At 34.7% G+C, this 92,294-nt stretch carries 65 protein-coding genes and 1 other RNA gene; 33 read left to right on the top strand and 33 right to left on the bottom strand.

Going from position 1 to position 92,294, the window contains the following annotated elements:
* Nucleotides 1-519: 519 nt before the first annotated feature.
* The 4 genes from HNS40_RS05510 to rlmH all read right to left on the bottom strand — a co-directional run bounded on the left by HNS40_RS05510 (nt 520) and on the right by rlmH (nt 5,849).
* Complete coding sequence (locus HNS40_RS05510; protein ID WP_172278499.1) at nt 520-1,326, bottom strand: choice-of-anchor V domain-containing protein; 807 nt, start codon at nt 1,324-1,326, stop codon at nt 520-522.
* Between the two features lie 198 nt (nt 1,327-1,524).
* Entirely contained in the window at nt 1,525-3,594 is a 2,070-nt protein-coding gene (locus tag HNS40_RS05505) for a putative porin (protein ID WP_172278497.1), read from the bottom strand.
* A 163-nt stretch (nt 3,595-3,757) separates the two neighbouring features.
* Nucleotides 3,758-5,383 carry a T9SS type A sorting domain-containing protein gene (locus HNS40_RS05500; protein WP_172278495.1) on the bottom strand — a complete coding sequence of 542 codons (1,626 nt, stop codon included), beginning with the start codon at nt 5,381-5,383 and terminating at the stop codon, nt 3,758-3,760.
* Entirely contained in the window at nt 5,376-5,849 is a 474-nt protein-coding gene (rlmH, locus tag HNS40_RS05495; RefSeq protein ID WP_172278493.1) for a 23S rRNA (pseudouridine(1915)-N(3))-methyltransferase RlmH, read from the bottom strand. Before rlmH ends, HNS40_RS05500 begins: the two co-directional genes overlap by 8 nt.
* A gap of 274 nt (nt 5,850-6,123) precedes the next feature.
* Here rlmH and HNS40_RS05490 point away from each other — a divergent pair, with 274 nt between their 5' ends.
* The 3 genes from HNS40_RS05490 to HNS40_RS05480 are packed head-to-tail and all read left to right on the top strand — an operon-like array spanning nt 6,124 to nt 8,277.
* On the top strand, nt 6,124-6,504 hold the full coding sequence (locus HNS40_RS05490) for a DUF4783 domain-containing protein (RefSeq protein WP_172278491.1): 381 nt from the start codon (nt 6,124-6,126) through the stop codon (nt 6,502-6,504).
* Nucleotides 6,504-7,340: a carboxylating nicotinate-nucleotide diphosphorylase gene (gene nadC, locus HNS40_RS05485; protein WP_172278489.1), complete on the top strand. Its 837-nt coding sequence runs from the start codon at nt 6,504-6,506 to the stop codon at nt 7,338-7,340. The genes HNS40_RS05490 and nadC overlap by 1 nt, the downstream gene beginning before the upstream one ends.
* A 4-nt stretch (nt 7,341-7,344) precedes the next feature.
* Nucleotides 7,345-8,277: a YihY/virulence factor BrkB family protein gene (locus tag HNS40_RS05480; RefSeq protein WP_172278487.1), complete on the top strand. Its 933-nt coding sequence runs from the start codon at nt 7,345-7,347 to the stop codon at nt 8,275-8,277.
* A gap of 50 nt (nt 8,278-8,327) precedes the next feature.
* Here HNS40_RS05480 and HNS40_RS05475 read toward each other — a convergent pair whose 3' ends face one another.
* The 5 genes from HNS40_RS05475 to tpiA form a co-directional block, all read right to left on the bottom strand.
* Nucleotides 8,328-15,290: an SPOR domain-containing protein gene (locus HNS40_RS05475; RefSeq protein WP_172278485.1), complete on the bottom strand. Its 6,963-nt coding sequence runs from the start codon at nt 15,288-15,290 to the stop codon at nt 8,328-8,330.
* Between the two features lie 60 nt (nt 15,291-15,350).
* Nucleotides 15,351-15,983 carry a glycerol-3-phosphate 1-O-acyltransferase PlsY gene (plsY, locus tag HNS40_RS05470; RefSeq protein ID WP_216663612.1) on the bottom strand — a complete coding sequence of 211 codons (633 nt, stop codon included), beginning with the start codon at nt 15,981-15,983 and terminating at the stop codon, nt 15,351-15,353.
* Nucleotides 15,983-20,482, bottom strand: a complete 4,500-nt coding sequence (locus HNS40_RS05465) for a hypothetical protein (RefSeq protein ID WP_172278483.1) — start codon at nt 20,480-20,482, stop codon at nt 15,983-15,985. Before HNS40_RS05465 ends, plsY begins: the two co-directional genes overlap by 1 nt.
* Nucleotides 20,483-20,661: 179 nt before the next feature.
* On the bottom strand, nt 20,662-21,492 hold the full coding sequence (prmA, locus tag HNS40_RS05460) for a 50S ribosomal protein L11 methyltransferase (protein WP_172278481.1): 831 nt from the start codon (nt 21,490-21,492) through the stop codon (nt 20,662-20,664).
* On the bottom strand, nt 21,492-22,253 hold the full coding sequence (gene tpiA / locus HNS40_RS05455; protein ID WP_172278479.1) for a triose-phosphate isomerase: 762 nt from the start codon (nt 22,251-22,253) through the stop codon (nt 21,492-21,494). Before tpiA ends, prmA begins: the two co-directional genes overlap by 1 nt.
* A 227-nt stretch (nt 22,254-22,480) precedes the next feature.
* Here tpiA and HNS40_RS05450 point away from each other — a divergent pair, with 227 nt between their 5' ends.
* A complete protein-coding gene (locus HNS40_RS05450) occupies nt 22,481-22,783 on the top strand; it encodes a hypothetical protein (RefSeq protein WP_172278477.1) in 303 nt (100 codons plus the stop codon).
* A gap of 76 nt (nt 22,784-22,859) precedes the next feature.
* Here HNS40_RS05450 and HNS40_RS05445 read toward each other — a convergent pair whose 3' ends face one another.
* Nucleotides 22,860-26,144 (bottom strand): glycosyl hydrolase, encoded by a 3,285-nt coding sequence (locus HNS40_RS05445; RefSeq protein ID WP_172278475.1) that lies wholly within the window; start codon nt 26,142-26,144, stop codon nt 22,860-22,862.
* Nucleotides 26,145-26,437: 293 nt separating this feature from the next.
* Between HNS40_RS05445 and HNS40_RS05440 the strand changes: the two genes are divergently transcribed.
* The 3 genes from HNS40_RS05440 to HNS40_RS05430 all read left to right on the top strand — a co-directional run bounded on the left by HNS40_RS05440 (nt 26,438) and on the right by HNS40_RS05430 (nt 29,621).
* Nucleotides 26,438-27,388, top strand: coding sequence for a hypothetical protein (locus HNS40_RS05440; protein WP_172278473.1), 951 nt, complete (start codon nt 26,438-26,440; stop codon nt 27,386-27,388).
* Nucleotides 27,389-27,464: 76 nt separating this feature from the next.
* Nucleotides 27,465-27,911, top strand: a complete 447-nt coding sequence (locus HNS40_RS05435; RefSeq protein WP_172278471.1) for a DUF2147 domain-containing protein — start codon at nt 27,465-27,467, stop codon at nt 27,909-27,911.
* A gap of 393 nt (nt 27,912-28,304) precedes the next feature.
* Entirely contained in the window at nt 28,305-29,621 is a 1,317-nt protein-coding gene (locus HNS40_RS05430; RefSeq protein ID WP_172278469.1) for a DEAD/DEAH box helicase, read from the top strand.
* Between the two features lie 4 nt (nt 29,622-29,625).
* Here HNS40_RS05430 and HNS40_RS05425 read toward each other — a convergent pair whose 3' ends face one another.
* The 10 genes from HNS40_RS05425 to HNS40_RS05380 form a co-directional block, all read right to left on the bottom strand.
* Nucleotides 29,626-30,633 (bottom strand): pyruvate carboxyltransferase, encoded by a 1,008-nt coding sequence (locus tag HNS40_RS05425; RefSeq protein WP_172278467.1) that lies wholly within the window; start codon nt 30,631-30,633, stop codon nt 29,626-29,628.
* A gap of 251 nt (nt 30,634-30,884) precedes the next feature.
* On the bottom strand, nt 30,885-31,541 hold the full coding sequence (locus HNS40_RS05420) for a 3-oxoacid CoA-transferase subunit B (RefSeq protein ID WP_172278465.1): 657 nt from the start codon (nt 31,539-31,541) through the stop codon (nt 30,885-30,887).
* A 144-nt stretch (nt 31,542-31,685) separates the two neighbouring features.
* Complete coding sequence (locus HNS40_RS05415; protein WP_172278463.1) at nt 31,686-32,378, bottom strand: CoA transferase subunit A; 693 nt, start codon at nt 32,376-32,378, stop codon at nt 31,686-31,688.
* 23 nt (nt 32,379-32,401) lie between these two features.
* Entirely contained in the window at nt 32,402-33,550 is a 1,149-nt protein-coding gene (locus HNS40_RS05410) for an acyl-CoA dehydrogenase family protein (protein WP_172278461.1), read from the bottom strand.
* Nucleotides 33,551-33,601: 51 nt separating this feature from the next.
* Nucleotides 33,602-35,587, bottom strand: coding sequence for an acetyl-CoA carboxylase biotin carboxylase subunit (locus HNS40_RS05405; RefSeq protein ID WP_172278459.1), 1,986 nt, complete (start codon nt 35,585-35,587; stop codon nt 33,602-33,604).
* Between the two features lie 54 nt (nt 35,588-35,641).
* On the bottom strand, nt 35,642-36,445 hold the full coding sequence (locus HNS40_RS05400) for an enoyl-CoA hydratase-related protein (protein ID WP_172278457.1): 804 nt from the start codon (nt 36,443-36,445) through the stop codon (nt 35,642-35,644).
* An 84-nt stretch (nt 36,446-36,529) separates the two neighbouring features.
* A complete protein-coding gene (gene acs, locus HNS40_RS05395; RefSeq protein WP_172278455.1) occupies nt 36,530-38,434 on the bottom strand; it encodes an acetate--CoA ligase in 1,905 nt (634 codons plus the stop codon).
* A 56-nt stretch (nt 38,435-38,490) separates the two neighbouring features.
* Nucleotides 38,491-40,098, bottom strand: a complete 1,608-nt coding sequence (locus HNS40_RS05390) for a carboxyl transferase domain-containing protein (RefSeq protein WP_172278453.1) — start codon at nt 40,096-40,098, stop codon at nt 38,491-38,493.
* A 364-nt stretch (nt 40,099-40,462) separates the two neighbouring features.
* A complete protein-coding gene (locus tag HNS40_RS05385) occupies nt 40,463-41,176 on the bottom strand; it encodes a hypothetical protein (protein WP_172278451.1) in 714 nt (237 codons plus the stop codon).
* 75 nt (nt 41,177-41,251) lie between these two features.
* A complete protein-coding gene (locus HNS40_RS05380; protein ID WP_172278449.1) occupies nt 41,252-42,382 on the bottom strand; it encodes a glycosyltransferase in 1,131 nt (376 codons plus the stop codon).
* Nucleotides 42,383-42,627: 245 nt separating this feature from the next.
* Here HNS40_RS05380 and HNS40_RS05375 point away from each other — a divergent pair, with 245 nt between their 5' ends.
* The 3 genes from HNS40_RS05375 (at nt 42,628) to HNS40_RS05365 (ending at nt 46,053) form a co-directional block, all read left to right on the top strand.
* Nucleotides 42,628-43,041: a thioesterase family protein gene (locus HNS40_RS05375; RefSeq protein WP_172278447.1), complete on the top strand. Its 414-nt coding sequence runs from the start codon at nt 42,628-42,630 to the stop codon at nt 43,039-43,041.
* Between the two features lie 79 nt (nt 43,042-43,120).
* Nucleotides 43,121-43,918 carry a gamma-glutamyl-gamma-aminobutyrate hydrolase family protein gene (locus HNS40_RS05370; RefSeq protein ID WP_172278445.1) on the top strand — a complete coding sequence of 266 codons (798 nt, stop codon included), beginning with the start codon at nt 43,121-43,123 and terminating at the stop codon, nt 43,916-43,918.
* 44 nt (nt 43,919-43,962) lie between these two features.
* Entirely contained in the window at nt 43,963-46,053 is a 2,091-nt protein-coding gene (locus HNS40_RS05365; RefSeq protein WP_172278443.1) for a ComEC/Rec2 family competence protein, read from the top strand.
* 19 nt (nt 46,054-46,072) lie between these two features.
* Here HNS40_RS05365 and lon read toward each other — a convergent pair whose 3' ends face one another.
* From lon to HNS40_RS05340, 5 genes are all read right to left on the bottom strand, one after another.
* Nucleotides 46,073-48,526 carry an endopeptidase La gene (gene lon, locus HNS40_RS05360; RefSeq protein WP_172278441.1) on the bottom strand — a complete coding sequence of 818 codons (2,454 nt, stop codon included), beginning with the start codon at nt 48,524-48,526 and terminating at the stop codon, nt 46,073-46,075.
* Between the two features lie 182 nt (nt 48,527-48,708).
* Nucleotides 48,709-49,887: a GlmU family protein gene (locus HNS40_RS05355; protein WP_172278439.1), complete on the bottom strand. Its 1,179-nt coding sequence runs from the start codon at nt 49,885-49,887 to the stop codon at nt 48,709-48,711.
* Nucleotides 49,888-50,040: 153 nt separating this feature from the next.
* Nucleotides 50,041-50,295: a type B 50S ribosomal protein L31 gene (locus tag HNS40_RS05350; protein ID WP_172278437.1), complete on the bottom strand. Its 255-nt coding sequence runs from the start codon at nt 50,293-50,295 to the stop codon at nt 50,041-50,043.
* Between the two features lie 131 nt (nt 50,296-50,426).
* A complete protein-coding gene (locus tag HNS40_RS05345; RefSeq protein WP_216663611.1) occupies nt 50,427-51,512 on the bottom strand; it encodes an acyl-CoA reductase in 1,086 nt (361 codons plus the stop codon).
* Nucleotides 51,513-51,938 carry a SoxR reducing system RseC family protein gene (locus tag HNS40_RS05340; protein ID WP_172278435.1) on the bottom strand — a complete coding sequence of 142 codons (426 nt, stop codon included), beginning with the start codon at nt 51,936-51,938 and terminating at the stop codon, nt 51,513-51,515.
* 156 nt (nt 51,939-52,094) lie between these two features.
* Here HNS40_RS05340 and ffs point away from each other — a divergent pair.
* Nucleotides 52,095-52,194, top strand: an RNA gene (gene ffs, locus HNS40_RS05335) — signal recognition particle sRNA small type.
* Between the two features lie 444 nt (nt 52,195-52,638).
* Here the strand turns inward: ffs and HNS40_RS05330 are convergent.
* Genes HNS40_RS05330 through HNS40_RS05320 form a run of 3 tightly spaced genes read right to left on the bottom strand, consistent with a single transcriptional unit; the run spans nt 52,639 to nt 54,725 of the window.
* Entirely contained in the window at nt 52,639-53,283 is a 645-nt protein-coding gene (locus tag HNS40_RS05330; RefSeq protein WP_172278433.1) for a cation transporter, read from the bottom strand.
* Complete coding sequence (locus tag HNS40_RS05325) at nt 53,283-53,696, bottom strand: RNase adapter RapZ (protein ID WP_172278431.1); 414 nt, start codon at nt 53,694-53,696, stop codon at nt 53,283-53,285. Before HNS40_RS05325 ends, HNS40_RS05330 begins: the two co-directional genes overlap by 1 nt.
* Nucleotides 53,697-53,705: 9 nt before the next feature.
* Nucleotides 53,706-54,725, bottom strand: coding sequence for an aminoglycoside phosphotransferase family protein (locus HNS40_RS05320; protein WP_172278429.1), 1,020 nt, complete (start codon nt 54,723-54,725; stop codon nt 53,706-53,708).
* Between the two features lie 233 nt (nt 54,726-54,958).
* Between HNS40_RS05320 and HNS40_RS05315 the strand changes: the two genes are divergently transcribed.
* From HNS40_RS05315 to HNS40_RS05245, 15 genes are all read left to right on the top strand, one after another.
* On the top strand, nt 54,959-55,174 hold the full coding sequence (locus HNS40_RS05315) for a DUF4492 domain-containing protein (RefSeq protein WP_172278427.1): 216 nt from the start codon (nt 54,959-54,961) through the stop codon (nt 55,172-55,174).
* A 3-nt stretch (nt 55,175-55,177) separates the two neighbouring features.
* Nucleotides 55,178-56,737, top strand: coding sequence for a cytochrome ubiquinol oxidase subunit I (locus HNS40_RS05310; RefSeq protein ID WP_172278425.1), 1,560 nt, complete (start codon nt 55,178-55,180; stop codon nt 56,735-56,737).
* Nucleotide 56,738: 1 nt separating this feature from the next.
* The gene (cydB, locus tag HNS40_RS05305) at nt 56,739-57,890 is read left to right on the top strand and encodes a cytochrome d ubiquinol oxidase subunit II (protein WP_172278423.1); all 1,152 of its coding nucleotides are present in this window, start codon (nt 56,739-56,741) and stop codon (nt 57,888-57,890) included.
* 407 nt (nt 57,891-58,297) lie between these two features.
* Nucleotides 58,298-61,087 carry a nitrate reductase catalytic subunit NapA gene (gene napA, locus HNS40_RS05300; RefSeq protein WP_172278421.1) on the top strand — a complete coding sequence of 930 codons (2,790 nt, stop codon included), beginning with the start codon at nt 58,298-58,300 and terminating at the stop codon, nt 61,085-61,087.
* A 10-nt stretch (nt 61,088-61,097) separates the two neighbouring features.
* Nucleotides 61,098-61,907 carry a ferredoxin-type protein NapG gene (napG, locus tag HNS40_RS05295; protein WP_172278419.1) on the top strand — a complete coding sequence of 270 codons (810 nt, stop codon included), beginning with the start codon at nt 61,098-61,100 and terminating at the stop codon, nt 61,905-61,907.
* Nucleotides 61,900-62,718, top strand: a complete 819-nt coding sequence (gene napH, locus HNS40_RS05290; RefSeq protein WP_172278417.1) for a quinol dehydrogenase ferredoxin subunit NapH — start codon at nt 61,900-61,902, stop codon at nt 62,716-62,718. Before napG ends, napH begins: the two co-directional genes overlap by 8 nt.
* A complete protein-coding gene (locus HNS40_RS05285; protein ID WP_172278415.1) occupies nt 62,718-63,371 on the top strand; it encodes a nitrate reductase cytochrome c-type subunit in 654 nt (217 codons plus the stop codon). Before napH ends, HNS40_RS05285 begins: the two co-directional genes overlap by 1 nt.
* Nucleotides 63,372-63,476: 105 nt before the next feature.
* Complete coding sequence (locus HNS40_RS05280) at nt 63,477-64,430, top strand: WD40 repeat domain-containing protein (protein ID WP_172278413.1); 954 nt, start codon at nt 63,477-63,479, stop codon at nt 64,428-64,430.
* A 76-nt stretch (nt 64,431-64,506) separates the two neighbouring features.
* On the top strand, nt 64,507-64,857 hold the full coding sequence (locus tag HNS40_RS05275; protein WP_172278411.1) for a chaperone NapD: 351 nt from the start codon (nt 64,507-64,509) through the stop codon (nt 64,855-64,857).
* Between the two features lie 213 nt (nt 64,858-65,070).
* Nucleotides 65,071-66,798 (top strand): LruC domain-containing protein, encoded by a 1,728-nt coding sequence (locus tag HNS40_RS05270; RefSeq protein WP_172278409.1) that lies wholly within the window; start codon nt 65,071-65,073, stop codon nt 66,796-66,798.
* A 423-nt stretch (nt 66,799-67,221) separates the two neighbouring features.
* Nucleotides 67,222-68,637 carry a hypothetical protein gene (locus HNS40_RS05265; RefSeq protein ID WP_172278407.1) on the top strand — a complete coding sequence of 472 codons (1,416 nt, stop codon included), beginning with the start codon at nt 67,222-67,224 and terminating at the stop codon, nt 68,635-68,637.
* 386 nt (nt 68,638-69,023) lie between these two features.
* Nucleotides 69,024-70,022 (top strand): RNA ligase family protein, encoded by a 999-nt coding sequence (locus HNS40_RS05260; RefSeq protein ID WP_172278405.1) that lies wholly within the window; start codon nt 69,024-69,026, stop codon nt 70,020-70,022.
* 24 nt (nt 70,023-70,046) lie between these two features.
* Complete coding sequence (locus HNS40_RS05255) at nt 70,047-70,931, top strand: UPF0158 family protein (RefSeq protein WP_172278403.1); 885 nt, start codon at nt 70,047-70,049, stop codon at nt 70,929-70,931.
* 15 nt (nt 70,932-70,946) lie between these two features.
* Nucleotides 70,947-71,702, top strand: a complete 756-nt coding sequence (locus HNS40_RS05250; protein ID WP_172278401.1) for a hypothetical protein — start codon at nt 70,947-70,949, stop codon at nt 71,700-71,702.
* Between the two features lie 20 nt (nt 71,703-71,722).
* A complete protein-coding gene (locus tag HNS40_RS05245) occupies nt 71,723-71,953 on the top strand; it encodes a hypothetical protein (protein WP_172278399.1) in 231 nt (76 codons plus the stop codon).
* Nucleotides 71,954-72,041: 88 nt separating this feature from the next.
* Here the strand turns inward: HNS40_RS05245 and HNS40_RS05240 are convergent, their stop codons facing one another.
* The 5 genes from HNS40_RS05240 to HNS40_RS05220 form a co-directional block, all read right to left on the bottom strand.
* Complete coding sequence (locus HNS40_RS05240) at nt 72,042-72,497, bottom strand: hypothetical protein (RefSeq protein ID WP_172278397.1); 456 nt, start codon at nt 72,495-72,497, stop codon at nt 72,042-72,044.
* A 41-nt stretch (nt 72,498-72,538) separates the two neighbouring features.
* On the bottom strand, nt 72,539-74,929 hold the full coding sequence (ccsA, locus tag HNS40_RS05235) for a cytochrome c biogenesis protein CcsA (RefSeq protein ID WP_172278395.1): 2,391 nt from the start codon (nt 74,927-74,929) through the stop codon (nt 72,539-72,541).
* Nucleotides 74,930-75,052: 123 nt separating this feature from the next.
* Nucleotides 75,053-76,591: an ammonia-forming cytochrome c nitrite reductase gene (gene nrfA, locus HNS40_RS05230; protein ID WP_172278393.1), complete on the bottom strand. Its 1,539-nt coding sequence runs from the start codon at nt 76,589-76,591 to the stop codon at nt 75,053-75,055.
* 20 nt (nt 76,592-76,611) lie between these two features.
* Nucleotides 76,612-77,142 carry a cytochrome c nitrite reductase small subunit gene (gene nrfH, locus HNS40_RS05225; protein WP_172278391.1) on the bottom strand — a complete coding sequence of 177 codons (531 nt, stop codon included), beginning with the start codon at nt 77,140-77,142 and terminating at the stop codon, nt 76,612-76,614.
* Between the two features lie 69 nt (nt 77,143-77,211).
* Nucleotides 77,212-78,558: a hypothetical protein gene (locus HNS40_RS05220; RefSeq protein WP_172278389.1), complete on the bottom strand. Its 1,347-nt coding sequence runs from the start codon at nt 78,556-78,558 to the stop codon at nt 77,212-77,214.
* A 660-nt stretch (nt 78,559-79,218) separates the two neighbouring features.
* Here HNS40_RS05220 and HNS40_RS05215 point away from each other — a divergent pair.
* The 7 genes from HNS40_RS05215 to HNS40_RS05185 all read left to right on the top strand — a co-directional run.
* Complete coding sequence (locus HNS40_RS05215; RefSeq protein ID WP_172278387.1) at nt 79,219-82,686, top strand: S8 family serine peptidase; 3,468 nt, start codon at nt 79,219-79,221, stop codon at nt 82,684-82,686.
* A 4-nt stretch (nt 82,687-82,690) separates the two neighbouring features.
* On the top strand, nt 82,691-82,933 hold the full coding sequence (locus HNS40_RS05210; protein WP_172278385.1) for a hypothetical protein: 243 nt from the start codon (nt 82,691-82,693) through the stop codon (nt 82,931-82,933).
* Nucleotides 82,934-83,195: 262 nt separating this feature from the next.
* Nucleotides 83,196-85,658 (top strand): tetratricopeptide repeat-containing sensor histidine kinase, encoded by a 2,463-nt coding sequence (locus HNS40_RS05205; RefSeq protein ID WP_172278383.1) that lies wholly within the window; start codon nt 83,196-83,198, stop codon nt 85,656-85,658.
* A gap of 29 nt (nt 85,659-85,687) precedes the next feature.
* Nucleotides 85,688-86,515, top strand: a complete 828-nt coding sequence (locus tag HNS40_RS05200; RefSeq protein WP_172278381.1) for a response regulator — start codon at nt 85,688-85,690, stop codon at nt 86,513-86,515.
* A gap of 383 nt (nt 86,516-86,898) precedes the next feature.
* Nucleotides 86,899-89,925, top strand: a complete 3,027-nt coding sequence (locus HNS40_RS05195; protein WP_172278379.1) for a LamG-like jellyroll fold domain-containing protein — start codon at nt 86,899-86,901, stop codon at nt 89,923-89,925.
* A 39-nt stretch (nt 89,926-89,964) separates the two neighbouring features.
* Nucleotides 89,965-90,210, top strand: coding sequence for a hypothetical protein (locus HNS40_RS05190; RefSeq protein ID WP_172278377.1), 246 nt, complete (start codon nt 89,965-89,967; stop codon nt 90,208-90,210).
* Between the two features lie 82 nt (nt 90,211-90,292).
* On the top strand, nt 90,293-92,294 hold a 2,002-nt coding region (locus HNS40_RS05185; RefSeq protein WP_172278375.1), incomplete at its 3' end, for a LamG domain-containing protein.

Below are 92,294 nucleotides of genomic sequence, written 5' to 3'. Positions count from 1 at the left end.
AGAACTTTCTTTTGTTTAAACCCCTTGTTAATTGGGAGTGCAAAGATACTCTATTTTTTAAAACTTCAAACTTTATTTGAAATATTTTTTAAAATTTTTAGAGAGCTTTTCGCCGCTAGTAAACTTAATCTTAAGTTTGTTTCGCTAAGCGGGTGCAAATATACAATGTTATTTGATTCGTGCAACATTTGTTTTAAAATAATTTATTTAATCCGAAAACTAATTTCAACTACCTGTAAAACAAGTATGTAAACACCAATATGTAAGGAACGTTGCTGTAATTGCGAGTGCAAAAGTACTGCTTTATTTCGCTTTTCCTAATGTAAATCAATATTATTTTTTAAAAAATACGTAAGTCTTTCTATTTCTGAGGAATATGTTTTTATCTTTTTTTACATATTTAATATTACTCATCTAATCGTTGGGAAATATTGGTAATAAACTATACAATTACTACCTTATTATAAACGAAAAGAGGATGCTTCCAGCGAAAACATCCTCTTTTGGAAGGAACAAATACTACTTTATCATTAATTTCTTAGTTTTAACTTGATTTTTACTTTGTAATTGAACCAAGAAAACTCCTTTATTTAAGTTTGACAAGTCTATTTGAGCATCACTTTGGTAATACTCTTCTTGAAAAACAATTTTTCCCGATATATCTATAATAGATAATTTGGCATCATTATACTCATGGGATATCTTAATAGAACCAAAACTTGGATTTGGTGACATATTAAAGAAAGCCTCTAAAGGCTCCTCTCCTATTCCAATAGTTGATTCATCATAACTCACATTAGAAGTTAAAACCTGATCCCCTGATGTACCACCATTATTATTAGCTGCATTTACTGCCGAATAGAATGTGACGATGCCTACATCTGTGCTTGGTGCAGTCCAAGTAAAGGCCCATTCTTTAGAATCTCCAACTGGTGTAATACCTGAAGCGGTATGCGTAATAGCCTTATTACCATTTGCCAATTGTGTTTGGCCATCAGCTGAAATTATAAACTGGCCTACTTTGTTACCATCAGCATCTTCAGCAGTTAGTTCAAATCCAAAGCGACCGGCATCGGCATCAGTGGCACTTAACATGACTTCATACGTTTCTCCAGTTACATATCCCAACTCTGGGATATTAGTACTTATCATCCCATCTTGCTGAGTTGCAGTCCCAGCATGACATTGTGTACAAGTTGCTCCGTTATCTCCAGGACTTCCAGATTTACCTCCTGGTGAACCTCCATGGAATAGTGTTCCTGCAAAGAACAATGCCATTGCAGTTGGTGCCAATAATGCGATAAAAAATGAGTATTTGTTTTTCATAAGTTTAGTTTTTGTTATTAGATTTTTTGAATTTAGATTAGGGGAGTATATAATGAATGGAACTTATATTTGATATTAGATTTCTAATCTAGGATCTCTATATAAGGAATTACATAATGTACTCTTTACAAAAAACAACAAAAAATGCTTTCAGGTTGCACCTTAACAATTGTTTAACAGCAAGTAGTATAGACGCTTTTAGTTGAAAAGAATCCAACTTACACCGAATTTAAAAGAAGCATCGGCAGCTGGATAGTATGGACTGGCATAATAATCACTCCCCATGAAACTGGAATTAAAATGGTCATAACGAACAAAAAGACGTGCTTTACCAATCTTAGCATTTAAATAAACATCGATAAAAGGATAATCTCCTATCTCTTGTTCGTTTTGAATATGAAAAGAGCGTAAGGCTGGCATATACCTATTAGCATAATACTTAGTGAAAAAATAAGCTTCGAAACCCATTTCTAATTCAAGTGCTCCCTCAAATAAGATATTATGATAAAATAGCTTCGCCTTTCCAGAAAAGTCGGGGACTCTAATAATATCGGGATGTGACATATTCTGGTAGGTTAAGCGTAGATCGGCACCCCAATGACCAATGCGGATATCTTTTTCAGCTGAGATGACAATATGCTGGATGTTTTTAGAACTTTGCTTTGGCAGAATAGTAGAATCCAAATAGACCAAATTTGTCATATTCATCACTTGTGCTTCCACTTTTAATCTCTTCCGCTCATACTTCACAAATAGTTTTTGAATATCCGTTTTATCAAAATCATTATTCCAGGTGAACCTAGAAGATGAGAATTCCTGCATTATCCAATCTGGAGAGCGATGAACAATTTTAATTCCTCCCGTAAGCAAGTTTGTTCTATACTTTAAAAAGAGTTTACCATTAAACTGAAAATCATTATTTAAATAGTCTCCTATATAATAGGAGGCATCAGAAGAAACACTCATGAATTTGGTGAAATTCAGAAACACTCCTCCTATGACAGCCAAATGATTAAATTCTTGCTTTTGGCAGTGCTGATAGTAATTCACTAGTTCATGTCTTCCACCTGCGAAGAAATTTATAAGCTTAGGATGATTTGGGTCATCGCTGTAATCAGAATTAGAGTAAATGAATTCATTTATATACTTCTGCATCCCAATAGTATCAAAGAATGAGGAACTATCTGGATTAGGATAAAAGGGTAAACCATCATATATAATAGATTCCTGATCTTCATCAGTATAACGATAATTTTGTCTTTCGTAATTAAAATAATGACTGATTTTACCAAGATGGGAGACCGGATCGAAATAAGGTTTCCTAAAATGAGTTACTGAATAGGCTTCGAAATCAATTTTACTGGTATCTGGAATATTTGAGAAATCAGGTTCGGGCCTAGAAAGGTAGAAAAACTGTTGAAATACTGCACCAGATATTCGTATCAGATTTTCAGCTGAAGCAAGGTTTGTAGCGATGATTTTTCGATTACTTTCTTGACTCTCTTCAAAATCAGCTAAACTTGTAACCCCTCCATTTTCTTGCAATACCAATTTATTATGATAATATTGAAAATCCGCTTTATACCTTGAGTTCTTGGTTCTATAACCCATTCCTCCCATAAAACCTTTCACGTCGGTCTTTTGTCTATTATATGCTCCTATCCTATTAAACAATTGGAAATCGAAATTAATTGTCAATTGTTGTTCCATAAAACTTTGGGCATGAGAAAACTTCAAACTGTTTTCCTTCTTTGCTCCCATCAGATAAAAAATCTCAGTATAAGGAGTTCGCGTATTGTATAGTTTAATATCCTTGGTATTCCAAAGATAGGCATTATAGCTCTTTATTCCTATACTAAAACCTTCAGATTCATTGAGCTGAAATACATGATTTTCCTGAGCTGACCCAATATTTCCCAGGTCATTATATGATACAGGCAGTAAATTAACGGGGTCATAGTCTCCTCCTCTATGGTTAGAGGTATCCATATAAATCAAATGCCTATAGTTTACACTGTCCAAAAACAAGGAATAAGAATAGACATCCATACTATCCATTCTAAAGAAAAAATCGATAATCTCATTTTGACTACTATCAGCGACCGAAATTAATGAATCATTGGCATTAATAGAATCATTAGAAATTTTTAATGTATCGAAACCTTTATTTATAGTGTCTTGTGAGTTTAATAAAGAATCAACAATAGCATAAGCAGAATCATTATTGATTTGAGCTGTTACTGGGTTTTGAATAAATATCAAAATCATAACAAATACTAATAACATGTTCCTTGCTAAAATCATTATGCGGATATCAATTTATTTAGTTTCAATCATGTTAATCATTAATGAAGAAAGCCTTTTACTAATCGTGTTTATTTGGCTGCAAATTTAATGAATAATTGAAGAAATGAATCTCCTATTCAACAAATTAGATTTTAATCACTTTTTGAAGATTTGATGAGCCTGATTCATAAGTAATTGTCATAAAATAAATCCCAGAAACCCAATTTTTCCCAAGCTGATTTTGAGGAGAATTTACCTTTATAGACTCCACCAACTGACCATATTCATTATGTATTAAAATTTCTTCAGCATTTTCTAAGCCTGAAACATTAAAATACTCTTGAAATAGTGATGGTGAAATCATTATTTTTCCTTCACTAACAGCATTATCCATACTTAACCAAGTGTCATCTTTAAAATAGGCCAAATATACATTGAAACTAACAGGACTATTCATTGTAATGTCTTCCATTGCAAAATCATCGTAAAATCGACCGGCCAAAATAACCTGATTAGTTTCTGGAACCGCCATTGTTTTAATTCTTGCGGTCTCGCCCGTTAATTGACTTGCATCAATGACTTCTCCATTTTCATTAATCTTCACAAAATACACCTCTAAATATCCACAACAGAGATTATAAGTTAATGTTAGTTCTCCAAAATTAATATCGCCAAGAAAATGACCAGTTAGATAGGTATTCCCCACTCTATCTACCTTTAGACTTTCGATGCCTTCCATGGAATGAGAATAATAATGACGAGACCAATTTACATCACCATTATTAGAGAAATTGGCAACAAAAATATCTTCATCAAAATCGGCAGTAACATAATCCTCGTCTCCAATACTAACATTGGAACTAAATACTCCGCCAACAGTAATGCTTCCATCTGAGGCTACAGCCAATTTAGTATTCGGGCGCATATCGTTACCTTGAAACTGATAAGCCCAACTTAAGTCTAAATTTGAGTTCAATTTGATCATATATAAGCCAAGAGCTTCACCTGCTTCAAATGTTTCATCTCCAAACGTTATGTTTTGATAAAAGTCGCCAACAGCATAAACATTTCCATAAATATCCATGTCAACACCTGATACTTTATCTACACTGGCTCCTCCAGCTGTCATCACATTAATGAATTCACCATCGAGATTCATCTTAGCAATAAAAATATCGGTTCCATCTTGACTAAAAAGAGTGTCATTATCAAGAATAGTATAATCATAGAATCTACCACCTAAAAGAATCACATCATTTTTTATCTTCATAGTTTCAATAGATTCAGAATTTGGACCTCCGAATGTTTTTAACCATACAAAGTCACCATTAGATTGATATTTTGCGATATACATATCAAAACTCCCATTACTTGTTTCAACTTCCCCTCCCAAACTAATTTGAGTTTTAAATTTCCCCATGATATAAATATTGCCTTCAATATCGCAATGAACTTCTTGTGCAACTTGGTCGTCTGCTCCACCGTCTGTCATAGACCATTCATAATTACCATGTTCATCGACAACAAAAAGAATTAAATCGCTACCATCCTCAGCCACATAATTATTTCCTTCAATGGTGAATTCATTATCGAAATGAGAAAAAGCTATAATCTTATTCAAATTATCTGAGGCAATACTTTCTATGTCATTTGGATAATTATCGTTTCCATATTGTTTAGCCCAATAAAACTCCATATCCTGAGCTACAGTGTTGGTTGAAAATCCATAAATAAGAAATACAAAAAGTATAGTTGAAAATCGTTTATTCATGATGATAAGGTTCTTTGTTAATAATAGTAAAAGCACGATAAATCTGTTCAAGGAAAATCATTCTAATAATTTGATGAGAAAATGTCATTTGTGATAAAGCAATTTTTTGGTTTGCTTTTTTATAAACAGCATCACTAAAGCCATAAGCTCCACCAACAACAAAAACAAGGTTTTTGATACTTTGCAACATCGATTTCTCAACGAAAGAAGCAAATTGGACAGAGGTCATTTCTTTCCCATTCTCATCTAATAAGACTAAAAAGTCCGAAGGGTTTAGTTTATTTAAAATCAATTCGCCTTCTTTCAATTTAATTTCAGCCTCATTCATATTCTTGGTATTCTTTAAAGCAGGAATAATATCTAACTTGAATTGAATGTACCTTTTCATTCTTTTCAGATACTTTTCAATTCCCTTCTCTACTATACTATCCGTTGTTTTACCTACCAACATCAGGCTGATTCTCATATCATTAAATTTATTCCACAAGTTCAAATATTCGTATAAAAAACAGGATTTTGAAGACTTCATTCCTCATGATAACTCGCTATTTTTTATACTTAACACTTGAAAACAATATTTATTTACTCATTATGCAAACATAAGTAAAACATTGAAAAATGAAATGGCTTTATAGAATGTTAACAAAACACAATTATCTAAGGCTTAAAAACTCATAATCCCCAAAAATGATTAATTTTGTATTTATAATTCTGTTGATAGCAGGGTAAATTATAGAACCATGAAAAAAATCCTATTTCCAATTATTCTGATTCTTTTTAGCTCCGGCTTATATAGTCAGAACAATCAAGATTCTTTTGAACTCATTGCTAAAGCTTTTATGAGTAACGACAGCAAAAGCCTAGGAACACAAATGTCTAATACTTTGGATCTAAGTATAGGAACCAATGATGGAACTTTTGGTAAACAACAAGCCCTGGTTTTATTAAAAGACTTCTTTTTAAAAAACAAAATCAAAGCATTTAAAATAAAACATAAGGGAGCCAGTAATGAAAGAACCCATTATGCGGTTTGCGATATGCAAAGTGAGCAAAAAAAGTGGAGCGTATATGTTTTATTGAACAAAGAATCGAAAATCATCCAACTACAAATTGAAGATTAATGACTATTGAAGAAACAATAAAGTTCGCTCTAGAGGAAGATCTAGGCGATGGCGATCATACATCCTTATCAACCATTCCATCTGACCACAAAGGAAAAGCTAGATTGGTTGCCAAAGAAAATGGGACAATTGCAGGAGTTAGAATTGCAGAACTCGTATATAAAGCAGTAGATCCAGAAACAGAATTGACTATTTTTATAAAAGATGGAGAAAGAATAGAAATTGGGGATGTTATTTTTGAAGTTTCAGGGAAATCCATTTCCATTTTATCAGCAGAAAGATTGGCGCTAAACTTTATGCAAAGAATGAGCGGTATTGCAACTCAAACCCGCCAATACATGAGCATTATTGACGGAACCACAACCAAGCTTTTAGATACCAGAAAAACGACTCCTTTAATGCGTCTTCTTGAAAAAGAAGCGGTAGCTTTAGGCGGAGGAACTAACCATAGAATGGGACTTTACGATATGATTATGATTAAGGACAATCATGTGGACTTTGCTGGTGGAATTTGTAAAGCTGTGGATGCTTGTCATAAATATCTTAAAGAAAAGAATAAAGATTTGAAAATAGTGATTGAAATCAGGAATTTAAAAGAATTGCAAACTGTAATCGATCATGGAGGAGTAGATAGAGTACTCCTGGATAATTTCACACCAAAAGGCATAGAAAAAGCATTGGTGATGCTTGATGGCAAATTTGAAAGCGAGGCTAGTGGTGGGATTGATAAAAATACCATTAGAGCCTATGCCGAAACTGGAGTAGATTTTATTTCAATAGGCGCTTTAACACATCAAATAAAAAGCTTAGATTTAAGCCTACTAGCTATAGCTTAATAGAATGAAGAAAATATACATTATCAGAAAATTAAAGACGATTGTAATTCCCGGTTTCGATGGGGTCCCCATATATAATGTTTTAGATTTCTTTTTTAAAGGAGTGGTGAATGGCGCTATCACAACTCGTGCTTCTGCTATATCCTTTAGCATGTTTTCTGCTCTATTTCCTGCTATCATATTCATTTTCACATTGATTCCTTTTATACCCATAGAGAATTTTCAAGATGTATTATTGGGATTAATACATGACATCATGCCTACAAAAGCATGGGAAGCTATAGATTCCACGGTAGTTGACATTGTAAAAAGACCAAGAGGAGGCCTGTTATCATTGGGGTTTGTGTTGGCCCTATTCTTTGCCACCAATGGTATTAATAGTATGATTGATGCATTTAATGCCTCATACCATACTATGGAATTTAGAGGTATTTTCATGCAAAGATGGGTAGCCATTGTATTGGTTTTGGTATTAGCTGTTCTTTTGATAGTAGTCATTACCACGATAGTAGTTGGTACGGCCTTTTTCAATTATCTCGATTATAAAGATTTACTGCATGATAATTATGTAGCACAACTAATCCAATGGTTTAGATGGATCGCATTATTGGCCCTCACCTATTTTGGCGTTTCCTTTATTTATTATTGGGGCCCTGCCAAAAAAACACCATTCAAATTTTTCTCTGCTGGTTCTAGTTTGGTTACTATTTTAATGATGATTTCAAATATTGGTTTTAATTTCTACGCCAATAATTTAGCCACCTATAATGCACTTTATGGTTCCATTGGAACTTTATTATTGGTTCTTTTATGGGTATATTTCAACTCCATTATTGTATTGATTGGTTTTGAACTGAATGCCAGTATCTATAATGCTGCGCTTAAAGCTAAAGGAATTGATTTAAAAGCCATAAATGAGCCCAAAAATGATGTTTAAAATTTTATGTTTAATTAATTCAAAATTTAGTTTCAACTTATTAACCTCCTTTAACGAATATACTTCTTATTTCCATCTTGAAAACCTACTAAAAAAGCATCAGGAATAATCTCTTGGATTTCTTTTAGTAGCATTCTTGCATCAGCGTTATCATTAAAATTCCCAATAGAATAAACGTATTTTCCATTACTATTTTGATAGGAGTCTACACTATAATCGTCATCTAATTGAGAGGCTATCCAATTCAAATCAATAGGATTAGAATAAACTCCAACTTGAACTTTATATTCCAGATTAGAATTAGAAATTATTCTTGCTTGTTGACTCATATCCCACTGGTTATCAATCTGCAAACTAGCATCCTCGAGAATGACAATATCTTCATCATTCGGAGAATCTACTCCTCTATTGATTTGCTGACGAGCTTCAGCTAAACCAACAGAATTCCCATTACTAAATGCTACCACAAATGCGTCTTTCACTCCTTGCTCTACTATTTCGTCCTTTTTGACAGTGGCATCCGCAATACTATTAAAGATACCAGAATAGTAAATCCAATAACCATTTTGCATTCGCTTATGATATAATGGTTTGATTCCAAAAATCATGGCACTAGTACGCGGACGACTATAAACTCCCACTTGAACAGTATAATAAACACCTGGTAGAGACGATATGTTAGTAGCTGAAAAATCAATATTCCCAACGCTGGTTCTTCTTACTGCTGCAACAGAATTTATTGGTGAATCAGTACTTCCCTCATCCTCTCGTAAACTCAATAATGTTACTGCTTCTCCATTTTTCCAAGAACGAATAAAAGCATCTTGGTAACCTGAAGAACGTAATGCATTTCTTCTGATAATTGCTGCGTCCATCTCATTGAAATTACCTGAGAAATATCTAATAAAATCTGTTCCTGTTACTTTTTCAGCACTGATATCACTTACTCTATTGAAGAAAGACTCGTTTTTCAACTCTTTTAATGCTGTAAACTGAACCCTATAAACAATCCCATCATCTACTGAGGAGATATACTCCACTTCTTGTCCTGCAGAAATACTTTCTTGAGAATTTATAGGAGGCTTCTGAACTTGGGAATTAACACCGCTATTATTTGCGATGGACTCCTCAGCATCTTCTTTAATGAGATTAGTACCTTGAGATTTAATAGTGATTTGAGATGGTGGAATATCACTAGGAACTATATTATTCTTCGATATGGCAGCTTCTCCTTCATTTCGTAATGGATTAACTACCAAGTTGTTTTTAGCCAACTCTTGTTCCTCTTCAGTGACCACTTGATAAGCCATCATACTTTTCATATCATGTTTTTCTAACATCGTTTTAGTTTGCTGTTGCAAGTCAAGTGCTTTCATTTCTAAGGAATAGGCATCTTGTAATAAAACCTTTTTTAAACTAAATGATATTCCTGGTTGATTGGCTTTCGCTCTTTTAAGTTGAGCCTGGGCAAAATAATCATCTATTTGAGCAAATATATTTCTCATTAATTCACGTTCCTTGGTGCTGGCTAAATCCATCATAAGCTGCTCCAATAACAATTGATTTTTTCGATACCTGGTTTTATTTTTTTGAGCTATCACCTCAAATTCCTCCAAAATCAAATACATAGCCACTTCTTCTTTATCCTTGGCTTGCTGAAACAAATCTTCTCGGGTTTGAATATTATTGGAACGTTGTGCTCTTTGCTTTAAAGAACTGGCCTCTGATAATAAAACTTCAATCTTATCTTTTAGATCACTCAAATAACTGTTAAAATCACGATTCGATTTCTTAGCTTCCTTCTGTTCTTCTTCAGAAAGTGTTTCAAGGATGCGATCTGCCAAATCGAATACTCTATTGGCTTCATATTCCAAACTATCAGCTTTTTGACGAAGAATATCCACTTTCTTTTCGACCAAATAAGCCTCTTTAGGTGTTAAGTTTGTGTTTTGAGATTGAACCAAAAGAGCAATTTCTCTCTTGATTAGTTCTAATTCTTCAGTTAACATTTCTGCTTTAAAATTTTCACGTTCATAAACATGAAGATCATCATTAGTACCTAACGGATTTTTGTTAGTATTAGGCTCAGTTACTTGAGAAATGGCTGTATTCATTGGTCTTCCCAAAACTTCGCTCTTTCTATTATCAATACCTTCGAAAACCAATTCCTGATTCACCACCATCTGACTTTGCTGCACTGGGGCTTTAGATAAGGCGTTCACTTCGGCTTCTATACTTGCTAGTGACAAAAATATCTGATGTTCTTCATGCATACTATTTCCGAATGCCAATGCTTTTTCAGACTCATTTTGTATTTTGGTAGCTTCAATTTCTTTTGATTCCGCAGCTTTTAGGGCTTCCCTCCTCTTGAAAGCATTTCTTTTTCCTTCAGCTTCTTGTCTCTCTTCGGATGCTTCACTCAATAATTTTACCGATTGATTGGCTAAATCCATAGACAAAGCGAAAGCAGAATCCATCTTTATTTTTGAAGAATTTATCTGCCCGATCAATTGCAATTGAATATCTAAAAGTTTGATTTCTGGCTCTTCTCCAAATGAAGATATTTCTGTTTGCATTTTCTCAAACTTAACAGTTGCTGCATTCAAATTATTCTTCTCTAAATCTTTTTCAATGTCAAAAGAATATTGAGTGATTTGATCTTGAATATTTCGCTCTCCATCTAAATAAGTTTGATACTCATCGGAAACTGCTTTTAATGCTAAAGCTTGATATAGGTACGATTTAGCTGAATCATTCACTGGCCTTCTTGATATAGGATCATTTAGTGTCTCTAATTGCAAACTAAATTTATTACTAGTATTTAGTTTATTCTCAGCTGAAATAGCCAATCGTTTTTGCATCAAATCAACCTCTGTCATATGGGCTTGAGCATACAAATTTAAGCTACCTAAAGCATCTCTAATATCATCGTCAGTTTTAAATTCTTTAGCATTGATAGCTTTTAAATTGATATCTTTTACAATACCTTCTGAAGTATTCTCTACAGGGTTAGATATCACTAAGCCTGTTGAAACAGAGCCAGAACCATTAACACTAGAGGTTTCGTTACCATTGGATTTGCTATTAGTAGTATTTGGGATATTCAAAGATGGATGGGTCGTGGTAGGATTATTTGAAGGATAGGTAGCTAATACTTCTGTTGTGTGTTTTGTTTCTTCTTCAATAATATCTGGTTTACCAATACTTAATGATGGTAACTCTAAAATATCCACTCCTACCTGAGGTGTATTCTGATAGAAGAACTGATTCAAAATGACCTGATCATTTCTTTGTACCTGCCCATTAGTGATTAAAAATTCTTGATTCTCACTTTCGCTGAAAATCTCAGGAATTGGAACAAACAATTCATTAACGAAGAAATTATAAGCACTGTCATCAATTTCTGTCTTGTTTAATGCGGCCATTTTTCTTTGAAGCTGGACGTTTTTAAGTAAAGCTTCATCTGGTAAATTATTATCCAAATCACTTTGCATGGTCTGAACAGTTTCTGCTGCTTCATCGAGTAATAAACTTTGTTGAACAATTTGCTGGTCGTATTGCTTAATGAATGAGGCAGCAACCGAAGCTTTATAAAAACCTTTCTTACTCTCTAAACTCAAGCTATTGGCTTCAGCTATTTCAGGAGTAGACAAATTAGCAGAAGAAATTTTAGTAATACTCTGTTGCTCGAATTTATTGGCCTCCTCTAATTGTTTCAAATAATATTGGTTTACTTGATTTCTCTTAGCCAAAAGAAATTCTGTTTCTCCTACCAATGAATTAATTTGGTTTAAAGAGTTTTGAATTAAGGAATTAGTTGAGCTCTGAACAAAAGAATTAAATCTGGGTTTTATGATATATAGATTCTCTGCCTCCTTTTGTGTGGAAGGGCTAAAAATCCTAGTGAATCTCTCCTCGCTAGAACTCAGATCTACATTTGGTGACAATACTAAATTCTGCTGAACTTCACTATTATTGGCATCCTCCATAAACTCTTCAACATTATTCCAATCCTCTGAAGCTTGACCGAAAGACTTAACTAGATCACCTTGAGAAGTAATTTGATATGTCGGAATTAAAACAGAAGAAGTTGTAACTGGTTTGATCAGCGCTCCTGTTTCCATATTGAAATCACTAGAAAAATCTGTAATCACCTTATAATTATTATAGTCTCTTTCTATTCCTATATATATCTGTTCTATATTATTGAATTTTTTATTCTTCAACTCTGTTTCCAACAATTCAAATTGTTGCGTCATCTTCACAGAAATCCGAGCGGCATCGTTATTTGCTGATTCTAATTGTTGATCTACGAGATTTAATGTTTTGATTTCTGTTACTTTATTTTGAAGATTATTAAACTCTTTATTGGTTTGAGCCAATAAATCTTGCTGTGTAGAAACCGGTGCATTTTTTGTAGAAACTAACAACTGATTAGCTTTTGTAAAGCTCTGTTGAGATTCGGTTTCTAATGTAGAAATTCGGTTTTGCAATTTTCTTTGTCCAAATGAATTTAGCTTATTTTGTTTTCTTACTGCAGCAATCATTTGTAGGCTTTGAGCCCTTAAAAAATCTTCGTTTCCTGCACTAAAATTCAATTGAGAGGAAGGTATTAAATGGTCACTATCAATAATTTGTTTGGCTATTTCTCCATTGGAATTTAATATATAAATAGATGTTGTAGCTTTAAGAGTTGACGAGGAAGTTTCAGTCGTGGTAATGGATTGATTATTCTGGAGGTTTAGTTCATCCGAGTTAAAGGTGTTTTTAGAAAAATCATATCCCTTTTCCAGCTCCAGAGCCATGGCTTGATAGGCCTCAAATTTCTCATCAGGATCTACACTAGACATCTGAGTATTTTGAAGATCACTTCTTGTTTTCGCAATCATCTTGTCCGACCAAGCTTTTGCATTTTGATAGTTATTTAATTCTTCTTGCTCCTGGTTGACGGCTTGTAATGCCTCCGATTTTTCAGCATCCTCTAGTTGTTCAAAAGACTTAATCATTTCCTCTATATGGCCTTCTTTCTCTCCGATTAAAACCAGAATACTAGGTTGTTGTTGTTCTAAAACAATTAAATATTCCTCTAACTTTTTCGATGGATTATTCGAAAAAGCAGTCGTTTCAGTTATTAAATCTTCTTTTACTTCCTTAGTAGGAATATAAGATTCGAATTCAGCAGATAATGCAACAATTTCTAGCTGAGGGGTTTCAGATTCCAATTTAAAAGCTTGATAAACAATGGCTTCCTGAATTTCTAGAGGAAATTGCCTATTAGTATTCTCCCCTTCATTAATAGGCATTTCTGCTTCTAATTCCATCACTTTTGGTGCATTCAACTGAATAGATTTCATGGCTAAAATAGTAGCTTGGGCTCTATCTAAATCACCATTAATCACTGCATTTTCAGCATCACCATATTGTCTATTTAAAGTAGCAAAATTCTGTACCTGCCTTTCAATTTTACGCTGAGTTTCTTTAGCAAAAGTTTCTAAATTAGCTGCTATATAATCCAATTGTTCAGCTTTCCCAATGGCGAAATTTGAAGTATTGATAAGCTTTGTTAACCCCTCTTTATCATTGGAGCTGGCAGCCAATTTCATATTTTGTTTCACCTCCTCTCTTAGTCGATGTGATTCGAGTTTTTTATTTGATGCCAACGACAATGCATATTGCCTTACACTATCAAAAGCATCCATATTTTTCTCAAAGCGAGAAATAACTACTTTGGCACTATCAATAACTACCTGTTCTTGTTTTTTCTTTTCTATATCTGCAGCAATCTTTTCCTCGTTTTGCTGATGTAAAATTTGAGCTGCTGCAATATGATCAACTACTGGAATCTCATCAAACTCTTCTTCACTAATATTGACATCGAGACTTGCTCGATTTTTAATATTCCTTAAATCCTCTTCGGTAAGCATCTTATTTTTGGCATAAATAGCAGCTAAATCATCTGATCCATCAGGTCGTTTAATGATACCTACTTTATAAACCATAATTTGATCATCCACACTGCTTCTCACTGAGGCAAACCAGGCCGTAGCTTCAGAAGTATCCGAAACAAATAGGATATCATCTACTGGAGTATTGAATGGGAAATTTACATTTTCAGGAACAGACCAAGTTTTGCTTTGGTCATTATACACTGATTTAAATATATCGAACCCACCAATAGTATTATGACCTTTTGAACTAAAATACATAGTTTTTCCGTCAGGCATCATCACCACATAATCGTCATCATAAGGGGTATTAATGATATCTGGTAGCCTTTCTGGTTCTGACCATCCTCCTTCAAGAAGTTTAGTCCTTTTATAAATATCCTTTTGGTCCTTGTTTTGTTTACTATATGCAGAATAATAAACATCATTTGCTTTGGAATTGAAAAAGATAAAATCGTTGGAAGTTTTCCTTTGGTCTTCTTTGGATAGGAAATCTTCAGGTTTACGAATCATCTTTCCTCCATAACCATGTAAGTTATAAGACCTGAAAAACTCATCTCGTGACACTTCATTTTTTTCTAAGACAAAAAGATCTTTAACACTTTTCATCATATGCATTCCATTTCTACACATTTCGATCTTCCTGTCCACCTCAAAATTCGGACTGACTTTTCTTCCAGCTTTGCTTTTGTAATCTTCATAAAATGAAATAGCTGCAGGGAAATTATAATTAATATGGTAGGCAAAACCAAGGTGATAATACAAATTGGGATCTGATATTTGATTGATGGCTTTTTTTAAATGAGTAATAGGTGCATATGTATCTCTACGATCTGAATAAAGTAAGCAAACTCCAAATCGATAGCTTAATTCAGGATTATTTCTATCTAAACTCAATAACTGAGAATATAATGGAAAGGCTGCGAGGTACTGCTCATCTTGAAATAGAACAGCTGCTTTATCAGCCATTTCTTCTGAGGAATCGAACTCATTTTGAGTAAATCCAACAAGGAAGCTCAGCCACAAGATGCTGATAAAAATATATTTCAAAATCTTTGATATGCCCATCAAAATATGTATTTCTATTAATTGGTAAATGTAATCATTCCTACAAAAATCACCATCCACTTAAGTTTTTTTAGCACCAAACTTATTTTCAGTGCCATTTAATAGTTTCTTCAAATTAACCCTATGTGTAAAAATAATGAATATAGATGCAAAAACACCCAATGCTATCAAAGGGAAACTTTGTTGATCAGAGATAAAAATTAAGACCAATGGAAAAACAACAGCAGCTAGCATGGATCCCAAGGATACATATCTAGTAATAGCAATCACAAGTACAAAAGTGAAGAGGCTAAATAGAAAAGCTAAGGGAAATAATCCTAATGCCATTCCTGCCAGAGTAGCAACTCCTTTCCCCCCTTTAAATCCAATATAAATTGGAAATACGTGACCTAAAACAGCAGCCAAACCAAAGCCAATTTGAATATAAACTAAATCAAATGTAAGGTTGTGCCATACTAATAGATTTACAACAGCCCATACTGGAAACCATGCTTTGGCCATATCGAATAAGAGAACAGGAATACCTGCATAATATCCTAAAACCCGAATGGTATTGGTGGCTCCTGCATTTCCACTTCCATGCTCCCTAACATCAGTTTTATAAAACCACTTTCCCACCCATACGGAAGTAGGAATACTTCCTAATAAATAGGAGATTATAAGTCCTAATAACAGCTGAATCCAATCATTCATTATATATAGGGTTTAATACGATTAATGAAATCATCTTTTTTCTTGGTATCTCCAATATTATATCTGTAATTTGATTTCTTCCCATTTTCACTATCCTCCTTCAGCTTGTTTTTATCACCTTTTCCATTTACATCTTCCAATATTATTTCATTAAATTTGGCTACTGATGAAAACACTTTTAACAATTGTCCTTGATAATTAAAATGGAACCATTCCCCACCCACTTCAAAATAGATATTGATTTCATCTTGGGTTCTCATTTTTCTATATTCCACATAACCTTCAACTTCAGCATTAACTCTATCTTTAAGGAATCCTCCAATGGCAATTTTTCCTTTAGCAATATAGCTTTGTGCTCCTGTATACCACCTCATATTCATTTCATTAATAAAAATGGTATGCTGCAAGGCTTCGGGAATTCTCTTTTGCTTACCCATTGCAATATCGGATATGTATTTATCGGCAGCATTAATACCCATAAATCCACCTGCTACCTTTGAATAGAAATCTGCTCCCATGTCATAAAAATCAGCATCTGCAGTTTTAAATACATTTACAATTTCCGCCAAAGCCTTCTCTGAAAAATGGAAATCGAAAGCTGTAGCTACGGTAAATTCAGCATCCTTATCTTTCTCATCTACCATACCCCAAGATTTCATATGAAAATCAGAAGTTCTAACATCAAAACTTAAATCACCTTCAGCATGAGTTTTACAAGTATTGGCGTTATAACTAAAATAATTATCTGGACGACTAAATTGCTGCAGTTTTTCCTCTGTCGAAATTCTATATTCTGATGTCCTTTGATCATAAAGAATATAACCCGTGGCCGACATAAGGATAGAATCATAATATTCTTGTTTATTCTCTAGAAATATAGAATAAACCTCTCTATTATCTCTATTATTTGCAATTCCAATATATTTTCTAGTATTTGAAATATCAGGTACTCTGGGTTGCTTAGGAATAGGAATCATTACATTTACTGGGTCAATAATCGATTTAAAGCCAATCCAATGTTCACCAGTTATGCAAGCTGTTTTTAGTTTAAATCCGCCATCAAACTCCAAAGGTTCTCTACTTGCCAATAGATGCACATCGCCATAAAACTCAAATGCTGGACTTAATGTAAAGCCTTGTTCTTTTAGAATGGTTCCTGCAGCAACTGTTTGAAAGGTCGTATCTACGGATATCTGACTAAAGAAGACATTCTGTTTCATGTCATACTTATCTAAATACACATAAGAGCCTGAAGCTAAATAATCGTTTTTACCATTAATCTTTACTTTCGCTTCGTTTATTTCATGGTATTTTGTCGTATTGTTTGCAAGAATTTTCGCTCCTTCTAATGGTACCATATTAGCTTCCTTAAGAATAGTTACAGATAAATCGACTGGATAAATTATAGCATCTGCAACTAATATTTTCAATACCCCATCTGCTGTAATAACTTTGGTTCTAGAGTTAAAACTAGCTTTTGCTGAGGTAAAAGTGAGAGAATCTTGTTTTGGATGCACTGAGTAGAATTCAGAACCAGTAATTTCAATATCAGCCAAATCCCTAATTGATTTCCCAACAAACTCTTCGGGCATAGTGGCATCTTTTTTCGAATAAGTTGTTTCATCTTTATCCATACACCAAGTGGCCTCATCCATATAGCATATATATTGATTATCTGGAAATTTCACCAAGGAATTACCATCATTTGAAGTAAATAAGACTTTCCTTTCTGTATAATCGCCATCAGCACTAAAGTTAGAAAGTTCCCATCCATCATCTTTAAAGTCTACTGTGTCTGCATGATAGGTTAGATTTTGAAAATCGTATTTATTGGAAGTCATAAATGCGACTTTGTAATGCAGCTTCCCTCCACCATTAAGGCCTGTTGGTTTTAAACTGAGCATTCCTTCGATACTAGTTTCCTCATCATACATACTAATGAATTCAGCTTTAGAATACACTTGCATTTCATCTTGATATGGCATCCAGTGTTGATAAACATTCTTACCTGAAGCACGAGGAAATTCAATAGATTCTTTTACTGGAGATAGATTAAAACTCTCCGCATGAACATTCATGGAATCCAGATAGAAAATATAATCACTTGCCATTGTCTTTGAAGTAAGGTAATCTAAGTTTCCATCCCCACGTAAACCACGATTACTCAGACTTACTGTATTAAAGAAAGTTCCTTTATCTCCATAAGCAGGCAAACCACTTTCAGGAGTCCCTTTTTCAAATCCTAGAGAATAATCATCCATTACTTGCAAAGGTTCTGCAATATCAGGGAAGATTCCACCGGAGTATAAATATCCATCGAATTTAATATCTTCAGTTTTAATATTATCAAGTGATTCTAGCACAAAAGGGCTAATTCTAAAATAAAATCTATCTCGAGTATAAACTCCTTTTTCAATAAAATATTGATCATAATAAGCGTAGGAATCTTTTTTACTGTTGAAAACCGGATATTCCTTATAGGGTTTTAATCCAGATTTATTAGAGGGGTGATCAATGAGCAAATCTCCAGATAAATCTATCAGCGCTGTTTGCACTTGCTTCCGTTCCCGACCACCAGTGGGTAAAGGTTTTCCTTCTACCCAAAACCAAAGAGAGTCGATCTGAGGCATATCCAACTTAAAACTATTATAATCGAAGGTACAGCCCCAAGATTTGAAGCTAAATCGTCCTGCAGTAATTTTTCCATTAAACCGGAAATTTCTATTTTTACTCACAACTATATATTCATCTTCAGCAATTCCAGTATTTCCAGGTTCAATAACCAAGTTCTGGGAATCTGAAAGAATAATTCTTTGTACCCCATTAATCTTCAAATCAAAACTATCTAATTGAAGTTCTGCATTAGTTAGTTTTGTATTAGCTGAACGAAATGAAATAACATCATAATCTACTTTCCCAGTTCTGGCATTTAAATAAAATGGGGTTCTATCTTTTACGATAACCATGTCATTGTCCACATCATAAATAACGAAACCTTCGTGTGCAAGAGATAAAAGTTGAAGTTTAACTTGTTCATAGGGCATTCTTAAGAAATTGGCATAATCTAAAATATGAATCTTATTGGTACCAGTTTCCTTTATGTATTTATTTAATAGGCTTAGAGGGTGTTGAGCATCCATACCCATCAACTCTTCAAAATGCTGCAGAGAATATCTATTATTAGAAGTGAAAAAAGCGGGACGTTTATTCATTCCTTTAATCATATCAAAATCCATGATATCCTCATCCAGTTTCCAATAAGCTGCTTCCACAAACATATCCAATTGATGAAAGGTATTAAAGAATGGATCTGCCCTTACGCCTCGTTCATCTCTAATTAGGGATAATTCACGAGTTTTATCAGAATAATTCATTCTTAATCCACTATGATAAATACTATCCTGCCGATAATGGATAGTCACACTAGAGTTTTGTGATCGTATTTTGTCGATACTAATTGAGAAACTATTGGAACTCAGAGAAACAAATTTCTTTCCATTTCTTTTAAATGTAAGAATCACAGGGTCTTGTGCATCTCCAATACCAATTAATCGTGCACCTTCAACTTTAAATCCACCTGAGAAATCAATATCTTGAAATATCTCTGGTATTTTCCATTGTTTAGTATAGGATGTAAAAGCTGGGAAAAGTGCTTTTTCTCCTCGACTACTAGCCAATACTTGTTCTTCCAGTTCACCTAAAAGAGGGACGTCAAAATAACGATAATTAAAAAACTCGACCGAATCAGCCTCAAATTTAGACATCTTCATTTCTATTTGGTAATGCTTCAAATTGGCATAAATTTCATTCTTATCTAAATCTGCTCTCTGCCAATCAATTCTTCCACCTTCTCCATCCCAATGATTTTCAAATACATGATACACTCCAGAAGTTCCATAAACATTAGAACTGTCTTTTTTGGTATAACAGACTAAATCAGTATTAGAAAAAACATAACGTACCGTAGAATCTACTTTCAAATCCCAATCATCTCCTACTTTCCATTTTATAATTCTATTGGAGAAGATATAATTATCTTCAAACAAAGCCAAAGAATTAACCAAATAGGTAGTAAAATCCCTATTTTTCTTCTTCTTTAAAACCAAGTCTGCACTAGACATCCATTTCTTTACTTTTGTATCAGGTAATTGATTATCGATTAGAGCGATTAATGTGATATAGTAATCTCTAAAAAATGGAACAGCTCTCATTTTATTCTCTAACATCAAGTTTGATGTGATATAAATCTTTTCTTTTATATCATTAGAGAAATAGCCCATTTCCCATTTTTCTTCCAAATCTTTCATCAAAACTTTTACGCCTTTTTTGTCTTTATCTTGGATAGACTTAGAAGAAAAAAGCTCATCTAATGCTGAAAAATATTCTTCACTAGAATAAGGCATTGTTTTGGCATTTTTTTGGGCATATCCAAAAGAACTAATCAATATCAACACAAAGGCAATATAAAATCTACTAAAATATCTAATATCCATAGTCATAGGTACATTATTGGGAATTAAACAAAGATAATACAATCAGGCATTATACAGCTGCTATTTTGTTCACAAAAAAAGATATGAAATAATGAATATTGTTAATAAAAGAAACAGCCATCCACAAAAAAACCATCAGTGATTATATATCATCTGACGGTTTTAAATATCTAATTGTTACTTTATTACCTAATAAAAACGGCAGCAACCCAATTGTTTTTCGAAATATGTCTGACATATTCTAAGCCCAAACTATTGGCCTTTTTTGTGATGTCTTCCAAATCATTCTCATAGAATCCACTAAAGAAAATCTTTCCTCCTTTTTCAAGAACAGCAGCATAGGCATGCATATCGTTGAGGAGGATGTTTTTATTAATATTTGCAATTATCAATTGGTAGTTTTGATTTTTTAAAATAGTGGCATCGCCTTGTTCCACAATAATATTCGGAAAGTTATTCTTCCTTACATTATCGTAGGCATTGCGATAAGCCCACTCGTCATTATCAATGGCATGAACGGTTTCTGCATTTTTCATGGCTGCTAAAATGGCCAATACTGCAGTACCACATCCCATATCCAAAACGGATTTACCTTCCACATCTTCATCCATCAATAATTGAATCATTTGATGAGTGGTTTCGTGGTGGGCAGTTCCAAATGACATCTGAGGCAATATCTCTATTTCAAATTCCACATTGGGCATAGAAGGGTGAAATGGCGCTCGGATATAACATCTGTTATCGATGAGTACAGGTTCATACTCACTTTCCCATTTTGCATTCCAATTTTGGTCTTCAATTTTTTGAACTTGATAAGAAACCTTAAATTCGGGATTATTCATACTAAATAACTCGTCTACTAATTTCTCGTCAAACTGATTTTCTTGGATATAAGCCTTTAGATTAGCCTCCTCCTCCACGAAACTTTCAAAACCTATTTCACTCAATTCTGCCACCAAAATCTCGGCAGCAGGAACCATAGGCTCAATGCTAAAATTCACTTCGATATATGCCATTAATTAAAGCTCTTAACAATAGTGATAAAATCTTCTGCTTTCAAAGAAGCACCGCCTATTAAGCCACCATCCACATCTTTTTGTGAGAATAGTTCTTTGGCATTTTTAGCATTACAAGAACCACCATAAAGGATAGTTGTTTCTTCAGCTAACTCAGCACCCCATTTCTCAGTTAGAATACTCCTGATAAAAGCATGCATTTCTTGAGCTTGTTCAGTAGTGGCGGTTACCCCTGTACCAATGGCCCAAACTGGCTCATAGGCAAGAATTACATTCTCCATTTCTTCAGCATTCAAATGGAATAAGCTATCAGCGATTTGAGCTTTTACAATATCAAAATGCTTTTCGGTTTCTCTTTCTTCTAATAATTCACCAAAACAGAAGATTGGAAATATTTCATTCTCTAAAAGTTGATCTACTTTAAGAGCTAAATCTTGGTGTGTTTCATTGAAATACTTTCTTCTTTCTGAATGGCCTACAAGACAACAGCTAACATCTAATGATTTTAGCATAGAAGCTGAAATTTCACCAGTATAGGCTCCTTTATCTTGAGTAGAACAGTTTTGTGCACCCACTGAAAAACCATTTTCTAATCCAACATCTGTTGACATTTCAAGGTATAATGCTGGAGGACAAATGATAACTTCCTCATTTTCTAGTTCTAAATCTTTAATTCCTTCAGCTAATTGAAATAATAATTCATCAGCTTCTTCGAAATTATTATTCATTTTCCAGTTTCCTGCGACAATTCTTTTTCTCATTGTTTTTGATTTTAAATATGTTGGGCAAAAATAGGGCATTATTTTAAATATACATAGAAAATTACGAGGTGACGATGGTTATGTGGTGACGATGGTTACGATACAACGATGGTTGCATTGGTTGCGTAAATATGTGAATGTGAAAACACATAACTAGGTATATGCGCAACTACGTGCATATCATTGCAATAAAATATTTCCTATTTCGTTTGAACTAAAACATTTCTATGAAAATTTTAAATAAAATTGCGCCTTATTTTTTTATTTTTTTGCTTGTATCATTATCAATTATTTTATTAATATGGATCGATAAAGACACTGATTATTTTCATCAAATATTCGGTTGGAGACTTGCTCAAGGTTATTTGTTTTATGGTCTTCCAATGATGATTGCTATTTCCTATCTTTATAAAAGAATTAGAAAACATTTAAATGTAACCGCTAGTATATTAACTTCAGTTATTGGTGGAGTGCCTATTACTATGGTATCACTAGTTTTCTTTTATTTAATTATTGGAGCTATTTTTTAGAGTTAAAATACGAAACCCCATAAATATAAAAAGCCCAGATTCTCATCTAGGCTTTCTCATTTATAATCTTATTCTATTATTTTCTAAAAGTAGGGATTCGACCAGGTGTCCATGGTGCTCCAGCTTTTTCTAACTCTTGCTCTACCATTTTCATATCGGCATCCATCTTTTCTAAAGTCTTTAATATTTGAGGAACCTCCTCCACAACAATAGCATAATTATTAACCATAGTTTGAGTTGGTTCAGAAGTAGAACTCCACATTCCCCAAACTATATTTTGAATTCTATTGCTTAAAGGAACAGCAGCTGGTGGAATTTCTTCCCAACTAGCTTTTGCTTCCACTCCGTCTATCAAGAAGAAAAGATCATCTAATTGTTCGGCAATCGCTTTAGTTTTTAAACTTAATTCAAATGGCATACCAGGCGTATTATGGATAGTTTGACGAACAGAAGCGATTCTCTTTTCCATCTCTTCCATATACTGTCCAGCACCATTCATGGTCTTAATTACTTCAGTAATTTGACGTTGAAATGCCACTAAAGTGCCACGGTCAGCAGCAGGTAAAGTAGTATTATTAAGAGTTTTGGCAGTGAATTCAACAGGCCCAGCAAGCGCTTTCTTTTCCCCATCAAAAACCATATCAATACTCACGCTATATTTACCAGGAAGTACTGGATATCCCCAACTATTCTTATTATCTGTAGGATTAAACTCCTCAGTTTCTATGTGATTAAAACCGGCATACTGAAGACTCCAATTCATACGATTTACACCTTTCGAAGGCTTCTTAAATATTTCCTTAACCACAGAACCAGCTGCATCTTTAATAGTAAAAACGAGGTATGGGTCAAGTTGTCTTTCTTCGGCTCTTAATTCTTCAACACTTGGTTGGGGAATTTTCTCCCCAGCTTCAAACTGTTCTTTTTCTTTTTTCTTTCTCTCACTCTTAATAGTTTTTGGAATTTCCTTTATATAATAAGTAAACACAGCTCCAAACTTAGGGTTCTTACCTAAATATGGCATAGAACCTTGACCATATCGATTTCCAGTTTGTACAAACATTAAAGCATCAGAAATTGGGAACAAGAAAGCTTCCTGATCAAATAAATCTGTGCTTAATTCTCTAAGTGGAGTAAAATCATCTAAAATGTAAAATCCTCGACCAAATGTTGCAATAGCAAGGTCGTTTTCTCTTTCTTGAATAGCAATATCTCTCACAGCAACGTCAGGCATTCCCGCACTTAATTTCTTCCATTCTTGTCCTCCATCAATGGAGAAATAGAAAGCAAATTCAGTTCCTACAAAAAGGAGGTCTTTTTTTACAAAATCTTGCTCCAAAGTATGAACAGAACCATTTTCAGGAAGGTTAGCAGCTATAGAAGTCCATGTACGACCTTTATCTGTTGACTTTAGAACATAAGGTTTAAAATCATCAGCCTTGGTATTATTAAAAGTAGCGAAAACCACATTCTCATCAAATTTAGAAGGCATAATATCACTAACATAAGTATATTCTGGAACGCCAGGGAAGCTACTAACTTTGAACCAGTTGTCACCATCATCCTCTGTTATTTGAATCAAACCATCATCTGTACCAACATAAAGTAAACCTTTTTTTACTTTAGATTCAGCCATCGCAACAATAGTTCCCCATTGTGAAGTAGACATATCTTTTACCACAGCATCTGATGGCCAATATTTATCCATCATTTTAAACTGATTTCTATCTTCGTTGCGGGTTAAGTCTTCACTTATTGTTTTCCAACTGTGACCTCTATCGGTACTTTTAAATACCTTATTGGCAGCTATATACAAAGTCTGACCTTGATGAGGACTAATCAACATAGGCGCATCCCAATTCCAACGATGTGTTAATTCATCTTTGTTAGGTTGAGGCTTGATTGAAATACTTTCTCCTGATTTTTTATCGTAGCGAGAAACATTACCATATTGGTATTCTGAGTAAACGATATTTGGATCATCTGGATCGATTGCTTGCCAGAAACCATCACCTCCAAGAGTTGTTTTCCATTCCCCTTGAGTTACTCCTCCTCTTGTTGTATTCATATTAGGTCCACCAAAACTGTTATTGTCTTGTGTTCCACCATATACCCAATAGAAAGGCTCTGTATTATCTACAGCTACTCTATAAAATTGTGTTACGGGAAGATTAGATTTGAAAATATAATTATTACCTCCATCATAAGATTCATAAACACCACCATCAGTACCAATCATGAAGTGCTTGGTATCTGTAGGGTCAATCCAAAGAGCGTGATCATCAACATGTCTTCCATTATTACCAATCGAATTCCATGTTTTACCACCATTACGGCTTACTTTACTAATGGTTTCTACAGAATATACTGTATTCACATCGATTGGATCACAATAAATCTCATTATAATATTGTCCACTGGCAGAATGATCACCCATTTTCTCAAAACTCGCTCCTCTATTTACCGAACGAAAGAAACCACCTGTTTCCCCTTGTGCTTCTATAATTAAATAGACTACATTCCTATCCACAGAAGAAATGGCAATTCCCATACCTCCCACATGACCACCAGGTAAACCATTGGTCACTTTTTTCCAAGTTTTCCCAGCATCTTTTGAAATGTGAAGACCTGATTCTGGCCCTCCTCCAATTTTTCCGAATCCACTTCTTCTTCTTTGTTCAGCAGTGGCATAAATTAGATCAGGATCAATGGGGTCTAAAACCACATTATTGATACCTGTGTTTTCGCTGATTTCTAAAACCAATTCCCAGTTGGCTCCACCATCGATAGATTTATACAATCCTCTTTCGCCTCCAGGTCCCCAAGCAGATCCTTCAGCAGCCACATAAACCACATCACTATCTCTAGGATCAATGGCTATCATACCAATCTGACGACTTTCTTTTAGTCCCATATTGGTCCAACTAGCTCCACCATCTTCTGATTTATAAACACCATTTCCGTAACCCAAAGCTCTTTGGTGATTATTCTCACCCGTTCCAGCCCAAATCACATGATGATTATTGGGATCCATTTTCAAACAACCAATAGAATAAGCTCCATTATTATCAAATATTGGCTCCCAAGTGGTACCGTTATTATAGGTTTTCCAAATATGACCAGAGGCAACTGCCACATAATATTCACTTGGATTATCTGGGTTAACTGCAAAGTCAGCAATTCTTCCTGAAGTAAAAGCAGGCCCAATTCCTCTCCAAGTTAAACCAATATTGGCCTTTTCAAGAGCAGTGGTTTCTTTCTCTGCTGTTTCTTTTTTCTTTTTGGCCCATGCGGGTCCTGAGAACAAAAGTCCACATACAAGGACTCCCGTCATCACATAAGTCGTAAAACGATTGATCATGATTTTATGTTTTATTTATAATACAAGGATGGGCTTACAAAAATCCTATTAGATGCTTCAAATTTAGTTAAAAATATAGAATACACCATAAACTAATCAAATATGCGTTATATATTTGCCAATGGTGTTTTATTATTCTCTGCAAGAAAACTCCGATAACTGCGTTATACTTTTTACGAAAACAGTCATTGACAAAAGTCAACTCCTTGATTTTCATAAAAACCAAGCCTTGTTCTCGAAGCTCTTTTGCGAGAGATACAGAGAAATGCATAATATACTTGCAGATACTGATTATGGTAACAAAAAGAAATAACATCTTCGGTTTTCATACCCTATTGCTACTTTTTAGCTTTGGAAGTATGGTGGATGGAATGGCTCAAATTGATACCATAAAACAAATATCAACTGAAATCCTTTCATCAAATGAAGCGGATAAGAAGCTTATTTTAAACAGTGAGCTCAAAATAAAATTAGATTCCTTACTCCGATCAGAACCAAAAAAACTTCAAGAAATTGACTCCACTGGATTATTATATTCTTTGGTAAGCAGCGATAAAAAGCTCCAAATCATTACTTGGGCCATATCTTTTGATGGCAATTGGGAGCATTATGGATTTGTTAAAAGCTATAATCAAAACAAAAAAGAGTATGCTGTATTTGAGCTCATTCCAAGTGATTTTCATCAAAGTATCAACTCCAAAGAATCTTTTAATAATGACAATTGGCCTGCAGCCCTCTATTTGAAAATGGTTGAAAACAGCTATAATGATAAAGATTATTATACTTTGTTAGGTTGGCTGCCTTCTCAAGACCAAACTGCTTTTAAATTGATTGAAGTGATTACATTAAGTAAAAGTGGGAAGCCTAGTTTTGGCAAGCTCAATTTTTTTATGATTGAAAAAGAATATCATAAGAGGATGCTATTTAGTTATAATTTCCAAAGTAAATTTCAATTGGACTATGGAGAATATAGTTTCTCGACCCGAAAGTGGAACAAGAAGAAAAAGAAGTACGAGACCAGTACTTTTAGCGAGGATTTAATAGTGTTTGATCATCTCATTCCAATGTATCCAGATTTAGCAAATTTACCAGAGTTTATGGTACCTATGGGTAATGCGGTAGATGCTTTTTATTTTGAAAAAGGGAAATGGAGAATGAAAGCAGATATAGATGCTAGGAATATGGAAGTGAAAAAAGTGGAGAGAAAAAAACCTTCTCTTGACTTATTTGAATCCAATGAATAAATACTATATTTGCTCCTAATGAATTGAATATCTTTTCACAAACAGAATTAGAAAAACCTAAAACAAAAAATAATTTATGAAAAACAGTAAGCTGAAAATTGCATTATTATTTATGCTGAGTTTCTTTTTCCTACCTTTAATAGCACAAACCGATTCGGATAGAATTATTGGGAAATGGTTTAATGAAGAAAAAGATGGGAAAGTAGAAATCTATAAACAAGGAGACAAATACTTTGGCAAATTGGTCTGGTTAAAAACTCCAAATAATGAAGATGGAACTCCAAAACTAGATGTTGAAAATCCTGATGATGAAATGAAGAAAAGAGAGCTACAAGGAATCGTTCTTTTAAAAGATTTCGTTTTTGATGATGATGAGTGGGAAGATGGAGAAATCTATGATCCTAAAAGTGGCAAAACCTACAGCTGCTATATGGAATTCGAAGACAATGGTTCATTAATGATCAAGGGATATATTGGTGTTAAATGGGTAGGAAAAACTACCTATTGGACCAAAGCTGAATAGATACTTTTTTATGATAATATAGAACAACTCATATTTTTTTGTGGGTTGTTTTTTTATGCCTATTTTTTCGATTAGAAGATTCAACACTAATAATTCTCTAATCAATAGCGTCCTAATAATTACAATAGACTCCTCGCTACGCATCGGAGTGACAAGAGTTTTGGTAAGGAAACTGGAAGAATAGGTTTTATTTTGCTATAGAAAAATAAAATCCATTCTTCCATGGTGTCATATTCTATACATTGTCTTTCTGAACGAAATGCAATGAAGTGAAGAATCTTTTAATAATATGAAACTTATTTTGGACAATATTGTTCTCTAATTATAATTTTAACCTTTCCTAGGCTCAAAATCGCATTTTTTTTAACAGATACGATCATCTACCTTTGCCCAATGAATTTATCAAAACACAACAAGATTGAAATCATAAAAAACTTAGGTTTTTCTGAACTCAACGAAATGCAAAATGCTACTATTGATGCAGCGACACAACATCCTCACCTTTTATTATTAGCACCAACAGGTAGCGGAAAAACGGTGGCCTATCTCTTGAGTATCCTGTCTAGAATTCAGAAGAAACCAGGTGTTCAAGCTTTAATCCTAGTTCCTACACGCGAATTGGTTTTGCAGGTAGAAAGTGTTTTGAAACAAATGAAAACCGGATGGAAAATAAATGTGGCTTATGGTGGCCATCCTTTTTCAGTGGAGCGTCAAAATTTCACTCATCCTCCTGAAATTTTAATAGGAACACCCGGACGAGTGCAAGATCACATGCAAAGAGAGACATTCGATGTATCAACTATTGAGCAAGTGGTTTTTGATGAATTTGATAAATCATTGGAATTGGGCTTTTCTAAACAAATGGAGTTTATTAGAGCAGAGCTCAAACACGTAAAAAGACAATTATTGGTTTCTGCTACTCAACGGATTGAAATACCCGGATATTTGCAATTAAAAGATTTACATACCTTAGATTTTAGTCAGGAAGAGAAAATAGATTTAGAATTAAAGCAATTATTAGTCTCTAAAGAAGAAAAGCCAGAAGGACTGATTAAGATCATCAATAATCTAGAAGATGGTGAAAACGCTCTGGTTTTTGTAAATCATAGAGATGCTTGCGATCGAATTGCAGAGTATTTTAATATCTTCAAGATTTCTTACTCTATCTTTCACGGTGGGTTGGAACAAGATCAACGAGAATTGGAGCTCACCAAGTTCCGAAATGGAAGTTCTCGTGTACTCATTGCCACTGATATAGCTTCTCGTGGTATCGACATACCTGAATTGGATTATGTGATTCATTATCAAATCCCTCCTCAAGAAACAGTATTTACCCATCGTAATGGCAGAACAGCCAGAATGAAAGCTACAGGAACTGCGGTCATCATCAGGAGTCAATTAGATAAACTACCGTCCTATTTACAAGAAGAACCTGAAAATATAAAGCTGAAAGAAGGCAGAGAATTAAGCCAAAGCGAATGGGTGACGCTATATGTTGGAAAAGGCAAAAAAGACAAAGTAAATAAAATAGATATTGTTGGTTTCTTTCTGCAATTTCATTTTATGGCAAAAGATGATATTGGTCTCATTGAAATGAAAGACTATGCTGCTTATATAGCAGTTAAAAGAGATAAATACCAAGATTTACTTAAAGTGTCAAAAGATAAAAAGATGAAAAACAAAAAGCCTAAAATTGCTTTGGCTCGATAACAAACTACCTCCCAGTCAAATCCTTAGGTATGCGGCCACTTTTGATAGCTTCAGAGCGTAATCTACGACCCACTATCCGCTCATTCATATTTCCTATGTCTAGAATTTTATCAATATCCAAATTGGTTTCAATACCCATTTCATCCATCATAACCACCATATCTTCGGTACTGACTAAACCCACCAAATTTGAGTCTTTATAATAATAGGCTCCTGTTCCTGACACAGGAACTCCACTTACAAAATTAGCGGGCTGTCCGCCAATTCCACCCATAGTAGATTCGTAATTGGTCATCCCAGCTTGCAAGGCAGCTAGCACATTGGCCAAGCCCCATCCTCTAGTGGTATGAAAATGTACAATATGCTTATCTGGATTTCCAAAATGCTCAAGTAATGAAGAATAATAGCGATAAACCCTATCTGGTGAAGCACTACCGTCATGGTCTGCATGTTCCACATCATCGGCTCCAATATCTATCCAACGCTGTGCAAATTCTATGGCTTTATTCATATCAGTAGGACCTTCAATCGGACAGCCCCAAATGGTGCTCACGGTTCCATTTACTTTGATACCCACATCATGAGCTTTCTTTATATATTCCTCAGCCATTTTCCAATATTCCTTTAAAGAAAGACCACTATTCTTTTTGTGATGACTCTCACTGGTGGATACCATAAAGAGGATTCTATCGGGTCCCCAGCCTTCTAATTTTGCTTGTATGGCTCTTTCAGCTGCTCTTTCTCTAATAGTAACAGCAGTTAAACTTACCTCCTCTAAAAGATGCTTTACTTTCTTTGATTGATGAATACCTTTGAATAAATCATCGCAGTCTTTAAACTGAGGCATTCCTTTTGGATTACCAAAGTTAGATACCTCAATATGTTTAAAACCTGCTAAAACTAATTGTTCTAACATCCATATTTTGGCTTCGGTTGGGATAAAATTTTCTTCGTGTTGGTAACCGTCTCTGACAGTAATATCGCCAATAGTCACTCTCTTTGGATAATTCATAATTCAGGTATTTAGATTTTGAAAACATTGTCCAATAACTTCGTTATGTTCACATTTTAATTTTGTCACTTACCGTAGTAAGCTCTCAAATTAAAATGACTCACATGCCTCGTTCTTGAACACTTTTTTCAAAAGATTATTTTTTAATAATTCTATTATTTACGAAATGTTTATTAAGGATATTTGCTCTTTGCTCTTTGCTCTTTGCTCTTTGCCCTTTGCTCTTTGCTCTTTGCCCTTTGCCCTTTGCCCTAAATCTTCATCTCTGGAATATCACCTTCAATAATTAAAGGGGCACCGGTCTTCTCCACAATTTCTTCAACAGAAACTCCAGGAGCTCTTTCTATTAATTTGAAGCCTTGGTCTGTTACTTCGATGACGGCTAAATCCGAAACAATTTTCTTTACGCAGTTTACTCCTGTTAAAGGAAGACTACAAGCTGTTTTCAGCTTTGGATTCCCATTTCTATCGGTATGAGTGGTGGCTACGATAATATTCTTTGCTGCCGCCACTAAATCCATGGCTCCTCCCATCCCTTTTACCATTTTTCCGGGAATTTTCCAGGAACTGATGTCTCCTTTATCAGTAACTTCAAAAGCACCAAGGACAGTTAAATCAATATGACCTCCTCTAATCATGGCAAAGCTCATCGAAGAATCAAAGAAAGAAGAACCTGCCAATGTAGTCACCGTTTGCTTACCCGCATTTATCAGGTCGGCATCTGCTTTTCCCTTTTCAGGAAAGGGGCCAATTCCTAATAATCCATTCTCCGACTGAAGCACTACTTCTATTCCATCTGGGACATAATTTGCAACTAATGTTGGTATTCCAATCCCTAGGTTTACATAATACCCATCTTGTAATTCTTGGGCTATTCTTTTTGCTATTCCGTTTTTATCTAGACTCATTGTTTTTATTTTTATCTGCCACAAAGGCTCCAAGACTCTAAGGTACACAAAGTTTAATTCTATATACGCTCGCTTTAAAACCAAAGTATAATTAATGAGCTCTTCGTGTACCTTTGTGTCTCTGTGTCTTAGTGGTTAATTAATCTAATCACGAACTGTTTCAAATTCAATTCGCTTTTCATAATCTACACCTTGAAATATTCTTTGAACAAAGACACCTGGTGTGTGAATCTGATTGGGGTCCAACTCACCGGCAGAAACCAGTTCTTCCACTTCTGCAATGGTGATTTTACCGGCCATGGCCATGGGCTGATTAAAGTTATTAGCTGTTTCTCGGTAAATAAGATTTCCCATGGTATCCCCTTTCCAAGCCTTTACTACTGCAAAATCCGCAGTTAATGCATGTTCTAAAAGATGCATTTTTCCATTGAATTCTCTTGATTCTTTACCTTCACCAACTTCAGTTCCATAACCTGCCGGAACGTAAAAAGCTGGAATACCGGCTCCACCTGCTCTAATACGCTCTGCTAAAGTCCCTTGTGGAACCAAGTCCACCTCTAGCTCACCAGAAAGCATCTGACGTTCAAACTCTTTATTTTCACCTACATAAGAAGATATCATCTTTTTAATTTGGTGTTTTCTTAATAATGCACCTAAGCCAAAATTATCGACACCAGCATTATTAGAAATACAGGTTAAATCTTTGAACTCAGATTCCACTAAGGCCTTGATGGTATTTTCCGGAATCCCACAAAGACCAAAACCACCCAACATTAGGGTTTGTCCGTCTTGCATTCCTTGCAAAGCCTCCTTAGCATCTTTTACTACTTTATTCATATTTTAGGTTTTTGTTTTTCGTTTTAACAACCAATATATCTTGATATTACCATTCTTTGAATCTCAGAAGTGCCCTCTCCTATCTGTAATAATCGTTGGTCACGATAAAATCTTTCTATTGGATAATCTTTCATTAAGCCATAACCACCATGAATTTGCACTGCTTCATCAGCTACTGATTTTGCAATCTCACTACAGTATAATTTCGACATGGCTGCTTCTTTGGCAAATGGTTTTTTATTGTCTTTTAACCAGCATGCTTTGTATAGGAGATTTCTGGCTAATTCAATTTGCATGGCCATATCGGCCAACTTAAAAGCAATGGCCTGAAATTTAGAAATTGGTTTTCCAAACTGATTACGTTCTTTAGAATACTGCAAAGCCATTTCATAAGCTCCTTGTGCCAACCCTAAACCCATAGCAGCAATGGAAAGTCTTCCATTATCTAGAGTCGAAAGCATAATCTTACTTCCTTGTCCAATATCTCCTAGTAGATTTTCTTCTGGTACTATACAATCATCGAAATATAATTCTGAAGTATCTGAAGAACGCCACATCATTTTTCCATGCATGGCTACTCTTTTAAAACCAGGAGTATCTTTTTCTACAATTACGGTGGTGAATTCTTTTTTACCATCAGGAAGAACCTTTGTTACGGCCTGTACAGTTGCTCCTAATGACAAATCGGAGGCACCATTGGTGATGAATATCTTAGAACCATTTATTCTCCATTTTCCCTCCTCTAGTTTTGCAGTGGTTTTAGAACCTCGACTATCAGAACCGGCATCGGGCTCAGTAAGACCAAAAGCCCAAAGCCCTTCACCAGTACATAATTTGGGCAAGTATTTTAATTTCTGCTCTTCTGTTCCGTAATAATAGAGTGGTCCAATTCCCAAAGAATTATGAGCCGCTAAAGTGGCTGCTTGAGAGCCATCAACTCTGGCTAATTCCTCAACTGCGATAATATAGGATAAGGTATCCAATTCTTGTCCGCCATATTTTTCTGGAAGATACATACCAAAAAGGCCAAGCTCACCCATTTTTCGAGTTAAATCCTCTGAAAACTCTTCTTTCTCGTCCAACTCTTGAGCAATAGGTTTGATTTCTCTTTCAGCAAAATCCCTTACCGTTTGTCTAATCAACTCTTGTTCTTCTGTTAATTCGAAATTCATATATGATGTTTTATTTGATTAAAAATTGATTTTTGTGATAGAATTGATGATTTATTCAGCCTCCTCCAAACGTAATAATATTTTAGTATTATCCACCATTTCTCCTTCTTGAACTAGAATTTCTTCTATTTTTCCATCACGACTGGCTAAGATATTATTTTCCATTTTCATGGCTTCCACTATCAATAAAGTTTGACCTTTTTTAACCTCTCCCCCTTCTTCCACCAATACTTTGATCACCTTACCAGGCATTGGAGATTTTAAAATATCGCTAGTTTCAGCCTCATGACTAGATTCGTAAAAATCTTCTTGAACTAAGACCTCTAAATCTTCTAATTTAAATACTTGTCCTTTCCAATTAAAAAGAATATGGGCTTCATCTTTCTTCACGAAGTAAACTCGTTCTTCTTTGTTATCAATACTTAAATCAATACAATTATTCTTTACACTTAAAATTTCAACTGGAAGAATATCTTGTCCATTTTTTAATCTGAAACTTGAAGGTTTTACTTCCATCAATTGATAAGAAAGGAATTCTTCTCCTAATTTCCATTGAAAATCCATTTGTAATCTCCAATAAGCTATTTTTTCCCAAATATTATGAGGTGAATTAGAGGAGGCTATTTTTATAGAGGCATAAGCTGCTCCAAGGATATTCCTATCCATATTAAGATGATAAGCTTCAGCACTTTTTAGTATTTGAGAAGCATGAGTATCGCAATATTTAGTAGAGATATAATTCAGTATATAATCTTCTTCTTTCATTAAAGCCAGCATAAAAGGAATATTAGTCGACAAGCCCAAAATGACGAATTCCTCTAAACTAGCCATCATTTTCGTGATCGCTTTGGACCTGTTCTCTTCCCACACGACCAACTTGCTTATCATGGGGTCGAAAAAGCTTTTTATCTCTACGGCTTGATCAATAGCTGAATCCACTCTAATATGTACTCCTTTGGGTTCTTTATAATAACTTACGAAACCTGGTGCTGGACGAAAATCATTCTCAGGTTCTTCCGCATAAACTCGTGCTTCAATGGCATGACCATTTTGCTTAATATCTTCTTGCTTCCAGCTTAATTCTTCTCCTTGTGCTATCCTAATTTGCTCTTGAACCAAGTCTACGCCAGTCACCATTTCCGTAACAGGATGTTCCACTTGAATTCTAGTATTCATCTCCAAGAAATAGTAGTTTAAATCGGAATCCACTAAAAACTCGATAGTTCCAGCACTGGTATAATTAATGGCTTTGGCAATATCTACTGCTGCTTTCCCCATCTTTTCTCTTGTGGCTTGATCTAAAGTGGGAGATGGAGATTCCTCAATTATTTTCTGGTAACGACGTTGAATGCTACATTCACGTTCATATAAATGAATTACATTTCCAAATCTATCGCCCAATAATTGGATTTCAATATGACGAGGATTCTCAATGAACTTCTCCACATAAACTTCAGCATCACCAAAATAAGCTAAGGCTTCACGGCTTGTGGACTCAATTACGGATTCCAAATCATTCCAATCACGCACAATTCTCATTCCTTTCCCTCCTCCACCAGCTGCGGCTTTTACAAGGATAGGCAGTTCTATGTTTTTTGCCAGACTCAGAAGTTCTTCAGGGCTACCCGTCACACCTTTGGTCATGGGGATTTTAAGGCTATCCACAAAAGCTCGTGCCTCTATTTTATTTCCCATTAACTGAATGGCTCGACTCGACGGTCCAATAAAAACAATATCGTTCTTTTCACAAGCTGCCACCAATTCAGGATTTTCCGCCAAAAAACCATAACCTGGATGAATGGCATCAGCCCCATGTTTCAGAGCAATCTCCATTATTTTTCCAACATTCAAATAGGTTTCAGACAGTGATTCTTCACCTATACAAAAGGCTTCATCAGCTTTACGAATATGTAAGCTATCCTTATCAGCCTGTGAATAGACAGCCATACTGGTGATTCCCATTTTCTGAGCAGCCTTAATAATTCTTACTGCAATTTCACCTCTATTGGCAATTAATATTTTATTGAATTTCTTCATTATTCCTCTATTATTAGAACGCGTCGATTACAAATCAACGCAAGCAGTAATTTATTATTTTTCAGGACTGGTGGCCACCCAATTTGGCTTTCTCTTTTCCAGAAATGCTGCCATGCCTTCTTGACCTTCTGAGCTGGCTCTGATTTCGGCTATCATCTTGGCGGTATAATCAATGGCTTCTTGAAGACTCAGCTTATTGGAAATATCGTAGAGAAGGTTCTTACATTGGGTCATGGCTTTAGGGCCACTGGTCTTTAACAATCCTATGAGTTCCTCTAGATGAAGGTCTAAATTGCTTGAGGATAATGATTTATTCACCAAACGATGATGGGCTGCTTCGGCGCCTTTAAATCTTTTGCCTGTTAGCATTAATTCTTTGGAACCATACTCTCCTACTCTTTTGGTCACATATGGAGAAATACAAGCCGGCACAATGCCAATCTTTACTTCACTTAAAGAAAAAGTGGTATTCTCCTCTGCATAAGCAAAATCACAAGCTGCTAATAATCCATTGGCACCGCCAATAGCTGCTCCATGAACAATAGCGATGGTAGGCTTAGCACAGGTATAGATATTATAAAAACAGAGTGAAAGATTGAGACTTTCTTTATAATTATCTTCATAGGAATATTTTGCCACATCACGCATCCAGTTCAAATCTGCTCCAGCACAGAATGACTTTCCTCTACCTCTTAAAACCACTACTCTGATTCCTTCATTATCATTGATTTCTTCGAACATCTCTATCAACTCCGCTATCATGACTTCATTGAAAGCATTGTGTATTTCTGGACGATTAAGCCAAACGGTGCCTACTTCGTTGTTTATTTCTAATTCTATGGTTTTATATACTTTCATTTTTTATTTGATTTGCCACCAAGACTCAAAGGCACTAAGAAAATAAATATTCTCCTTTGCGTCTTTGTATCTTTGCGTGATATATTATTTCTTAGCTTTTTCCATAATCTCCTCGACAACACCAGGATCCAATAAAGTACTAGTATCTCCAAAGCTTGAAGTATCGTTGGAAGCTATTTTCCTGAGGATTCTTCTCATAATTTTACCAGAGCGTGTTTTTGGCAATCCACTTACTATTAAAATTTTATCAGGACGAGCAATTGGACCAATAATATTATTAACTCCAATTTTAATACTCTTTATAATCCCCTCCTCGCTGGTGGTTTCATCCATATCGGTACAAACTACAAAGGCATAAATCCCTTGTCCTTTGATATCGTGAGGAAAACCAACAACAGCAGATTCCACTACTCGAGGATGCTCGTTAATCGCATTTTCTACTTCGGCTGTTCCCATTCTATGACCTGAAACATTGATGACATCATCAACTCTACCTAGTATCCTATAATAACCATCCTCATCTCGTTTTACACCATCTCCAGTGAAATAGTAGCCAGGATAGGTTGAAAAGTAAGTTTGTTGGAAACGTTCATGATCACCATAAATAGTTCTTGCCATTCCCGGCCATGGAAATTTGATACAAAGATTACCTTGAACACTGTTTCCTTTTAACTCTTTTCCATCGGGATCCACTATGACAGGTTGAACACCAGGAAGTGGTAATGTGGCATAAGAAGGTTTAGTGGGCGTAACGCCAGCTATAGGGCTGATTAAAATCCCACCCGTTTCCGTTTGCCACCAAGTATCCACAATGGGACAACGATCTTTACCCACATGATCATGATACCAGTGCCAAGCTTCTTCATTAATGGGTTCTCCTACTGTACCTAGAACCTTTAGGCTTTTCATTTCTTTATTCTCGACAAACTCATTTCCTTCTGCCATTAAAGCACGAATAGCAGTTGGTGCTGTATAGAACTGATTCACTTGATACTTTTCTACAATATCCCAATATCTTCCTGCATCAGGAAAAGTAGGAATTCCTTCGAACATTAATGTTGTGGCTCCACTTAATAATGGGCCATAAACAATATAAGAATGGCCAGTAATCCAGCCAATATCAGCAGAGCAGAAATATACATCACCTTCCCCATATTGAAATACATTGCGGAAGGTATAGGAAGTATAAACCATATAGCCACCAGTGGTATGAACTAAGCCTTTTGGTTGGCCGGTAGAACCAGATGTATAGAGGATGAAAAGAGGATCCTCAGCATCTAATATTTCAGCATCATTATCACAAGACACACCTTCAGTAAGTTCATCCCACCAATAATCGCGACCTGCTAACATATTTACCTCTTCACCAGTTCTCTTTTTAATGATGACCGTTTCTACTGAATCACATCTTTCTACTGCCTCATCTACAATTTTCTTTATTGGAATGGTTTTGGTGCCACGGAATCCTCCATCAGAAGCAATAACCACTTTTGCTTGAGCATCAATTATTCTATCAGCTAATGCATTACTTGAAAATCCTGCAAATACAATAGAATGTACGGCTCCAATTCTAGCACAAGCCAACATGGCAATGGCCAATTCGGGAATCATGGGCATATACAAAGCCACCCGGTCACCTTTTGTTACTCCCTTTTCAAGGAGCACATTGGCAAATTGTTTCACTTTATCAAAAAGTTCAGAATAAGTTATAGTAATACCCTCCTCAGAAGGGTCATTTGGCTCCCAGATAATGGCAGCCTGATCTTTCTTAAAAAACATCTGACGCTCAAAAATATTTTCAGTAAGATTCAATCTTCCTCCTTTAAACCAATCAATTCTTGGTTCTGTGAAGTTCCAATCTAAAACACATTCATATTTCTTCCGCCAATAAAAAGCTTCTGCCTGTTGTCCCCAGAAATCTTCTGGATTTACTGCGCTCTTTTGGTATTCATGAAAATAGCCACTTAATGTTTTAATTTTAATTGCCATAGTTAAAGGTTTTTATTTTAGGTATTTAGATTGTTTTTAATAAAAAATATAAATCTCTACATTCTGAAAATTCCATTTTTGGTATCTTCCCATTTCTTATTTAAAGTCATAGCTATCCCCAATGCTAAAACTTTTCGAGTATCTACTGGATCTATAATTCCATCATCCCAAAGGCGTGATGTGGAATAATAAGCAGAACCTTCATATTCGTATTTTTCCAGAATAGATTTCTTTAGTTGATCAATATCTTCTTGGGCCATTTCTTGTCCTCGAGCTTTTAGTTGATCCATTTTTACTTGAATCAATACATCAGAAGCTTGCTCTCCTCCCATAACAGAAATCTTGCTATTGGGCCACATCAATAATAGTCTTGGGTCATAAGCTCTGCCAGCCATAGCATAATTTCCAGCACCAAATGAGCCACCGAATACTACCGTAAATTTAGGCACATTGGCATTGGCTACAGCATGAACAAATTTAGCTCCATCTCTTGCAATCCCTTTTCTCTCGTATTCTTTGCCCACTATAAAACCTGTAATATTTTGAAGGAAAATAATAGGAATCTTTCTGGCTGTACATAGCTCTACAAAATGGGCTCCTTTTAAAGCCGTTTCTGAAAATAGAACTCCATTATTACCAATAATTCCAACGGGATAGCCTATGATTTTCGCAAAACCAGTTACAATAGTAGGAGCATAACGCTCTTTAAATTCCTGAAAACGACTCCCATCAACTATTCTTGCTATAATTTCTCGTACATCTATGGGTTTCTTTAAATCAACGGGAGCTAATCCGTATAACTCTTGAGGATCGTAAAAAGGTTCCTCTATTTCTTTGGTTTCTAGGTTTTGTTTGTCGTGATATTCAATACTCTCAAATATATTTCTACAAATGGAAATGGCATGTCGATCATCTTCCGCAAAATGATCTGCAGTACCTGAAATGCTGGTATGAACATCCGCTCCTCCCAGTTCTTCTGCACTCACTTCTTCTCCAGTTGCTGCTTTTACTAATGGTGGTCCACCAATAAATATGGTACCTTGCTCCTTAACAATGATGGTTTCATCGCTCATAGCAGGAACATAAGCTCCTCCAGCGGTACATGAACCCATGACGATAGATATTTGAGGAATCCCAGCAGCCGACATTCGAGCTTGATTATAAAAGAACCTTCCGAAATCAAAGCGATCGGGAAATACTTTGGCTTGCTCAGGTAAAAAAACACCACCGCTATCTACCATATAAATGCAGGCCAAATGGTTTTCCATGGCTATTTCTTGTGCTCTAATATGCTTTCTGATAGTCTCTTTAATGTAGGTTCCTCCCTTTACTGTGGCATCGTTGGCTATAATGATACAATCTTTGCCTTGAATTACTCCGATCCCAGTGATGATTCCTGCAGAAGGAAACTGGTTATCATAACTACCATAAGCTGCTAATGTAGAAAGCTCTAGAAAAGGTGTATTGGTATCCACAAGTAAATTAATGCGTTCACGAGCCAGAAGTTTCCCCCTCGACTTGTGCTTCTCAATCGCTTTAGCACTAGATCCATCTTGAACCATTTTTAACTTATCACGATATTCGTTTAGTAATCCTTCGAATTGCTTTTTATTGTTCTGAAAAGAATCAGACTGGGTGTTTATTTTGGATTTTATTCGATACACTTATCTTGGTTTTTATTTTGTTTCTATGAAAAGTCCTTTGAATACTAGCGCTAATAGCAAAATACATAACCAGCAACTCAATTTATAATCACTTGATATATTGCGCTTTAAAATACAGCCTCTAAGTTAGTAAAAACAAATGAGTACTAAGAAACTTTTTTTAAGAACTCAAAAATAGCAAATTTTACTATGCATGCATAATATATTTTAGATTGTTTTCATAAAAAATTGGTAATTACACCTAAACGATGCTATTGGAGAAGAGTTTTTCCAAAAGGGAAGAACAGATTAATCTAACCTTAGCCCTAGTTGGATTGAACATTAGTGAAATAAAAAAAACCGAACACAAAATCCATCTTAATTATTAGAAGCTTAATTGCTGTATATCTAAATTATATACATAAGAGGATTTCATTTTGGTTCTGAATTCCTGTTGTGCTTCTAATAATTCTCTAATGGCAAGATGGTCTTGGTTAAAATAACTGACCGTTATTCTAAACCCAAAGTCCTTATACAGTAAGTTATTTCCATTGGAATTATAAATCATCATTTCGTTATCGATTAATGTGCCACACTCATAAAGGGCCTTAATTTTATCCAAAACTTGATTAGAAAATGATTCTGTAACTTTATTAAAAATAAATTCTCCGAAATAATAGGAATCATTCATAAAGTAAAATACATATCTATCCACTACATTATTAGGTTGAATATAAAATTCAAGGCTGACCACTTTTTCATTATTAATATCCAACACTTCATGGGAAACGGGTTTGCCTAGTATTGAAATTAACTTTTTCGTTCCAATTCCAAATTCGATATTTTGAAAAAACAAAGGCTTATCTGTTAATTCCTTTTCACGTTTATTTAAAGAATTTCTGATTAAAGATACTTGATTATATAAATCAGATTTTGAATAATAATTCCCTTCATAATAACTATTATCCTTATCGAATAGACTCAAATAATTAATATGATATTGACCATAAATGATTCCATAGAGGAATACTTTTAAATAATTTCTAAAAAGAAAAACAAGGATACATGAGAATACGACGAATGTAGAGATGAGGTACATAATGATTGTTTTTTTTTAATAAATTGCTCAAAACAAATATAAGCAAACCAATTTCAATGTACAAGGAAATATTGACTATTTTTTGTTAATTGTGTCAATAATCAATTGTGCACTTCCACCATTAGAGAACAATTTATCCCATACTAACTTACGTTCATCCACATGACTGGGCTTAAAATCAGTACGCATTAATGATTTTACTAATGAAACCATTGATAAAGGTTCATCTTCTACAAAACATAAATCTTCCAAACCAGTATTCTTTACCATCAAAGTGTTAGCAATACAAAATCGCCCTTCAGATATTGATTTCAATAGCTTTAATTTGATTCCTGTATCTTGAAAAGTAGGTAAAATATTGATTTGTGCTTCCTTTATCAATCTATCCATTTCCTCAGTAGCGGGGTTCGCTATAATTTTTATATTTTTATAATGGGCCGCTTTATTCTCAAGCTCTAAACTAGGATTTTTACCTGTTATTACACAAGGGTATTTTACTTTTGAAAAAACCTCATCAATTAAAAAAGTAGCTGCTTTCTCATTTTCTTCTACTGATAAATTCCCATGATAAACCAAATAACTCCCTTTACCAACTAAACTTGTAATTCCAAAACCAGGATGAAAAGCAGGCACAAAACTCACATTGGAGAACCTACTTGAGAAATATTGTTCATCACTCTGGGAAATAGGCAAAATTACATCTGCATGGGTTAATTGAGATTCAAATTTCTCGAGCTTCTTTGCTTCTTGCTGATAATAAAACTTTTGTAGAAATTGCTTGGAGGCCAATGAAAGGTGATGGTAATATTGATGCTCTACATTATGAGTTCTAACCAATTTCAATCGGGAACTTAGTCTAATATCAGACAAAATTCCGCAGGTATGTAAACCTTCAAATAAAATAGGATAATCATCTTGTTGTAATGCCTTTATCAAATCTTCAGACTCTCTAGAAGCAACAATATATGGCTTACTCTTAAACAATTGAATCAATACATTTTGCCTCTGATAATAAGAAACCGTTTCACAAAACTTATTCAATTCTTCACTATGCTTCCTACCATATTCATAGGCATGTAAATGGATTTTAAGTCCCAATTCGTGCAAAGACTTAATCTTATAGAAAACATCAATCACTCCACCATAATCTGCAGGATAAGGAATATCAAAAGAAATGATATGAAGATGGAGATCTGAATTTTGCATTTATTATTCAATTATAAAATCTGCTCAAAATTAAAACATATTTCCCTTCTCTTTATTGTTTTCTTATAATAAAATAGAATTCTTTCAACTATACTTAGCTATTGTCTTCACTGATTCTCCAAATCTGTTTTCTTCCTTATTTATATACTATTTATATCAAGCTATCCTTTAAGATTAAATTTTCTGATTAATTTTGCCCCCGAAATGAAGAGCATAAAACATCAGTAAACGCAAAAACACAAAATATGAAATTAGAATTTTCAACTCAAGTAAGGGTAAGATATGTAGATTGCGATCAATCAGGATTTGTTTATAATGGAAATTATGCCACATTTTACGAAGTGGGTCGTGCAGAATCTTTTCGTCAATTGGGTCATACCTATAAACAAATGGAAGATGATGGGATTGTCATGCCGCTCATTAACCAATATAGTCGTTTCTATAAGCCCGCTTTCTACGACAACGTATTAACTATTATAACTCGCATACCCAAAATCCCTAAAGCTAGAATCCGGTTTGAATACTCCATATATAACGAGGAAAGCGAACTCATTAACGAAGGTTATAATGAATTGATTTTCTTGAGCAAAGAAAAAGGAAGACCGATGCGAGCGCCAGAATGGTTCATTGCACTTTTAACAAACTCCCTTAGCTCATAAAACTAATTCATAGGGATTTATTGAGTTTGTAGTTTCCTCATTGTTTTTCTTTCTATCTTTACAGGAACAAATTAAAGAAATGAATAGAAAATCAGTATTTCAGCTGTCTTTATTATTATTTATTGCATTTGTATTAAATGCTTGTCAAAATAATGAACGAGAACTTACTATTGCTATATCAAAAGCAAAACCTGACAAATGGTATGGTAATTATCCACAATGGGTGCATAAAGCCGATTCCAAGGTTAAAATCATCAATATGTATGAGCTGGGTCTGGATTCAGCACTTCAAGTATTAGATTATTGTGATGGTTTAATTATTTCTGGTGGAGCAGATGTATATCCTGGTTGGTATGGTAAGTTAGCCGATACAGCAAACTGTGGCGCGTTTGATAGATATAGAGACACCTTAGAAATTGAATTGATTAGAAAAGCTATGGCATTAAAAATGCCTTTAGTGGGAATTTGCAGAGGTCAACAAATTCTAAATGTAAGCCTCGGAGGAAGTCTGATTATAGATATTCCCACCGACCACGATACTGTTATAAAACACAGACTAGTTGACTGGGAAAACTGTTTTCACCAAATTCAACTGACAAAAGGAAGCTTATTGAGTAAATTAAGCTCACAGAGCGAGGGCAAAGTAAATAGCAACCACCACCAAGCCATAGACCAACTAGCTGATGACTTAAAAATCAGCTCTATTGCAAGAGACGGTATTATAGAATCTGTAGAGTGGAGGAATCCAAAAGACAAAGGATTTATGATAGCTGTGCAATGGCATCCAGAAAGACTTGATACTGTAAACCCAGAACTATCATTACCTATTATAAGAGAGATGCTATTTCAGGCCGAGCAGTACCATACTTATAAATAACGGATTATCTACCCACCGGATAATCCAAAAATTTTAAGCGCATCATGAAATTTTGGAATGATTATCCTCTTCTAAGAATACTCCTACCTTTAATAATTGGCATCCTTTTGGCTTTTTATTATCCCAATATTATATTGCCATTTTGGAGCCTTTTTATTCTAACTACCATCCTCCTATTCTGGGCATTCCGACCATTATCTTTAAGGAAATTCTCCATAAGAATTATTGGAGGAATCGTTATAAGCTTACTTTTTCTATTGATTGGAAATCAGCTCACAGAAGTAAAAACAGAAAAATACAATCATCTACATTATTCCAATCATGACAGTGTTAGTCATTTAATCATTAGGATAAATAGTCCGCTCACCGAAAAAAGAAAATCATTTAAAGCCACCGGACTAGTAATTGGTGGATTTCAAGAAAATGATACCAATGCTATTAAGTTACAGGGCAAAATCTTGATTTATTTTGAGAAAGTCAATTTTATCAAAATGGATTATGGAGATGAAATACTCATCGCAGCAGATAAATTACAAGCCATTAGAAATCTTGGAAACCCTAATGAGTTTGACTTTACTTCTTACCTCAAAAAGCAAAACATTCACCATCATGTATTTTTAACTAAAACAGATTGGATTACGACTAATCATCAGTCTCCAAACTTGATTAAACTATGGAGTTTAAATACTAGAAATCATTTATTAAAGCTTCTTGAAAATATGGAACTGGGAGATTCTGAATTCGGAGTAGCTTCTGCTCTATTATTAGGCTATGACGAATATTTAGATCCCGATTTAAGACAAAAGTATGCAGGTTCAGGCGCTATGCACATACTTTGTGTTAGTGGCTTACATGTCGGAATTATTTTTATGATTTTTAACGTATTATTTGCTCCATTAAGAAAAACAAAATATGGTTCCTATCTCAACTCACTCCTCATCATTACTCTCATTTGGCTTTATGCATTAATTACCGGACTTTCTCCTTCAGTATTCAGATCAACCACCATGTTTTCATTTATTATAATCGGTAGTTTAATAAATAGAAAAACTAGCACTTATAATAGTTTAGCAGCCTCAGCAGTGGTTCTATTGATTAATGATCCATTTCTAATCTTCCAAATTGGATTTCAATTGTCTTATTTAGCAGTATTGGCCATATTGTTTATTCAGCCCCCTCTTTCCAAACTATACTATTTTAAAAATGGATTTCTGACCAAAACAAAAGACTTGATCGCTGTATCCATAGCAGCTCAGATAGGAACTTTTCCACTCGCCATTTACTATTTCCACCAATTCCCAAACTATTTCATACTCACCAACCTCATTGTTATTCCTCTTAGTTTCGCCATACTTCTAAGTGGTTTCGCAACCATTTTCATTCACGCCCTACCCTTTTTAAAGTCTATTCTGGGACTTCTCTCACAAAAAATCCTGTATTGGTTATTATTTATTCTAAACAGCTCTATTGGTTTTATTAATCAGATGCCTTATGCAGTGAGTAGGAACTTATATTTTACTTTCTGGGATACCTTATTAGTCTATTTTCTTATCCTCTTTCTTATTCTAGCTCTCATGTATAAAAAAGCTAAAATTTTGATTGTATTCCTTTCTATTGCCATTATTTTAATGGTTTCTAATGCCTATTTAAGGATGGAAGATTATGAAAAAGATTTTTTTATTATCTATCACGTTCCAAAGGCGTCTTTAGTAGAATGGTCAACAAGCAATAAGAGCCAAGTGATTATGGATACTTCTTTATTCAATAGCCAGAATTATGAGAGATATTTATACGAGAGTCAACTCTATAGAAGAATAGATCATACCGAATATCTAACTTTTGATAGCATTTATTCTTCTTCTTGTATTAATTTTGATGGGAGGCTTATTTTTATTCTGGATAAAAGTCTTCAAATTCCAGAAAATGCAATACACTTGAATTATCTATATCTAAGAAACAATCCTAAAATCAGCCTACACCAATTGAGCAATAAATTAAGTTTTGACACCATTATTATGGATGGGAGCAATAAATATTGGAATGTACACAAGTGGAAAATGGAATGTGATAGTTTAAGAATCCCCTATTTTGATACAAAAGAAAAAGGAGCTTTCATGATTGAAAACTCCTTTTAAAATTCATTTTTTCAAACGATTATTTTTCAAACTTAATAGCGTTTACTACTTTAGTTTCTGTTAAAGCATATTGAACCAAATCTACTAAACTATCGAAGAACTTAAAACTTAAACCTTTGATATATTTCTCATTGATTTCATCAATATCTTTCTTGTTTTCGCTAGAAAGCAAAATCTCAGTAACCTTAGCATTTTTGGCCGCTAGAATTTTCTCTTTTATACCTCCAACTGGAAGAACCTTACCTCTAAGTGTAATCTCACCAGTCATAGCAATCTTAGATTTTACTTTCCTTTGAGTAAATAAGCTCACTAAAGCAGTTAACATAGTAACACCAGCTGAAGGGCCATCTTTAGGAGTAGCTCCTTCCGGAATATGAATATGCACATTATATTTAGTAAACACATCCTCATCAATACCAAAATCAGCTGCATGTGATTTAATATATTGGAAAGCTATAGTAGCTGACTCCTTCATCACATCACCTAAGTTTCCGGTTAAGCTAAAACTTCCTTTTCCTTTACTGAGGCTGGTTTCAATAAACAGAATTTCTCCCCCAACGCTTGTCCAAGCTAATCCAGTCACTACGCCAGCAATATCATTATTTAGATCTCTATCTCGACGAAATCGTGGTGTTCCCATAATATTTACAACATCCTCTTTATCCACCTTTATATTATAGGCCTCCTCCATCACAATAGCTTTTACCCTATTACGAATAATCTTAGCCAAATTTTTATCTAAAGTTCTTACACCAGCTTCGCGAGTATAATCCTCTACTATCTGCTCCAATATGGCTTTAGAGAAAGTAAGTTGGGATTTCTTAACACCATGTTCTCTTAATTGTTTAGGTAATAAATGACGCTTGGCAATCTCTATTTTTTCTTCCTTCAAGTAACCGCTTAAATCGATAATTTCCATCCTATCTCTTAAGGCAGGATGAATGGTACTTATATTATTAGCTGTTGCAATAAACATGATTCTAGATAAATCATAATCTACTTCTAAATAATTATCGTGAAAGGCTGTATTTTGCTCTGGGTCTAATATTTCCAATAAAGCAGCTTGAGGATCGCCACTATAATTATTCCCACTCACCTTATCTATTTCGTCTAAAACAAATACGGGGTTAGAGGAATTAGCTTTCTTTAAATTTTTAATAATTCTACCTGGCAAAGCTCCGATATAGGTTTTTCTATGTCCACGCAATTCAGATTCATCACGTAAACCACCCAGGGACATTCTTATATACTTTCTACCTAAAGCTCTAGCAACTGACTTACCTAGTGAGGTTTTCCCAACACCGGGAGGGCCTAAAAGACATATAATAGGAGATTTCAAATCCTTTTTCAGCTTTATAACTGCTAGATACTCAATAATTCTCTCTTTTACTTTCTCCAAGCCATAATGGTCATCATCTAAAACCTTTTGAGCATTTTTAAGATCTAGATTATCCTCGGTATATTCTCCCCAAGGAAGACTTACAAGTGTATCGAGATAATTGAGTTGTATAGAAAACTCAGCAGCTTGAGGATTCATCCTTCTTAATTTCTTCAACTCCTCGTCAAATGTCTTCTTAACTTCTTTATTCCACTTTTTACTCTTCGCTTTCTTTTTAAGCTCCTCTATTTCAGTTTCACTTGGAACGTCTCCTAATTCTTCTTGAATGGTTCTCAATTGTTGATTAAGCATATAATCACGCTGCTGTTTATCGAGATCCTTTTTTACTTTGCTTTGAATTTGATTTTTAAGCTCCAACATTTGCAACTCCTTATGCAAATTTTTCAATACGCCTTGTGCTCTTTCAGTAATAGAATCTACCTCTAACAATTTTTGTTTGTCGTTAACATCAGCATTCAAATTACTACAGATAAAGTTCACTAAGAAGTTCGGACTTTCAATATTCTTCAAAGCGAAGGCTGCATCAGAAGGTAAATTGGGTGATTGCTTAATAATTTGAACAGAAAGCTCTTTTAAAGAGTCGAGCAATGCTGTAAAATTATCATTCTTCTCAGCCAAAACTTCGGCTCTATTCTTTATTCGAGCAACCAAGTATGGTTCTGTTTGAACCACTTCTTTCAACTCAACCCTTCTCTTACCCTGAATAATTGCTGTGGTAGTACCATCAGGCATATTCAACAGTTTAAGAATTAGAGCGGTAGTCCCAACGTTATAAAGATCTCCAATTTCAGGATCCTCTATCGCTACATCTCTCTGAGAAGCTACAGCTATGGTTTTATTTCCATTATTATAGGCTTCTTTTATCAACTTTATAGATTTATCTCTGCCTACTGTAATAGGAATGACCACACCTGGAAATAGCACCGTATTTCTTAAAGACAAAACGGGTAAGGCATCAGGTAAATCTTCATTATTCATAAGATCCTCATCTTCGCTAGATAAAAGAGGAATATATTCTGCATCGTGGTCCATTAAGTCGGACAAGTATAATAGATTTGTCATTTTTTCTTTCATATATTGACAATTTGACAGACATTTGATTAAACCATGGAAAAAACACAAACAGCCCCATCGTAAAACATTGTATATCAATTATTTATTTAATATCACTAATTGAATTCATAAGTGTTTCAAATAACATACCAAAAAAAAGCCCTTTTGTAAAAAAGGGCTTCAATATTATATGATCCAAAATTTTAATAGGACTTATTTCCAATAGTTAAATCAAATACCGATTGTAATAAATCTTGCTCCATTTGGTCAAATTCTTTACCTCTTCGGCCATAAACAATTTTCGCAACTTCAAATGCTTTATCTATTTGATAATTGCTTTGTCTTCCTGTTCCACCCCATCTAAAAGAAGGAATATAATTTCTTTGGAATCCAGAGCCAAAAATATTGCAATTCACTCCAACCACAGTTCCTGTATTAAACATGGTATTGATACCACATTTAGAATGGTCACCCATTATTAAACCACAGAAAGTTAATCCTGTACTCACAAAGCTTGACTGAGGGTAATTCCACAATCTTACAGGTTCGTATGTATTTTTAAGATTAGAGGTATTAGTATCACTACCCAAATTACACCATTCTGCGATTACACTGTTTCCAAGAAAACCATCATGCGCTTTATTACTATGAGCAAAAATCACAGTATTATTTAATTCACCCCCAACTTTAGAATAGGGACCAACAGTAGTAGCTCCATATATTTTGGCTGCCATTTTCACAACTGCATTTTCACATAATGCAAAAGGACCACGAATAACGCTATTTTCCATGATCTCAGAATCCTTACCGATATATATTGGCCCTGTATTTGCATTTAGAGTCGCAAATTCAACAGTGGCACCTTCTTCTACAAATATATTCTCCAGCCCAATTACATTATTACTATCGCTTAGTTTCGCAGATTTCCTCCCTTTTGTAAGAAGAATGAAATCATCACGAATAGCCTTGTCATTATTAGAAAAGACATCATAAGTATACATTAACTTGATATGCTCTTCATTAAAATCATGACTGTATTCAGCATCAAAATTAGGCTCACCACTAATATCTTCGCCTACATTCATGGCAATAATATAATCTTCAGTATTTAAGGTCTCATTTATCTTCAGGTTTTTAACTGCCTTTACCATTTCAGGAGTTGGACATACTGAACCATTGATAAGTATATTTTGTTTTCCTTCTTTAATAGGAAATTTCTTTGCCAAATAAGATTCTGTTATGGTTGATGTTTTTTCTCCCAAATATTTCTCCCATTTCTCTCTGATGGTTAAAATACCTATTCGAATATCAGCAATCGGCCTAACGAGTGTTAGAGGCAAAAGATTGTTTCTGGACGAATCGTCAAATAGGATATAATTCATATATTGATTATTAAATATTTATAACTCTACTTCTGTTTATACAATAATAAGCATTATTTATGGCATTTCAAAGAATATTTTGTGAAAAAACATTAAATATGAAAAGCCCAATCTCCGAAGAAATGGGCTTTATCAAATATCTTAAAACAAGAATTACTTAAGGTGTTTCTTGTATTTATTTTTGAACTTATCGATACGACCAGCTGAATCCACTAACTTCATCTTACCAGTGTAAAATGGGTGAGACTGGTTTGAAATATCAAGCTTAATCAATGGATATTCTTTTCCATCTTCGAACTCAATAGTTTCTTTAGTTTTGGCAGCAGATTTAGTTAAAAATGCATAACCGTTTGACATATCTTTAAATACTACAAATCTGTATTCCTTTGGATGGATATCTTTTCTCATTTCTTTTTTCTCCTTAATATTTTCGGTGTGCAAAAGTATATAATTTCAGTTAAAATAAAAATATTTTTCAAGTTTTTTTACGTATTAATTTCAAAGTCTTTTCTTTTTATTGAAAACATTGGTATTTTCAACTATAAAGCAACTAAAAAAGCCATAGTATCTACCCCATCTGCATAATCATTAAGCGCTGGATGCTGTCCTTGGCCAAAGTCAAAAAACTCATTTTGATGTCCAATGATGCATTGAATTTCATCTTTTTTAAGCTCCAGATATTCTTTTAATTCAGACAAGGAATTATATTCCTCATAATGAAGAACAGAAATTGGAGAGGCAAGTGAAAGGTCTTTCTTTACTAATAGAAACCCATTATCACGATGCATAACCTTATTTACCAAATATATGGCTTTATTATATTCGTAATTATTATAATATTTATTATGATGTTCGAAATGTTTATAAGACTCCATAGCCTCAAATAATGAGCGCAGCTCATATCCTATTGGGACATATAACTTGGAAACACTTCTACAACCCAAACCAAAATAACTCATAATATCCTTGGACAAAGCAAAAAGCTCTTGCTCAGTTTCCATACCATCAAGGACTGCAATTCCATTCCTGTTTTTTCTGATGATATGAGGATACTTACTAAAATAGTATTCAAAATATCGAGCAGTATTATTAGAGCCAGTCGCAATAACAGCATCAAAGTTTTCAAGTTGTCCTTTAGTAAAGTAGGCTTGACTAGCCAATTCGGGATCAACCACTCCAAGTATCTGATTTAATAATGGAAGCAAATGGGCATCATCGGAGCTTAATTTGGCTATCAATTGATGTCCTGACAAGAGAACACTTAAATAATCATGGAACCCAACTAAAGGGAGATTACCAGCCATGACTACCCCTACTTTTTTTTGCTCGTAATCCTTTTTAAAAGGATAGGGTTTCAACCAACGCTGCATTCTATCTCTTCTTAATGCCTCTGACCAGTCTTGCAAGGCCATCCTCACAAACTCTTGAGTAAACCAACCATTATAATGATGAGCATGCTCAAAATAGTCTAATAACTCATCCTGAAGCTGTATGACGGTACCCACTTGATCGTTCCATTTTTTAAGCTCCTCCAGTTTCAGTGGCTTCATGTTATTATCTAGTAATAATCTTAAAAAAGCGCCCACCTTAGAAAAAGCAGCGATTCGTGTTTCTAATGCTATCATTTATTTCAAAAGTTTAAATTCAAAATTATTCGCCATTCGCTTTCTAGTAAAATACAAAATAGCATAATAGGGAGCTAATAGTGCAATAGAAATCAATCCAGCCAGACCTTCATCTTCAATGAGGTTAGTAAAAATAATTAAAGCCACCACTACTATAATTAGCGGAAACACATATCCAAATAGGACCGCCCAGGTTCCAACTTTCTGATCAATAGCAATAATCACTTTATCACCAACCTTATAGTCTTGGTTGGTATGTGGCTTCACCTCAACTATTTTCTCCTTCATATCGGAAGCAGAACAAGCTCCTTTCACCTGACAAGAAGCACAAGTTGCCATTGAAATAATACTCACAGAGAGTTTATCAGGCTCTACTAGAGTGATAATACCATCATGCTGTATTTGATCACCGATTTTTTCTGACATTTAAATGTTTTTTTTGGTGCTGGCAAAGGTATAAAAAAGCTGAAGAGAGGACTCTATTTTAAGAAAAATTAGCTACAACTATCTGATCAGATTACAATTAAAAAAATGTTAGTTTTTATTTGCGAAAAATATAAAAACATTTGTACTTTTGCAGCTGGGTAAGTCTTGTACGACTAGCTCCTTCAGAACTCCCCCAGGACGGGAACGTAGCAAGGGTATGAAGTTGTAGCAGTGCGATGCAAGTAGCTTGCCCTTTTTTTTGTGCAATCATTTTTCTCAAAAATTTGCAACACTGATCTTGAGAAATTTATTATAATCTTAGCCTTTTAAATATTAATTTGTTTGAAAGGCTTTCTTTATACCTGTTAATTATTTAGCTATGAAACCTTTTTCCATTAATACTGACTAACCAAATTGGACCTTTATTACATATCATGCTTTAAATCGAAATACAATAGATTTTTAGTATCAAAGAAAAACAATTTTCTAATAAAAGAAAGTTTATAGGATCATTTGAAGTAAAAGAAATAGCTAAATAAGTTCTTTTCAGTACCTAACAATTCCCAACTATAATTAACATCAGAACCTATTGCTACCATTCTCAATAAGCACCAGTATCAATTACCTTTAACACATTAAAAGCCTAATATACAGTACATTATCGCTATTCTAATTTTAGAAACGTGAACCTTCAAGAAATCTAATTATTAACTTTTCCACCACCAAATCGAGCTTTACGAAGCAAAGAAATAGCGGAATAAAGTATCAAACTTGCGAGTGCAATAGAGAAGGCTGGATCCACATAATCATGAATAATAACACTAGGTACAAAATAATAAACCAAAATGCTTATCACTGCAGTTAAAGCAGTAAAGGTTTTTATACGGAATAAGGTCCATTGACTTTCCATAACGGGAGAAAAAGCTTCTTTACTTATTTTTAAATTTTTGCGCCATTGGTAAAAATTTACAAAAACAGCAATTGTATTTCCAAAGACTCCAGCCATGGAAGCATAAAACTCCAATTCTTTAGGGTGAAAAAATCTTTTAATGGCAATAAAGGAAACTACAATAAAAGAAACAAAAAATACAAATACCATAATTCTGGCATTAAAAACTTCCTTTTTTATCAAAACCTCTTGCTTTTTAACCGATTTTTGAGCGGTACGTAAACTGAGGAAGACAGATAGGGATTGAGCTCCTCCCATCAGCATTTGGGCTATTAGAGTAATCGAGTTAGACAATATACTAATGAAAACAAAGGGCACCCAAGTAGCGAATATCACTAAAAAGTTAATCCAAAGCGTTCGCTTTTTCTTTTGTAATAAATCGCTTGTAACCTCCACTAGCTCGTCTTTTGATTTTCGGCTGCTTCTCTTGCCAAATGACGAACTACAATCAATACATCATCGTATTTATCGGCTAAATGTTGGCTCAATTGCTCTGCTCCAAAAACAGAACGATGCTGACCTCCAGTACAACCAAAGTTTACCATTAAATCAGTAAAGCCACGTTCTAGGTACTTGTCAACAGATTGCTCAACCAGGGTATAGACTTGCTCTAAAAAGCTATGCACTTCTTTTTCTTTAAGGAGATAATCCACCACTGGCTCGTCCATTCCTGTTAAACTTTTGTACTCGTCGTACCTGCCAGGATTTGGTAAAGCACGACAATCAAAAACAAAACCTCCTCCATTATTGGGGTCGGTAGGAATACTTCCATATATAAATGAAAAACTATTGACTTTTATCTTTAACATCTTCTAGAATTAATTTTCAAAATTATTTTTTATTTGCACAACATCAGCTAATATCTTTAAAAAATAGGATATTTTATCATCACCGCCCATCTGTACCAGTAGTCTTTGCAGGTTATCCAGAGCATTGGGAATGCTGTTTTTAAAATAGGGCTTTCCTTCTATCAATCCTCTAAATCCATAGGCTCCAAGTGTTTGAACAATGCGTATTAAAAGGATTTTTTTGAAATTATTATCGAAATCCATCCTATTCTGACTTATTTCTGGTGTACAGAGCATAAAGTAGTCATCTAAACATTGCTTTCTAAAGGCATTGGGCAAGTTAGCGGAGGCCTGATATAATAGACTAGCCAGATCATAAAGCATGGGGCCTCTCCTACCTCCTTGAAAATCGATAAACCAAACTTCCCCTTTATGTATATGAATATTTCGAGCTTGAAAATCTCTAAACATAAAATAAGGTTCCAATTCATTTATCGCCAAATCTTGAGCCAAAAACTGAAAATCATCCTCCAATAATTGTTCATCAAATTCAACTCCTGAAACTTTAAGGAAGTAATACTTAAAATAGTTGAGATCCCAAATTATCGACTGCTCATCAAAAGAAGCGCGAGGATAGCATTTTGAGTAGTCGAGTTCACGAGCACCTAATTGCATTTTCATGAGCATTTCCAAGCTCTCCTTATAATATTGCTTAGTTCCAGTGGTTAACCCTTCAGATTTCAAGTAATTGAGTAAATTTAAATCCCCAATATCTTGCTGTAAATAAACACAGCGATCCTCCGAAATATAATATACTTCAGGAATACGAATTCCTTTTTGTCGGAAATAATCAGCCAAATAAAAAAAAGCTTCATTCTCTCTTATATCTGTGCTGTAGGTGGCTATTATTGTTTTGTCACCAGAATATAAACGAAAATAATGACGACTAGAAGCTGAACCAGAGTTTAATACTTCAATCCGTTCTGGCACCTTCGATTGCCAATTTTGGTATTCTTTTGAAATAAGTATTTCTGTATTTATGCGAATCATTGTTCAAATATAGAAATTTCATGGAATTTGAGACTTTGTTTTTCTTGCGTATAGCAAATACTATAGATTTTCCCTTATCAATTAAACCGATAAATAATTGAAAAAAAATGAAGTGATATCTTCCATATGAGATTATGTTCATTATATTTGTAAATTCAATATGAGATAATTCTCATATTAAGGTGTCAGAATACCAAAATGATATTTAATCATTCAACAAAGAAAAAAGCACTATGAAAACAATTAAAAATATCTTTAGTTTTTATATCGATGGCTATAGAGACATGACTTGGGGCAAAAATCTGTGGCTCATTATATTCATCAAGCTATTCATTATGTTTGCCATCTTCAGACTTTTTTTCTTTAGTGATTTTTTGGGATCACACTTTGAAAACAATCAGCAAAAAAGCGATTATGTTTTGGAACAATTAACTACGCCTAATAAATAATTTATGGAACAATTTGATTTTACATTAATTGATTGGTCCAGAGCTCAGTTTGCGCTCACGGCCCTATATCACTGGCTTTTTGTACCTCTCACCCTCGGAATTACTTTCATCATTGCCATCATGGAGACCATCTATGTAAAAACGGGGAACGTTGAGTGGAAAAAAATCACCAAATTTTGGATGACTCTTTTTGGAATTAACTTTGCCATTGGAGTAGCTACTGGTATCATATTAGAATTTGAATTTGGCACCAATTGGTCTAACTACTCTTGGTTTGTTGGAGATATTTTTGGAGCCCCACTAGCCATTGAAGGAATTATGGCTTTCTTTATGGAATCTACTTTTATCGCCATTATGTTTTTTGGTTGGAATAAAGTGAGTAAAGGATTCCACCTTACCGCAACTTGGTTAACAGCCATAGGAAGCAACTTATCTGCGCTCTGGATTTTAGTCGCTAATGGATGGATGCAAAATCCAATAGGCATGAACTTTAACCCAGATACAGCCCGCATGGAGATGAATAATTTCTGGGAAGTATTATTTAATCCTAATGCCATCAATAAATTTTTACACACCATATACTCTTCCTATATTTTAGCAGCAGTATTCGTTCTTGGAATTTCAGCTTGGTACCTACTCAAAAATAGAGAAGCTGCTTTGGCCAAAAAAAGCATTCTTGTGGCAGCTATTTTTGGATTTATTTTCAGTGTGTTAACTATCGGAACTGGAGATGAAAGTGCCAGAGAAATAGCAAAATCACAACCCATGAAATTTGCAGCCATGGAAGGTCTATATTATGGTACAGACCATGCTCCTTTGGTTGCAGCTGGAATCCTAAAAGACGATCCCATTCCAGAAAATGCCAAAAAGAAAGATTTCTTCTTCGAAATAGAAATACCTAGTGCCTTAAGTTATATGGCTTTCTTAGATGGAGATGCGTTTGTTGCTGGCATACACGATTTGGTACATGGCAATGAGGAACAAGGCATCATGTCTTATTATGAAAAGATGGAACGAGGAAAAATTGCTCGTCAAGCACTCACCGACTTTAAACTAGCCAAAAAAGACAATAACGAAGCTCAAATAAGCAAATTAACAGCACAATTTGAAGACGAAGACTTCCTCAATAATTACTTTGCTTATTTTGGATATAGCTATTTTGATAACCCACACGATATTATCCCAAGTGTTCCTTTTAGCTTTTATAGTTTCCATATTATGGTGGTACTTGGAGGACATTTTCTAGTTCTTTTTATGGTAGTTCTATTCTTTTTATACAAAGAAAAATTACATCAAATGCGCTGGCTTTTATGGCTAGCGGTTTGGACCATGCCATTAGCCTATGTGGCTTCAGAAAGCGGATGGATTATTGCAGAAATGGGAAGACAACCCTGGGTGATACAAGATTTAATGCCTACCACGACTGCTGTTTCAAATATTGACATCAATAGTGTCATCATCACCTTTGCACTTTTCTTTATCACATTTACAGCACTGCTTATTGCTGAGATAAAAATTATGCTAAAGCAAATTCATATCGGACCAAACGAAGGAGGACATTAGGATGTTTGAAAATTTAGACTTAATCACATTACAGCATTATTGGTATGCTATCAACGCATTACTTGGGGCCTTATTGGTATTCTTACTATTTGTACAAGGCGGACAAACACTTATTAATTGCATCGGGAAAACGGAACTAGAAAAAAGTATGCTCATTAATACACTCGGCAGAAAGTGGGAATTTACTTTTACCACTTTAGTGACCTTTGGTGGCGCTTTTTTCGCATCCTTCCCCCTATTCTATTCCACTAGTTTTGGTGGTGCCTATTGGGTTTGGATGATTATTTTATTTGCATTCATTGTGCAAGCCGTTTCCTATGAATACCGCTCAAAACCCAATAATTTCTTGGGTAAAAAAGTATTTAATGGTTTTCTATTTGCCAATGGACTTATAGCGCCTATCTTCTTAGGAACTGCAGTGGCTACCTTTTTCACTGGCTCACCATTCCATATTAACGACCTCAACCAAAGTTTCTGGGATTCTCCTTTTAGAGGACTCGAATTGGCTCTTACCCTGACTGACTATAATACTTATATTAATTTAAGCCTAGGATTGGCTGTCTTCTTCCTCAGCCGAACGCTAGCCCTCCTCTATTTTATGAATAGCATTGAGGACGACTCCATTTTAAGACGCTCTAGAGAAAACATACTAAAAAATGCCATTCCATTCGTGGTGCTTTTTCTCTTCTTCTTGATCAATATTTTGGTGAAAGATGGTTTTGCAGTTAGTGAAAATGGAATGATCAGTTTAGAACCTTATAAATATTTCAATAACCTGATTCAAATACCTGTGGTATTCATCTTATTAATCATTGGTGTATTAATGGTTTTAGCTGGAATCGCCCGAGCTTTTCTGGTACACAAATGTTCTTCAAAAGGAATATGGCCAGCAGGTATAGGAACTATTCTTACTGTGTTTGCTTTATTTTTAATGGCTGGCTTTAATCACACGGCCTATTATCCTTCATATACCGACATACAAAGTTCACTAACCATATATAATAGCTCAAGTAGTCACTATACCTTAGTAGCTATGTCCTATGTTTCACTTTTAGTTCCATTCGTTCTTGCTTATATTTGGTATGCATGGAAATCGATGAACAAGAAGAAAATAGATGCAGAAGAAATGGAAAATGAACATCACATTTATTAAAAACAAGGAAAATGTATACTAAAGAAATTATCATGCTTATCACGTGGCCAATAAGTATCTATTTAACATACTTATTCATCAAGTGGGCACTCAAAAAGTTCGATCATCTATTAAAATAAGGAAATTTAGCTTATAGCTATTTCATAATACTCATTCATTTCATTTTGATAATCAGCGAAAGCTGATGTTTTTGCAGCATTCTTATCGGATGCTGCATTTTTTTTAGGAAATTTTTAACTTTTTTTAAACAACATATACTATTGATATACTGACTTTTAAAAACTTTAAAGACTTCTGGTACCTGATTACATATAATTAACTAGATATGTCATATAAGGTATTTTAGTACTTTTAGTACCTAATTACCTCAACTCTAAGAAATGTAAATATTTATCAATAGAAATGATATGAGTACAACAAGAAGAGAATTTTTAAAAAACTCTGCTGCAGCATCTGTGGCCACGGCGGTAGGTATGTCACTCCCAATGGGTGTTCAAGCTGCTATGAACGATGCTGAAAGCGGATGGCGCTGGGACAAATCAGTTTGCCGGTTCTGTGGTACCGGATGTGGTATTATGGTAGCAACCAAGGACGATAAAATCGTAGCTGTAAAAGGAGATCCAGCCGCTCCTGTTAACAGGGGCTTAAATTGTATTAAAGGATACTTTAATGCAAAAATCATGTATGGTGAAGACCGCCTACAACAACCTTTATTACGTGTAGATGAAACTGGAAATTTCAACAAAAACGGTAAATTTAAGCCCGTAAGTTGGAAGAGAGCCTTTGATGAAATGGAAAAACACATCAAAAGTAGTCTACAAGAGAAAGGCCCTACTGGCATAGGAATTTTTGGCTCGGGACAATACACAGTACAAGAAGGATATGCTGCTGTTAAATTAATGAAAGCTGGATTCAGATCTAATAATATCGATCCTAATGCTCGTCACTGTATGGCTTCTGCCGTTGCTGGTTTTATCCAAACTTTTGGTATCGATGAGCCTGCAGGATGTTATGATGATATCGAACTTACCGATACAGTGGTAACCTGGGGAGCTAATATGTCAGAAATGCACCCTATTCTTTGGGCTCGAGTGAGCGATAGAAAATTGAGTGCACCAGACAAAGTTAAAGTAGTTAATCTAACCACTTTTACCAACAGAACTTCTGATTTAGCTGATATTGAAATTGTGTTTAAACCACAAACCGATTTAGCTTTATGGAACTACTTGGCTCGTGAAATTGTATATAATCACCCGAAATCTGTAGATCAAGAATTCATAGATAAACATATTATTTTTGCTACTGGTCCTGTTGATACAGGATATGGCATGCGTAAAGCTGGTCATCCTAAATATGATGCAAAAGAATCTGTTATCAATGCCAAAGAATCTTCTAAAATAGTATCAGAAGCTGAAGGGGTTACGCTTGGATATTTAGGCCATAAAGCGGGCGATACTTTAGAAATGAAAAATACCGCAAGTGCTGGTAAACATTGGAAGATTGAGTTCGAAGAGTTTAAAAAAGCTCTTGCCCCTTATACCTTAGAATTTGTTGCTGAATTATCAAAAGGTGATAGCAATGAAGATATTGAAGCTTATAAAGAGAAATTAGTAGCTCTTAAAGATTTATATGTAGATCAACAAAGAAAAGTAGTTTCTTTCTGGACGATGGGAATGAATCAGCACACTCGTGGTACATGGGTGAATGAGCAAGCTTATATGGTCCATTTCCTATTGGGAAAACAAGCCAAACCTGGGAATGGTGCTTTCAGCTTAACTGGCCAACCATCGGCCTGTGGTACAGCACGTGAAGTAGGAACATTTGCTCACCGCTTACCCTCTGATATGGTAGTCGCCAACCCAAAACACAGAGCTGTTTCTGAGAAAATCTGGAAACTGCCAAAAGATACATTAAATCCAAAAGTAGGAACACACTTCATGAAACTCATGAGAGATTTAGAGGATGGTAATGTAAAATTTGCTTGGGTACAAGTTAATAATCCTTGGCAAAATACTGCTAATGCCAATCACTGGATTAAAGCCGCTCGCCAAATGGACAATTTCATTGTTTGTAGTGATGGTTATCCAGGTATTTCTGCAAAAGTATCTGATTTAATTCTTCCAACTGCCATGATCTACGAAAAGTGGGGAGCTTATGGAAATGCAGAACGTAGAACACAGCATTGGAAACAACAAGTAACTCCAGTTGGTGGTGCCATGTCAGATACTTGGCAAATTGTTGAACTTTCAAAGCGTTTTACCATAGGCGAACTTTGGGGCACACAACCTATTCCCGGTTTAGAAGCTGGTCTACCTGATGTTATGGCCGAAGCAGAAGCCATGGGTTATAATAAAAAAACAACCCTATACGAATTGCTTTATGCCAACGAAGAAGCAAAGTCCTATAGCTGGCCAGATCCAATTGGTGATGGTTTCTCAAATACTGAAGTAGAAGGAGACAAAAGAGAAATTATTGGTAGTGACGACAAGCCTTGGGAAGGTTATGGTTTCTTTATTCAGAAATATCTTTGGGAAGAGTATCGTAAATTTGGTGAAGGAAAAGCTCACGATTATGCTGATTTCGACACCTATCATAAAGTACGTGGACTAAAATGGCCAGTGGTGGATGGTAAAGAAACTCAATGGCGTTTTAATGCTAAATACGATCCTTATGCTCGTAAAGCCGATACTGGAGAATTTGCATTCTACGGTGCTGCTTTCAAAAATCTTCCTCAAGGTGATTTAACTGGTGTTCAAGCTGACAAAGATAATTATGACCTGACGAATAAAGCAAAAATCTTCTTTAGACCTTATATGGATCCTCCAGAAATGCCTGATAAAGAATATCCATTATGGTTATGCACTGGCCGTGTATTAGAACATTGGCATAGTGGAACCATGACCATGAGAGTTCCTGAATTATACCGTGCTGTTCCCGAAGCCTTATGTTATTTACATCCAGAGGATGCTGAGAAAAAAGGCCTACAACAAGGCGATTTGGTTTGGGTAGAATCCAGAAGGGGAAAAGTAAAAGCTCATATCGACACTAGAGGTAGAAACAGACCTCCTGTTGGTTTAATTTATGTGCCTTGGTTTGACGAGAAAGTGTTTATTAATAAGGTATGTTTAGATGCAACCTGCCCTATTTCTAAGCAAACTGACTTTAAAAAGGCAGCTGTCAAAATTTATAAGGCATAATTAGCATATCATGCAAAAGCAAACTAAAAATACAAGTCGACGAGAAGCCATCTTGAAAGTTTTTCAAGGCGCGGGAATTTTGAGTCTCGGTGGATTGGTTTGGGGAGCCTACCTGAATAAGGCCAAAGCCTCCAAATTAGTTCTCAGACCACCTGCTGCTATGAAAGAAGACGACTTTCTAAGAGCATGCATCAAATGTGGTGCTTGCGTTCAGGCTTGCCCTTATGAGACATTGAGATTGGCACAACCTCAGGAAGAAATTCCCGTGGGAACTCCATATTTCGATCCTCGTTTGGTACCATGTCACATGTGCGTTGATGTCCCTTGCGTTCCTGTTTGCCCAACTAATGCTCTTGATATTCAAAAACTCATTCCTGAAGGAGAAACAACAATTCCGCAAAATATGGATGTGAATAAAATGGATGTGGGAGTAGCTATGATAGATGAAAAATCGTGTATTGCCTTTTGGGGAATACAATGCGATGCTTGCTATCGTGCTTGTCCTCTCATTAATGAGGCCATTAGTTTAGATTTTGAAAGAAATGAAAGAACAGGAAAACATGCCTTCCTAAAACCTAGAATAAACCCAGATATATGCACCGGATGTGGCAAATGCGAACATGCCTGTGTTACCGAAAAGGCAGCAATCTTTGTGTTACCTCGTGAGGTGGCTGAAGGAAAAGCTGGGAATTTTTATATTAAAGGTTGGGAGAAAAACGACGAAGTCCGTTTAAGAACAGATAAAGATGAATCTACTATCAAAGGTAGAACCAATGATGAAGATTATTTAAATGATTGGGAGGATTTGATAGATGACTAATGTAATATTTAATAACCGTTTTTTAATCCTAAGGCGAATCAGTCAGGTGGGAATTCTCTTCCTTTTTGTTGGAGCGAACCTTTTTGCCTGGAATGTATTGGTTGGAGATTTAAGTTCAGCTCGTGTTTTCGATGTATTCCATTTAACAGATCCACATGCCATCATTCAGATGCTATTTGCAGGATTTATTGTGGGAACCGATGCATTGATTGGTGGACTTATCATACTCCTTTTCTATGCACTATTTGCCGGAAGAGCATTTTGTAGTTGGATTTGTCCTATGAATATGGTTACGGATACCGCATTATGGTTACGTAAAAAATGGCGTTTAAACGAAATTCAATTTAATACACCTATCAAAAGAAATATCAGATATTGGGTTCTTATTTTAGGACTTGTTTTATCACTTATTTCTGGAGTAGCGGCATTTGAATTCGTTAGCCCTGTTGCCATGTTACATAGAGGAATTATTTTTGGAATGGGATTTGGCTGGGCAGCTATTGCTGTCATTTTCTTATTCGATTTATTAGTATTGAAAAATGGATGGTGCGGGCATGTTTGTCCAATAGGTGCATTCTATTCTTTCACTGGAAAGTTTCACTGGATTAAAGTGCAACATACGGTTGAGAATTGTACCGATTGTTTGGATTGTATAAAAGCCTGTCCTGAACCTCAAGTACTAAGAATTATTGGTAAAGAAAGCGGAGCTATTTCTAATTCTGAATGTACCAACTGCGGAAGATGTATTGAAGTTTGTAATGATTATGCTTTGAAATTTATTAAAAAAGAAAAGATACAGGAGGAAAAATAATGAAAACTAAAATTATCATATTAACAATTTTGATGGGCACTTTCCTTTGGTCGTGTTCCAGCAAAAAAGCAACAGTGGAAACTGAAGCCGCGAAAGTAGCTCCAAAGACTGAAGTTGCTGTTGTAAAATTAGAAAATGCTGAACTAATTAACGATGCTGAACTTGGCTATGGCCATACTGATTTGTTTGATGAAAGCACAGTAGAAATCCCTAAGTTTGACTATTCAGCTGGGGCTGCAGGAACGGTAGGGAACTGGGAACGTTCTTTTGAGAATGCTCCACCTTTGATTCCTCATACCATGGTGGGCTTTGTGCCCATTAAAGCGGGAGCAAATACTTGTTTGGCTTGTCACTTACCTGCGGTAGCAGCTGCTTTAAAAGCAACAGCAATGCCTCAATCACATTTTACGGACTATAGACCAGAGCTTATTGAAGAAGCTGGCTTATATAAAGTAGATGCCAAAGAAGGTGAAGTCGTTAGTAAAGATATGGGTGCCAATTATAACCTCGCTCGTTATAATTGTACCCAATGTCATGTTCCACAGGTAAAACCTACTGTTTTTATCGACAATAATTTTAATCCAATTTTCCGTGCTGAAGGAGATTCCAAGAAAACAAATCTTTCTGAAAACATTGGCGAAGGAGTTAAATAAACTATTTGATTTTGAATTTAAGGTTTGGGAGTTTCTGATTATAAATACCAGAAAACTCTCAAACTTTTTAAGGAATATGCTACCTTAGTATAAATTGATAAATAGATGAAAACATTCCTATATCTAATCTTCTTACTTATCTCTAACTTGTCCAGCTTTGCACAAAGCCCATTATATAGTATTAAAGCAAAAGGTGCGGTTACCTCCATTATTCTTGAAGGCGATAAGCTATACGCCGCTAATGATAAAGGAAGTATTGAATGTTTTAATTGGAAATCTAAAAAACTAGATTTCTCTATTGAATTTGAAAACATAAAAGATTTTATGGGTGATGAGATGCCCCCAAAAGTATATTCCATTGACAAAATTGAAGGTAAAAGTAAACTCATTGGAGTAAGTCAAGGAGTACATGGCTTTAGAAATCTTCACCTCATCATCAATAATAAATTAGAAAAACTATTAGATGCTGAAAAAGATAAGATGATGATAAAGAAGGCTTATTTTTTGAATGAAAATCAGATTATTATAGCCACTTTAGGAAATGAAATTATGGTTTATAATATTGAAAATAAAACGTGGGAATATAAAAAGCATATCGGTACTTCTGTGTTTTCCGATTTCTGCATCAATGAAGACAAAAGCAAATTAGCAGCAACCGATGAAAGCGGAATCATTCATATTCTAAATACCCAAACAGGGGAATCTATCAAAGAATATTCTGGTCAAAATGTAGACAACATCTATCAATTGGCCTTCTTTGCAGGAAAAGTAATTGGAGCGGGCCAAGACAGACGAATTTGTGTATATAGCAATCTTTCCTCCTATTATTTAGAATCATCTTTCCTAGTTTATAGTGTAGGAATGAGCCGAGATGGGAAATGGGGCGCCTTTGCCGATGGAGAAGAAAACGATATTAAAGTTTTTAGCATCTCCACAAAATCAGAAAAAATTATACTCAAAGGGCAAAAAAGCACACTCACACAAATTAAATTCGTAGAAGAAAATTACATTATCTCCTCAAGCGAAGACCCTGAAATAATGGTTTGGAAGTGGAGATAAAAATATAAAAGAATGTTTTATGTATGATGTTCAATGCTCCTTACAAACAAACTATAAACTTTTAACTAGAAATAAAATGAATATAAGTGGAATATTAGTACAAGTAAGACCGGAATATACCGAAGAAGTCATCAATGCCATTAAAGAATCTGAATTTGGCGATTATCATATGCATGACGAAAAGGGAAAAATTGTGGTAACCATAGAAGGCGAAGACGTTTCAGAGGAGATTGCTAAACTAAATCAACTCCAAAAAATACCACATGTCATCTCAGCAGATATGATGTATGCCTATTCAGAAGATGAGCTGGACAAGGAAAGAGAGAAATTGGAGAAAGGTGGAAAAATTCCAGATTGGCTTAACGATCCAGATGCGCAACCTGAAGACATTAAGTATAATGGAGATTTACGTGGTAAGAGATTTTAGGAATATTAGATGGGGATATTTAATGACTGAAATCCAAACCTGATTAATGAATAAGTGGGAAACGAATAGAGATTCCGCAAATAGAAACTTAGAATAGTAAACTCTCAGATATTTATTTAACGTTTACGAATTCAGGGAAAGCATTTACTTATTAGAGATTTTTACACTCAGTAATTTACTTATTTTTGTATATTGAATTAAATATTGAAGATTATGAAAATATATAAAATAGCGCTGAGTCTTTTGGTATTTGCATCTCTTTTTTCTTGTACAAAGGAATTAGATAAAACTGCAAACGAAGAAACTCCAATCACCTCTCTTACTCAATTAGTAGTGGCTGATGATTTCACTTGGCAATCTGGATTAACAGGCCAACTCAATCTTAGCTTCAACAATCCTCATAATGTTTCCACTGAATTTGAGATTATTAATATTATTGATGAACAGGGACAAATCATTAAAAGAAATAGAATTCTTAATGGAGAAGTCAGTTTTAATATTGAACTTCCTCAAAATTCAACATACTATGTTCAATTCCCAGTAACTGGTGAACAATTCGAGATAACAGAAATTAAAGACATGGTTTTGGACTTAGGCCCAACTAATTCTTTTAAATCTTCAACAGCAATAAATGAGGATATAGAGAATTGTACTACTTGCGACAACCCAATGGAAAATGCTGGAGCAGAAGCCCCAGCTTTAAATGGTGGATATTCTATAAAACATCAAGATGATGTTCCTGGCTGGGAAACCAATGCTGTGGATCATAGAATAGAAATTTGGACAAATGGTTTTCAGGGTGTTCCAGCACAAGAAGGCAATCAGTTTTTCGAGCTTAATGCCAATCGTGTTGCAGATTTATACCAAGAGCTTTGCCTTAACCCAGGTTCATCTATAGTTTGGTCTGTTTGGCATAGGGGCCGTGCAGGTGTTGATGTAGCTGAGGTCAAAATTGGTGGTTCTGTAGAGTCTGCTGTAACTTTAGAAGTAATGACCGACGGAACTGATGCTTGGGGACACTACATGGGAACCTATACTGTTCCTGAAGGACAAGAAACTACTTTCTTTGTATTTAGTTCGGTATCTTCTGCTGGTTCTAATTCCGTTGGTAATTTCCTCGATAATTTTGAAATAGAATGTGATTTTGATGGCGACGGTATTCCTGATAGTGAAGATGATGATCCAGGTAACCCTGATGTAGCTTATGTATCCTATTTCCCTACTTCAGGAAAACAAATAATAGCTTTCGAAGATTTATGGCCTAGCCTTGGGGATTTTGATTTTAACGATTTAACCTTGTCTAACCAAATCACCATTAGCAAAGGGGAAACCTTTGACATTCTTTTTGCTGACTTCAAAGTAAGCATTGATGCCATAGGAGCTGGTATTCATAATGGAATTGGAATGATGCTCTATGATGAAGAAGGAAATACTTTCCCAAATGAAATTATTGCTTCTGTTTCGGGTGATGTTAGCCTTGACCCAGACAATACTAATGGTCTAATTTTAAGCAATGATGTATATAGTTCCATTGAAGAATATTATCAGAATAATGGTGTGGGCCCAACAAACCAAAATCCAGACACCCTTTCCTTTACTGTGACTTTTAATAATGGAGTAGCTGATTTCACCCCTGAACTATATATCTTCCGATCTAACGATCGTTCTCACGAAATTCATAGAAGTATATTTCCTGGAACTGCTGTAGCTGACCCTACTCTATTTAATACTTCTGATGATAATGGAAATTACCAAACTGCAAATGGTATCCCTTGGGGCATTGAAATTATTATGGAAGGTGATTATAGTAGCCCTATAGAATACATAGAGATTTCTGAAGCATACCCACAATTTTTACCTTGGGCACAATCCGGTGGAACTCAAAATACTAATTGGTATGAATCACCAGTTGATTCTAAAGTATTTGATATTAATCAATAATTTCAGGTTTTAATAATATCAGATTTTATAACAACAATTAATTGCGTCCCCAATTAGTTTCATAGAATAAAAAGATTCTTCACTTCATTGCATTTCGTTCTGAATGACAATATATTAGCATATGACATTCAGGAAGAATAGATTTGATTTTTTCAATGGCAAAATCAAACCCATTCTTCCAGTTTCCTCACCACAACACTTGTCACTCCGATTCGTAGCCCGTCTGACTCTGTCTAGCTGTGTAGCCAGATAGATTTGCAGAGGCGAGGAGTCTTTTGTGATTATTAGGATGCTATTGATTAACAATAATTAAAACCATTATAAATAAAATGAAGCCAATACTTTGAAATAGGTATTGGCTTTTTTGTGCTTAATGATTTTTCAATATAAAAATTAAATACTTTAGCTTCATAATAAAAAATCATGGCAAAGAAGAAAAAGACTAAGGTTATCCCTTTACTAAAACCTGGAAACTATATAGTAAAAAAATCTAAAAACCTTCCACTCCATAAGTGTTGGATTAATAAGAGTTGGAAAAGTGGCGGCAAAGCTAACCTTATGATCTCTAGGAAACATAGCAATCAAAATATTACCATCTGTCATTATTTGGTAGATTTATATAGCCTTGGGATAAAAGATACGCACTATCAATTTAATATTTATGAAGAAGAGTTTCTGAATTTTGTTAAATCACAAAGCGATGAAGATTTCCTTATTGAAATTGATTATCCTACTGCTCACAATATAATATATGCAGCTTTGGAATATGCCGAGGAATTAGGCTTCAAACCTCATAAAGATTTTGAAGCTGTAACCGAACATTTCCTTGAAGAGGATGATGAAAATATTGAACTGATTGACATTGAATGCGGACTCAACGGGAAACCTACTTTTATGAGTAGCGACAGCGATAGCGAGCAATTGATTCAACAAACCTTAAAGCAATTAGAGAAGGCTGTGGGGCCAGGTAATTTTGAATTTATAGATGGTACTGGTTATTTCAATAATGATATTGATGAAGATGATGAATACACTGAAGAAAATGAATTCTTTTATCACCTCCCACCAACTTTGCAAAATACAGTTAGAAAATCAGACTTAGAAAGTTTAGTAGACAATACCCTTCAGTTATTCCAATCAAAAGACCTTGAAGAACAAAGCAATGCCACCTTACTCACTAACTACATTTTAGGTAAATTAGAAGAACACAGCTATATAGATGAAGATTGGTATTTTCAATTAGATGATTATTTTGACCAAAATGAAATCTTAAAAGAGGGGCCTAAAGAATTATATACAGAGTACAATAATCAACAATCCGTTTTTTCACAAACCTCCTCAATAGATGATGATTTAAAAAAGCTGAGCAATCAACATGATTTCGAAGAAGACAAAGTCAGGATTCTACTAGACCAAAACCCCAATATTCCTATTTTACATTATTATTTCTTTTTAACTGTAACTGATAATCCCAAGCAGCAGATAGATATTATAAAAAAGGCTAATAAACTATTTCCCGATATCACTCTGTTTAAAATACTGAAATTTACTCTTAACAATTCCAACAAGCCCAAAATCATAGATATTCATGAATTACACCAAAAATTCTATGGAAACAATCATCAAATTCATGAAATAGAAGCTCTAGAATTAATGAATTGCTTTTTTAACATCACTAAAAAGCAAAACCTTGTTGCAAGCCTCCCCTATTTTGAAAGTAGTATTTTAGAATATGGATTAGCAGAACAATTTGAGACAAAATTATTAGAAAAGTTATTCTATCATAAACTTAGCGTTTTATTGGCTTTACAAGAAACTTTAAAAACGCTAGATGATTAAAAACATTCATAGAGGTCAGTAGGTAAACTCATTAAAAAAATCGGGAATTTTTTTTTAGATTTCTCCTCCCAGTAGTCGTCGAAATGACATCGATACATAGGGGATTAGGCAAAGGCATCGAGGACACATTTAATTTCCATAAGTAGTCCTCGCTGCCTTTGCCCCAGAAAACAAGGTAATGTCATTTCGACAGAAATCTCGTAACAGAGTTAAGAGCTGTATGGAGAAATCTATTGCGATAAACGAACCTTACTATTGAATCAAATAACAACACATTAAAGACTAACACTGATTGGCAACAAGATTTATGTGGTATGTAATAAAGTACCGGCCTCTAAACATTCATTGTAGAATTTGTGTAAATTAGTGGTTTAAATTCAACATTGATGTTTAGAAAATATAATTCTATTGAAAACTCCTATCAAAAAGAATTCGTTGACAGAATAAAGCGAGAAGGCTACGATCAACAAACTTTTGTGGTTCAGGAAAAAGCACATGGAGCTAATTTCAGCTTTTGGACAGAGAACGGTATTAACTTTTCTTATGGTAAAAGAACTGGTGAATTAATGTGGGAAGAGAAATTCTACAATTTTCAATATGTTTTTGAAAAGGTAAAAATCCAGCTCCAAATGCTCTGGACAGAAGTAAATCAAGAGTTTGAGAATGTTGAAATCCTTCATATCTTTGGTGAGCTTATAGGAGGAAATTACAATCATGCTGATGTAGCAAAAGACAAACAAGCTGTTTTGACACAAAAAGGTATTTATTACTCCCCTTCCAATGAGTTTTATGCTTTCGATATGATGATCAATTACAAAAACTACTTAGATATAGACATTGCCAATTCTTTATTCAAAAAAGCCGGAATGCTTTATGCTGAAAATCTATTCGAAGGAAATATAATAGAATGTCTCTCCTACCCCAACGAATTTGAATCTACCATAGCTCGTCAACTCCAATTACCTCCAATACTACCTAATATTGCTGAAGGAATAGTGATTAAACCCAATAAAACCTGTTTTTTCGATGGCGGACAAAGAGTAATTCTAAAAAATAAAAATGAAAAATGGGCCGAAGTGGCCAAACGAAAAAAGAGAGTAAAACCACCACAAGAAATCTCCGATAAAGTGAAATATTTACAAGAGGAAATTCTTCATTATATCACCGAAAACCGATTCAATAACCTCCTCTCAAAATTGGGGAGCTTTAGCCATAAAGGCATTGGCAAAGTACTGGGTATGTTCTCAAAAGATATAGTGGAGGACTTTGAAAAAGATTTTGAAAAAGAGATGAACGAGCTGGACAAGAATGAGCAAAAGCTAGTCAAAAAGTCAATTTCGAATTCTGCCAAAAATATTATTCTACATGCAATAAAAAATCAATAATTAGATTTAACATAATAAATCATCATGCAAAAATATATCAATCAATTAATTGAAGACTTAATACAGGTAGCCAAAAACCCTCCGCCCCCGAGTTATATTGAAGCACCTCCTCATATAGAATCTGAACCAGTGATAGCTGAACTAGCCCTCACTCCTTTTATGCCAATCTCTAAAATTGTAGGTATCGAAGAAAGTGCCTTTCCTCCCGGTTTTAAGCTGAGTTCCCAACAATGCATTGATGTAATTCATGCTGTTTTACAAGTATTCGAAGCATTGAACATTGAATTAATAGATCAGCCTGAAGATATTCCACCAGAGCTACTTTATGAAGCCATTATCTCATGTTGGGATCAGGAAGTGCAATATTTACCAAATGCCGGAATGGATTTAGAGCTCTGTACTGGTGACCAAATAGATTGTCCATACGGAGAGTTCTGTTCGTGTAACGAGGAGTTTGATGAGGAAGAGTTTCCAGAGAAATTTAACTCGGTGATTACTCCAATAGCAGAATGGATAGACCTAGGCATGTATTGCATGTTAAATTCTGATACTCTGGAATTTGAATACATTCCAGTTATGATGCTCCAAGACCCTGAAGAATATAAACTTATCACTGGGGAAACAGAAGAGGATATGGATTTCAAATACAAAAACTGGAGAGGATTAATTGAGATTGCACCGCTCGAGCCCTCTGAATCTTTTGAAATAATGGAAAATTTTGCTTTTGAATTAGACGATGAGGAACTACGAGATAAATTGTTTACAGCACTAAATAATAGGAAACCTTTTAAGCATTTTAAACATTTAATCGAGCACTCTGCTTATCGAGAACAATGGTTCGACTTTAAGATAAAGCAAGTGGAACACCATGTAAAAAAGAAGATTTTCGTTGGTTTTACAATACTGTAATAAAAAGCAATAATTATGGAACACAAAAGAGAAGATATAGAAGGACATAAAAAACGACTTAAGGAAATGGTCAACAGTAAAGACATCATTTCCGGCATACATAATTACTGCGATCGTTGGTGTGAAAGATGTACGCATACTAAACATTGTACTGTATTTTTAATGGAGCAAGAAGAAAAAGAAAAAGGTGACCATGATTTAAACAACAAAAAATTCTGGAATAAGCTTTCTCTAATCTTTGCCGCCACCTTGGAAATGGTAAAAGAAGGCGCCGAGGAATTAGGTATCGACTTAAATGAAATCGAGATAGAGGAAAATCCATTACAGGAAAAAGAAAAAACTATAACTGAAAAAATAGCTCATGATTATGGCACCAAGGTTTATAAATGGTTAGATGAGAACAGGAGTCTTTTTGAGGAGAAAGGAAAAGAACTCCTCATTATTGGAGAAGACAAACTCATCCCACTCACTGAGGCCCTTGAAATCATTAATTGGTATTCCATATTTATTGGAGCCAAAACCCACCGAGCCTTCCACAACCAGGATTTCGACTTCGATGATCCCATTCAAAACGATAATAATGGTTCCGCTAAGATAGCCTTGATAGCTATTGATAGATCCATAGAAGCATTCGGAGTTCTTCTGGAGCAAATTCCTGAAAAGGAAGACGAGATTTTACACTTCTTAATCCTCCTCTCCCAAATAAAAAATCAGTTAGAGGCCAAGTTCCCAAAAGCTTGGGATTTTCTTCGGGCTGGTTTTGATGAGTAGTTTAAATATACTTGAGGAAAGTGAAACCATTTTACGAAATAAATGAAGTCTCTCTAAAACTCTCAGCCCTACTGAGAGAAATCCTTCTGATAAAACCATTTTCTTCCATTGTTTCACTGAATGGCTATAAATTAATCCTTCTACAAAAGATACCACAGATCAAGTCAACAGAGATCATTTTTGCTTATTCAGGAGATGAGCTAAACAAGGAAAGAGAGAAACTAGAGCAAGGTGGAAGGATTCCAGAATAGCTCAAGGACCCAGAAGCAAAACTAGAGAATATTAGGTATAAAGGTGATTTGGGTAGGAAGATGTTTTAAGAAAAACCCCAAATTCAAGCTACTCAGAAACCCGATACTGCAAATCAGTAGCAAACATGATTTCCTCAAAAGTTCTGTCCAATGCTTTACTGTGAAAATTTTGTGCTACTAAATCTTCTTTAAACATCACAAAATCCCCTTTCTTAGCATCCACTTTATCTACTACAATCCAGAATGACAAATCAGTACTTTCTAGTATTTCTAAGAAAGTATAGCCTCCTCCATGCGCCAAATTGATGATTTCACCTTGATAATAGGGTTTATTCTCATGCTCTTTTTGTACTTGCTCATGATTATACTCTTCTGATACTTGTTCGTGGCTATGGTCATGATCGTGATCGTGGTCATGCTCATCTATATTTTCAACTTGTTCTATGGACTCACCTGCAGATTCTTGTCCCATATTTCTAAACCTAAAAACATATACTAAAACAGCTACTAAAGCGATTACTCCTAATACTTTTACAAATCTCATTTTTATATTTTTTGTTGTTTTCTATTCTTGCAAACAGAAGTTTATTGATTACTTAATTTTCGTTTCGAAAAACTAATAAGGATTAATAAGCTAAGCGTCCCTACTGAATAATATACCCATGTTGGAATTGGAACCGGATCTCCTGTAGCATAAGAATGAAGCCCTGCCAAATAAAAATTCACCCCATAATAAGTCATTAAAATGGAGAAAAAAGCCAATACCGAAAGAACTGTAAATAGATAGGGACTATATATTTTTTTCAATAACCTCATATGCAATACCAAAGTATAAACCAAAATAGAAACATAGGCCCAAGTTTCTTTTGGATCCCAACCCCAATATCTTCCCCATGATTCATTGGCCCAAATTCCTCCAAGGAAATTTCCTATGACCAATAAAGTTAGTCCTAAGATTAAGGTCACCTCATTAATATGAACAATACTTCTAATATGATTATCTATGTGAAGCTTATTATTAGATCTTAAGATATAGAGGATTAGAGAAATAATCCCCAATAACATCCCCACTCCAAAGAAACCATAACTAGCGGTAATAACCGAAACATGCAAACTCAACCAGAATGATTTGAGAACAGGAACCAAACTCGTAATTTTAGGATCAATTTCTCCCAAATAGGCTGAGAAAATAAAGATGCCTGCCACCATCATAGAAGCCGACATGGCAATGATGGATTTCCTAAAGAAGAATACCCCTGCAATCACCGCTGAATAGGCAATATAAATCATGGTTTCGTAGGTATTTGAAAGGGGTGCATACCCACCAATATACCATCGAACCCCTATTCCAAAAGTATGAAAAGCCAAAAGAATAATCCCAAGGCTAAAAATAAACCAACTTATCTTTGGATTAATTATTCTATTGAAGAAAATAGAACTGATACTATAAATCAACAAAACGAAGCCAAATAATAAATAGGCAATAGAGATTTTAATAAATAAGGCAGATTCATTATACCAGATTTCCATGTCCAATCTGTTTTGATCAGGAATTACTTTGGCGCCAAACTCTTTTTGATACTCTTTGATATACTCTATATGCTCAAAGCCTTGCTCAAAGTTACGGTTATATACTGCATCTAAGAATCGACCGGCAGATTGTTTCAACTCTCCATTATGAGAAGTCTCGAACATGGTTTTAAAGTCTACCCAAGTATTATTATCATCCTCTGGAACTGGAAAAACATTTAATAATACACCTCTAATCGACATAAATGCCACATTGAGTCGCTCGTCAACTTTTATCAAATCTCTTTCGAAGGTGCCTCTTTTTGAAGGTACCAGCTGATTTGCTTTCTCCACCTCCTCCGCAATTTTATAGTGTCCATTTTCATCAAAGAAATCATTGAAACACGCTAATTTCTGATCTTCCTTTAATCCTAACTTGATTCTTAGTTTAGGCGTTTTAACTTTAATCAAATATACCTTTTCCCAAATCTTAGGGCGAGAGAAAATCCCCATAAGCACCTGATTGGCATCCATCCCATTCCAGCTTCCTCTTCCCGTTAATTTATAGAGGATTTCGCGATTTTGGGAATCCAAAGGTTTCATTCGCCCATCTGGATCTTGCACTACCAATGAACCGAAAGCTGCTGCCAAACCTTTAGATTGCGATCCATAATCATTTAAATACTCTTCCACATAAGGAGAATATTCTTGGGCTGGAAGCATCATTGGAGTATTCAATAATAATAGAGGAATTAGAAATGAAGCGATGGGGGCCTCTCCTATTTTCCGAATCAGATATTGGAATCGTGATTGTTTATCGAATAAATTCAAAATCAAACCCAAAAACAATAAAACATAAGCTATATAAGTAATTTCGACGCCTGGGTCTTTATTCACAGTGAGTTGAGTTCCTAATTCATCGATATCGTATGAGGTTTGGAAGAATTTATAGCCAGCGTAAGTCAATGTATTATTCATATAGATTTCGGCTTTAAATTCTGTATCATTGGCTTTATCAATAACCACTACATTTGAATGGTATTCTGAGGGAGCTTGACTTCCTGGATATCGAGTTAATTGAAAATCTTCGAGCGCTAGATAAAAAGGGATTTCAATTTCTTCATCTCCCACTTGAACAATATTTGACTGGGCGCCTTTCCTGATATTCATTGTTCCTTCAATACCCCAATAATGAGTAATGGCAGCTCCAATAAGAATGAGAATAAAAGCCAGATGAAAAATGGTTCTGGCACTCCATATTTTTGATTTTGCCTTTATTAAAATCAATACCATATTGATACAAGCCAAAACAAAAACAAGGCTATACCAAAAGCTATGGTAGATGAAGCCCTTAGCTGCAGAACTACCAAAATCATTTTCTATAAATGTACCTATTGCCGCTCCTGTCGCAAGGATGACGAGTAAAACGACCATAGTAATATATGAACTCAGTATCTTTTTTATCAAGGTGCTTTTTTTTGTAAAAATAGCTTATTTCAGCTTTTCAAATTGTTAATTATCTCTTTAAAAAAAAGTATCCAGAACAAAAGTCCTGGATACTATATTTATAGATTCTCAAATGATGAAAGATTATTTTTTAACCTGTTCTCCATTTACTTCTTTAGAATAAGCTGTTTCAATATCATTACCAGGGAATGCTTTAGAATTATACGTACCATTAGCATCGGCCATTTTAATCCATTCTTTCTCTAAAGTCCTTTTGAATTCTAACTTAGCATCAACCATTTTATCAAAGTCTAAGCCAGCTAATTCTTGAGATAATGCTTTATCACTAAAATCAGGAGCGGCATAATTCATTACACCATGCTTAGCTAAAATACCAATCAATTGAATTCTTGCTTGCATAGCATGTTCGTTAGCTAGAGAAAGGTTTCTTAATACTTCCTCAGGTGCATGGAAGAATGCACCATGAGAAGCAACAGCATAATCCCATTTCCACTGACCAGTTCTGATTTCTTGACGAACCGCTTTAAGTTCTTCATCAGTTGCTCCTACTTCCATTGCTTTAGCAGTTTCAAGGTGAGCTTTTGCTAAATTATCCATTGCAATAATATGAAGTTGAGTTTTTCTCATATACTTCTGATGTACGATACCTCTTAATTTATCTTCACTTTCGCGGTGACAAGGCATACATGATCTATCCATTGTATTCAAAGGATTTTGTAATTGGTGATCAGAATACTTAACAGAACCTTCTTGTGTATATGGCATGTGACAATCGGCACAAGCAATACCTTTTTGACCGTGAATACCAGTCATGTGCATTTCGAAACCAGGATGCTGAGTTTTTAAAATTGGTGTTTTAGAGATTTTATTTGTGAAATCAGTGTGTCCAACTTCGTCATAGTATAATTCCATACCTTCTGCATTCAAACCATTGGCCCAAGGGAATGTAACTACTGCAGCTAATTGTTCTTTTCCATTTGCATCAGTATATTTAGTTTTCTTAAAATAGTATTCAGAGTGACAAGTAGCACAAACTAAGCTTCTTTTTTCTTGGTGAGTAGATTCTTCAAAAGTCTTAAGACCAGCAGCAGATAAACCTCTATTTAAATGAGGAACATTTACTCTAAGTTCAGCGGTTACATTATTGTGACAATTGGCACAACCAATACTGTTCTTTATTTCAGAACCATATCTTGCCCATTTTCCAGTGAAAAACTCATTTTCACCATCACGCTCAATCAATCTACCTACATCTGGAGATTTACAAGTCCAACAAGCAGTTGGCATAGGACCTGTTTTATCATCAACTGGAGCACCTGTTCTTAAAGTATTTGTATTACTCTGAATAGCATAATAATGACCACGTGGTGCATTATAGTCTTTTGCAAATCCATAACCAGCCCATAAAATAGGAAGCTGAGGATAAGCTTCTAATAAGTCTAAAATTTCTCCACTTTCTTTGGTCTTTAACCAAGAACTATATTGACGTGGATAATATCTTTCCCATTCATCGTTCTTATATTGCTTTTCACCATCGATAGCAGGTGTTTCGCTCAAAGCCACTTTTTGCTCTTTTTTCTCGTTAATGCTACCTGATAATGAAGACATTGTAATGATAGCAACAACTGAAACGATTAATAAAATTGTGAATTTAGATTTCATCTTTTCTAGTTTTAAATATTCTATTTTTCTTTTACTCCTAAATTATATGGTGTGGTGGTCACACCTCTCACTTTACCATGAGGTACGCTTTTATGACAGTCCCAACATTTTCTGCCACCTTCAACATATGGTGTATCATAATTATGATACTTGTCAGCATTCACCATAATCTGAGATGTAAGACTGCTATGGCAGGCAATGCAATTGGCTTGCACTCTTTCGGCTCCATAGTCACTTATTTGCATGGCGTGATCATAGGTGTTCATTGTAAATGCAACACTGTGATTCCAACCATCAATGGTCTTCGCTTTATACTTATTAAAAGCATTATCAGTAGGTAAGTGACAATCTACACAAGTAGCTACTCTAGCATGCGAACTGTGCTGCCATGTTGCATATTGGGTATTCATAACATGACAATTTATACATGCCTTAGGATCGGTAGACATATATGAAATAGCCTGTGAAATATGTACCATATAGCCGAAAAAGACAAGAGCCACAATAAATGCCAAAATGGCCAGCCTCTTAATAATGTTCTTTTTTTCCATAACTATATATTTGTTATTTATGATAATACAAAGCCTTAAAAAAAAACTAAAGGCTTTGTACTAGTTTTGTTATTTGCTGGTATAAAAATTAGGTTTAAATACAACCATTAAATAAGCCCAAGTACCATTTTTACTGTAAGCATCAGTAGTTGAATATCCTTTAATATGTCCTAACGTTTCAGTTCCAATCATTTCAGAGACACCTGCTGTAAATAGCATATTCTTATCTGCAGCATAGGTAACACCAAAATCAATTTCTAAACCTAAACCTTTACTCATATTTTCATATTCAGATTCTACAAAATCAGGACTTAATTCACCTGGCTTAGCTTTATATACATCTGCTGCAGCCATAAAATAATGAGGAGTTAAGAAAAATGACCATTTCTTAACTTTGAGATTAAAGGTAGCATAAATATCGATAAGACCTACATTATTAGCATGATTACCCACATAAAAATAATCCATATGACCATTAAACTTATGATTTGTTCCATATAAAGGAGTAAAAGATTTCATTTTCTTAGCATCTCCCATTTTATCTTTTAAGCTTGTTCCAGAAAGGTATTCAAAACCTAAAGTTACTTTTGAGTTTTCAGAAGATTTAATAGTTCCAGCTAAAGCGAAATACATAGCAGAAAGCTTAGTATCAAAATTATCAAGATTTCCCATTTGATAATAAACGGCGGCAGCAAGACCTACAGGGCCTAAAGTAGGAGTAAAACGAGCTCCAATAGTTTGTGAATAAGCAACTTTATAAGTATCTTCAGTTCCTTCTTCAACATCAGCAGCCTTTTCAAGCTTCTCCATTCCATTATTTAAAACTAGCAAGCTTAGTCCTGATTCTCCAATTTTTGCATGAAGCCACAAAAACTGCATGGCTTTATAATTAGATAAGTTAGTATAGTCATTTCCAAACAATGATTCTTTTTCTTGATTATAAGCAAAACCTAAATGCGCTTTAAAATTTGCACCTTCATATTTTAACAAACCTAGGTCATGGGCTCTGGCTTGCTGCGCCCAACCTACATTACCAAAAATACGAGAATCATCATAAACTAATTCCTGACGTCCAGCTTTTAAAGAAAACTTCTCATTAAAGAAATACTCTCCCCAAGCTTGATGTATTCCAAATCTATTTGAGGCTCCATTGTCTAATTGGCTAACATCTCCCCAAACTCTAATGTCTTGCATACTTACATATGCCTTAAAAACTTCAGAACCATAAAAAGCATTAAAGCGAGTACGTTGAGAAATTGCAAAAGCAGCTTTTGCATCAGTTGGAGGTAATGTTTTATAACCATTTCTTAGTTCTGCTCTAGGGCGAATTTCACCATCTACTTTGATTGTTTGACCAATAACCCAAGTGGCTAAAATGGTAAGAACAAGTGTTAATAGTAAAGATTTTAATCTCATAACTTTGATTTTTGATTTGATTTATTATCTATTTCAATTTAATTTCAGGCAACTTGATTTTCAAAAAGGCGGAAACAACAAGTTTTTTCCATATTGTGGTATTTAAATACCATTTATATGACAAAGGTAATTATGAAATAGATATTCGCAAGAATTCATGTTAAAAAAATAACAATATTTTCTAATTTAGAAATTTTCTAAATTAAATTCATTATGAAACGTATTGATTATGAAATGCCTAAGTTGGAATGGTAATGAATGAAGAATTTATACAATTTTAACACATCAAAATATCTAGATTTTTATATATTAATAATGGCCCCGAACTCTAATAAATGAAGAATCTACACCAAATAATAGCCTATCATTAATATTTATAAGTTTAAGGACAACAGGTTTCATTTATTAAAAACCCATTAACTTTTTAAAGAATAAACGATTTCTACTTAAAAAAAATCCTCAGATACTATCGCGTATAATGACAGGGCAAACCATACTTTTATTTTGTCCACGGATTATCACAAATTAACACGGATTTCAGACCAAATGTAGACTTGGAATCACATGTTCCAAACCTTATTTTTTTGCTAAATTTCTAATACACAAACACTATTTAGGATTATCCTGCTATATTTATAGATTCAAAATCAATTTTTTACTATGAAATATCTTATACTATCCGCATTGGCAGTACTATTCAGCCTGTCATTATTGGCACAAACTCCGGAGCAATTGTTTCGGGTAAAAAAAGAAACCAATAGCGCCAAGCTACAGGCAGATGCCAATATATACAGGCAACAATCCGAAGAGCAAAAAGCTATTGCCGTTCAGGCTGCTTTGGAAAATGGTTGGCCCATCACCATTTCAACAGAAAATAATTTTGCTGAAATACAAAGACTGGATGAAAATGGTAATCCTATTTATTATACTACAACAAATTCTGATGCTGCAATTACTACATCAACTAATAAACTCTATAGTGGTGGTGGTTTAGGCTTAGATTTGAGTGGAACTGGCATGCTCATCGGAGAATGGGATGGCGGTGGTACTCAAGTTGAACATATTGAGTTCAATAACACCGGGTCCTCTAGAATTACGATTAAAGATACGCCATCTGGTTATCATTATCATGCCACTCATGTAGCCGGAACAATGATTGGACATGGATATTATACAGATTCTGGTACTGGAGCAAATTCAAAAGGAATGGCATCAAGTGCTTCAGTCGATTCTTACGACTGGACTGATGATTATGCCGAAATGGCAACAGCTGCAGCTGCTCCAACAAATTTGCTTATTTCTAATCATTCCTATGGTTATGTAGCTGGGTGGTATTGGAATGGATCTTCATGGGTTTGGTTAGGTGGTGCAAGTGAGCATAATATTTTTGGTTATTATGATAGTGGTGCCGCTTCTCTTGATGGTATTGCTGTAGATGCACCCTATTACTTGATAGTAAAATCTGCAGGAAACGATCGAGGTGATGGACCAGGAAATGCTTTTGAGCCCTATAACGATGGTCCCTATGATTGTATTTCTGGTACTGGAAATGCGAAAAATATTTTAACAGTTGGCGCCGTAGAAGATGTAGCAGCAGGTGATCAGTCTGATCCAAACAATATTGTTATGTCAAGCTTTAGTAGTTGGGGACCAGCTGATGATGGAAGAATTAAACCTGATATTTGTGGAAATGGGGTTGGAGTTTGGTCCGCCTACTGGGATGAAGATGACCCAAACACAACAGGATATTTTGCTGGATTAAATGGCACTTCTATGAGTGCTCCAAATGTGACAGGATCATTGCTGTTAGTTCAAGAACATTATTATGATTTAAATTCAGCCTATATGAAATCCGCTACTTTGAAAGCATTGACTATACAAACAGCTGATGAATGTGGACCAAATCAAGGCCCAGACTACATGTTTGGATGGGGATTGCTCAATGCAGAAACTACTGCCAATGTGATAACAAATAGAAATGTGAGCTCTTTAATAAAAGAAGAAAACTATAGTGGAACCACCTATTCAGTTACTGTTACAGCTAATGGAACAGATCCATTAAGAGCCACTTTGGTTTGGACTGACCCTGAAGGAAATCCTCCTTCTTATACATTAGACAATCCTGCTGCCATGCTGGTCAACGATTTGGATATGAGCATTACAGGAGCAAAAACCACCTATAGTCCTTATAAATTAGATAAAGACAATCCAGCCAATGCAGCCACAACAGGAGATAATGATGTGGACAATGTGGAGCAAATTCATATAGCCTCTCCAACCAATTCAAGCTATACCATTAGCATCACCCATGATGGTAGTATATCAGGAGGGAATCAGGCATTTTCACTTATTGTTACCGGAATTGTGATTGACAACCCTGTTGTAGTTACGTCTGAACCTACAGATGCTACAGCCACATCCGTTACATTTAGTGGTGAAGTTACTCTTGAGAATGGTTCTGGTGTTACTGCCAGAGGTTTTGTTTATAGTACAGATGAAAACCCTGACATTGATGATGTTAACGATGTTGTAGTACCTGATGGAAGCGGATTAGGAAGTTTCTCGGAAACCGTTACCGGTTTAAATCCAAATACCACCTATCACGTTAGAGCATACGCCACAAACACTTCGGGAACGGGCTATGGAGATGATAAAGATTTTATCACAACATCAACTACAACATGGGAAGGCTCCACTTGGGATGGAGGCGCACCTACTGCTTCCATTCATGCAATAATTGATGGAAACTACACCAGTTCAGGTTCATTGGACTGTAATAATCTGACCATTACCTCTGGCAAAACCTTTAATTTAAGTGTAAATAATGGAGTAACAGTAAATGGAGATTTCACCAACAATGGTATATTTAATATCAAATCAGATGCTACAGGTATTGGCTCACTAATAACTTTAGGAGATATTTTTAATAATGGGACATTTAATATGGAGCGATATGTAGCTGAGGATGCATGGCATTATATTAGCGCTCCATTATCAGGTAATAAAGCAGATGTTTTTGCAGGATCGTATCTGCAAAAATGGGATGAAACAATAGCTGATTGGATAGAAATCACTTCCTTAACTGATGATTTGGAAAAAGGAATAGGATATTCACTTTGGTCTGATTCCAAAACTAACTTGTTTACCTTCACAGGAGCTCCATATACTGGCAACAGTAATATTCCTATTACAAAAACAGCAAACGCCAGTGGATATATAGGAGCTAATCTTATCGGAAATCCTTTTCCTTCATCGATAGATTGGGATTTATTAGATGGTATAGGATATGGTGCAAAACATACTTATGATGGCGTAAACGAAATCTACAGAACATATAATGATGAAGCTGGAGATGGCTCCCAATACATTCCTCCTGGTCAAGGATTCTTTATAGTGGCCGATTATACAGGAACTTTTAATGTAGGTAATGCAGATCGAGTTCATAGCGGGACAAATACCTTTGTTAAAGAAGAAAACACAATTGCGAATGGAGTGGTATTAAAAACAGGTATTGATGCTATTTCTGATGAAGTTTGGATTGGTTTTATTAGTGATGCAAGCCCTGGCTATGAGCGTAAATACGATGCGCATAAATTCTTTTCACCCAGAATGGATTTACCCCAGATTTATACAAAATATGAAGATACTCAATTAAGTATCGATAGAAGACCAGAAACCAATACCATTCAATTGGGATTCCAATGCCAAAACAATGGTAAATACTCTATCGATATAGTTCAAATAAATGGTATCGCAGCTGTTGAATTAGAGGACACCAAGACAGGAATCTTACACAATCTTAAATTAAGTTCTTATGAGTTTGAATGGTCTACAAGTGATGATGAAGAACGTTTTGTATTACATTTGAATGCTACCAATACTCAATCGTTCATCAACTCCCAAACCAACATCTATTCTATAGGCAATCAGATATATGTTTCTCAAGAACAACCAACAGCATATTCCTCTATAAAAGTGTATAATTTAAATGGTCAGCTGGTATTTGAAAGCTCTCTTTCAGAGAAAAATCTCCATAGATTTGCTTTAAATGTTGAAAATGCTGTATATTTGGTTCAATTAATAGGTGAAAACCAACAACAAACAGAAAAAATCATCATCAAAAAATAAAGCTATGAAAAAACTATTGAAAACCTTATCTATCTTTTTATTCTTTATGGCTTTAAATACTGGTTTCGCCCAAACTCCCCCTCCTCCAAATAATAATAATGGATCCCCCGGTGGTGGGAATACACCAGTTGGTGGTGGAGCCCCTATTGGTGGTGGAATAGTCATATTAGTTTCTGTAGCTTTAGCTTATGGTTATGCAAAATACTATTTAAAAAAACCAGACTATACTGTGGAAGAAGAATCTTAGAAAAGTTTTTCTTCTTAAAAAACATATTTTTAAAGCTAGGAAAGTCTATTTTTCTAGCTTTTTATTTTTTCTAGGAGATCACCTGAGTATTAGCAATGGCCTGATAAAACACCAATGCAAAAGTTTAAGATCTCAATTGCTAACGTATTGCTAACGATAAATAGTAATCATATCTAAAGTAATACTTATATTTGTTACTTAAGATAAACCCATTTCAGCATCCATTAAAAATGAATCATTAGTATTAATTTTAACTAAGGGAATGAAAAAATCTAACCATAATTATATATCGATATCAAAAAATATTATTTTCCTATTCACCCTACTCACATTTAGTCTATCATATAACTGCCTCTATTCTCAAAACAAAAGTGAGGCTTTAGAACAGAAATACAAAGCTTTACAACAATACCTGAAAAATAATGAATTAGAAAAATTATTCCATTTTGCCAATGAATTAAAATCGGATGCCAAAGCTCAATCTTCTCCCAAATACTTGGCCCACTCAAATTACTATTTAGGAATTTATTACCAGAATATAAACAAGCTAGACTCCTCTAATATTTTTCTTAGTGAGAGTATAGGTTTTTATAAAGAACTAAAGGATAGCCTAAATATAGGAAAGACTTATTTCTTTTTGGGAATAAATAATACCTATTTAGGTGAAACAGAAACTTCATTAGAGAATTATTCCTCAAGTGATTATTGGCTAAGGAAAACACAAGATAGCGCTTGGATCTCTGTAGTTAATAATTATATGAGCATTACTTACTTTGAAATCGGAAACTATCCACAATCATTAAAATATTTGCAGGTTTCATTAGACTATTTGCAAGGGAGCGATAATTTCATGAGTATAGGTGGTAACTATAATACCATGGGTAATATCTATAGAAAAATGAAAGAGCCTTATAAGGAAGAACAAGCTTATTTAAATGCTATTCGTTTTCTTGAACAAATTCCTGAAAACCATCAATTAGGAATGACCTATAACAATCTAGCTGAAGTATATTTAAATGATAAGAAAACTGACTTGGGTTTTGAATATTTGGAGAAAGCAAAAGCTTGCTATCAAAGTATTGAATACGAACTTGGAATGTGTTCTTATTATTCAGTTTTATCTCTATTTTATTTAATGCATGACAAGCCAGATTATAATAAAGTAATTGAATACAGTAGTAAAAGCATAAAAATAGCCGAAAAGCATAATGATTATAGACAATTTTCGGATGCCAGTTATTTTCTTGGACAAGCCTTTTATTATCAAAAGAACTACTCAAGTGCACAAAAGGTTTTAGAAAAAGGATACCTCAAAGCAAAAAACCATTCATTTACCAATGAATTGAAAAATATTACTCAAGTTTTATCTCAAGTTTATGAAGCCCAAAATAACTTAAGCAAATCATTATTCTATATTAAAGAATATAATGAATTAAAAGACAGTTTGTTTAACCAAGAGAAGATAATAGAATTTACTAGTCTTGATTTGAATTATAAATTTAAACAAGAACAACTCGAAGATAGTCTAAACAATGCCATTGAAAAAACTAAAATACAATTTAAGCATGATGCTGAAATTAAAACCCATTCCATGATTAGAAATTATTCTTTGGGGATTAGTATTTTATTGATTTCATTTGCTATATTCTTATTATATTCCATTAGAAAAAAGAAACGACTTAATAATCGACTACATAGACAAAACCAAACGATAAAAAAACAAAAAACGGAATTAGAACTAACTTCTCTACAAATTAAACAGGCCTTAGAAGATTTACAAGAACTCGATGATTTCAAGCAGACTTTCATCAATATGCTGGTTCATGATTTAAAGAACCCTCTTAATGCATTAACCAATATTGAAGGATTTGAAAGTGAGGAACTAAGGCTAGAAATAGTCAAGCGTACGAGCCAAGATATGCTGAACTTGGTCTTGAACCTGTTGGATATCAATAAAGCCAAACATCAAAAAATCAATTTACATAAAGAGGATATTTCTTTAGTCAAGCTGATAAACCAAGCCATTGATGATACTCACTTTTTATGGGAGCAGAAACAAATTCGAATAAAACTTGACTATAATAAAGAATATCGTATTTCTGCTGATTATTCAATGTTATTAAGAATACTAATCAATCTACTAACCAATGCTATTAAAGCATCTTGTTCCGAAGACTATATAAAAATTACCATCTCTGAATCTGAACTAAATCAGCTTCAATTAAGTATTAAAGACAACGGTCCTGGAATAAATATAGATGACAAAGAAATCATTTTTGAAAAATACAAACAAATCAATCAAAAGAAGTCAGATAAAACGCATTCCACAGGTCTAGGTTTAGCATTTTGCAAAGTGGCAGTTCAAGCCCATGGATGGAATATAGGCCTTCATTCTGTAGAAGGTTTAGGTGCACAGTTTTGGATAAGGATACCCAATTACAAAACGAAAATGATAAATAAACATCCCCAAATCAATCAACAACAAAAAGAATATGATAATAGCTCTTTATTCATTTCTAAGGAAGACCTTGAAAAAGTAATTCCTTATCTTTACCAATTGGAAAAATTACAAGTATATGCAGTTAGTGATGTGAAAAATATTATTAACACTATAAATGCACTTGGCATTGATGAGCTCCAGGATTGGACTCAACAAGTACTCTCATCAGTTTCTAATTATGATGAAAATAAATATATGTTTTTAATCCATTCCATTTTAAAATAGATATCAATCCAGATTCAAAATTCTCAAATATGATTATTTATAAAATATTAATTATTGATGATTCCATAGAAAACCTCCTCACCATGGTCTCTATCATTGAAAAATACCATCCAGAATCTATTATTTACCAAGCTAATAGCGCCAAGACAGCTCTAAAAATACTGGAAGATAACAGTCCTGATATTATCTTAACGGACTGGGAAATGCCAGAAATGAATGGCTTGGAATTGATAAAAGAGATAAAATCCAATCCATTAACTGAATATATTCCTTGTATCATGGTTTCGGGAATTCTGATGACACCTGAACATCTTAAATTAGCCATTGACTCTGGCGCTGTTGATTATATAAGGAAACCCATAATTCCGGCAGAACTATTAGCCCGGCTCAATTCAGCCTTGAATATAGCAGAACGACACAAAACTCTAATCAAGGAAAAGGATTTAAAAATGATTGAAAATTTAGCATTTAGCAATGAGTTCAATCGCTTCTTCGAAAAACTCCAAGCAAGATTAAAAAAAATAGAGAAGAAAACAGATGAAAATATTGCTATTGAAATTGATCAAATCAATAGAGATATTAAAGAGCAAATAAAAAACAAAGGCTGGAAAAAACATGCCAATGCCTATCAGAAATTACATCCAATATTTCTGAAAAAGCTACTCAAGAATCATCCACAATTAACCTCCACAGAAGTAGAACTGTGCCAAATGACAAGACTGGGCTTAAATAATAAGGAGATATCTGATTTGATGTTTGTCACACTTGGGAGCTTGAGAGTTTCTAAATCGAGACTTCGAAAGAAAATAGGTATTCCTACTTCTCAGAATCTAAGATTGTATTTAATCTCATTATAATAAATATTAATGCTTTGATGCTTCTTCATCATGCAAGGTAAAAGTTCTCTCTTCTCTCCTTCTTATTTAAAACTCAAATTTTCAAATACAAACCGAAAGAAAAGCTCATATCACACTGTACTTATGGCAAGTAAAGAAGAAAGTGGGATAAATTACTAATCATTAGCTAACAAATTACTAATACTTTCGATTGGACTTAGCTAACAATTTGCTAATGGCTTTACTTATGAATACCTGACTATCTTGTGTATATTTGGACTAGAGGAAATCTGCCAATTATATGAAAGAGAACCGTTTTATTTCCCTAACCAGAAAACAGTTGCTTTGAACTCTTCACTTTGCATTTTTTCTCTAGGATTAATCCAAGCTAAAAAACCAATATTATGAAGTATTTCTATTACTTTTTTCTTTTAAAAATTCTGTCAAGTGTTTCCTATCTTGAGGAAATACATAGGTCAAATAGAATTAAATTTCCAAACCGATTCTTCAAAATATCTACATACATAATAATAATTATCACACTCTTCGTTAATCAAAATACCAATGCTCAAGGAGCAAGTCAATGTGCATATTTTGCAAGTAACGATTACGCCTCAACGGGAAGTTATTTAAATTTTAGATATACGGAATTTACTTTTGATATGTGGGTGAATGCAAATGATTGGACCCCATCAACAGATCAGGTAATTATTTCTAAATACTATAGTAGCAAAGGTTATAGGATATGGATCGATGCATCTCCTGATCGCATTGTTTTTGAGTATTGGATTAATGGTAATGCTGAGTATCTTTATTATTCCATTCCTTCTGGCTTTTCAGGCTGGCATCATATAGCCGCCACTATTAGTAGTTCAGATGCTGATTTATATATTGATGGGAATGCTGCTGATGATGGGAACCCAAGTTCAACAATAGATTATTCGTTATGGTCAGTTACCATTTTTGGAGAAGAGGCAGGTCAATATGGCGTTCCAACAGGAAAAAATTATCAAGGTAGAATAGATGAGCTAAGATATTGGGATGTTAAGCTTTCACAATCACAAATACAAGAATGGATGCATAAAGAAATACAATCCGACGACAAACCAAGTAATATTACAAATTTATGGGTTTATTATAGATTTAACACAGCCGAGGGCGGCTTTGCAGAAGATTATGGCAATTCTGTTGGTGGTATAATTACTGACTATGATCTTGATAATAATAATGAAGCTAGCCTAGTAACTTCTACTGCACCCTTATTAGATAATATTCCTTTAGATTATTCAAATGATATAGAAGCACTGTGGCAATCGGAAACTACCACATTTAGCGAAGAAAGTGATGGTCTAGCTTTAAGAGATAATTCCGGAGAATTAGGTACAACAGAGTATTATGTTTTTGGAGCAGATATCTCTACTGGAACAACATCAACAAATACACCATCAAATATCAATTTACGATCGAGTCAAATTTGGTATTTATATGATTATGCTAATGACGCTGTAGATTTTCAATTTGATTTAAGCGATTTTGCTTCGGCTTTGGACGTAGACACATATACTGAAAACAATTATTTTCTTTTACGTAGAAGCGGAACAACAGGAGATTTCGCAGTAGTTTCTGTAGGAAACACAAGCAAATCAGGTGATGTAATTACCTTCTTAAACTACACACCTACAACAGGATATTATGCAATTGGTGTAGAAACTTTTTCGCCTACCCTTTCTACAGATGCTGTTAGCAACATTGTAGAAACTTCAGCCACTTCTGGTGGTACCATTACCAATAATGGAGGATTATCTATCACAGCAAAAGGTGCTTGTTGGAATACAACAGGGTCACCAACTACTAGCAGTAGTATTACTTCAGATGGCACAGGAGATGATGCTTTTGTTTCTTCCTTAAGTGGATTAAGTCCTGGTACAACATATTATGTAAGAGCTTATGCTAGCAATTCTGAAGGTACATCTTATGGTGATGAGCAAATATTTACAACTAATACTCAGACTTTAACCTGGGATGGATCTGAAAGTTCAGATTGGCATACTTCAGCAAATTGGGATGGTGATATTGTACCTACAAGTAATGATCATATTGTTATTTCAAGTTCAGGAACTGCCCCTGTAATTGGTTCGGGACTAAGTGGCGACTGTAAGAATCTAACTATAAATTCTGGAGCAACATTAACAATTGAATCTGGGGGATCAATAATAACAACAGGAACCATCTCCAATAATGGAACATTTAATATACAAAGAAGCATTTCAAATGGGAAATGGCATTTAATATCCTCACCAGTATCTAATGCACTAAGTGGAATGTTTAGTGGCGATTACGTACAAACCTGGAGTGAAGAGGATGCTTGGTGGTATGAAGTTAGTGCAACAGATGAAGTTTTAACTCCAGTAAAAGGATTTGGCTTTTGGTCAGATGGATCTGGATCTGATACACATACCTTCTCTGGAACACCAAATACTGGAGATCAAAGTATTTCGCTTACTTCATTGGGTTCAGGAGGAGAATATAATAGGGCCAACCTTATTGGAAATCCTTACCCATCTTCAATCAACTGGGCTGATTTAGATGATACCTATGGTGCAGTGAACTACTATAATGGAACAGCTTATGTTAGTTGGAATGATGGCAGTGGTTCAGGATCTCAATATATTCCCCCAAGTCAAGGTTTTTTTATTGTACCAGCCTCCTCAGGAACTCTTAATTTAAACAATGATAATAGAGTACATAATAATGCTTCTGCTTTTTATAAGTCAAATAACACTATTGTCAACGGAGTTGTAATTACTACAAGCAATGGAGATTATGAAGATGATTTATGGATTAAGTTTTCAGTTGAAGCTACTCAAGATTTCGATTTTACTTTTGATGCATATAAATTCCTCACCAATGTTGAAGGCATTTCACAGTTGTATTCAAAAAATGGAGAAAGTCAATTCTCTATTGATGTAAGGCCTGAAACTGATTTAATCCCATTGGGATTTACAAATAATGAAAACGGAGATTACTCAATTTATTTAAAACAAATAAATGGGATTGCAAAAGCCGAACTCGAAGACTCAAAACTAAACACTTTACACGACTTAAATAATGGAGCTTACCAATTCAACTGGAATACTTCCGACTCAGAGGAGCGTTTCATATTACACCTTAAGGCTACCGCAACAGAAGAAATCGAAGAACAAGAAGCACAAGTATATGTTCACGATGGACAAGTTTATATCCGACAGACCTCCTCTAATGAGTTTAATTCAGTATACATTTATGATTTAGCGGGGCGAGTGATTTATTCTAATTCATTAAACCAACAAGAACTACAAAGCATCAATATGTCTCATTCAAAAGGAACTTATTTGGTGCAATTAATTGGAGATCATATTAGTCAAACAGAAAAAATTATCATTGGAAACTAACTTTTAGTTATTCACTGTTCACTTTTAACTTAAAAAAAAATGAAAAATATAAAAAACAACTCAATTACAGCAATATTTTTATTATTCTCAGCTTTTGCTTTTACTCAAACTCCTCCTCCACCCAATAATGGAACAACAGGAAGTGGAGGTTCCACACCTGTTGGTGGTGGGGCACCCATTGGAAATGATATTGCTATTCTTATCACAATTTCTATTTCATATGCCATCGTAAGGCACTATAAAAACCAACAAACTAATAAAGGATTATATTTTGACAGCAAATAAAATATTGAAATTCAACAAAATAATCCTTATCTTAGTGCAAAGAATCAATTATTGATATTAATTTCTCAAAACCAAAGCACCTATGAAAAATCTATTCTACTTTGTGATTATTTTTTTAATCATACCATCTCAATTTGCAAATGCCCAAAATAATGCCCTTGAATTTGATGGCGTTAATGATTATTTAGATTGTGGAGTGATGAATTTATCCTTTCAATCCTTCGCTATTGAAGGTTGGTTTAAGGCAGATGTACTACCCAGTGCTGGCAATTATCCACATATTTTTGGTATTGCAGAAATTGGTAGTGATGCAGCTATAGTTCGGATAAATGGTGACACTAAACAACTTGAATTTGTAATGAACTCCGGTGCAGGTCTTAAATGGGTCACTTCACCTGAAACTATACAAGCTGGTATATGGTACCATGCGGCAATATTGTATCATATGGGTGGTACTAATGATAGTCAATACTTACTTATAAATGGTGAAGTAGTTGCTTCTGCTACTTATGCCCATGTTAACAACTTTTCAAACCAATCTTTTCGCATTGGTGGCAACGGCAATCGTAACTTTGATGGGTATGTAGACGATGTAAAAGTATGGTCTAATTTTTATCAATCAAGCCAAGGTGTTAGAGATTATATGTATAAAGAAGCGGTGGGTAATGAAACAAATTTAGTCGCTTACTATAAATTAGATGAGAACAGTGGTACAACAGCAAATGATTCACAAACTTCATCCAACTATGATGGCACATTAACCAATATGACCGGAAATGAATGGACAACTTCCTCCGCATTTTTTGGACCTAAAAACTGTTTAAATTTCGATGGACTTAATGCTAATGTTTGGTGCCCTAATATCACTCCAATAGTTACAAGTGGTTCTATCGAATTTTGGGTAAACCTTGATGTGATACCAGCAGATAATGCAAGATTAATTTCGCGACATACAGAATATGGTTATGATGAAATCTATTTAATAGCTAACGATGGAAGAATAGCCACAACCGGCAGTTTTGTAGTTGGCGATGATTTGGTATCAACAGCTCCTTTACCTCTTGATGTCTGGACTCATGTAGCCATTATAGCAGATGGTTCAGGTTCAAAATTATACATCAATGGTATTTTAGATGACACCGGTGGCGTAGCTGATTTTTATTTTAATACATTTAGATTTGGAGGGCAATTTACAGCCGGATATTATGAAGGCATTGATGGAATGATGGACGAGGTAAGATTATGGAACGTTGTAAGAACTGAATCTGAAATTAGAGAAAATATGTATCAAAGCCTTGTAGGTGATGAATCTGGTTTGGTTGCCTATTTTAATTTGGATAACACATATGGCGCAGTAGCACAATCCTATCCTGCTGAAGCAAATGACGGTTCTATTGGTGGAGGTGTTACTTGGCTTTCTTCTACGGCTTTTAATACCTGGTTAAATACAGATAATTCTGATTGGTCAACAGCTTCAAACTGGAGTAATGGTGTTCCCGGATCAACGGATAATATTGGAATATACAATTTATCTGGTAATAACCCATCTGTTACAACAGTTGCTAATTGCAATGATTTATATCTTGAAAGTGGAGCTTCGATGTCATTAAACGATGGAGCCTCTTTTCTCAATACTGGAAACCTATATATTAATGGAGACTTCATCTATAATAAAACATTAACAAACGATGGGAAATGGCATATTATTTCGGCCCCAAATTCCTCCACCACAGCCAATCTATTCTTTGGAGATTATTTGCAAAATTGGAATGAATCTACGGGACTTTGGGAGCAAATAGATGATGAGAATACAACATTAACCCCTGTGAAAGGATATGGTTTTTATGGAACTCATACAAAAGCTTCCTACAGTTTTACTGGAGTTCCTAACGATGGAGATCAAATCATTAGCCTTACCACCTCAGGTTCAGGAGGAAGTTTTAATAAAGCCAATGCAGTAGGAAACCCCTACCCTTCTTCTATTGATTGGGATTTAGTGAGTGGCTACGGTGCAAAGTATACATGGAATGGAACAGCTTATGTAGCTTATCCTGCTACAGGAGGATTTGGTTTAGGCTCCAGAT

The organism is Lentimicrobium sp. S6 (assembly GCF_013166635.1).
Taxonomy (GTDB): domain Bacteria; phylum Bacteroidota; class Bacteroidia; order Bacteroidales; family UBA12170; genus UBA12170.
The sequence above is the reverse complement of the archived record's forward strand: the minus strand, read 5'-3'. Positions and strand labels throughout refer to the sequence as shown.

Excerpts from the sequence above, each read along its gene's own strand:
- HNS40_RS05510 (WP_172278499.1), bottom strand. The coding sequence starts at position 1,326 with ATGAAAAACAAATACTCATTTTTTATCGCATTATTGGCACCAACTGCA.
- HNS40_RS05505 (WP_172278497.1), bottom strand. The coding sequence starts at position 3,594 with ATGATTTTGATATTTATTCAAAACCCAGTAACAGCTCAAATCAATAAT.
- HNS40_RS05500 (WP_172278495.1), bottom strand. The coding sequence starts at position 5,383 with ATGAATAAACGATTTTCAACTATACTTTTTGTATTTCTTATTTATGGA.
- rlmH (WP_172278493.1), bottom strand. The coding sequence starts at position 5,849 with ATGAGAATCAGCCTGATGTTGGTAGGTAAAACAACGGATAGTATAGTA.
- HNS40_RS05490 (WP_172278491.1), top strand. The coding sequence starts at position 6,124 with ATGAAAAAAATCCTATTTCCAATTATTCTGATTCTTTTTAGCTCCGGC.
- nadC (WP_172278489.1), top strand. The coding sequence starts at position 6,504 with ATGACTATTGAAGAAACAATAAAGTTCGCTCTAGAGGAAGATCTAGGC.
- HNS40_RS05480 (WP_172278487.1), top strand. The coding sequence starts at position 7,345 with ATGAAGAAAATATACATTATCAGAAAATTAAAGACGATTGTAATTCCC.
- HNS40_RS05475 (WP_172278485.1), bottom strand. The coding sequence starts at position 15,290 with ATGGGCATATCAAAGATTTTGAAATATATTTTTATCAGCATCTTGTGG.
- plsY (WP_216663612.1), bottom strand. The coding sequence starts at position 15,983 with ATGAATGATTGGATTCAGCTGTTATTAGGACTTATAATCTCCTATTTA.
- HNS40_RS05465 (WP_172278483.1), bottom strand. The coding sequence starts at position 20,482 with ATGACTATGGATATTAGATATTTTAGTAGATTTTATATTGCCTTTGTG.
- prmA (WP_172278481.1), bottom strand. The coding sequence starts at position 21,492 with ATGGCATATATCGAAGTGAATTTTAGCATTGAGCCTATGGTTCCTGCT.
- tpiA (WP_172278479.1), bottom strand. The coding sequence starts at position 22,253 with ATGAGAAAAAGAATTGTCGCAGGAAACTGGAAAATGAATAATAATTTC.
- HNS40_RS05450 (WP_172278477.1), top strand. The coding sequence starts at position 22,481 with ATGAAAATTTTAAATAAAATTGCGCCTTATTTTTTTATTTTTTTGCTT.
- HNS40_RS05445 (WP_172278475.1), bottom strand. The coding sequence starts at position 26,144 with ATGATCAATCGTTTTACGACTTATGTGATGACGGGAGTCCTTGTATGT.
- HNS40_RS05440 (WP_172278473.1), top strand. The coding sequence starts at position 26,438 with ATGGTAACAAAAAGAAATAACATCTTCGGTTTTCATACCCTATTGCTA.
- HNS40_RS05435 (WP_172278471.1), top strand. The coding sequence starts at position 27,465 with ATGAAAAACAGTAAGCTGAAAATTGCATTATTATTTATGCTGAGTTTC.
- HNS40_RS05430 (WP_172278469.1), top strand. The coding sequence starts at position 28,305 with ATGAATTTATCAAAACACAACAAGATTGAAATCATAAAAAACTTAGGT.
- HNS40_RS05425 (WP_172278467.1), bottom strand. The coding sequence starts at position 30,633 with ATGAATTATCCAAAGAGAGTGACTATTGGCGATATTACTGTCAGAGAC.
- HNS40_RS05420 (WP_172278465.1), bottom strand. The coding sequence starts at position 31,541 with ATGAGTCTAGATAAAAACGGAATAGCAAAAAGAATAGCCCAAGAATTA.
- HNS40_RS05415 (WP_172278463.1), bottom strand. The coding sequence starts at position 32,378 with ATGAATAAAGTAGTAAAAGATGCTAAGGAGGCTTTGCAAGGAATGCAA.
- HNS40_RS05410 (WP_172278461.1), bottom strand. The coding sequence starts at position 33,550 with ATGAATTTCGAATTAACAGAAGAACAAGAGTTGATTAGACAAACGGTA.
- HNS40_RS05405 (WP_172278459.1), bottom strand. The coding sequence starts at position 35,587 with ATGAAGAAATTCAATAAAATATTAATTGCCAATAGAGGTGAAATTGCA.
- HNS40_RS05400 (WP_172278457.1), bottom strand. The coding sequence starts at position 36,445 with ATGAAAGTATATAAAACCATAGAATTAGAAATAAACAACGAAGTAGGC.
- acs (WP_172278455.1), bottom strand. The coding sequence starts at position 38,434 with ATGGCAATTAAAATTAAAACATTAAGTGGCTATTTTCATGAATACCAA.
- HNS40_RS05385 (WP_172278451.1), bottom strand. The coding sequence starts at position 41,176 with ATGTACCTCATCTCTACATTCGTCGTATTCTCATGTATCCTTGTTTTT.
- HNS40_RS05380 (WP_172278449.1), bottom strand. The coding sequence starts at position 42,382 with ATGCAAAATTCAGATCTCCATCTTCATATCATTTCTTTTGATATTCCT.
- HNS40_RS05375 (WP_172278447.1), top strand. The coding sequence starts at position 42,628 with ATGAAATTAGAATTTTCAACTCAAGTAAGGGTAAGATATGTAGATTGC.
- HNS40_RS05370 (WP_172278445.1), top strand. The coding sequence starts at position 43,121 with ATGAATAGAAAATCAGTATTTCAGCTGTCTTTATTATTATTTATTGCA.
- HNS40_RS05365 (WP_172278443.1), top strand. The coding sequence starts at position 43,963 with ATGAAATTTTGGAATGATTATCCTCTTCTAAGAATACTCCTACCTTTA.
- lon (WP_172278441.1), bottom strand. The coding sequence starts at position 48,526 with ATGAAAGAAAAAATGACAAATCTATTATACTTGTCCGACTTAATGGAC.
- HNS40_RS05355 (WP_172278439.1), bottom strand. The coding sequence starts at position 49,887 with ATGAATTATATCCTATTTGACGATTCGTCCAGAAACAATCTTTTGCCT.
- HNS40_RS05350 (WP_172278437.1), bottom strand. The coding sequence starts at position 50,295 with ATGAGAAAAGATATCCATCCAAAGGAATACAGATTTGTAGTATTTAAA.
- HNS40_RS05345 (WP_216663611.1), bottom strand. The coding sequence starts at position 51,512 with ATGATAGCATTAGAAACACGAATCGCTGCTTTTTCTAAGGTGGGCGCT.
- HNS40_RS05340 (WP_172278435.1), bottom strand. The coding sequence starts at position 51,938 with ATGTCAGAAAAAATCGGTGATCAAATACAGCATGATGGTATTATCACT.
- HNS40_RS05325 (WP_172278431.1), bottom strand. The coding sequence starts at position 53,696 with ATGTTAAAGATAAAAGTCAATAGTTTTTCATTTATATATGGAAGTATT.
- HNS40_RS05320 (WP_172278429.1), bottom strand. The coding sequence starts at position 54,725 with ATGATTCGCATAAATACAGAAATACTTATTTCAAAAGAATACCAAAAT.
- HNS40_RS05315 (WP_172278427.1), top strand. The coding sequence starts at position 54,959 with ATGAAAACAATTAAAAATATCTTTAGTTTTTATATCGATGGCTATAGA.
- HNS40_RS05310 (WP_172278425.1), top strand. The coding sequence starts at position 55,178 with ATGGAACAATTTGATTTTACATTAATTGATTGGTCCAGAGCTCAGTTT.
- cydB (WP_172278423.1), top strand. The coding sequence starts at position 56,739 with ATGTTTGAAAATTTAGACTTAATCACATTACAGCATTATTGGTATGCT.
- napA (WP_172278421.1), top strand. The coding sequence starts at position 58,298 with ATGAGTACAACAAGAAGAGAATTTTTAAAAAACTCTGCTGCAGCATCT.
- napG (WP_172278419.1), top strand. The coding sequence starts at position 61,098 with ATGCAAAAGCAAACTAAAAATACAAGTCGACGAGAAGCCATCTTGAAA.
- napH (WP_172278417.1), top strand. The coding sequence starts at position 61,900 with ATGACTAATGTAATATTTAATAACCGTTTTTTAATCCTAAGGCGAATC.
- HNS40_RS05285 (WP_172278415.1), top strand. The coding sequence starts at position 62,718 with ATGAAAACTAAAATTATCATATTAACAATTTTGATGGGCACTTTCCTT.
- HNS40_RS05280 (WP_172278413.1), top strand. The coding sequence starts at position 63,477 with ATGAAAACATTCCTATATCTAATCTTCTTACTTATCTCTAACTTGTCC.
- HNS40_RS05275 (WP_172278411.1), top strand. The coding sequence starts at position 64,507 with ATGAATATAAGTGGAATATTAGTACAAGTAAGACCGGAATATACCGAA.
- HNS40_RS05270 (WP_172278409.1), top strand. The coding sequence starts at position 65,071 with ATGAAAATATATAAAATAGCGCTGAGTCTTTTGGTATTTGCATCTCTT.
- HNS40_RS05265 (WP_172278407.1), top strand. The coding sequence starts at position 67,222 with ATGGCAAAGAAGAAAAAGACTAAGGTTATCCCTTTACTAAAACCTGGA.
- HNS40_RS05260 (WP_172278405.1), top strand. The coding sequence starts at position 69,024 with ATGTTTAGAAAATATAATTCTATTGAAAACTCCTATCAAAAAGAATTC.
- HNS40_RS05255 (WP_172278403.1), top strand. The coding sequence starts at position 70,047 with ATGCAAAAATATATCAATCAATTAATTGAAGACTTAATACAGGTAGCC.
- HNS40_RS05250 (WP_172278401.1), top strand. The coding sequence starts at position 70,947 with ATGGAACACAAAAGAGAAGATATAGAAGGACATAAAAAACGACTTAAG.
- HNS40_RS05240 (WP_172278397.1), bottom strand. The coding sequence starts at position 72,497 with ATGAGATTTGTAAAAGTATTAGGAGTAATCGCTTTAGTAGCTGTTTTA.
- nrfA (WP_172278393.1), bottom strand. The coding sequence starts at position 76,591 with ATGAAATCTAAATTCACAATTTTATTAATCGTTTCAGTTGTTGCTATC.
- nrfH (WP_172278391.1), bottom strand. The coding sequence starts at position 77,142 with ATGGAAAAAAAGAACATTATTAAGAGGCTGGCCATTTTGGCATTTATT.
- HNS40_RS05220 (WP_172278389.1), bottom strand. The coding sequence starts at position 78,558 with ATGAGATTAAAATCTTTACTATTAACACTTGTTCTTACCATTTTAGCC.
- HNS40_RS05215 (WP_172278387.1), top strand. The coding sequence starts at position 79,219 with ATGAAATATCTTATACTATCCGCATTGGCAGTACTATTCAGCCTGTCA.
- HNS40_RS05210 (WP_172278385.1), top strand. The coding sequence starts at position 82,691 with ATGAAAAAACTATTGAAAACCTTATCTATCTTTTTATTCTTTATGGCT.
- HNS40_RS05205 (WP_172278383.1), top strand. The coding sequence starts at position 83,196 with ATGAAAAAATCTAACCATAATTATATATCGATATCAAAAAATATTATT.
- HNS40_RS05200 (WP_172278381.1), top strand. The coding sequence starts at position 85,688 with ATGATTATTTATAAAATATTAATTATTGATGATTCCATAGAAAACCTC.
- HNS40_RS05195 (WP_172278379.1), top strand. The coding sequence starts at position 86,899 with ATGAAGTATTTCTATTACTTTTTTCTTTTAAAAATTCTGTCAAGTGTT.
- HNS40_RS05190 (WP_172278377.1), top strand. The coding sequence starts at position 89,965 with ATGAAAAATATAAAAAACAACTCAATTACAGCAATATTTTTATTATTC.